Raw genomic sequence first — 115,343 nt, 5'->3', positions numbered from 1 at the left:
CCCCGCCTCATGCAGACCGCCCGTGAGAAGCTGCCCGACGTACGGCTCGTGCTGCGGGAGATGGTCACCGTCGCGCAGGTCGAGGCGCTGGTTCGTGGGGATCTCGACCTCGGCATCGTCCGGCCACCGATCTCCCGGCCCGGTGTGAATTCTCGTCCGCTGCACCATGAACGGCTGGTCGCCGCCTTGCCCGCCGATCACGAGTTCGCCGACGTCGAGCACCTGGCGATCGAGGACTTCGACGGTCAGGCGGTCATCATGTACTCGCCCACGGACGCTCGGTACTTCAACGAGCTGCTCATCAGTACGTTCACCGCGGTCGGGGCATCGCCCCGCTACGTCCAGTACGTCACCCAGGTGCACACCATGCTCGTGCTGGTGCATTCCGGGTTGGGGATGGCGCTGGTGCCGGAGTCAGCGATGACCATGCACCCCGACGGCGTGGTCTTCAAGGAGGTGACCGCGATCCGCGATCGCCCCGTACAGATGAACATCGCCTGGCGTGCCGACAACGCCAACCCGGCCCTGGCGCGGCTGATGAGAGACGTTCTGCCTGAACGGGAATGGATCTGACGGCGACCTGGGTGCTCGGAGAACCGATTCCCGTCGACTGTGCGCCAATTCCCGTCGACCATGCGTCGATTCCCGTCGACTGGACCGGCAGAACGCACTTCGTCGACGCGACCTCGATCGAAGTCGCCTCGACGAAAGGAAGTCTGCTGGTCGATCTCCGCCGGAAGGTGGTGATCAGGCTGCTGAGACCGACGCTCCGGAGAGCCGGTCAGACTGCGGCGCGTACCGGAGGCTTGACCGCGACCACCGGACACTGTGCGTCGAGCAGCACGCGCTGGACCACGCTGCCGGTCAGCAGTTTGCCGACCGGTGAACGCCTGCGCTGGCCGATCACCAGGAGCTCGGCCGCGTCGTCGTAGGACGCGTCGATGAGTTGATCGGCGTGCGACAGACCCGGATCGTTCTCGGCGACACGGTAGTCCACCTCGCCGGCCGCCGCGACGTCGCGGGCCTCCTCGAGATCGATCAGGAACTGCGGGGACGCGGCATCGTCACCGTCGGCCACGACCACGACGTCGGTGCCGCGCATCCGGGCCTCGGCGAAGCCGAACGGAAGTGCGCCGCGACCTTCGGGTGTCGGGAGATAGCTGAGGACGACAGACATCAGATGTCCTTTCGCAGCACGGGATTCGGGGCGACGACCGGGGTCGACAGATCGCCTGTCCGGAGGAACGACTCGAGGTTGGCGAGGGTGAGTTCTTCCATGGCGGCACGGGTCTCGACCGTGCCGCTCGCGAGGTGGGGGAGCAGTACGACGTTGTCCATGGACAGCAGCTCCGCGGGTACCTCCGGCTCGTGTGCGAACACGTCCAGGCCGGCGCCGGCCAGTCGTCCGTGCCGAAGCAGGTCGACGAGCGCGTTCTCGTCGACGACGCTGCCGCGGGCCACGTTGATGAGGTAGCCGTCGGGACCCAACGCCTCGAGGACGTCTCGATCGACGAGATGGCGCGTGTTCGCTCCACCGGCGGCCGCGACGATCAGCACGTCTGCCTGCGCGGCGAGCTCGACCGGTGACGCCGCGTAGCGGTACGGGGAGCCGGCCACCGGGCGCCGGTTGTGGTACGAGATCCGGCAGCCGAAGGCCTCGAGACGGTGGGCGATCGCGGACCCGATGCGCCCCAGCCCGAGGATGCCGATGTCGGTACCGGAGACCTTGCGGGTGAGGGGCACGTTGCCCTCCACAGGCCAGCGTCCGGCGCGGACGAACCGATCGGCCGCGGAGAGTCCCCGCATCGTGTCGAGCAGCAGTCCGACGGCGGTGTCGGCGACACAGTCGGTGAGGACGTCCGGGGTGTTGCTGACCCCGATGCCGAGTTCGGTTGCTCGAGCGACGTCGGTGGTGTCGTATCCGACGCCGAAGTGGACGATGGCGCCGAGGTTCGGCAGTGCGGCCATCAGGCCGGCGTCGACCCCGGTCCGGCCGGAGGTCACGACCGCGGTCACCGCCTCTGCATTGCGTGCGAGGAAGGAAGCCCGCGTCTGGTCGTCGTCCGGCAGTCGCTCGGCGCCATAGGTGTCGGCGAGGCGCTCCTCGAGCGAGGGCTTGAGGGGTCCGACTCGCAGAACAGAGCCGTGCTGAAATGAAAAAGACTCTGGTGCAACGGGTTCTGGTGCTGTCGCGGTACCGGTCGAACTGCTCGTCATGATTGACCTCCAGGAGTGCAGGACACAGACCGGTCCTTCGGTGGATGGGTTCCACGCTAGAAGCGGGCACGGATACCTGTCCAACACGCAAATAACATGGATCGATACTCAAACAGTATGGATGCGGCGTCGTCGATTCGGAAGGCGGAACGCCGGAGAGGAAAACTGTCAGGTCAGCGGCGTTTTCGAGCGATCCGGGCGTCGGCCCGGATGCTCTGCGGGAGGGGCCAAAAGCCGCCGAAACGGCCTTCTACTGGGCTTTTGCTCTGTTGACGCCGTCATTCCCCCGCTCATAGCGTGTGTCTACCGTCACAAACGCGGTCGAGCCCACCGCGAGATCACCCCCAGCTTCTCTGTCAACGGAGGTCCCCATGCAGATCGCAGCCCTGCGATCCCGGAAGCGCCCCGCGGCGTGTCTGATGACCCTGTCCGCGGTGGCCGTGCTCGCTGCCAGCGGTTGCAGCGTCGCGAACACGACCGCCGGCGAGAGCGCCTCCCCGGACACCCTGCGCATCGTCCTGCCCCAGGAACCGCCCACCCTGGAACCCTGCGATGCCTCCCTCACCGCGACCGGCGTCGTCGTCCGATCCAACATCACCGAGCCCCTCATCGAACGAAACCCGGACAGCGGCGCCCTGGAGCCGAGTCTCGCGACCGCGTGGAGGCAGGTGGAGCCGAACGTCTGGCGATTCACCACGGCCTCGGGGGTTGAGTTCAGCAACGGGCAGCCGTTCGACGCCGAGGATGCCGCGTTCTCGATCCGCCGCACATTCAACGGCGCTATCGGTTGCGACGTCAACGGCTATGTCTTCGACGACAGCACGCGCGAGGTGAGTGTCGTCGACCCGAACACGATCGAGGTCCGGACGGAAACGCCCGATCCGATCCTCCCGCTGCGCCTGTCCTTCATCGAGATCGTCCCGCGCACCACCGTCGCCGATGACAAAGTGCGCGTCCCGATCGGGACCGGGCCCTACATGGTCGACTTCTGGGATTCCGGCCAGCGGGTCGCGCTCAAGGCGAATCCGAACTATCACGGCGACGCGCCGCAGTTCAGCCGCGCGGTGTACCAGTGGCGCGGCGAGGGCAGCGTGCGCGCCGCGATGGTGACCAACGACGAGGCGGACATCGCCACGTCGCTGGGGCCCGAGGACGGAGCCGGCGATCTCGGCACCGCCTACACCAACAACGAGACGACGGCGCTGCGCATGCAGGCCACCGATGCCCCGCTGAACGATCAACGGGTGCGGGAGGCCATCGATCACGCCATCAATCGCGACGGTATCGTCAGCGCGCTGTTCCAGGGGCTCGGCACCCCCGCGGCCCAGCTGGTCGGCAAGGGCATCGTCGGGTACAACGATCGGCTCGAGCCGACCTCCTACGACCTGGACCGTGCGAAGGAACTGGTCGACGAAGCCCGGGCCGACGGTGTGCCGGTCGACCGCACGATCCGGCTGATCGGGCGTACGGGCCAGTTCCCGAAGATCAACGAGACCATCGAGAACATCCAGTTCACCCTCGATCGGATCGGCCTGGACGTCGACATCGAGATGATGGACACGTCCGGTCAGATGCAGTACCAGACACGGCCGTTCGTTCCCGGATCGGGACCCGTGCTGTTGATGATCATGCACGGCAACCAGGCCGGTGACACCCAGTTCACCCTGGACCAGTACATGCTGTCCGACGGCTACCAGAGCACCTACGGCACCGCGGCGTACGACGAGCAGATCCGCGCCGCCGAGGCGCTGACCGGAGCGGCACGTCAGGATGCACTCGCCGCGGTACTGGCGGCCGAACCCCGCGAGATCCGCCAATATGCCTACATCGCGCACATGCAAGCGGTCCTCGGTAAATCGAGTCGTATTGCCTACCAGCCCAATTCGGCCACCGGCGATGAGATGCGTCTCGCCGAGATGACCCACGCGCCAGCCCAGAACGACTGAAACAGAGGCGATGACCGATGCTCACCTTCCTCCGGCGCCGGATGTTCACCAGCCTGATCCCGCTGATCATCGTCTTGTTCGGCGTGTTCTTCATGGCTCGGCTGACCGGCGACCCCACCAATCTCTACCTACCCGTCTCCGCCACCCCGGACCAGCGTGCCGAGTTCGCCGCGGCCAACGGGCTCGACAAGCCGATCTGGCAGCAGATGACCGACTATCTGACCGGGGTGCTGCACCTCGACTTCGGTGAGTCGCTCAAGACGGGGCAGGAGGCGGCAGGCATGGCGCTCCGCGCCTTCCCGGCCACCCTGCAGCTCGCGTTCGTCACCTTGATCCTGTCGATCCTCGGGTCGATCGTGATCGGCTGCTGGGCGGCCTACCGGCCGAACTCCCTCGCCGACCGCTTCTCGAGCCTGCTGTCGATGACCGCGGCCAGCGTCCCCGACTTCTGGTTCGCGATCACCGGGATCTGGATCTTCGCGGTCGTGTTCGGCTGGTTGCCGACGTCGGGGACCGGCGGGATGCTGGCCTGGGTCCTGCCCATCGCGACCCTGATGATCCGGCCGCTCGGCGTACTCACCCAGGTCGTGCGCGGTGCCATGGTCTCCGCGCTCTCGGCGCCCTACGTGAAGGTGGCACGCAGCAAGGGAGCGGGGGATCTGCGGATCGTCACCCACCACGCCCTGCGCAACGCGGCCGCCCCGGCCCTCACCGTCGCAGGCGATCTCGCGGTCGGCCTGATCAACGGTGCGGTCATCGTCGAGGCCATCTTCGGATGGCCCGGCATCGGCAAGCTGATGATCGATTCGATCCTGCAACGTGACTTCGCGGTCCTGCAGGCAGCGGTGCTCCTCACCGCCATCAGCATCTTCATCCTGAACATCGTCATCGACGCGGGTCTCGCACTTCTGGACCCCCGCGTTCGTGACAAGGCCACGGTCTAGTCGCCGGCGACCATCGAGGAGTTCTGACACCATGTCCATCGTCACCGATCCCGTCGACACGACGAGTCCCGTCGCCTCGACCGACATCACCGGCGACTCCGTCGCCACCAAGAAGGTGCCAGCCGGGCAGCTGCCGTTGTGGCGGTTGTTGTTCCGCGACAAGTTCGCGACGGTCGCGGCGGGCATCCTGACCATCGTCCTGCTCACCGCGATCTTCGGTCCGTGGCTCGTCGGCGACGCCGCCACCGACCAGAACCTCGACGAGTCGAATCTCCCGCCGTTCAACCTGGACACGGGTTGGATGAACGTCCTGGGCACCGACCCGCTCGGACGCAGCATGCTCGCCCGGCTCATCGTCGCGTGTCAGACCACGCTGATGGTCTCCCTGCCCGCGGTGATCATCTCGTGCGTCGTCGGTTCGGCGATCGGCATGTGGGCGGGATACCACCGCGGGTGGCGGGAGACCACGGCGATGCGCATCGCCGACGTCATCATGAGCTTCCCGTCCCTGCTGCTCGCCGTCGTGATCCTGTACGTGTTCTCACCGAGTGCCGCCAACATCATCGCGGTGCTGGCGATCACCCGCATCCCGATCTACCTGCGGACCGCACGAGCCGAATCCGCCGAGCTCCAGAGCCGTGTGTTCGTCGACGCGGCAAGGACATTCGGCGCGAGCAGCGGTGCCATTCTTCGTGGTCACGTGATGCCGATCCTGCTTCCGACGCTGCTCACGGTCGCCACCCTCGACTTCTGTTACGTGATGCTCGCCGAGTCGTCGCTGTCGTTCCTCGGCATCGGAATCCAGCCGCCCGACATCAGCTGGGGACTGATGGTGTCGCAGGGCCGGACCTACCTGCAGACCGCCTGGTGGCTGTCGTTCTTCCCCGGCCTGGCCATCGTCATCACGACCGTGTCGGCCACGATGCTGGCCGCATGGGCGCGGATCGCGACCGATCCCGGCCAGCGGTGGCGACTGACCACCCCGAACGCCCGCAAGCGGTTCTTCTCCTCACGAAAGGCGCTGCGATGAGTGCTCCTGCCCTCGACCGGCCCGATGCCGGCACCGACGACCGCGTCGCGCTCGACGTCGTCGACCTGACCGTCGATCTGCGGACCCCCACCGGGACCGTCCGCGCCGTCGATCATGTCTCCTTCCGTGCCCGGCGCGGCGAAACGCTGGCGCTGCTCGGCGAATCCGGGTGCGGCAAGTCGATGACCGCGCAGGCGCTGGTCGGTCTGCTCGACCCGATCGCCTCGGTCTCCGACGGGTCGATCACGCTCGACTCCGTCGACCTGGTCTCCGCGTCGCCGTCGAAGCGGCGCAACATCGCCGGCACCGAACTCGCGATCGTGTTCCAGGACGCACTGACCGCGCTCAACCCGGTCTACCCGGTCGGCACCCAGCTCGCCGAGCCGTTCCGCATCCATCGCCGGATGTCGAGGAAGAAGGCCCGCCTCGAGGCGATCGAACTGATGCGTCACGTGGGCATCCCGGAACCGGAGTCCCGGGTCGACTCCTATCCCCACCAGTTCTCGGGCGGGATGCGGCAGCGTCTGCTGATCGCGATGGCGGTGGCGCTGAGCCCCAAGGTGCTGCTCGCCGACGAACCCACCACCGCGCTCGACGTCACGGTGCAGGCCCAGATCATGGCCCTGCTGAGCCGCCTCCGCACCGAGCACGACATGGCGGTCGTCCTGATCACCCACGACCTCGCGCTCGTCGCCGAACAGGCCGACCGCGTCGCGATCATGTACGCCGGCAACGTCGTCGAGACCGGACCGGTCGCCGAGGTCTTCGGCAGTCCGAAACACCCGTACACCAAGGGACTTCTCGATTCGGTACCCGTCAGTGCCGAACGGGGCGCCGACCTGAAGTCGATCGGCGGGACCCCGCCCGACCTGCACTCCATCCCGGCGGGCTGCGTGTATCAGGCGCGGTGTCCGCTGGCTCGGGCGCGGTGCGTCCAGCAACGCCCGACCCTCACGGCCACCGGCGCCGACCGCGCCGCCGCCTGCCACTTCTCGGAGGAGATCGACAATGCCTGAGACGACGACGAGGTTCGACAAGGCCCCGGCTCCGGCGGGCGGGGTCACCCCCGACACGAGCCGGGTCCTCGAGGTGCGCGACGTCGGAAAGACGTTCGCGGTGTCCGGCAAGGGCGGACGCAAGCAACTGCGGGCACTCGACGGGATCGACCTCGAGCTCCGCCGGGGCGAGACACTCGGACTCGTGGGCGAATCAGGTTGCGGCAAATCGACTCTCGCACGGACGCTGATGATGCTCGAGCGTCCCGACTCCGGCACCGTCCGTTGGGACGGCACCGATCCCTATCGGCTCAAGGGCAAGGACCTGCTCGCCCTGCGCCGCAAGGTGCAGATGGTGTTCCAGGATCCGTACGCCTCACTGAACAACCGCATGACGGCGGCCGAGATCATCGGCGAGCCGTGGCGCACCCACAAGGATCTGTACCCCCGCAAACGGGACCGGGCAGCTCGGGTACGCGAACTGCTGCACCTCGTCGGGCTGCGTCCGAGCGACGAGCACCGCAGTCCCCAGGAGTTCTCCGGCGGCCAGCGTCAGCGGCTGGGGATCGCTCGCGCGCTGGCGCTCGATCCCGAGGTGATCATCTGCGACGAGCCGGTGTCCGCCCTGGATCTGTCGGTACAGGCACAGGTGCTGAACCTGCTCAACGAACTCCAGCAGGAACTCGACATCTCCTACATCTTCATCTCCCATGACCTGTCCGTGGTCCGGCACGTGGCCGACCGGGTCGCGGTGATGTACCTCGGCAGGATCGTCGAGACGGGCAGCACCGAAGCCGTGTTCGACCATCCCGCGCACCCCTACACCGAGGCGCTGATGTCCGCGGCGCCGACCCTCGACGCCGAGAACCGCCGTGAGCGAATCCTTCTCAGCGGCGAGGTGCCCTCGCCGCTCAACCCGCCGTCGGGATGCCGCTTCCGGACGCGCTGCGCCCATGCCACCGACGTCTGCGCGACCGCCCTCCCGCCGGCCGTTGCCGACGGGCACCAGGCCGGTCACGTCGCCGAGTGCTACCACCCCCGCGGACGGGTCGCGCTGGGCATGCCCGCGCCGGCGGCATGAGTGCGCCCAGCATGAATGCCTCGGCCGCGTGAGCGTCGTCGCATGCGTGGTCATCGCCGTCGCCGTCTTCCTGGCGTCGTGCATGCAGGCCTCGATCGGCTTCGGGATGGGCATGCTCGCGGCACCGGTGGTTGCTCTGGTGGCGCCGACGCTGCTTCCCGGCATGTTGATCGCCTCCGCGACGACCGTGACGTTGCTGGTCGTCATCCGCGAGCGGGGGAGCCTGGACCTGCGCGGTACCGGGTGGGCGCTGATCGGCCGGGTCCCCGGGACCATCGCGGGCGCCCTGTTGCTGGTGTGGTTGCCGACCCGTGGGCTGTCGCTGTTGCTGGCCGCGGTCGTCCTCGGCGGGGTCGCGGTCGCGTCGGTCGGGTGGCGGCCGGCACCTGTGCGCCGCAACCTGGCGACCGCTGGCGCGGCGTCGGGATTGCTCGGCACGGCGACGTCCATCGGTGGACCACCCATGGCACTGGTGTACTCCGGCAAGGAGAACGCACACGTTCGCAGCAACATGAGTGCCTTCTTCCTCGTCGGAAGTCTGATGTCGCTGGGCGCCCTCGCCGCGACCGGGAGCCTCCGAGCGGAGATCCTCTGGGCATTCCTCGCACTGACACCGATCGTCGTCCTGGGCTTCGTCGCCTCCCGCGTCGTCAACCGGGTGCTCGACCGGAACCGGCTGCGCACCGTGTCGATCACGGTGTCGGCCATCGGCGCCGCCCTGCTCATCGGGCAACAGATCTTCTTCTGACACACGTGAAAGGACCAATCATGACGACAGCGACTTCGGCGCCGCGCGCCACGACGACCCCGGTCGTCACCGAGATGCGGGTGATCCCGGTTGCCGGACGGGACAGCATGCTGCTCAACCTCTCCGGTGCGCACGCCCCGTTCTTCACGCGCAACCTCGTGGTCCTCACCGACTCCGAGGGCAACCAGGGGGTCGGCGAGGTCCCCGGCGGTGAACCGATCCGGACCACGCTCGACGATGCGCGTCCGATCGTCGAGGGGCGCGGTATCGGCGAGTACAACGCGGTCCTGCAGGACATCCGGCGGACCTTCGCCGACCGCGACCGGGGTGGGCGCGGAGACCAGACCTTCGACCAGCGCATCACGATCCACGCGGTGACAGCCGTCGAATCGGCGCTGCTGGATCTCGTGGGCCAGCACCTCCGGGTACCGGTGGCCGCTCTGCTGGGAGAGGGACAGCAACGCGACCGGGTCGCCGCGCTGGGCTACCTGTTCTTCGTCGGGGACCGCACCAAGACGAACCTGGACTATGCAGACGGTGCCGGCGAGGCCGACGACTGGTTGCGCCTGCGCCATCAGGAGGCTCTCGACGCGGAGGGTGTCGTCGCGCTCGCCGAGGCGGCCCAGAAGCGCTACGGTTTCGCCGATTTCAAGCTGAAGGGCGGAGTACTGTCGCCCGATGAGGAGGCCGATGTCGTCACCGCGCTCGCCGAGCGCTTTCCGACGGCGCGGGTGACCCTGGACCCCAACGGCGGGTGGTTGCTCGAGGAAGCCATCCGGATCGGTGGACGCCTGCGCGATGTGGTCGCGTACGCCGAGGATCCGGTGGGGCCGGAGGGCAGGTTCTCCGGCCGTGAGGTCATGGCCGAGTTCAAACGCGCGACCGGACTCCCGACCGCGACGAACATGATCGCGACCGACTGGCGCGAGCTGGGACACACGATCCGGACGAACGCCGTCGACATCCCGTTGGCGGATCCGCATTTCTGGACCATGGCCGGCTCCGTGCGCGTCGCGCAACTCTGTGATGCCTGGGGCCTCACCTGGGGCTCGCACTCCAACAACCACTTCGACGTCTCGCTGGCGATGTTCACGCACGTCGCGGCCGCCGCGCCGGGCGAGATCACCGCGATCGACACGCACTGGATCTGGCAGGATGGACAGCGCCTGACCACCGAGCCGTACGAGATCGTCGACGGCCATCTCTCGGTTCCCGACCGGCCAGGACTCGGCGTCGAACTCGACATGGAGCAGGTGGAAGCGGCCCATCAGCTGTACCGCTCCGAAGGGCTCGGAGCGCGGGACGACGCGATCGGAATGCAGTTCCTCATCCCGGACTGGACCTTCGACAGCAAACGTCCCGCACTCGTGCGGAGCTGAGGCGGTGACGGAATCGGGGAGCGACGTCCTGAAAGTCGTGGTGGGCGAACGCAATTTCGCGCCACACCGCGAATTGTTCGAGAGTCTGCTGCCCGCCGGTGTCGACACCTCCTGGCACGCGACCTTCGACGAGGCCGCACTCGTGGCCGATCTGGCCGACGCCGATGTCTATGTCGGCGGCCGGGTGACGCCGGCGATGGCCCGGGCGGGTTCGGGGCTGCGGCTGGTGCTCACCGGCGGTGCCGGGACCGACAAGGTGAGTTTCGATGATCTTCCGGTGCACACCGAGGTGGCCAACACGTTTCACCATGAGGACTCGATCGCCGAGTACATCGCCGCCGCGGTGGTGACGGTGCGCCGCGACCTTCTCGTCCAAGACACGGCCCTCCGGCAGGGGTCGTGGGCGTCGGCGGTCTATCGAGACGGCGTTCCGCAACCACAGACCCTCAGCGGGGCCATGATCGGTTATGTCGGCTTCGGCCACATCGGTCGGCGAACCGCGGATCTGATGGGGGCATTCGGCGCGCGGGCCTGTGCGGTGACGGGTTCCGGCCGGGTCTCCGACGCCTCCGGGCTCGAATGGTACGGCGACACCGCCGATCTCGGTCGTCTTATGACGGAGTCCGACGTCGTGGTCGTCTCCGCGCCGCTGACGTCGAGCACGACAGGGATGATCGACGCCGCGCAGCTGCGACGGCTCGGGGCCTCGGGTGTGCTGGTGAACGTGGGCCGCGGCCCGCTCGTGGTCGAGCGGGATCTGTTCGAGGCGTTGCGGGACGGGGTGATCGGTGGCGCCGCGATCGACGTCTGGTATCGCTATCCGACCGCCGGTGATCAGGCGGATCCGTCGGAACTGCCGTTCGGCGAATTGCCCAATGTTCTGATGACCCCCCACATCTCGGGAGTCACCCGCGACACCTTCATCGGGCGGGTGCACGACATCACCGACAACATCTCCCGGCTTCGTTCGGGGCGGGACATCCTGCGCGTCGTCAGCAGGCCTCAATCGCCCAGCGCAACCATGTGATTGAGCCTGACCCGAGAGAACCGACCCCGCTGCTCCCTGAAAGAAGCGACCACACTGCTCCCTGAGGTGCGAGGAGCGATAGCGACGAGCCTCGAAGGGCCTGGTGACGCAAGTTTCGGAGCCCTTCGTGGCTCGCTTCGCTCGCACCTCAGGGAGCAGTGATCGGACCACATGCTCCGGGGCACCGGACAGAACGATGTCGGACGCGAACATCGATCCGCGCGTGGAACCTCGGAACTGACGTAGCGATCCGTCCCGAGCGGATCCGCTCAGGCGTCGGCTGTCTCGACCCGGTCCGGATCGGCCGCCGAGCGCTTGCCGTTCTGGAACAGCAGGGGGTAGAGGAGGCCGCCGATGAGTCCGCCGATCAGCGGGGCGAGCCAGAAGGCCCACAGCTGACCGGGGGCGCCGTTGCCGTTGAAGAAGGCGACCGCCGTCGACCGTGCCGGGTTGACCGAGGTGTTGCTGATCGGGATCGAGATCAGATGGATCAGGGTGAGGCACAGGCCGATGGCCAGTGGACCGAAGCCGGCGGGAGCGCGACCGTCGGTCGCACCCAGGATCACGATCAGGAAGAAGGCCGTCAACAGGATCTCCGCGATCAGCACTGCGGCCAGAGAGTAGTTGCCGGGGGAGTGTTCGCCGAATCCGTTGGCGGCCATGTTGCCCTCGGCTTCGAAGCCGGGTTGACCCTTCGCGATGAGGAAGAGCATCAGACCGGCGAGCAGACCGCCCACGACCTGCGCGATCCAGTAGGTGGGCAAATCTTTCCAGGACAGGCGACCGCTGACGGCGGCACCGAGCGTGATCGCGGGATTGAAGTGCGCTCCCGACACGTGCCCGACCGCGTAGGCCATGGTGACCACGGTCAGTCCGAATGCCAGTGCGACACCGAGGAATCCGATTCCGACCTGGAAGGTGTCCTGGCCGTCTTCGGATTGGGCGATCTGCTTGGCGGCGTAGATGGCACTACCGCATCCGCCGAACACCAACCAGAAGGTGCCGAAGAACTCAGCCGCAAGTCGTGCTGCGGGCGACGGAGAAGGCATGGACGTCCTTTCGCTCGGTGACCTGACCGTCGAGGCGCGCGAGGTGCCTCACCGTTCGAATGGCTCACACCCTAGCGGTGCTGCCGCAAACAGGCAGCAATATAACAAATCATGTGCAGATCAGTGAACAGGTCGGAGCTGCGGGATGTCCCGGCGACGGTCAGCGGGAAAACGTCGTGTGCATCTCCCAGAACAGGATCTCGGCTTCGGTTGTCGTGGAGACGGTGAGGGCGCCGAGGTCGGTCGTGCGCAGAGCGTCACCCTCGACGAGTCGTGCGCCGTCGTCGAGGTCGACGACGCCCCGGGCCACGTAGAGATGTCCGAACGGTGCCGGGGGCAGGGTGACCGATTGTCCGGGTCCGAGACGCGCGACGTGCAGTGCCGCGTCCGGGTTCTTGAGCGAGATCGCCGTGGTGGTGGCGTGTCCGGCCATTCCGGAAGCAACCGTCACCAGCCCGCCGGTGGCGAGGTCGGCGCTGAAATCGCGCTCGGCGTAACCGGGTTCACCCCCGGCGTGCTCGGGAGCGACCCACATCTGGACGACACGCAGGTCCCGGTCTTCGCTGCGCCGGGAAGCGTTCGCCTCTGTGTGGGTGATACCGCGGCCCGCGCTCATCCGCTGTGCGACGCCGGGGGTGATCACGCCGGCGTTGCCAAACGAATCACGATGAGCCACTGCGCCTTCGAGAACCCACGTGACGATCTCGGCGTCGCGGTGGAAGTGGGCCTCGAAACCTTCGCCGGCGTCGACGCGATCGTCGTTGTGGACGAGCAGGATGCCGTGTGCAATCGCGGTCAGGTCGAAGTTGCCGGTGACCGGGAAGGACTGGCGGGAATCGAGCCACTCGCTCCGGAAGACGTACCGGTCGGCGCCCCGGATGACCTGCCGCGACGTCGTGGTCGTGGCCCGTGTTTCGCTCATCGTCGATTCCGATCTCGTCCGGGGACTACGTCGGCTCAACCGCCACGTCGCCGACGCTATTCCGGTAGCACGGCTAGTCGAGGAGATTGACCGCGTTGGCCACGACCAGGCTGAGGATGACGATCGACAACAGTGACTGCGATGCCATCGCGAGCTTCGAGCGACGCGACAGCGGCATCACGTCGGTGGGACTGAACGCAGTTGCGTTCGTCAGTGCCAGGTAGAGGTAGTCGAAGAAGACGGGCCGCCAGTCCGGTGCTGCCAAGCGGGGCTCGAGTTGCTGGGGAAACGCGAGATCCGGGCGTTCGGCCGGGTGCAGGTGCCGGTTCACCGGACCGCCGCCGTCGAGTTCCCAGTAGAGGAACGCGAACGCGATGACGGTCTGCAGCCAGACGAGTGCTCCGGCGACCAGCAACTCGTTCGCCGCCTCGGTCTGCGGATTGCCGTACAGGAGATCCCACACGAGTCGTCCCGCAGCCCAGGCCGCGCCCGCGGCGATGGCCACGACGAGACCGATCGAGAGTGCTCGGACCCACCGTCCGGGACGGTCGATCCGGCCGGGATCCACCACGATCAGCATCAGCAGCACGGTCCCCTCGATCGCCGGGAGCAGCCAGGAGACGCCGGCGGCGTAGCGCGCGGGGAGCAGGAACGGGATCGCCATCGCGACCAGCACGAACCCCGATGCCGTCCAGCGTTGCTCGGCGCGGGGCAGGTTCTCCCCGGGAACTCGGTCGTCATCGTTCATCCGGAGGCCTTCGGTGTAGGGGCTACGACACGTTCGGCCAAGACCGTTGACTCGACGTGCCCGGCCGGTACTGTGTTGTGCATCACATAGGCAGGAAGGGATGTGCCATGATATCGACCGAGATGAAGGATCTGCATCGCAGTATCGGGGTCTTGCGGCATCACATGACCACGCTGCAGACGCAGTACGGCGATGTCGACGCCGTCCGGCGAATGTCCAACGATCTGGACCGTCTGGAGATCGACCTCCACGATTTCGAACACGCGCCACCGCCGCCGCTGCAGGCGAAGCTCGGGCGGGACCAGGTCATCTATGTTCCCGACAGCAAGTCCGACGAGTCGGCCTGGCTGGGCGCGCAAGACGAAGGGCTGGGCTTTCATTCGCGTGAGCGCACGAAGTGAGCGCCCCCGCGACTGAGCGGGACACAGTCGGGGTCTTCTCTCCGGGTCGCGCGCGGATCCTGGCGCGAACACTTCGCCAGGACAGATGGTGGCTCGCGCCGCTGCTGACTGTCACCGGTCTCGCGGCTTTCGTCATCTACGCCACCGTGCGGTCGTTCGTGCGGAGTGCCTATTACGTAGCGGATTACCACTACCTGTCGCCGTTCTACTCGCCCTGTCTGAGCGAGTCGTGCGTCCCTGGTGCCAGTCATTTCGGCACACCCTTTCCCGAGCTTCCGATGTGGATTCCGCTGGCGTTCTTGTCGCTGCCGTTCCTGCTCGGATTCCGGTTGACCTGTTACTACTATCGCAAGGCCTACTACCGTTCGGTCTGGTTGTCGCCGCCGGCATGCGCGGTCGCCGAACCGCACAGCCGGTACACGGGCGAGACCCGGTTGCCGCTGATCATCCAGAATTCGCATCGCTACTTCTTCTACGTCGCCGTGATCATCTCGGTGATCAACACCTACGACGCCGTCGTCGCGTTCCACGGCGCTGACGGCGGTTTCGGATTCGGGCTGGGCAACGTCATCCTCGTCGTGAACGTGCTGCTGCTGTGGACCTACACGGTGTCGTGCCACTCGTGTCGCCACGTCACCGGCGGCCGGCTCAAGCATTTCTCGAAACATCCGGTGCGGTACCGGATCTGGACCCAGGTATCCAAACTGAACACCCGACACATGCAGTTCGCCTGGATCACACTCGGCACGTTGGTGCTCACCGACCTCTACATCATGCTGGTCGCCAGCAACACCATCTCGGACCTGAGGTTCGTGGGTTGACCTGTTGAGACACAACGCCTGTTGTGCAGCCGTTTTCAACGTTGGGAGTCGCGCCAGATGGCCGAGCCGGAACGCTACGAGTACGACGTCGTTGTCATCGGTGCGGGTGGCGCCGGGCTGCGCGCGGTCATCGAGGCCCGCGAACGGGGTTACTCGGTCGCCGTCGTGTGCAAGTCGCTGTTCGGCAAGGCCCACACCGTCATGGCGGAGGGCGGATGTGCCGCATCGATGGGCAACGCCAACTCGAAGGACAACTGGCAGACCCATTTCCAGGACACGATGCGTGGCGGCAAGTTCCTCAACAACTGGCGCATGGCCGAGCTGCACGCGAAAGAGGCCCCCGACCGGGTCTGGGAACTCGAAACCTACGGCGCGCTGTTCGACCGGACCGCCGACGGACGGATCTCGCAGCGCAACTTCGGCGGTCACACCTATCCGCGACTCGCGCACGTAGGCGATCGCACCGGGCTGGAGCTGATCCGGACGATGCAACAGAAGATCGTCTCGCTCCAGCAGGAGGACTTCGCCGCCACCGGCGACTACGAGTCGCGCATCAAGGTGTTCGCCGAGTGCACGATCACCGACCTGCTCAAGGACGGCGACGCCATCGCCGGAGCATTCGGGTACTGGCGCGAATCGGGCCGCTTCATCCTGTTCGAGGCACCGGCGGTGGTTCTCGCGACCGGGGGTATCGGCAAGTCGTTCAAGGTGACCTCCAATTCGTGGGAGTACACCGGCGACGGCCACGCGCTCGCGCTCCGGGCCGGGGCGAGCCTGATCAACATGGAGTTCATCCAGTTCCACCCGACCGGGATGGTCTGGCCGCCCAGCGTCAAGGGCATCCTGGTGACCGAGGGCGTGCGAGGTGACGGCGGAGTTCTCAAGAACACCGACGGCAAGCGCTTCATGTTCGATTACATCCCACCGGTCTTCAAGGGGCAGTACGCCGAGACCGAGAAAGAGGCCGACGAATGGCTGGCCGACAACGACAGCGCCCGCCGAACCCCGGACCTGTTGCCCCGCGATGAGGTCGCGCGGGCGATCAACGAGGAGGTCAAGGCCGGGCGCGGCACCGAGCACGGCGGCGTGTACCTCGACATCGCGTCCCGGATGCCTGCCGAGGAGATCATGCGCCGGCTGCCGTCGATGCATCACCAGTTCAAAGAACTCGCCGACGTCGACATCACTGCCGAACCGATGGAGGTGGGGCCCACCTGTCACTACGTGATGGGCGGGATCGAGGTCGATCCGGACACGGCCGCCTCGCGGGTGCCGGGACTGTTCGCGGCGGGTGAGTGTTCCGGTGGGATGCACGGCTCGAACCGGTTGGGCGGCAACTCGCTGTCGGACCTGCTGGTCTTCGGCCGGCGGGCCGGACTCGGCGCGGCGGCGTACGTCGAATCGCTGACGACGCGGCCCGCGGTCTCCGCCGGTGACATCGACCGGGCTGCGGCGTCGGCTCTGGCGCCCTTCGATCCGCCGGCAGAGGGCAGACCGGAGAACCCCTACACCCTGCACACCGACCTGCAACAGGCCATGAACGACCTGGTCGGGATCATCCGGAAAGAGGCCGAGATGCAGGAGGCGATCGGTGTCCTCGCCGACCTGCGAACCCGGCTGGGCGGTATGCAGGTCGAAGGGCACCGCCAGTTCAATCCGGGCTGGCATCTCGCGGTCGACCTGCGCAACATGCTGCTGGTCTGCGAGTGCGTCGCGAAAGCCGCGCTCCTGCGTACCGAGAGCCGCGGTGGACACACCCGCGACGATCACCCCGCGATGGACTCGAGCTGGCGCAATGCCTTGCTGGTCTGCACCGCGGATCTCGACGGGGACGGTCCGGTTCCCGAAGTCAGCGTCGTGCGTACGGAACAGACCCCCATGCGGCCGGATCTGATGGAGTTGTTCGAGTTCCAGGAGGTCGAGAAGTACTACACCGCAGACGAGATCGCCGGTCATCCCGGCGCCGGAGGCGAACGAGCCGAGGGACATTCGGAGGACTGACATGGGATACGACGCGAAGTTCCGGATCTGGCGCGGCGACATCGACGCCGGTGGGCTCGAGGACTACACGGTCGCAGTCAACGAGGGCGAGGTGGTGCTCGACATCATCCACCGGCTGCAGGCGACGCAGGCCCCCGATCTGGCAGTGCGATGGAACTGCAAGGCGGGCAAGTGCGGGTCGTGTTCGGCGGAGGTCAACGGCCGCCCGAAGTTGCTGTGCATGACCAGGATGTCCACCTTCACCGAAGACGAGGTCGTCACGGTGACCCCGATGCGGACGTTCCCGGTGATCCGCGACCTGGTCACCGACGTCTCGTTCAACTACGCGAAAGCCCGTGAGATCCAGTCGTTCACGCCGCCCGAGGGTCTTGCGCCGGGCGAATACCGGATGAAGCAGGTCGACGTGCAGCGCTCGCAGGAGTTCCGCAAGTGCATCGAGTGTTTCCTGTGCCAGGACACCTGCCACGTCGTGCGAGATCACGAGGAGAACAAGCAGAACTTCGCCGGGCCGCGCTTCCTCATGCGTGTCGCCGAGCTCGACATGCATCCCCTCGATGTGGCCGAGCGGCGCGACTCGGCCCGCACCGAGCACGGGCTGGGACTGTGCAACATCACCAAGTGCTGCACCGATGTCTGTCCCGAACAGATCAAGATCACCGACAACGCGCTGATCCCGATGAAGGAACGCGTCGCCGACCGGCACTACGACCCGCTCGTGTGGTTGGGCAACAAGCTGTTTCGTCGGTAGAAGAGCCGGCGCGTGCGTGGCCCGGCCGGCGTGACCGCCCCAGGCTGATGTCGCGCAACGTTGCGGCCTGCGCAACGACTCACTACATCCACCGGAGTGCCTCGGACGTGGCACTCCTCGCTGAGACAAAGTGGCTCGGCCATGCCAACGCGACCTTGCCAACAGTCACTGTTACGCTCGCCGTTGACACTGTTATTCGTGGATAGGTAAGCACACCATGGCCGAACGTTCCTCCTGGGAAGACGACGATCTCACCGCATTGCGCGACCTCGCCCGCAGCTTCTGCGAGAAGGAGATCAAGCCGAACGCCGAGAAGTTCATCGAGCAGCACCACGTCGACCGCGACCTGTGGAACAAGGCCGGAGACCTCGGCCTGCTCTGTATGTCGATCCCGGAAGAGTACGGGGGCGGTGGCGGCACCTTCGCTCACGAGGCGGTTCTGATCGAGGAGCAGGCCCGCGTCGCGGACAGTTCGTGGGGCGTCAGCCTGCACAACGGCATCGTTGCGCACTACATCCTGGAGTACGGCTCCGAGGAGCAGAAGAAGACCTGGTTGCCGAAGATGGCGAGCGGCGAGGCGGTCGGTGCCATCGCGATGACCGAACCGGGCACCGGATCAGACCTGCAGAACGTGAAGACGAAGGCGATCAAGCAGGGCGACGAGTACGTCATCGACGGCTCGAAGACCTTCATCACCAACGGCAGCCAGGCCGACCTCATCATCGTCGTCGCCAAGACGGATGTGTCCGAGGGGGCCAAGGGCATCTCCCTGATCCTCGTCGAGGCCGAGCGCGAGGGTTTCCGTCGCGGACGGGTGCTCGACAAGGTCGGCCAGCGCGGTCAGGACACCTCGGAACTGTTCTTCGACGGCGTTCGCGTCCCCGCCTCGAACCTGCTCGGCGCCGAGGAGGGGCAGGGCTTCATCCAGCTGATGCAGCAGCTCCCGCAGGAGCGGCTGATCATCGCGGTCGCGTCGGTGGCAGGCATGGAGAAGGCGGTCTCCGAGACCATCGCCTACACGAAGGACCGCACGGCATTCGGCCGACCGATCTTCAGTTTCCAGAACACCAAGTTCAAACTCGCCGAGGCGGCCACCGAGACGCGGATCGGCCGCGTGTTCGTCGACGACTGCATCAACAAGCACATCAAGGGCGAACTCGACATCCCCACCGTCGCGATGGCCAAGTGGTGGACCAGCGACCGCGCCATGGTGGTGGCCGACGAGTGCCTCCAGCTGTTCGGCGGATACGGCTACATGAACGAGTACCCGATCGCTCGTCTCTGGGCCGACAACCGTGTCCAGAAGATCTACGCCGGGACCAACGAGATCATGAAGGAGATCATCGCGCGGACCCTCTGACGACCGAGCGACTCTCGATGCGGCGGCGGCCCCGGTGATCAGATCACCGGGGCCGTCGCACACCCGTCCGGTTTCCGGGGCGTTCCGAATGTCTGAGGACCGAGAACCGGCCGGCTGTGATCCATTCGATGATTCGTTAGCGGGCGAAACGGATACACCGGGTTGCCGGGGTGCTCAGAAGGGGAGTCAGTACTGACGATGAGAGACGACAACCGCGACGCTCCATGTGCTCCAGAGCTCCTATGAGGTCGAGTGACGACCTTGCGGCAGACGGTCGGACCCGGCACTACGGCGAGTTCTACGGCGTGACCGAGGCCCCGGGAACCGACGATCGGGAGATGCTCGTCGTCTGGGGAAACTGCCAGGCCGAGGCACTGCGGATCGTTCTGTCGAGCTCGCCGGACCTGCCGTTCCGTACTGTGCGCGTCCCGCCGGTCCACGAGCTCGAGTCCTCCGACCTCGCCCGGGTCGAACACCTCGTCCGCCGGGCCGCGGTCATCGTGTCCCAGCCGGTTCGTGCCGGCTACCGAGGTCTGCCGATCGGCGGACCGGACCTGGCCGACATGGCGCCGTCGGCGTCCGTCATCGTGTGGCCGGTCATCCGATACGGCGGTTTGTACCCGTTTCAGGTCATCGCCCGGCATCCCGCGCAACCGTCTGCGGTACCCGCTGCTGTTCCGTACCACGATCTCCGGACGGTGCTCGCGGTGCGGGACGGTCGTGGCCATGACGACGAGTGGGACGTCGACGTCGCGGCCGACCGCATCCGAGAGGCAGCGCAGTGGAGTGTGGAGCAACTCGAGGTACGCGAGCGGCGGCACTGTGACGTCGGGATCTCCGACATCCTGCTCCCTGCCGGGGCCGAGGCCGCCCACACGATCAACCATCCCGGAAACCGGGTGTTGCTGACGCTCGGCGCGCGGATCCTCGACGCACTCGGCGCGTCGGCCCCGGTCCCGCTGTCGCGCGATCTGCTCGGCAACATCCGAGCACCGTTGGAACGACGGGTCATCGATGCGCTCGGTATCGAGGCGTCCCCGCGAGCGTCCTGGGAGGTGGACGGCGCAGTGATGTCCGACGACGGTGTTCGCCGCCGCCAGATGCATTGGTACGCCGAACATCCCGAATTCATCGATGCCGTCCTGAACCGGTACGTCGACCTCATCGGGATCCTGGGACTGTCGTGACGGGGCCGATAGGACATCTCGTCGTCGGACCTCGGTCGCACGGTGTGGTGCGGTATGCGCAATCGGTTTTCGATGCGGTGATCGCCGAGAGTGCCGGTCACCGGCTCGCATACATGCGCACACTCAGAGCGGGTGTTCCCCCGGGACTGGCCGAGTGCGCGCTCGTGCACGTGCACGTCACCGATCGGTTGTTCGGACGGACCCCATCGCGAGCACGTGACAACCTGCTCGCCATGATCGCCGGGCTGCACCGACCGGTCTCGGTGACGCTGCACGATCTGCCCCAGCCCTCGGACGGGGCGGCGATGCAGGCACGCATCGAGTTCTTCCGCTCGGTCGCCCGATCCGCGATGGGGGTGATCGTGTCGAGCCGGCACGAGGCGTCGCTCTTCGCGGAGTACGTCGACGTGTCGATCACGCCGGAGGTGGTTCCGCTGATGTTCGACACCGTCCGTGCCGACAAGCCCTCGGAGACAACCGAATTGACCGTCGGCGTGCTCGGTTACCTGTATCCCGGGAAGGGACACATGGAGACACTCCGGGCGATGTCCGGTCTGGATCCGTCGGTCGGCTTCGTCGCGCTCGGCACCCCGTCACCCGGGCACGAGGACCTGGCCGACGACCTCGCCAAGGTCGCCGCGGACATGGGCAGACGCTGCACCATCACCGGCTATCTGACCGACGACGAACTCCGTCGGGCGTCGGCCGAGGTCACGGTTCCGGTCGCCTACCACCGGCACATGTCGGCGTCCGGTTCGATCAACTCCTGGATTTCCGCCGGTCGCCGGCCGCTGGTCCCTCGTACCACCTATACCGAGGAACTCGATGCTCGTTCACCAGGAGTCGTGACGATGCACGAGAACAACGACCGCGCGCTGAAGTCCGCCATCGAGAGTGCGTTCGTCCATCCGGCGGCCACCTGGATCGACTCGGCAGTGGTGCCGTCGCCCACGGCGGTCGAGGTCGGCCGAACCCACGAGCGATTGTGGCGGCGGTGGAGTGCGTGACGGTCATCGAGCTCGACGACGGTCGGATCATCGTCCCCGACAACCGCTGGGACCTCGTCGGCGACTCCTCGCCGCGGCCGTTGGTGAGTGTCGTGATCCCGTACTACAACCAGCCTCACCAACTCGGGTTGGTCCTCGAGGCACTGACGGCCCAGACCTACCCGGCTGACCGTCTGGAGGTGGTGGTCGCCGACGACGGTTCGACATGCTCGCCCGATGTGAGCGCGTGGACATCCCGGCTGAACCTCACGGTGGTGACACAGGAAGACAAGGGATTTCGGGCGGCGGCCGCCCGCAACCTGGGAGTCGCGGCGTCGAGCGGCTCGGTTCTGTGTTTTCTCGACGCAGACACGGTCCCGACAGCTGACTACGTTCGCCACGCGGTCAGGCTGCCCGCCGCGGTGCCCGACGCACTGGTGGTCGGGCGACGCAAACATGCAGATCTCGGTCAGGTCGTCGCGGACTCGGTGGTCGAATGGCTGCGCGGACGGCGTCATCTCGAGAACTCGCATGACTGCGAACCAGGATGGCTGGTCGACGCATACGACCGCACATCCAGCCTGCTGGCCCCTGGCTGGGACAGCTACAAATACCTGATCAGCGCGGTGATGACCTGCAGCCGTACGTTGTTCGACGACGTGGGTGGATTCGACCCGTCCTTCGTCCGATACGGGGGAGAGGACTGGGAGCTGGCGAACCGGGCCTTCATGATGGGTGCAGTGTTCGCTCACGAGCCCCGCGCGGTGGCGTGGCACGACGGCCCCGACTGGGCCGACCGTTCGGTGCGCGAACGGATCTCGGAGAAGAACTCGGAAGCGCTGGCACTCGCTCCGCTCGTGACCGATCCGGCGGCGCGAACAGCCGGACTGTCATACGCGATCCCGGACATCGTGTTGCTGGTGTCGACGGAGGGCCACACCGCGGCATCGCTGATGCAGACCGTCGGCAGTGCGCTGCGCGGTGTGGACGGCGCGGTCTGGCTCGTCGGCCCGCGCGCCGGCTCACTGTATGACCAGCTCGGGGTGCATGATTCGCGAGTCCGGATCGGCCGCCCGGACGCATCGACGTTGTCGCGGTGCAGGTTCGTCGCCGAGATCGCCGGTCCCGTCGCCTTCTCGGAGAGCTCGCTCGCGCTCCTCACCGCCCACGTTGCGCCGGGGGAGTGCGGCCAGGTGACGGTGGACTTCGACGGGTCGCCGTCGGCGTCGGTCATTGTTGCGGCGTCGCGTGCACGACACCGCGTCCGACGCTGGGCGGCCTACACCGACGTGGACGCCGACGGGCTCCTCCGCGGGCTGTTCGGGGTCCGGACGGTGCACCACAGCGAGGTCGAGATAGACGTCGCGGATGGCGAGCCGTCGTTGTCCTGGTGATGGAATCGGCCTCGTCAGCGTGTCAGGGCAGACCCTGAGGTGCGCTTTGGAAGCGGCGGGCGTAGTCGATGTACCAGTCGAGAGCGTCGACATCGGCCACGGTGGCCTTGTTGATGGCTGTCTCGGGAGGCGTGCCCTGAATGAGCTTCTTCACCGGGATCTCGAGGCGTTTCCCGGTGCGGGTGGCCGGGATGGCGGGTACGTCGAGGATCTCGTCCGGGACGTGGCGGGGTGACACATCGTCGCGGATCGTCGTCCGGATCTTCGCGGTGAGCGCGTCGTCGAGCACCACCCCGGCCGCGAGTACGACGAACAGCGGCATGTGGTAGCCGCCGCCTGGGAGTTCTGCGCCGATGATCAGTGATTCGGTGACTTCGGGCAGCGCCTCGACGGCTTGGTAGACGTCCGCGGAGCCCATGCGCACCCCGCCTCGATTGAGGGTGGAGTCCGAGCGGCCGTGTACCTGGAACGTGCCGCGGCTGGTGCGGGTGATCCAGTCCCCGTGGCGCCACACGCCGGGGTACTCGGCGAAATAGGCGTCCCGGTATCGGGAGTTGTCCGGGTCGTTCCAGAAGTAGATGGGCATGGAGGGCATCGGGGCTGTGACGACGAGCTCGCCGAGCTGGTCGGTGACCGCGTGGCCGGCCTCGTCCCACGCCTGCACCGCCACACCCAGATACGGGCCCTGCAGTTCGCCGGTCACCACCGGCGACAGCGGATTGGCGCCGATGAACGCTGTGGCGACATCGGTGCCACCGCTGTCGGAACCGAGGTGGACATCGGGACTGACGTGACGGTAGATCCACCGCCAGGTGCTGTCGGGCAGGGGCGAACCAGTGCTCATGATCGAGCGCAGGGAGCTGAGATCGAAGTCGCGGCCCGGGCTCGTGTGCTCCTTCTCGCACAGCGTGAGATAGGCGGCGCCGGTACCGAATCGGGTGACCCGCTGTTGCGCGCAGATCTGGAACTGATGGTCTGGCCGCAGGTAGGTGGGGCATCCGTCGTAGGTGACGATGCCGGCTCCGGTTGTCATCGCGTCGATGAGCATGTTCCAGACCACCCAGGCGGTGCTGGCGGCGATGAACACCCGATCATCCGGGCCGAGGTCGTAGTGCAATGCGTTGGCTTTGAGGGACTCGAGCAAGATGCCGCCGTGGGAGTGGACGATTCCCTTCGGCAGTCCCGTGGTGCCCGAGCTGTACAGGATCCACAGGGGATGGTCGAACGGCACCTGCTCGTACACCGACTCCGCGTCACCGGTGACCAGGTCGGCGAAGTCGATCGCTCCGGGAAGGACTTCTGTGGAGTCGTCGAGATTGCGAACCATCACGGTGTGCCGAACAGTCGGAAGCTGGTCGCGGAGTGCGGCGAGGGTTTCCCGCCGATCGATCACCTTGCCGTTGAACCGGTAGCCGTCCACTCCGATGAGCACCGTCGGCTCGATCTGTGCGAACCGGTCGGTGAGCCCTTTGAGTCCGAAGTCCGGTGCGCAGCAGGACCATATGGCCCCGACGCTGGCGGAGGCGAGTACCGCGACCACGGTTGCGGTGATGTTGGGAAGTACTGCTGCCACGCGGTCGCCCGGTGCAACGCCCATCTGTCGGAGAGCGGCGGCGAAGTTGGCGACCTGCTGTTCGAGATCGCGCCACGACGTCGGGACCGCGTCGCCGGTTTCCTTCAGGGCGATGACCGCGGTGGTGTCCGCGTCTGCATGGCGCAGAAGGTTCTCGGCCCAGTTCAACCGGGTGTTCGGGAACCACACGGCACCTGGCATCTCGGCACTCTCGAGTGTGGTGGTGGGCGCGGTGGAGCTGATGACGTCGAAGTACTCCCAGATCGAGGACCAGAACGCCGCCGGGTCGGACACCGACCACTCCCAGAGCTGGTCGAAGCCGTCTGTGCTCACCCCTCGCTGCTCTTGCAGCCAGAGCTGGTAGTGCGCCACACGGGTCTCGGCGATCCGCTCGGGCGAAGGGGTCCAGAGAACGTCGACGTTCTCGTCGGTGGTTGTCATGTAGGCCGGTCCTTGTCGGTGGGGCGCGGTCAGGCTGAGTGGCCCGCGTTCGGGAGCGCGGTGGACGGGTGGGGATGCGCGGAGGAGACGAACCGGTGGCGCATCTCGCCTATCCCTTCGGCGGTGCTCACCAGTTCGTCGTCAGTGGTGATGAGTCGCTTGGGTTCTCGCGTGAATCCCACACCCGACGGTGTCCCGGTGAAGATGAGATCACCCGGCCGCAACTCCAGGAACGACGACAGGTAGGCGACCAGAACGGGTATCGAGAAGATCAGATGGCGGGTGCTCGAGCTCTGCATATCCTCGCCGGACAACGACGATGACACCGCGATGTCGGACGGATCTGCGAACTCGTCGAGCGTGACGACTGCCGGTCCGATCGGCGAGAACCCGGCGAAGGACTTGCTCAGACCGAACTGAGGTGTGGGCCCGCTCATCTGGAGTTCCCGCTCGGAGAGGTCCTGTCCCACTGTCAATCCGGCCACGTACTGCCAGCCGTCGGCCGGCGCCACGTCGCGCGCGCTGGTGCCGATGACGGCAACCAGTTCCACCTCGAAGTCGAGCGACCCGCCGGGATGCTCGATCGTCGCGTAGGGGCCGGCGATCGATGCCGGAAACTTGGTGAAGATCACCGGCGCGTCGGGGTGCGCGATGTCGGCCTCGGCAGCGTGGTCTGCGTAATTCAGTCCGACGGCGAACACCTGCCCGGGGCGGGGCACGGGCGCCCCAAGCTTCGCGTCGACCACTTCCGTCGTCGGAGTCAGTGTGGCCGTGGACGCCCACTCGACGAAGTCGGCCCAGCGTCCGTAGACCGCCTGCGGATCGCTGTGGAATTGCCCGTGGCTCGCCTGCTCGACGTCTACTGCACCCTTGCCGGTGTCGATCATCAGCCGACCGGATTGATTGATGAGCCGCATCGACGTCCTTATCGCTGAGGGATGGATTCGGCGCATTGGCGCCGGTTTGAGGTGAGCTCTGGACACCTTCGAGCCTGGTGACATATGTTATAACAGTAGCGAAGGAGTGGCAACTATCTCAGTGCCACCGCGGTCTGACGCCCCGCCCCTCGGTGGCGCGACCACGCCGTGTGAACGTCGTCGAGTGCGACGCCCGGTCTTCGCCCAGAAGGCGCCGCGATCGACGCGGAACTCCGCCGAACGTGAAGGGATGGCGATGGCAGAATCTGTGATCGACGTCGGTGTGCTCGTGGGTAGCCTGCGTCGTGAATCGGTCAACAGGCAGGTCGCGCAGGCGATAGCCGGCATGGCTCCCGGCCGGTTGTCGTTCCACGAGATTCCGCTCGGCGAGTTGCCGATGTACAACGGCGATCTGGAGGGCAGCAGGCCGGAGGCGGTCACGCGTTTCACCGACGCGGTCCGCCGATGTGACGCGATCTTCGTCGTGATGCCCGAGTACAACCGGTCGCTACCTGCGGTGCTGAAGAACGCAATCGACTGGGGGTCCAAGCCGCTGCCGGAGAACGTGTGGCTGGACAAGCCGATCGGGATGACCGGGATCTCCCCGGGTGTGATCGGAACTGCTGCGGGACAACAGCACTTACGGCAGGTTCTCGGTGTGCTGGGAGCTGCGGTCGTCGGGGGCGAGGCGTACCTGACCAATCGGCCGGGCTTGTTCCTTCCCGACGGCCGACTCGAAGCGTCGACCGAGGACTTCCTGCGCGGGTATGTTCTGCGGTTCGCCGACTTCGCCGAGAAACTGTGTGTCAAGGAGGACCGATGACCGTACAACACACTCGTGCTGGAGCGGAGCCGGAACTCGGTTCCCCGGAAGCGGTGCTGCCGGCGCTGATCGTGTGCGAACAGCTCATCGCCGATTCATTCGCCCGCGCCGACGCCAACCGTCGGGCGACGGTGGCCGATTTGTTCCTCGAGGACGGTTGGCAGCGTCTGGGTCCGGAGTTGATGGAGGGTCGTGAGTCGATCCGGGCGGCGATGGGTGCTCGCGACAGCGCCGATCGTCGCACCATGCACAGCGTGTCGGACCTGCGCGTGACCGCGATGCCGTCCGAGGTCGAACTCCACGTGTCCTACAACCTGACGCTCTATATGCTGACCGGCGCCAATCCCTGTGTCCCGCAGTCGCTGGCCACGGTCGAGGACGTGTTCGTGTCCCGCGAGCGGACTTGGTGGTTGCAGAGCCGTCAGGTGTCGGTACTGGCCACGGCAGACTGACCTCGTGTTCGCCGTGGGGTGCGCACGGTTGCGCATCCCACGGCGAACGGTCGACGATGCGTCGGCGTTGTTCAGTCGGTGGGATCGAACAGGGGACGAACGCCATCAGCGGTCAAGAGCTCGTCGTTGCTGGCGCCCGCGGCGATCATGGGCCACACCAGGGCTTCGTCGGCGACGACGAAGTCGACGACCACCGGCCGATCGGTGATGGACCGGGCTGCTCTGATGGTCTCGTCGAGCTCATCCCGGTCGGTGCATCGGAATGCCGCACATCCGAGAGCTTCCGCGTAACGGACGAAGTCGGGGATGAGGTGGGTCTTGGTCGCGAGATCGACGCTGTGATAGCGACTGTCATAGTGCATCGTCTGTAGTTGGCGGACCATGCCGAGGTTGCCGTTGTTGATGATGGCCACCTTGATGGGGAGGCCCTCCGCGGCCGCGGTGGCGAGTTCGCGTCCGGTCATCTGGAAACAGCCGTCCCCGTCGATGGCCCACACCTCGCGGTCGGGGTGCCCGATCTGGGCTCCGAGGGCTGCTGGCACCGCGAAGCCCATGGTGCCCAATCCCCCGGAGTTCAACCACGTTCGGGGCTCGCTGAAATCGATGAAGTTGGCCGCCCACATCTGGTGTTGTCCGACGCCGGCGCTGAAGATGGTGCCGGCACTGACCGATCGGCCCAGTGTCTGGATGACCCGCTCGGGGGAGAGAGTTCCGTCGACGGGATCGGTGTAGCCGGGTGAGTAGTCCTGTCGCATCTGGTCGAGATAGTCCAGCCACCCCCCGAGATCAGGTAGTCGCCGTTGTGCGACTTCGGGTCGTAAGGCATGTGTGAGGGCTCTGATCGCGGTGCGTGCGTGTCCGACGATCGCGACGTCGACTCGTCGGTTCTTCCCGATCTCGGCGGGGTCGATGTCGATGTGGACAACCCGTGCCCTCGGGGCGAACGAGCGGGCATCGCCGGTCACCCGGTCATCGAAGCGGGCGCCGATCGCGATGATCAAGTCGCTCTTCTGCAATGCGGCGACCGCGGCGACCAGCCCGTGCATCCCGGGCATGCCGTAGTGCTGGGGGTGGTGATCCGGAAGTGCGCCGCGCGCCATCAGAGTGGTGACCACGGGGATCCCGGTGAGTTCGGCCAGCTCTCGAAGGGACTGAGCCGCACCAGCCTTGATGACACCGCCGCCGACGTACAGCACCGGTGCGCGGGCCGACCGGATCTCGGTGACGGCATCGGCGATGTCGTCGTTCGCCACCATCGTGGGGACGCTGTAGCCGCGCAGGTCGAGCTCCGGCGGCCACGTGAACGTCATGCTCGCCGCGGCGACGTCGGCCGGTACGGCCACGACGACCGGGCCCGGGCGTCCTGTCGACGCTATGTGGAACGCCTCTGCGAGGACCCGCGGGATGTCTGCGGGGTCGTTGATCTCGAAGTTGTGCTTGGTGATCGACCGGGTCATGCCGATGATGTCGATCTCGGTGGACGCGTCTGTACCGAGAACGTCTGCTTTCACCTGCCCGACGATGGCCACCATCGGGACGGAGTCCATGTTCGCATCGGCCAGCGCGGTGACCAGATTCGTGGCACCGGCCCCAGGGGCGACGAGGCAGACGCCGGTTCTGCCGGTGGCGAGTGCGTACCCGGCCGCGGCGTGCCCGGCTCCCTGCTCGTGTCGAGCCGGGACGGTTCTGATCGTCGCCGAAGAGGCCAGCGCCGCCCACATCGGGATGACATCAGCCGTCGGCAGCCCGAAGACCGCCTCGACATCGAGGGCCTCGAGACTGCACACCAGCGCCAATGCGCCACTGAGTAGTGTTCCCTCGCTGTCGTCGTGGCAGTTCAGAGTCTCGTCCGGGCTCAACGCGGCACGCGTCCTGGAGCGCCGCCGACGCGAGGGTGTTGTGATGGTGAGTGTCATGAATGATGTTCCTGAAGGCAGAATTCTCGTGAGAAAGACGGTCGGAAGCCGTGCGCGATCATCCGGTCAGCGACGCGATCCGCGACTCCTCTTTCAAACGTGCGATCTTCCTCGTGCAGAAAGTGCGGAGTTCATCGCGTGTGTAGCTGTCGAGAAAGTTGACGCATCCCGCCGCGATCAGCAGAACGATCTTGTGGTAGAAAACCGCCGGCGTGATGCCGAATTCGGGAAAGATGTACTCGTCGCCGCTGCCGAACGGGAGCCACCTGACCGCGTAGAGGATCATGGCGCGGTCGTCGGCGGTGAGTGCCGGCGCAGTGGTGTCAGTGTAAGTCGTTGGCACGGAAGCCTCCTTCGAGTCGTTGCTTCACTGCAGTGAGGAATCGAGCGGCGTCGGCCCCGTCGACAACGCGGTGGTCGTAGGAGATCGACAGGTACGCCATCGAGCGCACTTCGATGTTGAGACTGTCATCGCGGCGGGAGGGAACCACGCGCTCGACGACGGCGCCGATGCCGAGGATGCCGGTCTGCGGTTGGTTGATGATCGGGGTGTCGAACAGCGCCCCTCTGCTGCCGGTGTTGGTCAGAGTGAATGTGCCACCACCCAACTCGCCGGGCGTGATGGTGCCGGCGCGGACGCGATCGGCCTTGTCTGCGATGGCCCGGGCGAGTCCCTCGATGCTCAGGTCCTGGGCATCTCGGATGACCGGAACCATCAGTCCTTTGTCGCTGTCCACCGCGATACCGAGGTGACATGCTCCGTGGTAAGTGATCTCGGTGACGTCGGAATTCACCGACGCGTTGAGCACCCGGTGTTCGGACAGGGCGGCGACCGCGGCTTTGGCGAAGAAGGGGAAGAACGACAGTTTGACCCCGGACCGGGCGAGGAACTCGTCCTTGTGCGCGCGCCGAAGCCGGGCGATCTCGGTGACGTCGACCTCGAGCACCGTGGTGAGCTGGGCAGAGGTCTGCAGCGACTCGACCATGCGTGTCGCGATGGTGCGACGGATGCGTGGCAGTTCTTCGACCACGCCGTCGGTCGCCGGTGAGGCCTCGCGCGGCGCTGCCTTCGGCGACGCAGCGGTGGCCGGATCGGCTTCGGGAGTCGGGGCTACCGGCTGTAGCGTCGGCTGGTCAGGAGCGCGTACGGGTGCTGCCGGTTCAGGTGCAGGCTCCGGCGTCGGGCTCGAGTCCTTCTGTGCGTCAGCAGCTTCGGACCTCGAAGCGGGCTCGGCGGGCGAGTCGTCACCAGCGGCTACGGGTGACGATTCGGACGCGGGTGCGGGTTCGGATGCGTCCCCGGTGTCACCGGCGTCATCGCCGGTCGAGATGGTGGCGAGGTCGGCCCCGACACTGACCACGTCATCCTCGGCGGCGAGGATGTCGACGAGGACGCCGGCGACCGGGGACGGGATCTCGGTGTCGACCTTGTCGGTGGCCACCTCCAGCAGCGGTTCCTCCGCCTCCACCCGGTCACCGGGATCCTTGAGCCACCTGGTGATGGTCCCTTCTTCCACACTCTCGCCGAGTGCGGGCATGCGAATGGTGGTCGTCGACTGGGTGCTTGTCATCGTGTTTCCTTGCGGCAGAGAGCGTCAGATGTCACAGAGCGAGCGTGTGGCGCTGGGTCACGGCAGGACGTCGAGGGCGGCCCGCACGATGCTGTCGGTGTCGATGCCGTGGTGCTTGTACACGTCCTCGAGCGAACCCACCTGGCCGAACTGGCTGACTCCCAACGACACCGACGGCACCCGGTTGACCCCGGCGAGGAACGCCAAGGTGTGCGGGTGGCCGTCGAGCACGGTGACCATCGGTGTCGCCCTTTCGGCGGGCAGTAGCTGATCAAGGATCCATGTCGGCGCCGAGCCCTGGCCTCGACGTGCCTGCAGCGCGTCGAAGAGCAGCCCGGGGCTGGTGACACAGAGAACGTCGGCAACCACGCCGGCCTGCTCCAGGCGTTCAGCGGCGGCGAGAGCCTCGGGCATGAGCGCGCCCATTCCTACGATCGTCAGCGCCGGATTCTCGCGCCGGACGAGCGGATAGCCGCCCGCGACGACCTGTCGGCGGCGGCGCTCACGGGCGGCCGGATCCTCGGGCACATCAGCCATGGACTGATCGACCGGCCGCGTGGACAGCCGGAGATACGCCGACGTGCCGTCCGGCTTTCCGAGCCGCCCGATGCTGGCGAGCAGAGTCCATTCGACATCGATGCCGAACGCCGGCTCGTAGGAGATACAGCCCGGCTGCTCGAGACCGATCGACGGTGTCTTGATCGATTGGTGCGCACCGCCTTCGGCGGCCAGCGTGACACCGGACGGAGTGCCGACCAGGATGGACTGTCCGCCGGCGTAGATCCCATAGGACCAGGGCTCCAGTGCCCGCTCCACGAACGGGTCGTACATGACCCCGATCGGGAACAGCGGTTGCCCCCAGCGGCTCCAGGTGGCTCCGAGTTCCCCCATGAGGCCGACGAGATTCGTCTCGGCGATACCGAGTTCCATATGCTGGCCCGTCGGCTTCTCACGCCAGTGCATGAGGGTTTCGGGGTCGTCGTCAAACCAGTTGCGGCGCTCGGACGACGACCAGACCCCGACCTTGTTCACCCAGCCCGCGAGATTGGTCGTCGAGCTCACGTCCGGACTGACGGTGACCACACGCTTGGCGACCTCGGGTGCGCTTCGGGTGAGATCCAGCAGCACACGGCCCAGGCCGGCCTGAGTGCTCGCGGTGCCCTTGGGGGTACGACCGCTGTCGACCGGCACGGCCGGAACGTCGAGTGCCGGAATGGGTTCCCGACGCAGCCGGGCGGCGGTGGACTCGCACAGCTGCGCAGGCTCGGAGTCGCCGTCGAACCGTCCCCAGGGGGCGTCCGGGTCCTGGCCGAGACGTGCCGCCAGTTGCTGGTACTCCTCGACGCTGAGCAACGACGAGTGGTTCTGCGGGTGTCCCTCGGTGGGCAGCCCGTAACCCTTGATCGTGTAGGCGATGATCACGGTGGGACGGGTGTCGTCGATCTGCCGGTAGGCCTCGACGAGCGCGGCCATGTCGTGCCCGCCGAGGTTGCGGATGGCGGCGAGTAGCGTGTCGTCGTCCAGGTCGGCGAGGAGGGCCATGATGTCGGCACTGCCCGGTCCGTCGCCGGGCAGGCGATCGCGGACCTGATCGGCCGAACAGCGCAGCAGCCGCTGGTATTCGGGGTTGGGCATGTCGAGAATGCGTGCGCGCAGGGCTTCGCCGCCCGGCTTGGCGAACAGCGATTCCAGCAGGGCGCCGAATTTGACGGTCAGGACCTGCCACCCGGCTGCGGCGAACATGTTGGCCAGCCGGCCCGCAGCGATGTTGGGGACCACGCGGTCGAGGGACTGCCGGTTCAGATCGACGATCCACACGACCTCGCCGAGTTCGGCGACCCCGGGATCGAGAATTGCCTCCCACACCGCACCTTCGTCGAGTTCCGCATCGCCGACGAGCGAGTACTGACGGCCGCTACCGGCGGTGCCGGTCGCGGTCTGGACATATCGACGAGCGATGGCGCCCCAGATGGGCGCGGTGGCACCGATGCCGACCGAGCCGGTGGAGTAGTCGACGGTGTCGGGGTCCTTGGACCGGCTCGGATACGACTGCAAGCCCTTGTACTCGCGCAGAGTGGTCAGATATTTCTCGTCGAGCTCGCCCAGAAGGTAGTTCAGGCTGTGCAGCACCGGTGATGCGTGCGGTTTGACCGACACCCGGTCGCCCGGTTGCAGCTGCTCGAACCACAGCGAGGTCATGATCGAGACCATCGACGCGCACGACGCCTGATGTCCACCGACCTTGAGGCCACTCGTGTTGGGCCGCACACGATTCGCATGATGAATGATCGCGGTGGACAGCCATAGGACCCGATCGGCAACCGCGTTGAGCACGGCCGGATCACCGTTGGAGAACAGGTTCGACGGCGCTCGGCGTGTGGCTGGTGTGGGGGTGGACATGAAAGCTCCTCAGGTATTGGGTACGCGAGGGAACCGCCACGTGTCTGGACGACTTCGGATCTCGAATGGCGGACAGTCATCACCGGGTGGGGACGATCTGTCAGCAGCGGACACGAGCGGCGACGCGCGTCGAACGGCTCCGCCGTTGTCGATCGCCTCGCACTGTTATAACAGTGACTTACACAACCGGCATGCGCAAGAGCTGGTCGTGCAGTTGAGCAGATTGCACGTCCAATGGGAGCGTTTCACGAGGAGAATGAGCACGATGACCACCACACACACCACCGACGCCATCGATGCCCGCCTTCTGCTTGCGCTCGGCGCGACGCCGAGGGCGACCGCGCTCGCGCTCGCCGAACGAACGAAGCTGTCGCGCAACACCGTGCAGGCACGATTGGCGAAGCTCGAGAGCTCGGATGCGCTGCATTCTTTCGAGCGGCGGGTGAATCCGGCCGGCCTGGGATATCCGGTCCAGGCGTACATCCTGACCAACGTCAGACAACGCAAACTCGATGCGGTGGGCGAGGCCCTGGCCGAGATCCCCGAGGTGGTAGAGGTGCACGGTCTGAGCGGGGTGGCCGACCTGCTGATCCACGTCGTCGCTCGCAACGTCGAGGACCTGTACCGCATCGCGGGAAACATCCTGGAGATCAAAGGGGTCAAACGCACGACGACCGGTCTGGTGATGCGCGAGTTGGTGGACTACCGGCTGACACCGTTGCTTCAGTCTCTCGCCGAATGACCGCAGTACTCGTCGTCGCCGCACCGCTCGACCGTTATATCGTTGAACGCAGAGTGACCATCGGAGTCAGGAGCATGAATGGCAGCGTCGGACAAATCCGATGGACAGATGCTGGTGCGGTCGCTGACGACCGTCACGATTCCCGAACAGGTCTCCAAGGAGATCCGGCGTGCCATTCTGGCAGGCGATCTCAAGCCTGGCCAGACTTTCTCGTTGCGCAAGGTGTCGGCCCAGCTCGGAGTGAGCTTCATCCCCGTCCGTGAGGCGCTGAGGGAGCTCGAAGCGCAAGGACTGGTGGTCATCAGGCCGGGAAAGTCTGCGATGGTCGCCCCTCTGACCCACGCAGATCTGCACGGCATCTACCGACTACGAAGGCAGATCGAACCCGATATCGCCGGCCGAGCGAGCAAGCTGTTGACCGACCGCGACATCACCCAGATCGAGAAATACCTCGCGATGTTCGCCGACGAATCGCTGGACACCGATGACATCTACGAAGCACATCACGCGTTCCATCACCGGTTGCTCGCCCCGGCGGCGACGGAATGGGACCTGCGCATCCTCGAAGGTCTCTGGCACGCCGCTGAGCGATATGTGCGCCTGGCGTTCGTCGGCCGCGACGCCGATCCGGGGGAACCCCAGCGACGCTGGCGCACCCATCACGAGCTCCTCACCGCGACGCTGACCCGCAATGCCCGGACGGTGGCGGCCGCGACCCGCAAGCATCTCGACGACAACGAGCAGATCGCCTTGCAGGCTCTCGACCCGATCGCGCCGTGAACCGCCCGGAGGCCTTTGGCGTCGACCGGGGGCCACTCCACAATGACAACAGCGGTGCAGTCTGTCGAAGCAGACCGCACCGCTGTTGTCTGTGAGAGGTGGAGACCTCGGAGTCAGTAGACCTCGGGCAGCAGGATGTCCTCTCGCGGGGTCTCCGGACGGTACTTGCCCTCGCGGCATCCGCGATGGATCTCGTCCTTGCCCAGGCCGCCCTCGCGTGCCTCGACGAGCTTGTCCGGGTCGAACCATTCACCGATCGGGTTCTCGGCGAACTCCCGTGACGCCCACATCCATTCCTTCGACTCTCCCCAGCTGTCGAAAGCGTCGACCTGGATCTCGACGCCATTGCCCTCTGGGTCGGCGTAGTACATCGACATCGTCAGACCGTGGTCGAGGCACATGAACGGCTCGATGCCCGCCTCCTTGAGACGGCTGTAGTTGTCGAGCCACTGGTCGAAGGACTCGTACTCGAACGCTGTGTGGTGCAGGCCGGCGCTGGTGGGCTTGTCCACCGGCTTCTTGATCGCCGGGTGCGCGATGAGTGCGATCCGGTGGTTGGCCTCGTCGTTGGTCAGCCACGCGGCGGTCTCCGCGTAGTGGACCGGAGTGAGCCCGCAGACGGTCTCATACCAAGCAACCATCTCGTGGAGTTTCAGGGTCAGGAAGGTGGCGTGGTGAAACCGGGGGGCGATGACCGGGCGCGGCCGGCGGGGGAACTCAGACATGATCACTTTCTCTTCTTGTGGGACGTTGAGTGACGAACAGCGGATGCGACGGCGCTCAGCCGAACAGGGGAGCGGTCAGGGTCAGGCCGAGAGTGTCGCCGGCGGCCACCGTGAATCCGAAGAGGAACAGGGCCGCGCCGACCAGGGAGAGGTCTTTGCTGAACGAGATCTGCTCATTCATACGGGTTTCGATGTCGGTGTGGCGCCAGAACGGATGCATGATCAGCGCGGTGGGGATGAGGAACACCACCAGCATCGCGGCGCCGAGATCGATCCAGGCGCCGAACACGACGAGCAGGATCGCGACCAGCATCCAGATGCCGCTGCCGATGACGAAGAGTCGCCCGGGCCTGAGCCCGTTGCTTTCGGTGTAACCGGCCATGGCCTGGGTGTTGGTGAAGTGGCCGAGCGCGCCGCCGACGAAGATCGCGGCGAAGAGAATCCGGCCGATGAGGATGACGATGTCCATAGGAGTCCTAGCTCGAGACGATCGGTGGGTCAGACTGCGGACAGGGCGGTGGCCGTTTTGCCGCTGATCACGCCGACAAGTCCCTGGATGTCATCGGGTAGCTGGTCGCCCCGCCAGGCCACGTGACCATCGGGTCGCACGAGTACTAGATCGCGCTCGTAGATGGCTCGTACCGCCGGATCTTCTACGTAGAGCACGTCGATCGGCAGGTCGTTGGCCGCCGCCTCGGCCAGCAGCGGCTCCGCGACCTCCTCGCCGACGAAGGTGACCAGTGTGTAGCCCTCGCGGTAGGCCGAGAGGATCGACGTGCCATCGGCGAGTCTGACATGGGGGGCCCGCGCTCCCGGAATGGTGGTGGGTTCGTACACCGCGCCATCGAATTCAGTTGCCCTGCCCGAGCTTTCGGTGGCCACGATCGGAGAATGATCGTAGAGGTAGCCCATTTCCACGCCGTAGCTCTCGTGCTCACCGGTGTGCGCGGCGAAGTATGCCGCGAGCTCCTCGCGGTGCGCGCGACCGTTGTCGTCGTCTGCGTCGATGAGTTCGCGGTTTGCCAATTCCTGCGCCTTGACGTGGACTCCGAGGTGGCGGAATGACCAGTCCCGGGCGGTGACTGCAACGGGACGTCGCTCCGATTCGTAGCTGTCGAGCAGACCTTCGCCGCCGTAGCCGTTGATGACCGCCGCGAGCTTCCAGCCGAGGTTGACGGCGTCGGCGATTCCGGTGTTGAGGCCGTAACCCCCGGTGGGGATGACCTCGTGTGCTGCGTCGCCGGCGACGAACACCCGTCGGTCACGGTAGCGGTCGGCCACCAGTACGTTGGCGTGCCAGACGCTGCTCTGTAGGACCTCGTCGACCTCGAGGTGGCGGCCGCATACCGAGTCGAGGAGTTCCTGCTTGTCGATGTCCTCGGTGCGGACGCCGTCGACGATCGCGCTGGTCTGGAGCGTCCAGGTGTCGCGCTCGTCCTGCGCGATGATCGCGCCGACGCCACCGCCGATGAAGAAGGTGTGCCAGAACTGTCCGTGCGAGTGCAGCGTCGTGAGATCCCGAGACTTGAAGTGGACCTGGCAGAAAGTGATGACGCCGCGTTCGCCCTCCATGGTCAGGTTCATCTCGCGCCGCACCACTGACGCCGCGCCATCGCAGCCGACGAGGTAGTCGGCTTCGAGGCGGCGACTGTCGCTCTCGTCCTCCGATGCGGTGATCTCGACGGTGACGCCGGTGTCGTCCTGATCCACCGCACTGACTCGCCACGGGCGCAACACCTCGACGTTCGCATCTGCCAGACAACGTCGCATCAGCAGTTTCTCGACTTCGATCTGCGTGACTCGCTGCCATGCTTGGGCCGGGGTCGTCCCGTCGTTGCGAGATGCGATCCATGCGGACTGGCCGTCGACGCCCGGATACGACCATCGACCGACCTCCCGGCCGGCCATGGATGTGCAGAACACGACGTCATGCGAGTGCTCGGCGCCGACGCCGGCGGCGCGGATGTCGTCGACGAGCCCCAACCGGTCGAGAAGCTCCATGCTGCGCGAGTTGGTGAGGTCCATCTTCGGGAATTGCGTTGTCGTGGCTGCTCGCTCGATCAAGGTGCTCGGCACGCCGTGAAGGCTCAGCTCCAGGGCGAGGATCATCCCGACCGGCCCGGCGCCGGAGATGATCACCGATCGGCGCGATGCAGTATCGACGGACGCTTCGGCATCGGCCGAAACGGAGACGAATGGCTGACTCATTAAAACCTCTCACAGGATTGGAACACTCAGGCGGTTGAGATCGCTCAACGGCGACGGTGACCCGGTGCAGCGATAGCGCTTGCTGTTGCGACCGTCACAGCGCGTGGTGATATTTGTTATATCAGTCGTGGGTATGACGCACAAGCTGCAGGACCTGACCGGTCATGTCACCTGTCGGGCGAGGAGTCCGGGATCCACTCACGAATCATCAGCGCTACCCGGAGGCGGGTGGTGGGCTCGCCGGCAGGGTGCCCGCACGCGTTCAATGCCTGCTGAACGCGGTAGGTGACCGTGTTGCGCGAGATGTTCTCTTGCGCAGCAACAGCGGAAATGCTGCGATCTGCGTCCAGGTAATGGCTCAACGTTGTCCGCAGCTCGCTCATCCTCGCCTCGTCATCGGCGAGGGGGCCGAGGTGGCGGGCAACAAACCGTTTCGCCGCGGGCGGGTCGGCCAGTACCAACGCGTGGAGGTCGAGATCCGCGTGGGTTGCCGCGTCGGGCGTGCCATCGGGCCGCAATCCGAGCAGAAGTTCAATGCTCCGGGCCTCGCGATGGCTGCGCACGAACCCCTCGGGGCCCGAGTCGAGTTGACCGACAGCCACGTGCAGACCTTCGGGGTGCGGCAGAGGTCGTCGCCGCGCGTGCGGCGTGTTGATCCTTGCCCACGCCCAAACGGTATGGGCGCCGACGGGTATCACGAGCTCATGTGTCGGCGTCCCCCAGCATGCGGCGAGTTCCTCGACCGTCGCGCGGAGATCGCGCTCGGTCAACCCCAGTCGGGGGTCGGTCCACGCGATGAAGGCGAGGTGGTTGCCTGCGAGTGGGTACGCAAGCAACGCCTCGGCCTGCTCCGGCGCGATCGGCTGGCCGTCGAGAATTCGCTGGACCATCTCGAGTCGGGCTGCGGAGACACTTGCCGCCCAGGAGTCCCGCGCTCGAATGAATGATGTTGTTGCCTCGGTGGTGAACTCGTCCATGGCCTCGAACAGGAGGACCGAGACCCTACGAAGCTCCGCACTGGGGTCGGTAGCATGCTCCGCGGCGCCGTCCAGTAGTGCTGCGGCCAGTACGGCGTACCCCACCCGAATGGACCGCAGTAAATCGCTGAGGGCCAATCCCCGACGTGCGAAATCGGCCGAGATCTCCGTTTCCTCGGGGCTGCTCAGCGAACTGCTTGTCGAGAGGCCGGCGACCATCGTCAACGCGCGCAGCGTCGTTGATGTCGTCGCGACGCGCAGCGCATCGAAATGTGGTGTTGTGTCACCGAGTACGGGGATCTCCCTGGTGATCCGGGTGGCGATCCGGGTGCCCACCTGCACCGCCCACCGCGCAACGTCATCCCCGAGTTCGGCCCTCACAACGGCGCCATCGTCACCAAGGTCATCGATGTCGGCGGTGACGTACCCCTCGGGCGACAACTTCCTCGCCCACGGAGCCATGGGAGTCTCCTTCCGTCGCGTTCCGACCGGACCGTCTGGTCTCCAGCCCAGAGCCATTCGAAATGTCTGTGTCCGGGCCAGTGGTAACTGTCGTCACAAAAGTATGTCATATGTGTCAGAAGCCACACGCCATCTGAGTCGGCGTCGGCCAACCATCAGTTGGAGAAAACATGTCTGCCACACCAACATTCGCGCACGTCGTTTTCCAGACGAGCAACCTGCCGCAGATGCGTGACTGGTACTGCACCGTACTCGATGCCCATGTCGTTTTCGAAGGACACGGTCTGTGCTTCCTCACATTCGACGAGGAACACCATCGCATCGCACTGCTGGGCGTCCCCGTCGAACTCACCCGAAAATCGCCGACCGCCGCCGGAATGCACCACAGCGCCTACACTTTTGCCACCTTGGACGATCTGTTGGAGCGGTACGAAGAACTGGAGACTGTCGGCATCGCTCCGTTGGTCCCGATCCAGCACGGAGTCACGACCTCGCTGTACTACCAGGACCCGGACGAAAATCTCGTCGAGTTGCAGATCGACAACTTCGCCACCCCCGAGGACGCCACGGACTACATGCGTGGGGTTGAGTACGCCGAGAACCCGGTCGGCGTCGGCTTCGATCCTCGGCTCATGCGGCAAGCATTGAGGCTGGGGGTTCCGGTCGAGGAGATCATCACGCGTCAGTGGGCGCTCGGATCGTGCCCAGACCAGCCGGACCCGATGGCCGCATTGGCCGGCGCCTGAACTACCAGACCATCTTCCTCACGTTCGCTCGTTGTTCGAACGGGCGCAAGTGAATTCGCGATCAACGGTGTGCGACCGAACGCACACTGACAACTCACGACGATGTAATCGAAAGGCATGACCGATGACCACCATCGAAACCCCTGTCCTCATCATCGGAGGCGGCGGGTGCGGGCTCACCAGTTCGATCTTCCTGTCAAATCTCGGCGTCGACCATGTACTGGTCGAGCGGCATCAGGGTACGTCGATCCTCCCCAAGGCTCACTACCTCAATCAGCGCACGATGGAGGTCTTCCGTCAGCACGGTATCGCCGACGCGGTATACGAGGTCGGAGCGCCTATCGAGAAGTTCGGCCAGATTCGCTGGATGACCTCGCTCGGCGGAGATGGCCCACTGGACCGCAAGGTCATCCACCGGATGGACGCCTTCGGTGGCGGCGAGCTGCGCGAACGGTATGAAGCCGACAGCCCGGTGTTGTCGACAAACTACCCGCAGTTGCGCCTCGAGCCGTTGCTGCGGAAAGAAGCCGAAAAACGAGCGCCCGGACAGATCCGCTACAACCACGAAGTCCTCGGTTGGGAGCAGGCCGCCGACGGCGTCACCGCGCAAGTGGTGAACCGCGACACCGACGAGAAGTTCACCGTCAAGGCGCGCTACGTCATCGCCGCAGACGGTGGCAAGACCGTCGGCCCGCGGGAGAACGTGGCGATGATCGGACCGACCGACATGGTCGACATGGTCAGCACCCACTTCACCGCCGACCTCTCCGAGTACTGGGACGACCAAACGCTGATCACCTGGTTCCTCAACCCTGAAGGGGAGAACTCGTGGGGTGCTGGGGCGATGGTCCAGATGGGTCCGACGTGGGGACGGAACTCCGAAGAATGGGTCGTGCATTTCGCCTTCCGACCGGATGACCCCGAGCGGTTCAACGAGGAAGCGATCGCCCCGCGGCTCCGTGAGCTGCTGCGCCTGCCCGAGGTCGAACTCCAAGTTCACAAGGTCAGCCACTGGATTCTCGATCGGATCGTGGCCGACCGGTGGCGAATCGGCAACATCTTCCTCGCCGGTGATGCCGCGCACCGCCAACCACCGACGACTGGTCTCGGTCTGAACACGGGGATCCAAGACGCTCACAACCTGACCTGGAAGCTCGCTCAGGTTCTGTCCGGCTCGGCCACCGACGCCCTGCTCGACAGCTACGAGTCCGAGCGTATTCCGGTCAGCACCGATGGTGCGGACTGGGCTCTCATGGCGTTCACCAACCACACGGTCATCGATGCCGGCATCGGACTGACGCCCGGCGCCCCCCTCGAGGCGAACATCGCCGCATTCCATGCTCTGTTCTCCGAGGGGCTGATGGGGGAGGCGCTGCGCGCTCGGGCAGCCATCGCCATCGGAACGCAACGCGCTGAGTTTCAAGCCCATGACGTCGAGATCGGATTCCGGTATGAGACCGGCGCAGTTGTTCCGGACGGAACACCGCCTGCGCAGCGGTCGGCCACCGGCACCGTCTACACGCCGACAACCCGTCCCGGCCACCGTCTGCCGCATGCGTGGGTCGACAAGAACGGCGAAAGGGTGTCCACGCACGATCTCACCGGTAATGACGGGTCGTTCGCGCTGATCGCCGGTGCCGAAGGCGAGAGCTGGTCCCAGGCCGCTTCCGTCGCCGCAGAGAAGTTCGGTGTCACGATCACGGTGGCTCGAGTCGGTTCCGACTTCGACGATGTCGACGGTGTCTGGGAGCAGGTCGGTGAAATCGATGCCCACGGTGCAGTGTTGATCCGGCCCGACAACCACGTCGCCTGGCGCGCCCTGAGCGGTGATGACCAGCCGGAGCAGACTCTCACGGCTGCATTGGAGACCATCCTCGGCCGGGCCTGACTGACAGACCTGCGGAGCGGTGCACCAAAGGCCACGGTGCCTTGTGCGCCGCTCCGCAGCACCACCGACAGATCCACGCGTGTCGCCGGTTCCGCAGTAGGGGGTTGAGCGGGACCAGGCGATGGTTCGTCGGCATCGCACTGACCGCCGATCGTCGCCGACAGCTCACGAGGTGACGCGCCTTCGACAGGCAATCCGACCCCGATGACCACGAGAAGAGGAACCCGTGACCACCACTGCCATCACCACCACTCGGCAACTGCTGACTGCCGCCGACACCGACATCGTCGAGTTCTTCAGCTTCTTCACCGATGACTGCGTCTTCCGTCTTGGGAACAACGACCCGGTCACGGGGCGCGATGCGATACAGCAGTGGGTCGGCGAGTACTTGGGCTCGGTATCGGGGATGAAGCACGACATCCTCGAGGAGTGGTCGGAAGGACCCGTCGCGGCGTTGCGTGTCGAGGTCACCTACACCCTCCACAACGGCGACACTTTCACCCTCCCCGCGGTCACCCGCACCACCATTCGCGACTCACGGGTGAGTGAGTACCTCATCTTCATGGACCCCAGCCCGGTGGCGGCGGGCTCCTAGCGCCAAGTAACCGCGGCGCTGCGCCCGCGGTCCGAAGTTCCTGGCTGACCAAGGTGCCACTCCGCCTCGAACTGTCGGCGCGACACGAGCGCGTTCTTCCCACTCCTGCAACTCGAAAGAATTGGTTGATACATCAACCTCAGGGCTCTATGATGGTTGATATGTCAACGTCAGCTGTCGAGACTGGGGAGAACCTGTGACCAACTATGGGCACGCCATCCGGACGGGAGTGGAGATAGTCGGCGCGCCGAACGATCCGGCCACCTCGGCCGAGCTCTCCGCGCTCGCCGAACAGATCGGATACGACGTCGTGGTCCTGCCCGACCAGCAGGAGGGTGGCGGTCACGACGCGGCGACCCTCGCTACGTGGGTCTCTGCGCGCACCAGCACTGTGGGTATTGTTCCGAGGCTTCAGGCGGCGGACCGTCCCGCGTCGATCGTGGCTCGCACCACCAGCAGTTTGCAACTGCTGTCGGGTAACCGAGCGGCGATTGCGATCGAAACCGATTCTGCGACCGGAGATGTGGGATCAGTTGAGGACGCGGTCGCCGTGATCCGTTCTCTTCACGACACGTCCGGCCCCAGTCGGGTCAGTCACCACGGTGCACATCATCGTCTGGCGGGGGCGGAGCCTGGTCCGAGCCTGGAGCGCGGAGTCCCCATATGGCTTGCGGGCTCTGCGGCAGCTACCGCTGCGGTGTCCGGCCGGGTGGCTGACGGCTGGATGGTCGACCTCGGGGAGGTCGGCGTCGACGACATCTCCGAGCTCAATGACGTCCTGGACGCTGAGGCAATAGGTGCCGGTCGAGACCCGCGCGAGGTGCGACGCGCAGTGGTGTCGACCATCGACGCGGCGGTCGACCTCGACGCGCTGGTGTCGCTCGTGGTCGGCAGCGGTGTGAGTCTGTTCGTGCTCCGCGTCGATGCAGCTGCCGGGACCGACGTCGGAGCTGCTTCAATGCGGACGTTCGCCGCCATCACCGCCTCGGTGCGGGCACGCGTCGAGCAGATGCTGCCACAAGATGCTCTGTCCACGCGTCCCGTTCGTCGACAGGACGCACTCGCACGCCGGCGCGCGGCGATAGCCTACGACGAGGTGCCCGAGGACTTGGCCGAGGGTGCGGTCGAGCCCGGCGATCCCGCGTTCGCAAGGCTTCGTTCGACATACCTACGGGGAGGTAGTCCAGGCATCCTGCTGCGGCCGACAACGGTGTCTGAGGTGTCGAGTGCGGTGACCTTCGCCCGCAAGCATCAGCACCTTCCCCTCGGGATCCGTAGTGGCGGTCACGGCATCAGCGGTCGGTCGACCAACGACGGAGGACTCGTCATCGATGTGGGTGGACTCGATGACATCACTGGTCTCGATCCGGCCGAGCGATTGGTGAGGATTGGCCCGGGCGCGCGGTGGCGTGACGTCGCCACCGCATTACAAACGCACGGTTGGGCATTGAGCTCGGGTGACTACGGAGGAGTGGGCGTCGGTGGGCTCGCCACCACCGGCGGTATCGGCTTTCTCAACCGTAAGCACGGCCTGACGATCGACCATCTGCGCGCAGTCGAGATGGTCCTTGCCGACGGCTCTCGAGTCCGGGCCAGCGACACGGAGAACACCGAGTTGTTCTGGGCGGTGCGTGGCGCAGGCGCGAACTTCGGGATCGCGGTCGCCTTCGAGTTCGAGGTCGACGAGGTCGCCGAGATCGGCTGGGCGCAACTGGTATTCGAGGTGCCCGACCCTGCGTCGTTCCTGGAGATGTTCGGTCGAGTGGTGCTGCAGACGCCGCGTGACACGACACCGTTTCTCGTGCTCGGTCAGGGAATGGCGCAGATCATGGCAATGGTCGACTCCTCCGATCCGGCCACCATCGTCGATCAGCTGCAGCCGTTTGCAGACATCGCGCCGCTGGTCGACCAGCAGGTTGCGATCGCGCCGTATGCGTCGGTGATGAACATGTTCCCGGAATCGCCGCACAACGGGCGAGGCGAGCCCGTGTCGCGTTCAGCCTTCACCCGGTACATCACCCCCGAATTTGCCTCTGCCTCGGCTGATCTCATTCGAAGTGGCGCATCCCACTGGTATCAGATCCGCACCGTCGGGGGCGCTGTCTCGGACGTTGCCGCCGCCGACACCGCGTACGCCCACCGCGATGCCAACTTCGCACTCACGGTGATGGGTGCCAATGCCCAGCGGCTCGACCGATGGTTCGACCCCGTACGTCGGGAGTCCGACGGGCTGTACTTGAGCTTCGAAAGCGACCAATCGCCGGAACGGATCGCCGACGCGTTTCCGCCGGCCACTCTGGAGCGGCTACGACGGCTGAAATCTCAGATCGACCCGCACAACTTGTTCCGCGACAACTTCAATATCAGTCCAGACCATCGCAGCATGAGGAGCGCGTAGTGAACACCAGCAACACCGGCGACTATGGCCACGAGTTGCTCTTCGGTACCTTCGTGACACCGGTCAACAATCCGGCCCATCAGGCCGTCGAGCAGGCAGTGGTCGCCGACCGCGCGGACTTGGACCTGGTCACTTTCCAGGACCGTCCCTATGTTCCCTCGTTCCACGACACGTCGACCCTCCTGGCGTATGCGGCCGCGCGGACCGAGCGCATCCACCTGGCCGCCAACGTCACCAACCTTCCTCTACGACCCCCGGCCGTACTCGCTCGTTCCGTCGCCACCCTGGACGTGCTGAGCGGCGGTCGTGTTGAGCTGGGAATCGGTGCCGGAGCCTTCTGGGACGGTGTCGTCGGTATGGGCGGACCACGGCGCAGCCCGGGTGAGTCGATCGTGGCACTTGCGGAAGCGATCGAGATCATCCGGGGGATCTGGGACGCCGGCGACCGGTCGCGCCTGTCGGTGAGTGGGCAACACTACGAGGTGCAGGGTGCCAAACGTGGGCCGGCGCCGGCGCACGACGTCGGCATCTGGATCGGCGCCTACAAACCGCGCATCCTGCGATTGGTCGGTCGCACCGCTGACGGTTGGCTACCGTCCATTCAGTACCTGAAGGATGGCGTGGGGGAGCTGACCGCGATGAACAAACACATCGACGACGCGGCCGAAGAAGCCGGCCGAGACCCCAGACGTATCCGCCGGTTCCTCAACGTCGGCGGCCGATTCTCCCGGCGAAGCACTGGATTCTTGCAGGGTCCCCCCGACCAATGGGTCGAGGAGCTGACCGACGCCGCCCTCACGTATGGAACCAGCGGGTTCATCCTGGCGTCAGACGACACCGCCACGACACAGAAGTATGCAGCCGAGGTGGCACCGGCGGTGCGAGAAGCCGTCGCCGCTGAGCGCGGTCGACGGCCGTCATGACTCAGTGGCTCGACGAAGACGAGCAGCGCACCTGGCGCGCGGTAGTGAAGATGTTCGGTCAGTTGACCGCCGAACTGGCGCAGGCGCTGAACAGGGATTCGGACATGTCGATTTCGGACTACGAGGTACTAGCGATCCTGTCAGAGGCACCTGATGGGGCACTCCAAGCGCGCGCGCTGCGATGCGAACTGCAGTGGGAGAAAAGCCGTTTGGCTCATCAAGTACGCCGAATGGAGCAACGCGGCCTGGTTCGGCGCGAAACGTGCGCCGACGATCGCCGAGCACCCCTGGTGTGCATCACCGAGGCAGGAAACGCGGCTGTCCGCGCCGCGGCCCCGGCTCACGTGGCTCGTGTTCGCGAACTGTTTTTCGACGCGCTCACACCCGCCCAGTCCCACGCCATGCGCGAGGCAGCCGAGGCGATCCTCGAGAACCTCAGCGCATCCGACCCCGGCGCCGAGGTCGACCGCGCATCCAGCTAGTCGGTACCGCAGTCCTGGAGTTCGATGCGCACGAGAGGTCTCGGGCGCAGAACATGCACCTGCCATGCATCGCTGCATGCATGGTCACGCCCGAGAGAAAGAAAACCACCTGCAAGCAGGTGGTCGATGGTGCCCCCGGTCAGACTCGAACTGACACTGGACGGGTTTTGAATCCGTTGCCTCTGCCAATTGGGCTACGGGGGCCAGTGCACGGGGTTGCCCCGCGCCGGGAACCAACTCTAGATGATCGGCCGAGCGGCCTGCCAACCGGTACTCTGCGGGCACACAGACGTGGCGTGAGCGACGTGGAGGAGGGGATGGTGACGGTGACCGACAGTGCGACGACTGCAGCCGGTGAGACCACGACAACCCACCGAGTTCTGGTGGCCGAGGACGATTCGTTGATCCGGATGGATCTGATCGAAATGCTCCGCGAGGAGGGGTACGACGTCGTCGGCGAAGCGCCGAACGGGCAGGTCGCCGTGGAACTGACCGAATCGCTGTCGCCCGACCTCGTGATCATGGACATCAAGATGCCGGTGCGTGACGGTATCGACGCCGCGACCGAGATCGCCGAGAAGCGCCTCGCGCCCGTTGTCATGCTGACGGCGTTCAGCCAGCGGGACTTCATCGACAAGGCGCGCGATGCCGGCGCCATGGCCTACCTGGTCAAACCCTTCACCAAGGCCGATCTGGTTCCGGCCATAGAGGTGGCGGTGAGCCGCTATCAGGAGCTCAAGCAGCTCGAGCGCGAAGTCGCGACCATGAACGAGCGGTTGGAGACCCGCAAACTCGTCGAGCGGGCGAAGGGCCTCCTGATGGAGAAGCAGGCCCTCTCCGAGCCCGAAGCGTTCAAATGGATACAGCGTGCGGCCATGGACCGCAGGACCACCATGAAAGCCGTTGCGCAGGTTGTGGTGGAGACCCTCGGGACCGACTGATCCCGAGCGCCTCCCAGGCGCAATGACCGTGTGCGCAAGTCAGTTTCACTGTCTTTACGCAGCCGCAACAAGATCGCGCTAGCTTTTCTCCAGCGAGGCGCGGTCCGTTGTACTCCGACGTGCCGCCTTCGTGACGAACGCCGAACGCACAGGCCGAACGCCGAACGCGCAGGCCAGACGCAAGGAGAGCATCGATGTCCTTACGCTTTATCAGGAGCGGGGCAGTGGTCATGACCGCCGCGGCAGCACTCGTGGTCGCCGGCTGCAGCAGTTCCGACTCGGGTTCCGAGGGAGGTTCCGAGGCGTCGTCGAGCGCCGCCGTCGAGTCCACCCCGGCCCCTCCGGGCCTCGGCCTCGCCCAGAAACTGGCGTGCAACCCGCCGAAGGCCACCCCCGGCCCGGCCAGTACCGAAGCGCTGAAGATCGGCACCCTGCTCCCGGCGACCGGATCGCTCGCCTTCCTCGGGCCGCCCATGGAGGCGGGTGTGGAGCTCGCAGTGAAGGACATCAACGCAGCGGGCGGTGTGTTGGACAAGCCCGTCGAACTCGTCACCGGTGACTCCGGCGACACCACCACCGACACGGCGAACGCGACCGTCGACCGCGAACTCAGCGCCGGCACACAGGTCATCATCGGTGCGGCCTCGTCGTCGGTGTCGTTGAAGGTCATCGACAAGGTCGCCAACGCGGGCGCGGTCATGTTCTCGCCCGCGAACACCTCCGACGAGTTCACCTGCTACCAGGACAAGGGTCAGTACTTCCGCACCGCGCCGGCGGATGTCCTGCAGGCGCAGGCACTCTCGCAGACGATGGCCGAGGACGGCGTGCAGCGTGTGTCGATCCTCGCCCTCAACGATCCGTACGGAACGGGACTGGCCGACAACACCGTTCGCGATCTCGAGGCGGCGGGCGTCCCGGCGGACCAGATCCAGAAGATCATCTACGATCCGAACGCCCAGTCGTTCAACGCCGAGGTCGACCAGGTGAAGAACTTCAACCCGGACGGCATCGCGATCATCGGTTTCGAGGAGAGCGCCAAGATCATCACGCGTATGCACGAGGTCGGCATCGGTCCCAGCGACGGCAAGCTCGTGTACGGCGTCGACGGCAACATGGGCAACGCGCTCGGCGAGTCGGTCGGCCCGGGTCTCCTCGCCGGCATGAAGGGCACCACGCCGCTCACTCAGACCAGCGGTGACTTCCAGGCGGCTCTGAAGGAGCTCGACAGCGAACTCATCGACTTCAACTACGCCGGTGAGAGCTACGACGCTGCCGTATTGAGCGCACTCGCGGCCACGGCCGCCAAGTCGACCGACGGTCGGACGATCGCGGCCAACATCATCGGCGTGACCAACGGCGATGAGAACTGCGACTCGTACCAGGCCTGCCTGGACCTGCTGAACGGCGGCAAGACGATCGCCTACGTCGGCAAGACCGGCAACCTGGCCTTCAACGCCGCCGGCGAGCCGAGTGTCGGCTCGTACGGTGTGCTCGAGTTCGACGACAAGAACGCACTGCTCACCCCGACGCGCAAGTACGTCTCGGTCGCAGCGCAGTAAACCCACACAGAACGAGACCCCCGGCTCCGGCCGGGGGTCTCGTCATGTGGGTACTCGGGGCGCTCGTGCACGTATTCCGTTGTCGCTCACCGCGTCGCGGGAACGGACGGCTACGGAACGGGTGGTGGGCTCACTTCTTCTCCGAGCTGCCCGCGAGGGTCCCGAGGTAGAGCTCGATGATCTTCGGATCGTTGGCGAGGTTGCGGCCGGTGTCGGTGTAGGCGTTGCGGCCCTGGTCGAGCACGTACCCGCGGTCGCAGATCTGCAGGCACCGGCGGGCGTTCTGCTCGACCATGATGATCGAGACGCCGGTGGCGTTGATCGCCTTGCAGCGGATGAACACCTCGTCCTGGAACATGGGGGACAGGCCCGCGGACGGCTCGTCGAGCAGCAGCACCGCGGGGTCCATCATCAGGGCGCGTCCCATCGCGACCATCTGCCGTTCGCCGCCGGACAGCGCGCCCGCCTTGACCTTCCGGCGTTCGGACAGCAGCGGGAAGAGCTCCGACACGAACTCGAACCTGGTGGCGAAGGTCTTGGGCCGCAGATAGACGCCCATCTCGAGATTCTCTTCGATGGTCAACGCGGGGAAGACGTTCTGCGTCTGCGGAACGTAGCCGACACCCTTGTCGACGAGGACGTGCGCCTTCGCCGAGGTGATGTCGTCGCCGCGGAGTGTGACCGAGCCCTCGCGGACGGGGATCAGCCCGAACAGTGTCTTCAGCAGAGTCGACTTGCCGGCGCCGTTGGGGCCGATGATCCCGACGATCTCGCCGTCCCCGAGATAGAAGTTGCATTCCTCGAGGATGTTGATGCCGGGAAGGTAACCGGCGGTGATGTCGTCGGCGCGCAGCAGTGCGTCGCCGGCGAGTTTGCGGTGTTCCTCGGCGGTGGCCGCGAGTTGCGCCGGCGTCAACTGCCCGGACCCGGGTTCGGTGCTCATCGTCCGTCCTTCTTCGTATCGGGCGCCGACGGTGGCAACTCGGAGACCTCCGAGAGATCCCCGCCTTCTTCGAGTGTGGCCTCGATGGCGGCCTCGACCTTCTCCGCGAGCACCGCGGTCGCACCGACCGGACGCCCCTGATCGTCGAACTCGAGTGCCTGATCGTGGTGGCCGCCGAGGTACGCATCGACGACGGCCTCGTTGTCGCCCAGTCGATCCGGGAGCGACTCGGCGATGACCTGGCCCTGGGCCATCACCACCACCCAGTCGCTGATGTCGCGGATGACGTCCATGTCGTGTTCGACGAAGACGACCGTGACCCCCTCGTCGCGCAGCGATTTGATGTGCTCGAGCAGGCTCTGGGTGAGCGCCGGGTTGACGCCGGCCATCGGCTCGTCGAGCATCACGATCTCGGGGTCGGTCATCAGTGCGCGCGCCATCTCCAGGAGTTTCCGCTGGCCGCCCGACAGTGAACCGGCGAAGTCGTCGGCCTTGGCCTCGAGCTTGAAGCGCCGGAGCAGTTCGTGGGCCCGGTCGGTGACTTCGGCTTCCTGCTTGCGCCAGGCCCAGGGCGCGAGAGCGGCGAGAAAGTGCTCGCCTCGCTGTCCGGTGGCGCCGAGCCGGACGTTGTCGAGGACGGTGAGTTTCGCGAGCGCCTTGGTGAGCTGGAAGGTACGCACCATCCCGCGCCGGGCCACCTGGTGGGGAACCATCCGGCCGAGGGAGTCCCCGTTCAGCGACCATGTGCCCGAGTCGGGCTTGTCGAATCCGGTGATCAGGTTGAAGAAGGTGGTCTTGCCCGCGCCGTTGGGTCCGATGAGGCCGGTGATGGCGCCGCGCTGTACCTCGAGATGATCGACCTGCACCGCCTTGATGCCACCGAAGGTCCGGGAGATGTTGTCCACCACGATGATCGGATCGGGTTTGGACGACCCGGGTTCGGGTGTGACACCGGCGAACAGCCGCGACCGATCCGACGCCGAGAGCGTGGTGAGGTCCCGCCGCGTGGCCCGTACGGATGGGCCCTCGGTCTCGGAGTCGACGGTGACCGCGGTCGACGGTTCGCTGCCGGGGGCGGCATGGCGGCCGGGACGCGGTGTGGTGTCGTCAGGCATCGAGCTGCACCTCCCTCTTGTTCCCGAGCAGTCCCTGTGGTCTGAACACCATCATCAGAATGATCGCCAGACCGAGCAGTACGTAGCGGAATGCACCGACCTGTTGCGCCGACAGATTCAGCAGCGGGTCGTCGCCGGATGTGGCCTGGCGCAGCAGTGCGTCGGGAACGGCGAGCAGGAACCAGAACAGCATGGCGCCGAGCACCGGGCCGAACACCGTCGCCGCTCCGCCGAGGATCAAGGCGCCGTAGGCGAAGAACGTCTGCGCGGTCGAATAGAAGTCGGGGTTGATCGACTGGGTGGCGAAGGCGTTGAAGACACCCGCCAGGCCGCCGATACAACCGCCGAGCACCAGGGCCTGCATCTTGAAGAAGTAGGCGTTCTTACCCAACGATCGTGCGGCGTCCTCGTCTTCGCGGACCGCTTTGAGCACCCGGCCCCACGGACTGCGGACGAGCAGGTACACCATCAGGCACAGCAGGCCGACGACGATCCAGCCGACCACCATCGACCACAGATCGCCGCCGAGGAACTTGACCCCGAAGAACGAATACTGCTTGCCGTTGTCGAACGGGCTGATGGAGAAGAAGCTGCCCGCGTAGGCGTAGATGCCGTTGGTGGAGTGGGTGAAGTCGTCGGTCGAGGTCGACCGGAAGACCAGCCGAAGGATCTCCGACGCCGCGATGGTGACGATCGCCAGATAGTCCGCACGCAGGCGCAGGGTCGGCAGGCCCAGCACGACCGCGAGCATCCCGGCGGCGGCGATGCCGATGATCGCGCCGAGCCACAACGGCTGGTCGTAGTTCACGGCCATGATGCCGACGCCGTATCCGCCGAGCAACGCGAAGGCGATCTGGCCGAAGTTGAGCAGTCCGGCGTAACCGAAGTGCAGGTTCAGGCCGATGGCCAGCAGGGCGTAGAAGATCGCCGACGGGCCGATCAGCTGCGCGATCGCGATCTGGAGCGCTGAGATGATGTCCATGGGTCAGCCGATCCTCGCTCGAGATCCGAGAATGCCCTGGGGCCGGATGGTCAGGATGATGATCAGGATCAGCAGTCCTCCGATGTACTTCAGGTCGGGACTGAGGATGTAGGTCGACAACTGGACCAGCAGGCCGACGATGAGACATCCGAGCAGTGCGCCGTAGGCCGTGCCGAGCCCGCCGAGCGTGATGCCGGCGAACATCAGCAGGAGGAGTTTGAAACCCATCTCCCACTGGACCCGGCCGCCGAGTTCGGAGAGCGCGAACATCACGCCGCCGAGTGTCGCCAGACCCCCGGCCAGTGCCCAGACGAACAGGATGACCCGGTCGACGTCGATTCCCGACGATTCGGCGAGGTCCTTGTTGTCGGCCACCGCGCGCATGGCCTTGCCGATCCTGGTGCGCTGCAACAGCACGGCGACCCCGAGCAGGACCACGATGCTGATGAGGATGCACGCCAGGTTCACCGGTGTGATCGCGAACGGACCGGAGCCGATCTGGGTCTGCGCCTGATAGTCGTTGAACGGTTCGGCCCGATCGGAGAAGAAGATCAGAATCAGGTAGCGCAGTACGAGCGACAGGCCGATCGACACGACGAGCATGGCGATCAGCCCGGTTCGTCGTCTTCGCAGCGGTCTCCACAGGCCGAGTTCGTTGAGGATCCCGATGCCGACGCCGACGATCACCGCCAGGATCGTCGCGGGGATCAGCTGTACACCGAGCTTGACGTTGATGACCCACGCGATCACCGCGCCGAGGGTGACCAGCTCGCCGTGGGCGAAGTTCGTCAGTCCCGTCGTGCCGAAGATGAGGCTGAGTCCCACGCCGGTGATGGCGATGATCAGGCCGAACCGGATCCCGTCGATGGCCAGCCGCGTCAGTTCGGAGATCGCCGACACCTCGGTGCCGGTCCGCACGTCGCCGAAGGAGAAGATGACCGGCCGCGGCGTGCCGCCGCTGACGTCGACGGGTAGCTCCGATTTCTGGACCTCGACGCCGTCGGGGAGTGAGTCGGTGTCGATGACGATCGTGTACTGGCCGGGCGGCACGTTGATCGACCACGCACCGGTGGCCGACGAGGTCGCGGTGCCGACGACGGCCCCCGAGGCGTCCTTGGCCTCGAGGTCGACGCCTTCGACCTTCTCGGTGCCGTTGCGCAGCACACCGAAGACGCGTACCTCGTCGCCGGGGGCGGCCGAGGCGGTGGCCGTACCGAAAAGGCCGCACAGTATCGACGCCGCGACGAGAAGCAGCATGGCGATGGCGGTGAGTCGCCTCGGGGATCGGGGGACAGGCCGTTGGCTCTCGACATCTGAGCGATCATCGAGAGCGCTTCGGGGCGGCGTCTGCGTACAGGTGCCGGCGCGTTGCGATGTCATCCTGCGGGACATTAGCGCCAGCATCGTCACCGCGTGACGACAACGACGTTTCCCGGAGGTAACTTCTGTCGCGGCGGCGGGGCCGTCGCTGGTTCCATCGCAATGCGCTGCCGCAGGCTCGATTCGGACCGTAAGGTGACCGTATGATCCCGGTCACCGTCTCGACCACGACAGACCTCGAACTCGCCAGCAGGTTGCTCGCGCAGGCATTCGCCGACGACCCCGTGACGGTGTGGATGCAACCGGACACGTCGCGGCACCTGGTCATGTTCCGCACGCTGTTGAAGTACAGCCACGGGCCGAACGCGACGCTGGACCTCGCGATGCGCGACGGACAACCGGTCGGTGCCGCCGCGTGGGATCCGCCCGGACACAAGGTGTCGGCGAAGGCGCAGACCCTGTCGATGTGGGGCTTCTTCCGTGCAATGGGTTCCCGGATGAGCCGCGGTGCCAAACTCGAGGCGGAGTTCGGCAAGCGCAGGCCCAAGGAACCCCACTGGTATCTCGGGCAGATCGGCGCCCCGGTCCACGGCGTGGGTGTCGGCACCACCCTCTTGCGCCACCGGCTCGACCAGATCGACGGTCCGTCCTACCTCGAGTGCTCGAACGTCCGCAATGTCCCGCTCTACGAGCGATTCGGCTTCGAGGTGACCGAGGAGTTCGAGTTGCCGATGGACGGTCCGAAGGTGTGGGCGATGTACCGGCCGGTGTGAGCTGTCGGGAGTCATCACTAGACTTTGCGAGGTGAGTCCAGCGCAGAGTTCCCCGGCAACGACCCCCGCCACGGCAACCGGAACGACGGGCAAGGCGGCCGCCGGCGCCAAGGGCAAGACCAGGCAGCCGGTGTTGATGCTGCTCGACGGGCACTCGCTGGCCTATCGGGCGTTCTTCGCGCTGCCGGCGGAGAACTTCAAGACGCATTCCGGCCAGACGACGAACGCCGTCTACGGCTTCACCTCGATGCTGATCAACCTGCTGCGCGACGAGGAGCCGACCCACATCGCCGCCGCCTTCGACGTCTCCCGGAAGACCTTCCGGTCGGAGATGTATCCCGAGTACAAGGCGCAGCGATCCAAGTCGCCCGACGAGTTCAACGGACAGGTGGATCTCACCAAGGAGGTTCTCGATGCGCTGGGGGTCTCGGTGCTGGCCATCGAGGGATACGAGGCCGACGACATCATCGCGACCCTCGCGACCCGGGCTCGTGAGGACGGGTACAAGGTCCTGATCGTCACCGGCGACCGCGACTCGCTGCAACTCGTCGACTCCTCGACCACCGTGCTCTATCCACGCAAGGGAGTCTCCGACCTCACCCGGTTCACGCCCGAGGAGGTCGAGAAGAAATACGGTCTCACCCCCGCCCAGTACCCCGACTACGCCGCGCTGCGCGGCGACCCCAGCGACAACCTGCCGGGCATACCCGGCGTCGGGGAGAAGACCGCCTCCAAGTGGATCCGTGAGTACGGATCGCTCGCCGCGCTCGTCGATCACGTCGACGAGGTGAAGGGCAAGGTGGGCGACGCGTTGCGCGCGCATCTGGCGTCGGTGCAGACCAACCGCCAGCTGACCGAGCTCGTCCGGGACATGCAGCTGCCGGCGTCGCCCGACGACCTGGCCATGGTCGGGTGGGACCGCGATCGCATCCATCAGCTCTTCGACGACCTGGAGTTCCGGGTCTTGCGGGATCGTCTCTTCTCGACGCTGAGTTCCGTTGAGCCCGAAGCCGAAGCAGGGTTCGATCTCGACGGAGCGGTCCTGGGTGCGGGCGAGGTCGCCGGCTGGCTCACCGAGCACGCCCGCACCGGCCGCGTCGGTCTGGCCATCACCGCGCCGCACGTCGTCGTGGGGTCGGACCCGACGGGCGTGGCGATCGCGGCCGCAGACGGGACGTCGGCGTATGTCGACGTGACCGCGCTGAACCCGGAAGACGAGGCGGCACTGGGTGACTGGTTCGCCGACCCGTCCGCGTCGAAGGCGGTCCACGAGGCGAAGTGGGCCGTACATGCGCTCCGCTCGCGCGGCTGGAAGCTCGACGGCGTCACCAGCGACACCTCGCTCGCGGCCTACCTCGTGCGGCCCGGACAGCGAACCTTCAACCTCGACGATCTCGCGCTGCGATACCTGCGTCGTGAACTCCGGGCCGACGGCGGTCCGGGCGACGGCCAGATGTCGCTGCTCGACGACGACTCCGACGGTCGCGTCGCCGAGCAGCACATGCTGGAGGCGCGAGCGGTCCAGGAACTCGCCGACACGCTCGACACCGAACTCGACCGGATCGACTCCAAGCCCCTGCTGACCGAGATGGAATTGCCGCTGTCCTTCGTGCTGGCCGACGCCGAGGCGGCCGGCATCGCGGTCGACGTCGACCACTTCGGTGCTCTCGAGCGGATGTTCGCCGACCGGATCCGCGCCGCGGCCGAGGCGGCGTACGAGGTCATCGGAGAACAGATCAACCTCGGTTCCCCCAAGCAGTTGCAGACCGTCCTCTTCGACAAGCTCGACATGCCGAAGACGAAGAAGACCAAGACCGGTTACACCACCGACGCCGACGCGCTGCAGTCTCTCTACGAGAAGACCGAGCACCCGTTCCTCGCGCACCTTCTGGAGCACCGCGATGCGACGCGGCTGAAGGTCACCGTCGACGGCCTCCTGAAGTCGGTCGCCGACGACGGGCGTATCCACACGACGTTCAACCAGACGATCGCCGCGACCGGACGCCTGTCGTCCACCGAACCGAATCTGCAGAACATCCCGGTGCGCACGGAGGCGGGCCGGGAGATCCGCCGCGGCTTCGTCGTCGGCGCCGACACCGCGACCGGCGTGCCCTACGACTGCCTGATGACCGCCGACTACAGCCAGATCGAGATGCGGATCATGGCGCACCTGTCGGAGGACGCCGGCCTGATCGAGGCGTTCAACACCGGTGAGGACCTCCACAACTTCGTCGGGTCACGCGCCTTCGGTGTGCCGATCGACGAGGTCACCACCGAGATGCGTCACCGAGTGAAGGCCATGTCCTACGGGCTCGCCTACGGCCTCAGCGCCTTCGGGCTCGCCGCCCAGCTCAAGATCAGTCGTGATGAGGCCAAGGAGCAGATGGAGGCGTACTTCGCGCGATTCGGCGGGGTGCGCGACTATCTGCACGACGTGGTCGCCGAGGCCCGCCGCAACGAGTACACCGCGACGCTGTTCGGCAGGCGTCGCTACCTGCCCGACCTGAACAGCGACAACTGGCAGCGTCGGCAGTCCGCGGAGCGAATGGCGCTCAATGCGCCCATCCAGGGCACCGCGGCGGACATCATCAAGGTCGCGATGATCAACGTGCACAAGCGTCTTGCGGCCGAAGGTCTCACGTCGCGGACGCTTCTCCAGGTCCACGACGAACTCGTGATCGAGGTCGCCGCCGGCGAGCGGGAATCCGTCGAAGCGGTGGTGCGCGAGGAGATGGGCAATGCCATCACCCTGTCGGTGCCGCTGGAGGTGTCGGTCGGTTTCGGTCGGTCTTGGGACGACGCAGCGCACTGATGGGCCTGCGCGAGAGGAGGTTCGGCGTCCTCACCGGCGACGGGATCGGACCGGAGATCGTACCCGTGGCAATCGCGATCGCGGATGCTGCCGCCGGACTGGAGTCGATCGAGATCGACTGGCAGGAGCTGCCTTTCGGGTCGTCGGCCATCGCCTCGCACGGCGACCCGGTACCCGCGCAGACTCTGTCGGCCCTCGACGAGCTCGGATTCTGGATCGTGGGACCCCACGATTCGGCCGCGTACCCGCCCGGCCACGGCGATCGGACACCGGGTGCCACGATCCGTACCCGCTACGAGCTGTTCGCGAATCTCCGTCCGGCACGCGGTTTTACGGGCGTACCGGCGCTCCGGCCCGACATCGACGTGCTGATCGTGCGGGAGAACACCGAAGGCTTCTACGCCGATCGCAACATGGCGGCCGGCAGCGGCGAGTTCATGCCGACCCCGGACGTGGCGCTCGCGGTCGGGCTGATCACCCGCGCGGCCTCGGAGAGAATCGCGCGGGTCGCGTGCGCCGCCGCGATCGAGCGCGCTGGTACCGACCGGCAACCGCGGCTGACTATCGTGCACAAGGCCAACGTCCTGCGTATGACCACCGGCCTGTTCCGTGATGCGTGCCGCGACGTCGCCGCCGAGTTCCCCGAGGTGGAGGTGTCCGAGCAACACGTCGACGCGATGGCGGCCCTGCTCGTCCGGCGCCCCGCCGACTTCGACGTCCTCGTCACCGAGAACCTTTTCGGCGACGTCCTGTCCGATCTCGCCGGAGAATTGGCCGGCTCGCTGGGCATCGCGGGTTCGGTCAACAGCTCGGAGTCCCGGGTGATGGCGCAGGCGACACACGGGGCGGCGCCCGACATCGCCGGACGCGGCATCGCGAATCCGGTCGCGATGATCGTCTCGGTGGCAATGGGATTCCGGCGTTACGGCCAGATGACGGACGACGCGGCACTCGTCGCGGCCGGCGCCCGGATCGACGCCGCGGTCGCCGACACACTTGCGCACACCGCAACCCGCGATCTCGGTGGTGGCGCGGGGACTGCGGAGTTCGGGGACGCGGTGGTCCGCCGAATCGCGGAGGCGTGACCCTCTGCTGCGTGAGGTGCGAGCGGAGGCGTGACCCTTTGCTCCCTGAGGTGCGAGCGGAGGCGTGACCCTTTGCTCCCTGAGGTGCGAGCGGAGCCGTGACCCTTTGCTCCCTGAGGTGCGAGCGGAGGCGTGACCCTTTGCTCCCTGAGGAGCGAGGAGCGCAAGCGACGAGCCTCGAAGGGCCGGAACACGCGTGACTCGCGGGTGGCGAGCCGGGGTGCAGGAGGCGAACTACAGTGAGTTGGTGCGCTCGGCCGGATGGAGGGAAGTGGTGTGACGCGGGTTGCTCGCTGGCTCGGCGTCCTGCTCGCCGTCCTGGTCGTCGTGACGGGTTGTGTGGACAACGAAGCCCGTGAACGCGCGAACCAGGTCGCCCCGATCGACGTCGACGTGGCGAAGGTGCCGGCGATCGCCGCCCTCGTCCCACCGGAGATCGCTCGCACCGGACGGCTGATCGTCGGGGTCAACATCCCGTACCAGCCGAACGAGTACAAGGACGCGTCCGGGAAGATCGTGGGCTACGACGTCGACCTGATGAACGCCGTCGGCAAGGTGCTCGGACTCGTACCCGAGTACAAGGAGTCCCAGTTCGACACGATCATCCCGTCGATCCAGGCCGGCACCTACCAGGTCGGCATGTCCTCGTTCACCGACACCCTCGAACGCGAGAAGCAGGTCGACTTCGTGACCTACTACAGCGCCGGCGTGCAGTGGGCGCAGGCGACCGACAACGACGACGTCATCGATCCCGACAACGCGTGCGGTCTCCGGGTGGCGGTCCAGACCACCACCTACGAGGACACCGACGAGATCCCCGCGAAGAGCGAGGCCTGCGTCGCGGCCGGGAAGCCCGCGATCGACAAGGTCAGGTTCGACAGCCAGGACGAGGCGGTCAACGCGCTGATCCTGGGACGCGTGGCCGCGATGTCCGCCGACTCGCCGGTCACCGCCTATGCCATCAAGCGCACGAACGGCCGGCTGAAACCGGCCGGTGGGATCTTCGATTCCGCCCCATACGGTTGGGCCATACGGAAGGGCTCGCCGCTCGCGGTCGCGATGCAGCGCGCAGTGCAATACCTCATCGACAACGGACAGTACGAACAGATCGCGGCCAATTGGGGTCTCGAGGAGGGGATGATCGATGTCTCCGTCATCAACGGGGCGGTGAGCTGAGGTGACGTCACCACAGGCCGGCCCCACCACATCGGCCGAACCGGAACCGATCAAGGCGGTCCCGCTCCGTCGTCCCGGGCAGTGGATAGCCGCCGTGATCATCATCGTGCTGGCTGCGCTGTTCATCTACGGTGCCGCCACCAACGAGGCCTACAGCTGGGGCACGTACGGCAACTATCTCTTCGACTCGCGCATCTTGTCGGGTGTCGGCTACACCCTGGCCCTGACCCTGCTGTCGATGGCGATCGCCATCGTGCTCGGTGTGCTCCTCGCGATCATGCGGCTGAGCCCGAATCCGGTGCTGCGCGGGACGTCGTGGGTGTACCTGTGGATCTTCCGCGGCACGCCCGTGTACGTGCAGCTCGTGTTCTGGGGCCTGTTCCCGGCGATCTACAAACAGATCGACCTCGGCATCCCGTTCGTGCACCAGTTCGTCTCCTTCGACATCCAGACCCTCAATGCGGCGTTCCTGTTCGCGGTGATCGGTCTGGGCCTCAACGAGGCCGCATACATGGCGGAGATCGTCCGGGCCGGTGTGTCTTCGGTCGGTGAGGGACAGACGGAGGCCTCGGTCGCGCTGGGTATGTCGTGGTCGCAGACGATGCGACGCACGGTCCTGCCGCAAGCCATGCGGGTCATCATCCCGCCCACCGGCAACGAACTGATCAGCATGCTCAAGACCACCAGCCTGGTGGCGGCGGTGCCGCTGACCCTCGACCTCTACGGACGTCAGCGTGACATCTCGGGCGTGATCTTCGAGCCGATCCCGTTGCTGCTCGTCGCCTCGACCTGGTACCTCGTCATCACGAGCGTCCTGATGGTGGGGCAGTACTACGTAGAGCGCTACTACGCCAAGGGAGCGACCCGCGCGCTGACCGCGCGACAACTCAAGACGATGGCCGACGGAGCGGCCACGGCCCCCGGCGGCGCCGCCGGCCCGGCAGGGGGAGAGAAAGCATGACCCAGCCAGAGCACACGGCCGCATCGGCAGCACCCGGTGGCTCGCCGCCGCCGATGGTCGTGGCCGACCGTGTCTGTAAGAGCTTCGGTTCGGTGCAGGTCCTCAAGGGGATCTCGCTGGAGGTCGCACGCGGTGAGGTGTTGTGTCTCATCGGGCCGTCGGGGTCGGGGAAGTCCACGTTCCTGCGCTGTGTGAACCATCTGGAAGTCGTCAACGCGGGCCGGCTCTACGTCGACGGTGATCTCATCGGCTACCGCGAACGCAGCGGCAAACTCTACGAGATGAGCGCCAAGGACGCGGCCACCCAGCGACGCGACATCGGCATGGTGTTCCAGCATTTCAATCTATTTCCGCATCGCACGGTGCTCGAGAACGTGATCGAAGCACCGATGCAGGTGAAGAGACAATCGCGATCGGAAGCGGTCGACAAGGCACGCTATCTGCTGGACCGGGTGGGGCTGTCCACGCGGGCCGATGCCTACCCGGCGCAGTTGTCGGGCGGCCAGCAGCAGCGGGTCGCGATCGCCCGTGCGCTCGCGATGGACCCCAAGCTCATGCTCTTCGACGAACCGACTTCGGCCCTCGATCCCGAACTCGTCGGCGACGTCCTGAAGGTGATGCGCGAACTCGCCGCCTCGGGCATGACCATGATGGTCGTCACGCATGAGATGGGTTTCGCCCGGGAGGTCGCCGATCAGCTGGTCTTCATGGACGGCGGTGTCGTCGTCGAGCGGGGCGATCCCCGCGAAGTCCTCGCCGACCCGAAGGAACAGCGCACGCGGGAGTTCTTGTCGAAGCTCCTGTGAGTGCCGCTAGGCGGTCTTGTGACTGCAGAAGATCGCGGTTCCCGGAAAGTAGCTGCCACGCAACGGACTCCATTGGCCCCATGTTCGGTCGAAACCGTCCGGCCACTCGGGTTCGATGATGTCGTCGAGGACGAAGCCTGCGGCACGGAGTTCACGGACACGGTCACCGATCGTGCGGTGGTGCTCGACATAGGTCAAGGTGCCGTCGGCATCGGTCTCGGTGTAGGGCGTGCGGTTGAAGTAGGGGATCCGCACGGTCAGACCCTCCGGGCCCGGGTCGTCGAGGAACATCCACCGCATCGGGTGGTTGACGGCGAAAACCCAACGCCCGCCCGGCTTCAGGACTCGGGCGACCTCGCTCATCACGCCGGCGGAGTCGGCGACGAACGGCACCGCGCCGAACGCCGAGCAGGCGGCGTCGAACGACTCGGCCGCGAAGGGCAGGGTCTCGGCGGTGGCCTGTACGAGCGGTACCCGCACACCTTCGGCAGCCATCGCGTCGAGCCCGATGCCCAGCATCCGCCGCGAGAGGTCCACTCCCACCGCACGTGCGCCGTGCGCGGCCAGCCACCGGGCACAGGGCGCCGAACCGCAACCGATCTCGAGGATGTCGCGCCCGTCGATGTCGCCCAGCAGCCGGACATCGGATTCGCGGAGGCCTTCCGGGCACCAGACGAAGTCGCCGCCCGCGGCATGCGCGCCGAGAAAATCACCATGCTCGTCGTGGTAGTTCTCGGCGTCGTGATCCCACCACGACCGGCTGGCACGGTCGCTGGTCGCGGAGTCGACGTCGCCGAGAATCCTCGGGGGTCGGCTCGATCCGGGGCCGGTCGACGTCGTTTGTTCGGATTCCGCCTGGTTGGGGGACATCCTGCGATGATAAGGCCATGGTCTGTCTCGCTCTGCTGGGTCCGGTGGACACATCGGACGGCGCGGGCGTGCCTCGACCCCAGTTCGGGACCCCTCGTCTCCGGTGCCTGCTTGCCGCACTGGCGTTGCGTGCCAACGCGGTCGCCGACGTGGACTGGCTGACCGAGATCCTCTGGACGGATGCAGCTCCCGCCACCCCCGAGTCCGCACTGCACAACCTCGTCTTCCGGCTGCGGGCAACCCTGCGACAGCGTCAGGTCGATGACCGGTTGAGGGTCGTCACGACCTCACCCGGCTACACCCTCCAGGTGGATCGGGCCGACGTCGACACCCTGTTGTTCGACGACATCGTGACGCGCGCCTGCGCTGTCGTCGACACCGAGCCCCGACTCGCGATCGATCTGCTCGACAGGGCCGAGACTCTGTGGCATGGAAGGCCTTTCGGGGAGTTCGCCGATACCTCGTGGGCGCGGGCGGAGGTCGGGGCACTGATCGAGCGGCGCGTGCTGGGAGTCGAGACCGCGGCCGACGCCCTGATCGCCCTCGGCCGCCCGGAGGATGCCTATGTGCGGTTGCTGCCGTTCATCGACGAGCACCCCTACCGCGAGGGACTCCACCTGAGAGTCATGGATTCGTTGTGGCGGATGGACCGCGCGGCCGACGCGCTCGACGTGTACCAGCGGCTCCGTCGACGTCTCGCGGAGGACATCGGCACCGATCCGGCCGTGTCGGTCCGCGAGCTGCATGCCCGCATTCTCGACGGGGAGTCGTCATCGTGGACGCGCGGTGTCGCGACGGACCCGGACGCGCCGGACCCGGACAAACCGGCCCACGACCGGACGGTCACCGCCTCGGATGCGCGTGACGGTGCACCGCAGTCCGGATCGGCGTCCCTGATCGGACGCGAGGCACAATTGGCCGACTTGGCGGCAACCATCCGCGCTGGCGGGGTGGTCACTGTGGTCGGACCCGGAGGCGTCGGCAAGACGGCTCTCGTCCGTCGGCACGCACGGTCGGTGAGCGATCGTCCCGTCTGGTTCGCCGAGCTGGCGGCGATCGGGAGTCCCGACGGGGTCGCGCATGTCGTGGCGTCCGCGACGGGGTCGACGATGCGGCGCGACCTCCCGACCCTGGACGCACTCGCCGACGCCCTGAGCGGGCAGCAGGGTCTGCTCGTGCTCGACAATTGTGAGCACGTACTGGACGCCGTGGCCGAAGTCGTTGTCGCGCTGCAGGATCGATGCCCGAACGTCATGGTGATCACGACCTCTCGGGCACCGCTCGGACTCGCGACCGAACAGATCATCGTTCTCGATCCGCTGCCCGTGCCCGACGTGGACGCGACCACCGACGACATCGAGTCATCTGATGCGGTGCGGCTGTTCTGCATGCGCGCCCGTGCCCGGGACCCGCGGTTCGAGTTGAACCCGAACAGCGCGCCGGCGGTCGCCGAGATCTGCCGGCGACTCGACGGGCTGCCGCTCGGTGTCGAGCTCGCAGCGACCAAGGCCCGCGCGATCCCGCCGACCGAATTGGTCGACCGGTTGCACTGGCGTTTTCGAATCCTGCGGGCTCCACACGGAGTCGAGCCTCGGCACCGCAGTCTCCATGCGCTCGTCGACTGGTCCTACACGCTGCTGAGTGAACCGGCACGCGGTCTGTTCGACGTGCTCAGCGTCTTCCCCTCTCGGTTCGGCCTCGACGACGCGGAGTTCCTGGCGGAGGCCATCGGTGTGCTGGCCCGCGACAACGTGGCCGATGCCGTGGCCGAACTGGTCGAGGCGTCCATGGTGTCCACCGACGCGGGTGGCTACCTCATGCTGGAGACGTTGCGCGCGTACGGTACGGAGTCGCTGACCGGCCGCGACGCGCTCGACGCCGCGCGATGTGCGCACACCGCGTGGGTGGCGGACTGGCTCGGGCCGTTGGGATGCGACGTCTACGGACGCGGGCACCTCGAGGCCGCGCGACTGGTGCACGACCGGCTCGACGACGTACGGCAGGCGATCGACCACGCGGGCGTTCATGACCTCGACCTCGCCGACACGATGCTGCAAGGGTTGATTCCCTATCTCGAGCTGACCATGAGCCCGGAAGTCACCGGGTGGGCACGGGTCCTCGTCGACCGTCACGAACCCTCGTTGCTCGGTGCCGGCGTGTGGGCCGTGTCGGCCGGCGGCGCTCGATTCGACGGGGATCTGCCGGCCGCTCGGCATTGCACCAACCAGGGCCTCGCCGCCGACCCCGGCCCGGCCGTCCGCGTCTATCTCCACATGATGTTGGTCGACGTCGGACTCTTCCAGGGGGATCTCGACGCCGCGCTACGAGACGCGCGTACGTTTCGCGAACTCGCGCTGGTGGCCGCCATGCCGGGCGCGGCGCACATGTCCGACATCAGCGCCCTGCTCATCCGCTCCTACCAGGGCGAGGACTCCTACCCCGCGGCCCGTGCCCTCGAGATCGCCTGCTCGACCGCGGGGGAGGACGTGGTCGCCGCATGGTGCCGATACGTCTCGGGCGAGTGCTTGCTCGATACGGATCCCGTCCGGGCACGGCAACTTCTCGACGGCGCCATCGGATCGGCGCGCCGTCACGGCGATCGGTATCTCCTCGGGGTGGCGATGGCGTCTCGGGCGTCGATCGTGGCGCGGTCCGGCGATACCGAGCGCGCCGCTCTGCTCTACGTCGACGTACTCGAGCACTGGCGACAGACCGGGAACTGGACCAATCAGTGGGTGACCCTGCGTTCGGTGGTCGATGTCTTGGTGGAGCTCGGACGGAGTGAACCGGCCGCGCTGCTGCTCGGCGCCATTCGGCGCGCGAGCCGGGTGGCCGGGTCCGATCCGTTCGGGAGTGATGTCGAGCGACTCCGCTCGGCCGAGAACCGCATCCGTGACGCGCTGGGTGACACGACGGCGGACGATCTCGTGGCCACCGGTGCGGCGGTGACACCCTCGGATGCTGTCGACGTAGCCCTGACCGCGTTGGCCACCGGTGCGGCGGTGACACCCTCGGATGCTGTCGACGTGGCCCTGACCGCGTTGGCCACCGGGCGCGCCGACCAGCTCAGGTGGACAGCTCGTAGAAGCGGAAGAAGCTGAAGTCCTCGATGGGGAGGACTTCCACGCCGGCGAACCCCGCATCGTCGGCGTACTGCCGCAGGGTCGACGACCGGAACACGGTGCCGGTGGCTGCCGACGGAGGCGAACTCATCGAATCGGGTAGACAGACGAACAGCGAGAACCCGTACATGATCTTGTCGAGATCGTCTGCGGGACCGGTGAATTCGTCGGACACCGCCTCGTCCATGACGATCAGCGGGGCGCCGGGTGCCAGCGAGCGACGGACCGCGGCGAGCACCTCGACCGGCCGGGGCATGTCGTGTAGGCACTCGAAAGCGAAGGCGGCGTCGAACGGACCGTGTGCCGCCGCCCCGTCACCATCGGCGACAAGGAAGGTCACACGCTCGGAGACCCCCGCGGTTGCGGCGTTGGCACGGGCCATCCGGACCGACGCCTCGTCGACGTCGAGTCCGATGAAGGTCGCCTCCGGGTAGGCCCGGGCGAGTGCGATGGTCGAGTGGCCCGCTCCGAACCCGACGTCGGCGACCCGGGCATCGGGGCGCGACAGCCGCTCGTGGAGGTGTTCGACGCCGGCGAGCGCAGGAGCGAGTCGGGCATCGAACCACGGCCGATTGAGGTCGGCCTGGGACTCGCGCGCGTCGGCGCCCAGGGTCTCCCAGCTGACGCCTCCGCCGTGCCGGTAGGCGTCGAGCAGCTCCGGCAGATGACGTGCCGCCGCCGCGAACATGCGCGGGAGTGCTCCGAGATACGACAGGCTCGAGGTGTCGGTGAGCACCTCCGCGACGCCCGGCGAGATCGCGAAGGTGGGTGGCCGGTTCGTCAGGTCGGCGTCGAGGATGCCGAAGGCGCACTGCATCTCGAGCCACTCGCGGGCGTAGCGCGCGTTGGTCTGGGTGCGTTCGGCGAGCCCGTCGGCGGTGAGGGGGCCGGATTCGGACAGGCATCGGTACCACCCGAGCCGGTCCCCGAGATAGACGCTCAAGGTCTCGGCGGTGGCAAGGGCCGAACCGAAGAGTCGTTCGGCGAACTCGTCGGCGCCCGGTGCTGATGAGTCGGTGGCGGGTGTCGTTGTTTCGGTCATGACCCGATGATGGCGGCAGCACCTCTCACATCGCTCTCACGGCGATCGCGAAACCGCGTCGCCGGTGCTCTCGGAAATCAGCTCCGACCGGGAAACATTCCCTGAAGGTATGGAAGAAATGATTTCGCGGCCATCCATATCGGCGGGCGGAAAGGGGTCGATTCGCGTTGCCTTGGCGGTGACTGGTTCGCACCGCGCATCCAAACGGATTGGTGCGCAACGTTAAACGGTTCCGTGATTTAACTCACTGGGCGGAAATGCGTTGTTCACACTGTCGCGATTGCGCGCTTAGGGGTTCTGTGCCAGATTGGATTCAGCGATGCACGGGGGGAAACCATTCCGGGGGGAAAGGTTCCGGCGTCGCCCAGCCCCGAGTTCGGGGGGCTTCATGCGCAACTCACTGGTCCGACAGGCCGCCGCGGTTGCCGGCATGTCGGACCGACCATGTGTGAGCGCTTCGCTTCTGGTCGACCGGAAAAGGTTTTTGTCATGGGGGAGAATCAATTCGCTCCCGGGGGGAGTTCTGCTGTTCCCGGGATCTGGGACCATCTGGCGCCGGGAACCCCGCGCCCGAAGGTCTCGGTGATAGTGCCTGCGATGAACGAGGCGAGGAACCTGCCGCATGTCGCGGCGCGGATGCCACCGGACGTCGACGAGATCGTCGTCGTCGACGGGCATTCGGTCGACGACACGGTGGCGGTGGGTCGTGCCCTGTGGCCCGACGGCATACACGTCACCCAATCCCGCAAGGGCAAGGGCAATGCGCTGGCCTGCGGTTTCGCCGCCTCGTCCGGCGAGATCATCGTGATGATCGACGCCGACGGAAGTACTGACCCGCAGGAGATCTCGCGGTACGTCTCGACGCTCGTGGACGGTGCGGACTACGCGAAGGGCTCACGGTTCGTGGCCGGCGGCGGCAGCGCGGACATCACCAAGGTTCGCCGCGTGGGGAACTGGGGACTCAATCTGATTGTGAACACCCTCTTTTCGTGTCGGTTCACCGATCTGTGCTACGGCTACAACGCGTTCTGGCGGCAGTGTCTGGGCGTCATGCAACTGCCGTCCACGGCTGAGCCCGATCCGCAGTGGGGCGACGGTTTCGAGATCGAGACACTCATCAACGTCCGTATCGCGGTGAGCGGTCTTCGGGTCGCCGAGGTGCACAGCTTCGAGGCGAACAGGATCCACGGAGAGAGCAACCTCAACGCGGTTCGCGACGGACTCCGCGTGCTGCGGACGATCCGTCAGGAATTCACCCATCAGCGCAGGTCGGCCCGGTCGGTGGGCCCGGTCCGGAACCTGCCGCCGGTGCCAGCCGCGCCGGAGCCGCGCGGCGACTCGGGCTGGGCGAGATCCCGCAATGTCAGCTGACGTCGACGCCGGGCATCCATCGACCTCACGGTACGGCGCTCAACGAGTTCAACGCGAAGCGATTGCGGTCGCCATCGGTTCGGCGATCAATGCTGTTCTCGGGGTTGCCTTCTGGGCGTTCTCGGCGCGGTTCGTGGCACTGGACGAGCTCGGTGTGATGACGGCCGTCCTGTCGGTCATCACTGCGGTCGGATCGGTCATCGCCGCGGGTGTCGGCGACGCCTACACCGCGATCCTGCCCGCCGTCGGTCGCGACCGCCCAGCCGTGTTCCGGCGTGGCCTCCGCCTGACGACTGTGCTGTCGACCGTCGCCGGAATCGTCAGCGGCCTGGTGGTCATCACCTCGCTGTCCGAGGTGCGCGGCGACTACGCGGTTGCCGCCGTCGTCGTCGTCGGGATCATCGCCTGGTCGGCATACGGATTGCAGAGCGCCACGCTGATCGCCATCGGGCGGGCGAACTGGACACCGCCGTCGAACATCGCGCACGGCGTCGCCAAGATCGTGGTGCTGCCGGTGCTCTGTGCGACCATCGCGTGGCAGAGCGTGCCCCTCGCGGTGGTGATCGCCTCTGCGGGAATGGTGGTGGTGCTGCGGCCGTCGATCAGGCGGCTGATCGACACCGGTGACGGGCTACCCACGAGCGGAACCATCTCCGCGGGACAGGCGATGGTCGAGTTCCATCGCGTGGTCAGCCGTACGACCGCGTTGTCCGGGCTCAACCTGGGCGTTCTCGCCCTCACTCCATTTCTCGTGACACTCTTCGCCGGTCCCGAAGACGGTGCGCGATTCGCCCTCGTCTTCGCGATCGTGTCCACCCTCGACTTCATCGGTGCGTCGATGGCGGTGTCGCTGGCGGTTCATGCGTCCGCGGAGCCCGCCTCGGCCGGCGCGATGGCCAAGAGGCTCATGGCCCGTGCGGGTGTCGTGACCGTGCTCGGATCGGTCGGCGCCGCAGCAGTCGTTCCCACCGCGCTTCATGTGCTCAACCCGGCCTACGACAGGGGCACGACACTTGCCGTGGTCGTGGTGCTGTGCGCGGGCTCGATCATCCGGTTGCCCTATCTGATGTGGGCGGCGCTGCGGCAGTCGGAGCGGCGTCTTCGGGCGCCGTTGGTACTCAGCGGCGCCACCGCGATCCTGCTGTTCGCGATGATGCCGGCGTGCTGCGCGGCGTTGGGAGCCGTCGGTGCGGCGTGGGTCGTTCTCGCGCATCAGGCAGTACTCACCGCGGGAGCGGGGATCGTGTTCGGGCGCAGGTACTTCGGTGATAGTGCCCGTGGTCGCGAAGCGTTGTACCGCGGCTCGTCTCGGAAGAAGGAGAAGCGATGAGAGACACCGAGACGTCCACTGGACCGGCGACGCTCACACCGGTCAGACAGATCGTGGGCGCGGGTCCGGTGTGGTCGGGAGCCGTCTGGGTGGGGCAGGTCGAGGACGGGGACATCCCGCCCGGGCGGATCGAGGTCGTCGGCGGCTCCGGCTTCTCCGAAGCACGGTTTCTCGTCAGACGGGACGGTCAACCTCTCGGCTTCGTCCAGGTCCCGATCGTCGACGGTACGGTCGACGGGTCGATTCTGCGCACACGCGCCCGTGAACTGCCCGGTCTCGTGTCGCAACCGCGTCGGGAGACCTCACCCGCGGTGTCGGTGGTGATCTGCACCAGGGACCGCCCGGACCATCTCGCGCGGCTGTTGGCGAGCCTCGTCGAACTCGACTACCCGGAGTTCGAGATCCTGGTGGTCGACAACAACCCGGCGAGCGGTGTCACCCGGCCCGTCGTCGAAGCGGCTTCCGGCCTTCCGGTGCGGGTCGTCGACGCGGTCGGGCAGGGATTGTCGATCGCCCGCAATGTCGGTGTCCGCCATGCTGTCCACGACATCGTCGCCTTCACCGATGACGACGTGGTCATCGACGCGCAGTGGCTCGATCGCCTCGTGATCGGCTTCGAACGGGACTATCGCGTGGCCTGCGTCTGCGGGATGGTGCCGTCGGTGGAAGTGCTGACGCCGACGCAGGCCTGGTTCGACCATCGGGTCGGTTGGGCCCGGCGGTGGGAACCGGCGCTCTACGGGCTCGACGACCACGCGGCGGACGACGACCTGTTCCCGCTTCGCGTGTCGGAGTTCGGGACGGGCGCCAACTTCGCTGTGCGCAAGGCGGCGGTCACTGCACTCGGCGGGTTCGACGAGGCGCTCGGCGCCGGGTCGCCCGCCGGGAGCGGTGAGGACATGGACATCTTCGTGCGGATCCTTCTGTCGGGCCGGCTCCTCGCGAGGGAGCCCGGTGCGATCGTCTGGCACAGCCATCGGGAGAACGTCGCCGAACTCGACAAGCAGATGCACGACTACGGAGTCGGGTTGAGCGCCCTGCTCGTCAAGATGCTGGTGCATCCCCGCACCACGGGCATGGTCGCCAAACGACTCGTCGTCGGTGTGCGCCATCTGGGAGCAGTCACCGACGTCGAGCATTCCGCGGCGCTCGCGGCGGAGCCCGAGCTGGCCACGGTACGCCGGCGGGAGCTGACCGGCGTCGTTCGTGGTCCGTGGAGGTTGCTGCGAGGCAGACTCGCCGGGCGTAGCGGCACTCCGCTGCGCAACCGTGCGCGCGGGGTCGCCGGGCTCTTCGACTTTCGTCGCGAGCAGATGTGGGGGGACCGGGGCAACACGATCCTGGCGGGCCGCCTGGCAGGCACCGCCGTCTGGTGCGGGGCGATCGGCATGCTGGCGGCGGCCGGGGTGCTGCCGGGCGCGCTGCAGGCGCTGGCGGTGGCAGTGTTCGTCCTGGCCGGGCCCGGTTCACTCGCGGTGTCGTTCTCGGCATACCTGCCGGGTTCGGCGCGTTGGGTGCTGGTCCCGACGCTCGGTTCGGCCATCTGCACCTTGTCGGTGACAGGTCTGCTGATGGCCGGGTTCTGGGATCCATCGGCGCTGTTGGCGGGCCTCGGCGCGCTCACGAGCGTGGGAGGACTGCTGCGTGGCAGGTACCTCGCGTCCCGGGCGGTGCGGCGATGACGGCCACCCCGACCATCAAGCCCATCACCACCGCACGCGAATCGGCAGCCACGGGTTCGACAGCGGCGGGGTCGGCGGCACGGGTCCGCCCGCCGTGGCGCCGGGTGGCGACACCCTGGGTCGTGCTGGCGCTCTGCCTGGCGTGTTTCGTCCACGGCGTCCGGACGATCCCGACGTCGGCCTTCAACCAGTTCGGACTGCTCGCCGGGGCGTCGCCGACGTATGCAATCTCGATCGTGCTCGCCGCACTGGGTTTCGGTGTTGCGATACGACAGCGCAATTCGCCCGCGGCGGTGACGGCGATCGTCGCGATGGTCGTGTGTCAGCGGCTTCCGCGGGCGATCTCCACCGAGGAGCCGATGTATGCATGGACCTACAAACACCTGGGTGTTGTCGACCATGTCCAGCAGAGTCATTCGCTCGCGCACGGTATCGACGTCTACAACGGCTGGCCCGGGCTCTTCGCACTGACCGCCTGGCTCAGCGATCTCACCGGCGTCGAGCCGATCGACATCGCGCACGGATTCACCCCGGTGTTCTGTCTCGCATTGGCCGCTCTGGTCTACGCCGCGGCGCGTGCCTGGCGATTGACGCGGGACCAGAGTCTGACGGCGACGTTCCTGGTGGTGTCGTTGAACTGGGTGGAACAGGACTATTTCGCTCCCCAGGCCTTCGCCATCCTCCTCACGGTCGGCATCCTCGTTCTCATCGGGCTGTCCCGGACCCGGCCCGCGGGGACCCTCGCCCTGGTGATCCTCTTCGCTGCTCTCGCCATCTCCCATCAGCTGACCCCGTACTGGGTCCTGGGAGCTGCCTGCCTACTCGTGCTGGGGCGACAACTCAAGCCCTGGTGGGTCGTCCTGCTGATGGCCGCGGCCCTCGCCGCGGTTCTCGCCTACAACTTCGACGTCGTATCGCAGTACACGCTGTTCTCCAGCGATGTCACGGGCAATGCGCGGACGAATGGTGCGGGACTCACCGGAATGGCCGGACAGGTCGTCGCGAGCTGGGTGATGCGACTTCTCACGGTGTCGATGTGGGGCGCCACCGCGACCGTCCTGCTGATCAGATGGCGACGTCGCCAGCCGGTCTGGGCGCTGGGAGTGCTGGCGCTGAGTCCCATCCTGATTCTCGGTGGCCAGAGCTACGGGGGCGAAGCGGTGTTCCGCGTGTTCCTCTACTCGCTGGTCGGTTGCGCATTCGTCCTGGCTCCGGCGCTGGTGGGTGGATTACGTTCTCGGCCGGCCATATCCGTGCCGGCGTTCGCGGTGTTCTTGTTGGTCACCGTGATGGCCGCACAGGCGTCCTCGGCCAACTGGTACACGAATCTGATCGGTGCCCCGCAGGTTGCGGCAAGCGAGGAGCTGCTGGAGGGCAACGTCTTTCCCGCCTACGTCACGCCGCTGGTGCCGACGTGGCCGGAGCGCAGCACCGGCGACTACGTGCGCTTCGCCGAGTTCACCGACACCTACGACCACTCGCTGATGTTCGTACCCGGAATGCGCGGCCGGAGTTTCGCGTCCGACACCGACTACCAGCAGTTCATGTCGGTCGTGACCGGACGGGACCGGCCGACGTATCTCGTGCTGTCCGAACCGATGCGGGCCTACGGCGCCTATTTCGGAATGTTCCCGGCCGACTCGGTCGCGAACCTACGCGCCCACGTGTCCACCGACCCGCGGTGGGAGGTCGTCGACGACCGTCCCGGCGCGTGGGTCTACCTGTACCAGGAGGCTTTGAGATGAGTAGAACCGTGACGAGCGATGCGGTGACGAGTGACACCGGGGCCGGCAGCAGCACCGGTCGGACGGACCCCCTCGCGTTGCAGAGGCGCGACCGGCCATGGGCCGGAACGGTGTTGAGCCTGCTGCTCGGCCCCATCGACCTGCCACCCCTCGAGGGTGTCCGGGCGGCGGTGGCCAGGGTGGCCGAGGAGAATCCCCATGCCCGCATCGGATGGGGACTCGACCGCGACGAGCTGCGCTGGATACCCGGAGCGCCGACCGAGGCCATGGTGACCGAGGGCGCGGCGTGGGACGACACCACGGGTATCGGTGAGGTCGTGGATGCGATGGTCGCGGACGCCGACCCGCACCTGCCGCTCCAGTTCGTCGTGTACCCGGGATATCTCGGGATGGTGGTCTGGCATGCGCTCGGCGACGGGCGGAGCAACGGCGCCCTCATCGAGGCCGTGGCCGGCGCGGCGTCCGGCGGCGAGTACAAGCCGGTGGCCTCGCACCCGTCGGGACGGGCACCGGTTCTCGCCGCCGCCTGGGCGACCTTCGGGCGAGACCCGAAACGGCTGCGCGCGGCCTTCACCGACCGGCCGGATCGTCCGGAGACACCGACGTCCGGTCTGACGGTGCCCTGGCGACCCTCACGGAAGACGTTGTACACCAGTATCGACGGTGCGGTCCGCGACGAAGTGTTGTCCGCCGCGCGGGAGGCGTCGGGCAAGGTCAGCAACTTCGCGGTCATGGCCTTCGCGGTCACCCGGGCGCTGCGTGAGGCCGGCATCGTCATCGCGCCGATCTCGAACGTCGTCGTCGACCTGCGAACCTACCTCGACGGGGACTGGATCAACGGCAACTTCCTCGGCTCGCTGCCGATCCGGATCGACGACCGCACCTCGATCTCGGATGTGTCGCAGTCGATCCGCTCGGGTCTGCGGACGGGCCGGCCCCTGGCCGGGGCGGTCCTGTCCTCCGTGCGTACCGGCGGACGACGGCACCGCACCGCGATCCCCGAGTCTGCCGACCGGGGCATGCCCGCGGTCGTCTCCTTCTCCGATGTCGGAATGCGCACCGACATCCCGTTCGCGCCCGGTGGCCGTCCGGTGTACGCGAGCAGTTCCGAACCCGATGGGCCCCACGGGGTGACGGTTGTCGGCCTGCACACCCGCGAGGCGAGTCTGCTGTCGGTCTCGTTCCACGACAACGTCGTCGACGCCGACCGCGTCGGCGCTGCGCTCGCCGCGCTGACACATGACTTCGGCGCGATCGTCGCGGGAGGGAGGGTGCGGTGATCAGGGTCCTGGCGGTCTCTCCGTCGCCCGACGTGACCGGCGCCGAGCAGAGCCTCCTCAACATCGCGGCGCACTTCGAGCAGTCCGCGATCCACATGACCCTCGCCGCTCCCGCAGGCGGGACTTTCGAGAAGCGCTGGCGCGAGACGGGTCTCGGGTTCCACGCGCTGGATGTTCCCGCCCGGCAGGGATTGCGGTCCGGGGATGGCCGCCGGTGGCATGGTCTGCGTGCGCTGTCGACCAGCGTGTGGCGAACGGTCCGGGCGACCGGCCGGCTGGTTCGCTCGGTCCGGGAGACCGAGGCCGACGTGATCCACTCGAATCTGCTGATGACGCACGTGGATTGCGTGATCGCGGGTTTGCTCACCGGGGCGAGGCCGGTGCTCGAACTCCACGAGATCGTCGCGCCGGGTCTCCCGCGCTGGATTCTGGGCGCGCTGATCCGCATGTCCGGTGCGACCATCGCCATCAGCGCCGCGTCACGGGACCAGGTGCCGACGTGGGCCCGAGCCGGAGTGGTCGTGGTCCCGCAGTGCGTCGACCCCCGCCGGTTCGACACCCGCCGAGAAGGGAACGGCGCGGCCGACACCCCGTGGCGGGCACGGCTCGCGGCACGCCCGGACGAACTGATCGTGGCCGCCGTCGGCCGCGTCGACCCCGAGAAGGGTCTGCACATCCTGGTCAGAGCGGTTGCGCGGTCCCGGGAGAAGGGACACCCGTTGCAGTTGGCCCTGGTGGGTTCGCCGGGGACCGACGATGGACGGTACCTGTCGGAGCTGACCGCACTGGGTGCGGAACTGCTCGGTGAGGCGGTGCGGGTCGTCCCGCACACCGACGACATCGCCGGCGTGCTGGGCGCGATCGACGTGCTCGCCTGTCCGTCCTACGCAGAACCGTTCGGCATGATCTTGCTGGAGGCCCAGTTGTGCGAGCTACCGGTGATCGCCTGCCGGTCGGGCGGGCCGGCGGAGTTCATCGAGGACGGGGAGACCGGGTTGCTGGTCGAACCGGGGGACGTCGACGATCTCGCCGCGGCACTCGTCCGGCTCGCCGAGGACGACCTCCTGCGGAAACAGCTGGCGCGTTCCGGTTCCGAGCGTGTGCGCGACGAGTACACCGCTCCGGTGCGTGCGAGTCGGATCGGATCGCTGTACGAGTCAGTGGCGGGTGTGCAGTGATGCGCCGTGTCGGCCTCGTCATGATGCTGGCGGCAGTGCTCGCGTCGACGGGGTGCTCGTCGGTCGACGACGGCGGCCTCACCCGTGACCGCGTGGTCGTGGACGGGGAGAACACTGTGGGCGTCGTCGACGCGGATGTGACCACACGAGGCGTCGTCGTCTACTTCCACGGGCTCGACGAAGACGAGTCGATCCTCGAGAAGGATGACCCGCACCGGTCTCTCGTGCGCGATCTCACGGACGCGGGCTACGCGGTCGTGGCCAGTCGTGCGGGCGGAAATGCATTCGGAAACAATGCGTCCCAGCTGAACTACGCCGAGTTGGCGACCTGGGCGGCCGACCGGTATCGCGTCTCCGACGTGTTCTTCCTCGCGGAGTCGATGGGAGCGATCGCCGCGATGAACCTGCTGGCGAAAGATCCGGACCTGCGGCCCCGAGGGCTCGCCGCGATCGGGCCCGCGCTGAATTTCGACCAGGCGCCTGCCGACTATCGGACGAGTATCGCGGACGCGAACCCCGATCCGGCTGCGGTCGATCCGATGCAACTGCCGGTGGAAGCGTTGAGCGGCAGCAACATCCGCTTCTACGTGAGCCCGTCGGACACCCTGGTCCCGACGTCGGCGAATGCCGATGCGTTCCGCGCGCGGTTCGGTGGCGCGGCGGACATCTCGATCGTCGAATGCACGGGACCGCACCTGGATCCGTCGTGCCTGCAAGGAGAGGACGTGGTGACGTGGTTCAACGGACTCACCCGTTGGTGATCGAGGAGGCGCCCGCACCCTCGGTACCGGACACCGGCATCGAGCGGGTGATGGTCGTGGGCTCCGGGCCGCACTTCGTGAGCGGGATCAGCTACTACACGCACGCTCTCAGCGAAGCGCTCGGTACGCGGTACGACACTTCGGTCGTCCTGATGCGACGCCTGCTGCCGACCCGGATGTACCCGGGCGCGGAACGGGTCGGCGAACCCATCGCCGACCTCGAGTATCCACGGGAGATGCACGTCTACGACGGGGTCGACTGGTTCTGGTTCCCGTCCATGTTCCGGGCCCTCTTGCTGTTGTGGCGGCGTCGCCCGCACGTGGTCACCTTCCAGTGGTGGACCGGGACCGTCGCGCACAGCTATCTGTTGCTCGCCGCGGTGGCACGGTGCCGCGGATCGCGAATCATCATGGAGATGCATGAGATACAGGACACCGGCGAGGCGGACATACCTCTCGTGCGTCGGTACACCCGCATCATGATGACGCTCCTGCTGCGACTCGTCGACGGCTTCGTCATCCACTCCGAGGCGGATCTGGTACCCCTGGCCACGACCTATCCGATCGGCTCGAAACCCGTCGAGGTCGTACGGCACGGGCCCTTCCGGCAGTATTCGTCGAGTTCCCGACCGACGCGGGTGGCGCCGGCGGACTGCACCAACCTGACCTACTTCGGCACCATCCGGCCCTACAAGGGGCTCGAGGATCTCATCTCTGCGTTCGAGACCCTCGAGAACCCGGAACGGTTCTGGCTGACGGTGATCGGGGAGACCTGGGAAGGGTGGGAGCTGCCCGCCCAGCGCATCGGCACGAGTCCGCTCGCCCATCGGATCACCTTCGTCAACCGCTACGTGACCGACGCCGAGGCGGCGAGCTGGCTCGCCGGCGCGGACGCCCTGGTCCTGCCGTACCGGAGATCGTCGGCCAGCGGCCCGTTGCACGTCGGCATGTCCCTCGGCCTGCCCGTGGCGATCACCGCCGTACCGTCCCTGACGGAGGCGGCGCGGGGTTACGACGGCTGCGTGTTCTTCCCGTCGGGGGACATCGGTGCCCTGCGCGATGCCCTCGTCACCGTCGCGACGATGCGCGACACGACCTTCGATGATCCCGCGTCCTGGCAGCATTCGGTGCAGGCGTACGGAGATCTCGTGGGCCGAATCGATGCACGGGCTCGCCGGTGAACCGCCACCGTCAACGGAGTCGCTCCGGAGGGCTGTCCCGTCGATACCTCTGGATCGCGTTGCCGCTCGCGGTCATCGCCGTCCTCGCCCTGGTCGGTGGTCATCAGCTCGGCGTCGGGTCGTCATCGGCGGATCCGGAACGGTGCACCGCCACCGCGGCGCAGCGTGGGGGATGGGGGAGTCCGTCGAAACTGGATTCCTTCGACACCGAGGCCTCGCTGGACAACTGGTGGATCTACGACGGTCCGGGTCACGCCGACAACGGCCGTCGGACGCCCGACGCGGTGGCCGTCTCGGACGGCAACCTGGTCATCACCGCCCGCCCGGACGGCAGCTCGGGCGGGATGGCCGTTCGCGGCGGGGGCAGCAAATTCGGGCGCTGGGAGATCTGCTCGCGGTCCTCGGTGGCCGCGCCGACGTGGCACGCGGTGGCGCTGCTATGGCCCGACACCAACGACTGGCCGGTCGGAGGCGAGATCGATTTCATGGAGATCATCGATCCGCTCCGCCGTTCGGTCGAATACAACCTGCACTACGGAGCGCAGGACGACATCGAACATCACCGGGTGGAGGTCGACGCCACGAGATGGCACGCGTGGGCGGTGGAATGGACCCCGCGCCGCATCGCGGTGTACCTCGACGGAGAGCTGTGGGCGCAGAGCACCGACGTCTCCCGTTTTCCGCCCCGCTCGATGCACCTCTGTCTGCAACTCGACAACTTCGGCGGGCCGACGGTGCCGGGTGGCGAGATGCTCGTCGACTGGGTGACCGAGTATTCCGTGTAGCGACCTGACGTCATAGCCGGTGGATTTCGGTCCCGAGTGGGTAATCTTTGCGCCGTGGGCGACGAGACTTGCCGATGCGGTCACGACCGAGCGGCGCACGAGCACTATCGGGCAGGCACCGAGTGCGCATTGTGCGGCGCCGGCTCCTGTCCGCGATTCCGGCGGAGGTCCCGGCTTCGGCGCCTTCTCGGCGTGTTGCCCGGCGGCGCGGGCTCCGGCCGCGCATCCGCCTGACGCCGTTCGGGTCTCTCGGGCGTGATCGGCGGCGCTGTCGTGGTGTCCGCTCAGCAGGCCCGCCCCGCGAGCACCACGTCGGCTCCCTCGTCGGGGTCCCAGCGGCGGAGCGCGGTGAACTCGCCGACGATCTCGGCGCGCGGGTCGAGGACGGCCAGTGCCCGGACGAGCTGCTCGGCGTCCATCCGTCGTGCGAGGGTGACGTGCGGTGTCCACTGCCCGGGAGCGGTGTGCGCGAACGCGGACCCGCGACTCCCGGGCGTCGCCGAGGCGCCCGCCTGTCCGGACTCGGCGAAGTCGGCGGACAGCCGGCAGACCTGCGCATGGACCGAGAGGAGTTCGCTCGACGGCACCACGAGTCGTGCGAGCGTCGATCGGGTGCCGGCGCCGAAGACGATCGGAGCGCCGAGCCGCATGCCGACCGGCAGGCGCATGGCGACCCCGGCGAGCGCCGCATCGGCCTGGGGATCGATCCGCGACGCGGCCACGAGCGTCACGTGGGGCCGGTTGGTCGCCGAGGCGACGCGCCCCTGATGGGGCAATCCCGCCGTGGCGAGTGCGGCCCATTCGGCACGAACCTGCTGGTCGGACGAGTCGTCGAGGAGGAGTTCGAGCGAGTGGGCCACCAGGCGATCATCTCATCCGCTCGCGGGGCGCTCGTCGGTGCGCACTCATGCGACGAGCCATTTGCCCAGCACATTGCCGCTGGAGTAGGCTTCTACACGCGCGTGTGCGCTATGACGCGCGGTTCGCACCTGACCTGACCGGTGACAGGCTGGTCCAGGTGGTGTCGATCAACAAAGCTTTGACGAAATCGTACCTACTACACACCTGTCCGGAGCAACTCAACATATGTCGTCCCCCACGATCACCTCGCCGCAAGTAGCCGTCAATGACATCGGCACTGCCGAGGACTTTCTCGCCGCCATCGACTCCACGATCAAGTACTTCAACGATGGCGACATCGTGGAAGGCACCATCGTCAAGGTCGACCGGGACGAGGTTCTGCTCGACATCGGTTACAAGACCGAAGGCGTCATCCCTTCTCGCGAACTGTCGATCAAGCACGACGTCGACCCCAATGAGGTCGTCAACGTCGGTGACGAGGTCGAGGCCCTGGTTCTCACCAAAGAGGACAAAGAAGGTCGTCTGATCCTCTCCAAGAAGCGCGCGCAGTATGAGCGTGCGTGGGGCACCATCGAGGAGCTCAAGGAGAAGGACGAGGCCGTCAAGGGCACCGTCATCGAGGTCGTCAAGGGCGGCCTGATCCTGGACATCGGGCTGCGCGGCTTCCTCCCGGCATCGCTGGTGGAGATGCGTCGCGTCCGTGATCTGCAGCCGTACATCGGCAAGGAGATCGAGGCCAAGATCATCGAGCTCGACAAGAACCGCAACAACGTGGTCCTGTCGCGTCGTGCATGGCTCGAGCAGACCCAGTCCGAGGTCCGCAGCGAGTTCCTGCACCAGCTGCAGAAGGGCCAGGTCCGCAAGGGCGTCGTGTCCTCGATCGTCAACTTCGGTGCGTTCGTCGATCTCGGCGGTGTCGACGGTCTGGTTCACGTCTCCGAGCTGTCCTGGAAGCACATCGATCACCCGTCCGAGGTCGTCGCAGTCGGCGACGAGGTCACCGTCGAGGTCCTCGACGTCGATCTGGACCGCGAGCGTGTGTCGCTGTCGCTCAAGGCAACCCAGGAAGATCCGTGGCGTCAGTTCGCCCGCACCCATGCGATCGGTCAGATCGTGCCGGGCAAGGTCACCAAGCTGGTGCCGTTCGGTGCGTTCGTCCGCGTCGACGAGGGCATCGAGGGTCTGGTCCACATCTCCGAGCTGGCCGAGCGCCACGTCGAGGTGCCGGATCAGGTTGTCGCCGTCGGTGACGACGCGATGGTCAAGGTCATCGACATCGACCTGGAGCGTCGCCGGATCTCGCTGAGCCTCAAGCAGGCCAACGAGGACTACACCGAGGAGTTCGACCCCTCGAAGTACGGCATGGCCGACAGCTACGACGAGCAGGGCAACTACATCTTCCCCGAGGGCTTCGACGCCGAGACCAACGAATGGCTCGAAGGCTTCGAGAAGCAGCGTGAGGCATGGGAGGCCCGGTACGCCGAGGCCGAGCGTCGCCACAAGATGCACACGGCCCAGATGGAGAAGTTCGCCGCTGCCGCCGCCGAGGCCGCCAACGCCCCGACCGACTACTCGTCGGCGACGGAGAGCCGTGGAGGCTCCTCGTCGAGCAGCAGCTCGACCGGTGGGTCGTCGGCGGGCGGATCGCTGGCCAGCGACGAGCAGCTCGCCGCGCTCCGCGAGAAGCTGTCGGGCAACGCCTGACACACCCCGCTCACCGAGCAGTAGAGAAGCCCTCCCGGGAAACCGGGAGGGCTTCTCTCGTTCTCACCTCCGGTCAGCGAGGGAGGTCGGCGCGAGGCCCGGACTGCCAGTAGTCCCTGACATCGAAGGCGGTCAGCGCCGACCAGCGCGGGGGTATCCGACTCGATGGTGCGTCGGGATCCGGTGCGGCGTCGACGGACGAGCCGTCGAGCGATCCCTCGAAGTCGCGGAGCCGGAGGGCAAGGGCGGGCTCCCGGTCGACCGCGGCGGCGAGCGCGTACAGCGTCGCGAGGATGTGCAGGCACCGATCGCCGCGCGCGCGACACGAACAGTCGGCGACATCGAGACCGGCGGGCGACCACGCCGCGGCCTCGACCAGCCGGTGGTACATGTCGTCGGTCGGTTCGGTGGACGCGCCGAGCAGCTCGCGCAGGGCTGACGCGGTGGCCGAGGTCATCGGGCCGAATTCGAGATGTGCCATCGACGCCTCGCCACCCCGTTGGACCAGACCGCTGACCGATCGTCCGTCGACCGTCAGCGTGACTCCGCCGTTGCGGGCGACACTGCGGGCGCGTGGCGCGAGCGGGTTGGGAGAGCGCGTCGAGATCGGCTCGGCGAGCCGGACGATCTCGGCACCCCAGCGGCTGAAGCCGAACTCGGCGGGTGGGCCGGCGGTCATCGCACCTCCCGATTGCGGCGCAGGACGTCGATCAGCCGCTCGTCGCTCAGGCCGGTCAGTTCGGCGAGGGCCGAGGAGTCGTCGGCGTGCGCGCTGAGTGCGGACTTGCGGCGGTGCAGGTCGTCGATGTGCTCCTCGAGAGAGGTGGCCGACGTCAGGGTCGTGATCGTGACCGGACGCTGCTGACCGATGCGGTGTACCCGATCGGAGGCCTGGGCCTCGACCGCGGGATTCCACCAGCGATCGAAATGGATGACGTCGCACGCGCGAGTAAGGGTGAGTCCGACGCCGCCGGCCTTGAGACTCATCACCATCACCCCGGGGCCCCGGCCGGCCTGGAAGTCGGCGACGAGTTCATCGCGCCGGCCCGGTGGAAGACCGCCGTGGAAGAACGGGACGTCGACACCGAACTGCTCGGCGAGGTGACGGACCAGGAGTTCGCCCGTGTCGCGGTACTGGGTGAAGACGAGCGTGGGGGAGTCGGTACGCAGGTTGTCGCCGAGAATCTCTGTGCACACATCGAGTTTGCCCGAGCGGCCCATGAGCACTCGGGTGTCGCCGGTGACGAGACCGGGATGGTTGCAGATCTGTTTGAGCCGGGTGAGGGTGGCGAGAATCCTTCCGTGCCTCTCGAATCCATCGCCGAAGCCATCGTCTTCCACGCGTGCGAGATGGGCGTCGTAGAGCTGCGCCTGCTCGTCGGTCAGATCGACGAGAACGGGATTGGAGATCTTCGGTGGCAGTGCCGACGCCACGCGAGATTTGGTGCGCGCCAACACCACCGGCGACACCGCGACCCGGAGTCGGTGCAGTGCTCCGGTGTCGCCGTCGTCCACGGCCCTGGTGAACCGGCGTCGGAACACCGCCCGGTGGGGGAACACTCCGGGCGCGATGACGCGGAGGATCGCCCAGAGGTCGTCGAGACTGTTCTCGACGGGCGTGCCCGTCAACGCGATGCGAGCGCGGGCGTCGATGGAGCGGGCCGCGCGCGAGACCTGGGTCCGCGGGTTCTTCAAGGCCTGCGCCTCGTCGAACACGACTGTCGCCCAGGGATACCGGCGTATCGCCTCGATGCTCAACCGCAGTCTCGCGTAGGAGATCACGGCGACCGAACCGGGCGCCTCCGGGGTGTGATCGAGAGGTCCGGTGTGCATGTCGAGTGTGGGCGCGAAGCGGGTCATCTCATGTGCCCAGTTGGTCACGAGGCTCGTCGGGCAGACGACCAGTTGGGGTCCCTCGTGTGCCCGAAGCGTCAGCAGCCCGATGGCCTGGACGGTCTTGCCGAGTCCCATCTCATCGGCCAGCACGGCGCCACCGGTGACCTCCGCGGTACGGGCGAGCCATGCGACGCCGCGGATCTGATACGGCCGCAGGCTCGCTCGAAGCGAGTCGCGTAGTGCGTCCTCTGCGGCTAGACAGTCGTGCATCGCCGAGCGCGCGAACTCGGCCGTGGTCATCGCGGTGCCGGTGGGGTCGACCTCGGCGTGCGCGGCGAGAGGCAGTGACGTCGCGGAATCACCGGCGAGCGTGCGCTGCCAGGCGTGTACCGACTCGGCGACCGGACCGGACGCGCTGGAATCGCCCGGTTCGCCGGCAGAGAGGAGCGTCGGCACGTCGACGAGTTCGCAACGGACGTCGCGGACGACGAGGCCGCGGCCCTCGGGAACCGCCAGGCGGCACGAGTCCGGACGGTGTGCGGCATCGGGATCGTGTGACGACCACAGGGCGAATTGATGGAGATCCGGCAGATATGTGGCCTGGATTGTCAGCAGGGGCTCCTCTTGGTACGGTGTACGGAGTTTCTACTCGGTACACCGTACGGGAAAGGCTTCGCCGTGTCGACCGCTGATGACGCACGCGTGCTGGTTCGGCTGTTGTGGCGGGCCGAGGCCGGAGTCGAGGGTCCGCGGCGCGGTCCGCGACAGCGGGTCTCGATCGACGACATCGTGACGACGGCGATCCGCCTCGCCGATGCGGGGGGACTCGACGCGGTGTCGATGCGCGCACTGGCCGCCGAGATGGGCGTCGGGCCGATGAGTCTCTACACCTACGTACCGACACGTGACGTCTTGGTGGCGCTGATGGTCGACCAGGTGGCGGCGGACGCGCCGATGCCTCCGAGCTCGCCGACCGTGGTGGAGTCGCTGGCGGGTGTCGCGCGTGCACTGCGCGCCGAGTGTCTCGCTCACCCGTGGCTGCTGGAGGCCACGCCCTGGCGCCAGGTGCTGGGGCCCCACCGGCTTGCCCGCTATGAGCGACAGCTCGAGCTGCTCGAGTCTGCCGACATCTCGGATGTGCAGCGCGACAACATCATCGCACTGATCGGCGCGTTCGTGACCGGCAACGCCCGCGAAGCGGTCGGGGAGCGGTCGGCAGCCGTGGAGACCGGGATGAGCGATGCGCGATGGTGGGAGATCGTCGGCCCCGAACTCGCGGCGGTCGTTCCTGACGGCGCGTTCCCCCTTGCGGACCGGGTCGGGAGTGCGGTCGGTGAACTCCATCAGGCGCCCGGCGCCCCCGACGACGCCTTCGAGTTCGGGCTCATGCACGTACTCGACGGATTGCGACCATTGCTGACCTGACGCCCGGACGCGAGTGCTCGGAAGGGTGGTCGTGGACGCGAGCGACCACCTGCATTCATGCGTTGTTGACAATCATTTTCATGTAGCTGTTCACTGTTCGGGTGTTTGCACAACGGACAAATCTGACCCGATCTCTGGCGATCCTCACCGCCGCATCGTTCGCGCTCGTCGCCTGTGGCAGCGAGGATTCCGGCGACTCGACGCCCGCTGCCCCCAGTTCGGCCAAAGCCGTCGAACAGCAGAGCGCCACACCGCGTCTCGCGCTCAGCTACAACGGCGGCATCCTGGTTCTCGACGCGGAGTCGCTCGAGCAGGTGGCCGACCTTCCGGTCGACGGCTTCATCCGACTCAACAGCGCCGACAACGGCCGGAATGTGTTCGTCTCCGAGTCGGACGGATTCCGGGTTCTCGACATGGGAACCTGGACGCGCCAGCACGGCGACCACGGTCACCACTACACGACCACTCCGGCCCTCACCGACATGACCTTCGGCGGCGAGGAGCCCGGACACGTTGTGCCCCATGACTCCCGGATCACACTCTTCACCGACGGGACCGGCGAGGTCGAGATCGTCGAACCCGCCGAACTCCTCCGTGGCAACCCGGCATCGACCTCGTTCACACTCCCCGAGCCCCACCACGGGGTCGCGGTGTTCCGGGAGGACGGCACCGTCGTCGTCACCGTCGGCAACGAGGACTCGCGCAGCGGGGTCGCGATCCTCGACGGTGAGCGCAAGGAGATCGTGCGCAACGACCAGTGCCCGGGAGTGCACGGTGAGGCCGCCGGCGCCGACGGTGTCCTCGCCTTCGGTTGTGAGGACGGCCTTCTCATCGTGCGAGGGAACGACATCCGTAAGGTGGACAGCCCCGACCCCTACGGCCGGATCGGCAACCAGGCAGGCAGCGACGAGTCCCCGATCATCCTCGGCGATTACAAGTCCGACCCCGACGCCGAACTCGAACGCCCGACGCGCTTTTCGCTCACCGACACCCGCACCGGTCAGCTCCGCCTCGTCGATCTCGGCACCTCGTACAGCTTCCGGTCCATCGAGCGTGGTCCCGGAGGTTCCGCGGTGATCCTGGGAACCGACGGCGCCCTGCACGTCTTCGACGTCAACACGGCCACGAAGACCGCCATCATCCCGGCGATCGGTGCGTGGACCGAACCGGACGAGTGGCAGTCCCCGATGCCGAACGTCGTCGTCCAGGAGGGCATCGCGTACGTCAGCGATCCGGCGGCGAAGAAGATCGTCGCCATCGATCTGAACAAGAACGAGAAGGTCGGTGAGGCGGGACTGCCGCACGAGACCATCGAGCTCGCCGCCGTCACGGGCTGACCGGCAGTCCGCGGAGACCTCGTCCCGCCTGCGTGTTCCCGATCCGGGACCGCGCGGGTGGTACGAGGTCTCTGCCTGTTTCGTAACATCCGTTCCGGTGGTGCGGCCACAACACCGCGCAGTCCTCAGCCGAGGAACAGGGGTCCGGCGTCGTCAGCTCGCGGTACCCGGCCGACGGCCCGGAATAGGGACCAGACCGTCACCTGCGTGGCGGTCAACACCGGAACCCCGGCGGCCTGCACGAGGGCAGAGGTCAAGTGGTCGGTGTGCAGAGCAGTTTCCGGAAGTAGGACGACCCGCGCATCGGGATGAGCGGCCTTATCGACCAGGTCGATGATCCTGGCATAGCCCCACTCCGCCAGGTCACGATCGGTGCGAGCGTTCGCATCGACCCGGTGGATGACCGAAGTGCCGGACTTGGCGATGTGCTCGATGAATCGGTCGGTGAAATGCGGCGGGTACACCGAGGCGACGCTGACGGCAGTCGCCCCGAGATGGGCCAGTGCCTCCTGAAATCCACGCATCGTTGAGGTCGCGGCACACCGGGCTGTCGATTCGATGGTTGTCAGTTGTCGCCGGTGGGCACTCGGGCTGAGCATGAAACTCGCCGAGGTGACCGCCAATGCAACGGCATCGAACCGGTCCGCAGAACCACTCAGCGCATCGGATATCGCGGAAGGATGACCGAGCCGGGCGACAGTGGCCGCCAGATCTCGGTCCGACATGCTGCCCAGTTCGAAATGCGTCTCTGCCGGCCACGGCAGCTCGACCACCTGCAGCGTCGACCGCGGTGAAGTTCGCCCCGCGAGGCTGGCGAAGTCGTGGACATCGGCGTTCGCAGTAGGGAAGAGCAGACCGAAGTCCGGGTCGGCGTTCGACATCTCGTCACCGTCGCACGACGCAGTCGGTTCCGTCGAGCGGGGCGTGGAACCCGTCGGTCCGATTCGGCCTAGGCTGCGCGTATGAAAACGCCGTCGTGGGTGGAGCTCGCCGGTCGCAATGCGGCCGCCGAATCAGTGTATGTGGCCGGTACATTGACGGTCCGCGAGTCGCCGGACGAGGAGATTGCCTTCGACTTTCAGCACGCCCCGGGCGGGAGATGGCGCGTCGAGAGGGCCGGCAGACCGATATACCTCGCGAATGGCCGGTCCTCGGTCGTTCGCGTCGACGATCACATGCAGCAGCTCGACGGCGACATCCGTATGGCACTTCTGGGTGCTCGGTTCAGCCCACTCGATCTGTTGGGCCCGGACTCCTTGTTGCACAAGATGAGTGCCGGGTTGGCGGCCGACGCGACGAGCCCTGAGGACATCGGCGGCCGGCCCGGGTGGTCGGTCCGACTCGTCGGGGCGGGCGCGGGCGCGGTCGTCCTGGTTTTCGACGACTCGACCGGCTTGCTGGTGCGGGTGGCGAACGACCGCGGCGACGTCCTGCTGCAGGTCGACAACCTCGCCGAACCGGAGACGCTGCCCGACGCACTCTTCGTGTGGGACGGGCCGATTCGCCCGGCCCCGTCGCCTCGCGATCGGCGTCGGAACACGGCAGACGACACCGAGCGCCTCGAGTACATGCGGGCCGTCGTCGCCGCGCAGGCAAGACCTCACGAGGTTCTGGCTGCTGTCACCGCTGCCGACGGCGAGGCCTCTGCCCGGGCGGCCGTGATTCGGCTTCTCGGCGTCACCGAGTTCGGCGCCGACGCGATCATGGCGACACCCATCGGTCGGTTCCGGGGTGATCACACCGCCGCCGACCGCCGGACCTTCGAGGTCCTGGAGGAGCGGCGCCGGTACTGATCACTGGTCCGGGCCAGCGTCCCGGCTAGCTCGTGGCCGACGGCCACCGGTGGGCCAATGTCTCGCATATGGTGCGCTGTTCGCCTTCGTCCCGCGTGTGCATCAATAGTCCCTCGACGGTGAACACGGCGATCGTCACCTCGGCGTCGACGGTCTCCGCAGGGACGCCTGCTGTTTCCAGCTCGGCACGGAACAAGGTGGCCGTGAGGAGGTGAAAATTGTTGTGCCACTCCGCTACTGCAGAGGAGTGTGGTACGCGAGAGTGCACTGTGGTCACCAGACCGCTCATCTCGGTCAATCGCCGCACGATCCACAACACCCGAGCGGCGATCGGCTCGTCTGCAATTGCCTGATACTGGGGCCAGACATCGGCCATGACGGCAGACACGACTGCAACGAGCACGTCATCCTTGTCATCGAAATACCAGTAGATGGTGTTGGGCGCCACCCCGGCTTCCTTCGCCAACCTGCTCATCGACGTCGCCTCATATCCGCCTTCGATGAACAGCCTCCGGGCGGCCGCGACGATCTCCTGGCGCTTCTCGTCGGCAGTCTGCGGCCTCTTGTTCCGCGCCACGGACACCACCTCCACACCACTTGGTCTTGAACGGCATTCAAGAAGCTGCTAGCTTGTTGAACGCCATTCAAGATACCTGATGGAGGTCCATCGATGACGCGTCAGTTCACCTACGTTCGATCCGATGTCACGTTCGAGTCCGGCGATGTCCAGTGCGCAGCCTGGCTCTACCGCCCGGATGGGGTCGTGAACCCGCCCATCGTCGTCCTCGCTCACGGTTTCGCCGCATTCCGCGAACTAAGGCTCGACGCCTACGCCGCACGGTTCGCGCAGGCCGGGTATGCCGCGCTCGTCTTCGACTACCGCCATTGGGGTGCCAGTGGCGGGTCGCCGCGTCGCATTCTCGACATCGGAAAACAGCTCAGTGACTGGGATGCCGCAATCGCCTACGTTCGGGGCCTGGAGGGCGTCGACACGCGGCGCGTGGTGGCGTGGGGGTCGTCTTTCGGCGGCGGCCACGTCCTGAAACTGGCTGCCCACGACCACGATGTGGTCGCCGCGATCGTCCAGGTTCCGCACGTGAGCGGCCCCGCGTCAGCGTTCTCCCAGTCTCCAACACTGGTGGCGCGACTGATCATCGCCGGGGCGCGTGATCAATTCCGGGCGTGGACGGGACGGACGCCCTACCGGATGGCCGCGATAGGGCGACCCGGCGACGTCGCGATGATGACCTCGCCAGGCGCTTACGAGCAAGTCGAACGCATGGGGGACATGCGTGAGGAACTGCTCGCCGAAAACGACGTCGCCGCCCGGATCGCACTGCGCGTGCCCTTCTACTCTCCCGGACGTCACGCAGCGGCGATCAACGTCCCAGTGCTGGTCCAATTGGCAGCGAAGGACGACGTCACGCCGATCGACAAAGCCCAGGCTGTAGCGCGCCGCATACCGAAAGGCGAGGTGCACACCTACGATTGTGGCCATTTCGAGCCCTACCTCGACCCGTACTTCGAGACCATCGTCGCCGACCAGGTCGACTTCCTGGACCGCCACGTTGGCGACCCGCGATGACCGCACACCCTCCCCGCCGCACAGCTCTCGTCACGGGAGCCTCCGCCGGAATCGGAACCGCGTTCGCCCGACATCTCGCCGCCGAAGGCCACGACCTGATCCTGGTGGCGCGACGGGCAGGCCGGCTCGACGAGCTCGCAACCGAACTTCGTCAGCAACACGGCGTTCTCGCCGAGGTCATTGCGGCCGACTTGAGTGACCCGGCCGCTCCCGCCGCCGCGATCATCGATCGGGCGGACGAGCTGGGGATGCCGATCGACGTGCTGGTCAACAACGCAGGCCTGTCCTCGAGCACCAAGTTCTCCGAGACCCCATGGGAATCGGTTGCCGCCGAACTCCAGCTCATGGTCACGGCGGTGACCGAGCTGACCCATCGCGTGATACCCGACATGAAAGCACGGCGCTGGGGACGGATCGTGAACCTGTCGTCTCTCGCTGCGGTATCGCCCCCGGGGGAGGGCCTGCTCTACACCGGGATCAAATCGTATGTGCTGAACATGTCCCAATCGCTGGATATGGAGCTCAAACCGCACGGCATTCATGTGACAGCACTGTGCCCGGGCTTCACGCACAGCGAGTTCCACGACGTCATGGGCACCCGCGACGCCGCGGACCGGTTGCCGGGATTCATGTGGCAGGAACCCGAAGATGTCGTCCGCGAAGGTTGGGCCGCGGTCATGGCCGGAAAACCCGTCTGCATCCCCGGCGTCATCAACAAGGTGTCCGCGGCCGCGATGCGCCCCATCCCCGGACGTATCGGCTACCACCTTGGGCGCACACTGAACCCGTTCAAGTAGCAGCAGACGAGTTCGTACGTTCGGTTGGGAGGCCGCTTCGTTGACCGCGGCGGGATGGTGCGCAGGGCGACTGCCCCGGACGTACTCCAACGTGAAGGCGTTTGTCAGACTGGGGTCGTGATCAGGCTTGGACTGACCGGTGGCATCGGCGCCGGCAAATCGACCGTGGCAAAGACGTTCGTCGAGCGGGGCGCGTACATCATCGACGCGGACAAGATCGCCCGGGAGGTGGTCGAGCCGGGGTCGGAGGGTCTGGCGGCGCTGGTCGAGGCGTTCGGGCCGGACATCCTGGCCACCGACGGGCGCCTCGACCGTCCGGCTCTCGCGGCGAAGGCCTTCGTCGACGACGAGTCGCGGCAGATCCTCAACGGCATCACCCACCCGCTCATCGGGGCGCGGACGCAAGCCTTGCTCGACGATGCGCCGGCGGACGCGATTGTGGTGCAGGACATTCCGTTGCTGGTGGAGAATCACACGGCTCCGTTCTTTCATCTGGTCGTCATCGTGTTCGCCGAAGCCGACGTGCGGTTGCACCGGCTGACGACGATGCGCGGTGTCGCCGAGGCCGACGCCCGCGCCCGCATCGCCGCGCAGGCGACCGACGAACAGCGTCGTGCCGTCGCCGACGTGTGGCTGGACAACTCCGGCGCCCCCGAGGATCTGGCGGCATCCGCGGCGCGGGTCTGGGATGAGCGTCTCGTGCCGCTCGAGATGAATGTCCGCCGCCGCCGGGTCGCCGATCCCGTCCCTGAACTCGTCGCGTCCGAACCCGATCCGCACGGTCCGTCCGCGCGTCTGGTCAATCGGCTGTGGGCGGTGGCCGGTGAACTGGCCACCGCCGTCGACGTCACCGACGCGGCAGCGGTCGAGTTGCAGGTGACGGCACGTGATGCCGCTGCCGCCGAAGGCCTGGTCGACCGGTTGGCCGACGGTGGATTCGCGCCGGCCGGGCCGGATCTGTACGGCTCGTGCGACCCCGGCAGACCGGCCACGGTGCGAGTCGTCACCGGGTGAGAGGCACGCGGCACAAAAACTGACTACAAACGTTGCCAAAATGCTTACGCGCGGTGCGGAGCGCTGCTAGCTTGTGAGTCGCACGCCTCCGCGGTGGTGGTGTGCTCGAGGACGAGCCCAGGAGTGGAGCACAGCATGGTCGGTCGGGGACGTAGGGGTCGCGCGCGGATTGTCGGCGGCGCAATAGCTTTCGGTGCGGTGGCGTGCGCCGGTGTCGCACTGGCCGCGCCTGCCGAGGCGGCCCTGCAGGGCATCGCGGTGGACACCCTCCCGGGTTACGGGTCGTCGGCCAACGGCTCGTTCAACTACGGCGTGTACGGCGCGGGGTGTGCCTACGAGCTGTCCGTGCTCGTCGGTGACCCCGGCTCGGCGAAGTCGAATCTGAAGGTGACATCCGTCGGTGCCGGTCGCACGGTGACCATCTACGACCGGAAGCCCACGAGTGTCGAGGTCAGGCCGACGTGGCGCCCGTCGACACCGGGTCGATACGTGCTCAAGGCGACCCTCGACGGGGTGGAGAAGACGCGAGCGGTCACCGTCGGTACCGGCGTCCAGCTCCCGGACTTCATCCGCAACGGAGCCTGTTTCGTCCTTCCCACCTACTGAGACCTCTGAGGTCTGTCGAGATCTACCGGGCGCCGCCGCGGCGATGGTCGTGGTCGCTGAAGGCCACCACGCCGCCCGCCGCGGCGTCCAGCCAGGCCTGGACGTCGTTCCCGTGCTCGGCCGTACCGACGAGCGCGCGCGTGGCGATCTCGACGGCCTCGACGCACTGTGCGGTGTCGAGGAGCCCGTCCCGGTGCGCCTCGAGCAGTTCATCGGTGTCGAGCAGCACCGGCGGGGTGCCGGGTACGTCGACGAGATCGAGATACCAGTCCTCGGCGTACCACCTCCCGGCGTCGTCGGGGCCGGCGAAGCGGCCGACATCCAGATACAGGCGCTGACCCTCCCGGTAGCCGCCCTGATAGTGGAAGATGTTGGCGCGCAGTCCCAATGCGGGCAGGAGCCAGGATTCCAGGTGATCGAATCGCGGATGTCCGGGTGCGTGGCGCGACATGTACAGCCCGTAGTCGGTGACGCGGTATTCCTCGACCGGCCGGACGAACCCCTTGTTGTCCGTGTTCGTCATCCCGGGTACGTCGAAGACCTCCCGCTTGGGCGGGTGCAGCGGGTGTGATGCGGGCACCGGCTCGGCCGCGCGTCCGCGATGGTTGGTCATGCACCGAATCTAGACAGAACGACCGACGATCTCAGGGTGAAAGCCCGAGTTCTCACCGATGTGCGAGGCGGGGCGGTCGGCGCAAGGTCGACAGATGACTTCCGTCGAAGCGACCCGTGGTCCCGCGCGCCGATTCACCGCACCGAAATCGTCCGCCAGGCGCGCGAGGCAGATGCTCCTGTGGATCCATGTGCTGTCCTCGGTCAGCTGGATGAGTCAGGCGCTCGCCCTGCTGGTGCTGATGCTGAATCCCGGGGAAGGCGGCGTCGTCGCGGCGCACGTCCTGGACACGACGGTGCTCGTCGTCTCTGCCAACCTGTCGGCGATGTCCGGGTTCCTCCTGTCGTCGACGACGCCCTGGGGCTTCTTCGTGCACTGGTGGGTACTCGTGAAATTCGTGATCACGGTCGGGCAGCTCGTCGTCGGGATCGCGGTACTCTCGCCCACGCTCGACGAGGCGACGCGATCCGGCGACGACGCAACGCCGGGTCTGCTGGCGGCGACTGTCGTGATGGCGACGCTGATCGGATTCCAGGCCTGGCTGTCGATCGCCAAGCCGTGGCCGCGGGTGCCGCGCCGGACTCAGGGAAAGGCGCCGGTCCCGGGCACTGTCGTCCGGATCGCGGCGCCGGCGGCGCTCCTCGGCGACGTCGTCGTGTTCGTCTCCGTCGGCCAGCCGATCCCGCTCTGCTCGGTGGTCGTTCTCGTCGCCGCACTCATCGGGCGTCGGCGGGCGCATCGAGCGGGAACATCGTTGTCATAGGTCGCGTTTACCCTGGCACTATGGCTTTTGCAGCAGAACGCCCCGTCATCGCGCACTCGGAGTTCCGGCCGGTCGGCGAGATCGAACGGACCGAAGCCCGGCTGGAGGTCGTCAGCGAATACGAACCCGCCGGCGACCAGCCCGCCGCCATCAAAGATCTGACCCGCCGGATCAACGCGGGTGAGAAGGACATCGTGCTCCTCGGTGCCACCGGTACCGGAAAGTCGGCGACCACCGCCTGGCTGATCGAGCAGGTGCAGCGTCCCACCCTGGTCATGGCTCCGAACAAGACGCTCGCGGCGCAGTTGGCGAACGAACTGCGCGAGATGTTGCCCAACAACGCCGTCGAGTACTTCGTGTCGTACTACGACTACTACCAACCCGAGGCCTACATCGCGCAGACCGACACCTATATCGAGAAGGATTCGTCGATCAACGACGACGTCGAGCGTCTGCGTCACTCGGCGACGTCGAGCCTGCTGTCCCGGCGCGACGTCGTGGTGGTCGCCTCGGTGTCCTGTATCTACGGCCTCGGCACACCGCAGTCGTACCTCGACCGATCCGTCGAGGTGGAAGTGGGTCAGGAGATCGATCGCGATGCACTGCTGCGGCTTCTCGTCGACGTCCAGTACACGCGTAACGACATGTCGTTCACCCGCGGGAGTTTCCGTGTCCGTGGCGACACCGTCGAGATCATCCCGTCGTACGAGGAACTCGCGGTCCGCATCGAGTTCTTCGGCGACGAGGTCGAGTCGCTGTACTACCTGCACCCGCTGACCGGAGACGTCGTGCGCCAGGTCGACTCACTGCGCATCTTCCCGGCCACCCACTATGTCGCCGGGCCCGAACGCATGGAGAAGGCCATGGCGAGCATCGAGCGCGAACTCGAGGAACGGCTCGCCGATCTGGAGGGCAAGGGCAAACTGCTCGAAGCCCAGCGTCTACGGATGCGGACCACGTACGACCTCGAGATGATGCGTCAGGTCGGATTCTGCTCGGGCATCGAGAACTACTCGCGGCACATCGACGGACGCGCCGCCGGGAGCGCCCCGGCAACGCTGATCGATTACTTCCCCGACGATTTCCTTCTCGTCATCGACGAGTCGCACGTGACCGTGCCTCAGATCGGCGGCATGTACGAGGGCGACATGTCGCGCAAGCGCAACCTCGTGGAGTACGGATTCCGCCTACCGTCGGCCGTCGACAACCGGCCGCTGACATGGGACGAGTTCGTGGATCGCATCGGACAGACCGTGTACTTGTCCGCCACCCCGGGGCCGTATGAGCTGGGGCAGTCCAACGGCGAGTTCGTCGAGCAGGTGATCCGCCCGACGGGTCTCGTCGATCCCCAGGTCGTTGTCAAACCCACCAAGGGCCAGATCGACGACCTGGTCCACGAGATCCGTGAGCGAACCGACCGTGACGAGCGCGTGCTGGTGACGACCCTGACCAAGAAGATGGCCGAGGACCTCACCGACTACCTGCTCGAACTCGGCATCCGGGTCCGCTATCTCCACTCGGAGGTCGACACCCTGCGCCGCGTCGAACTCCTGCGTCAGCTGCGCTCGGGTGACTACGACGTCCTCGTCGGCATCAACCTGCTGCGCGAGGGCCTCGACCTCCCGGAGGTGTCCCTCGTCGCGATCCTCGACGCCGACAAGGAGGGTTTTCTCCGGAGCACCACCTCGCTCATCCAGACGATCGGTCGTGCGGCCCGCAACGTGTCCGGCGAAGTCCACATGTATGCGGACAAGATCACCGACTCGATGCGCAACGCGATCGACGAGACGGAGCGACGTCGCGAGAAGCAGATCGCGTACAACAAGGCGAACGGGATCGACCCCAAGCCGTTGCGCAAGAAGATCGCCGACATCCTCGACCAGGTCTACCGGGAGGCGGAGGACGAGACCGTTGCGGTCGGCGGTTCCGGACGGAACTCCAGCCGCGGACGCCGCGCCCAGGGCGAGGTCTCGAAGGCCGGCAGCTCGGGGGTCATCGAGAAGCGCGACGTCTCGCTGATGCCCCGGGCCGAACTCGCCGACCTCGTGTCTCAACTCACCGACCAGATGATGAGCGCTGCTCGGGACCTGCAGTTCGAACTCGCCGGGCGACTCCGCGACGAGATCGCCGATCTGAAGAAAGAGATGCGCGGGATGGACGCGGCCGGAATCAAGTGACGCCTCACCGGTTCGCCCGCGCCGTGTGAACGGACAGCTGAGAGTGGTAGTGGCCCGAGGTGAGCGGACCGCCGTGATGCGCAGCTGATGTGCCGATCACCACGAACGGGGGACAGACACGTCCGTGGCAAACTAGTGTCCCGATGCAAGACCCCTGCAATTCGGGGATACGCGGTGACGCCTCGCTGATGGGCAGCGAGGCGATTTCATGTCGGGAGGTTGGGATGAGCTCTTACGAAACCGTCGTCGTCGGTACCGATGGCTCCGAGTCGTCGATGAAGGCTGTGGAACGTGCGGGTGCACTCGCGGGCGACGCTCAGTTGGTGATCGCGTGCGCGTACTTCCCGAACGAGCGCGGTGCCGGGGATGCGGCCGACGTCCTCAAGGACGAGGCATATCAGGTCACCGGGTCGACCCCGACCGAGGAGATCCTGCGGACCGCGAAGGAGCGCGCCGCCAAGGCCGGTGCGACGAACGTGGTGCAGCGCCCGGTCAAGGGCGCTCCGGTCGACGCGCTCCTGCAACTGGTGAGCGACGTCAAGGCCGACCTCCTGGTCGTGGGCAACCGCGGCCTGAACTCGATCGCCGGCCGGCTTCTCGGATCGGTCCCCGCCGATGTCGCTCGCAAGTCGGCGTGCGACGTCCTGATCGTGCACACCACCGGGTAGTCGCCGGGAGTCGCCGCGCGGTCGTGCTGCGGCCCACGGATCTCGAGGGCCGATCGATCTGCGTGGCTCATCGACAGGTGTCCCCGCCTCAGCGGGCGGCCGGAAATTGTCCGGCACGTCCGAGGAGTGCGGGGACATCCTTGTCGAGGGCTGTGCCCAGCCATTGTGCGGCGTCGACCAACTGTCGCATGTCGACGCCGGTGCTGACATCTGATCGATCCAGTGCGTAGACGAGATCCTCGGACGCGATGTTGCCGGTGGCCGCAGGCGCGAACGGGCACCCGCCGAAGCCGCCGATGCTCGCGTCGAGCGCGCGCGCACCCGAATCGAGTGCGGTAAGCGCGTTCGCATAGCCGGTGTTCCGCGTGTTGTGGAAGTGCCAGCGTTGCGGGATGCCGGGAGCTCGTTCGGCGGTCCGTCTGGCGAGGTCGCGAACCTGTGCCGGCACCCCGACGCCGATCGTGTCGGCGAGCGCGATCTCGTCCGGTGTGGCCTGATCGGTCAGCCGGGCCACGATGTCGGAGACCCAGCCCGGACTGACCTCGCCGGTGAACGGGCAGCCGAACGCCACCGCTATGGTCACCGTCGACGCGATCCCGGCCGCGCGCGCGTCCCGGACGACGTCGACGGCTGCCGCGACGGTGTCCTCGACGCTGCAGCCCTGGTTCCGTCGACTGAACTCCTCGGTGGCCACGACCACCGCGTTCACCTCGTCGACCGCGGATGCGAGGGCGCGGTCGAGACCACGACGGTTGAGGACGAGCCCGATATAGGAGACGCCGTCCACGCGGGGCACCCGGTCCATGACCTCCTCGGCACCGGCCATCTGCGGGACCCGCCTGGGGTTGACGAAGCTGACCGCCTCGATGCGGCGCACGCCGGCGTCCACGGCCCGGCTGATGAACTCGACCTTCTGGTCGATCGAGAGCAGCGTCTGTTCGTTCTGCAACCCGTCCCGCGGCCCGACCTCGATCACCTGCACGTCTGACATGAGTTCGATCTTGCCCGTTCCGCCCCCGCGACTCCACGGGGGTCTCGTTCGGCCCGCTCGCTTCGCTCCCGGCGCCGGCGACGCCATGTCCGGTACGTCGTTCCATCCCTCTGTCGGTCGAACGACCGAATCTCGGGGGTCTCGAACCGCCTCAGACGGTACGGGAGTGGCCAGTGTGGCCCTGCTGGACTCGGGTGATCCCATCTGTCACATGTGCTTTCGACTTCTTTGGTTCTCACGAACCACCCGAAGATGCGGGATGTATCACTTTCGGAAGCCGATGCGATGTACCGCGTATGATTCGTTGCTGTTCGACGATCGCTGCGGGGGGACGCGGGGGCGTCTTCGTCGAGCGACCCAATCGCCGAAACCGACGTCGGACGAGGCATGGATGACACTGCGTCCCACCGAGATGGGACTGGGGGGCACAGGCGCCCGGGGACACCCCGAGCGCCTCGAGGGGCGGACCTGCTGGGTCTGACCGCGGCGCAACGTGCGATGTGGTTTGCCGAGAACCTCGTCGACGACCACTCGGTCACGGTCGCGCACTACCTCGACATCGTCGACGACGGGCGCCCGTTCGATCGGGAGTTGTTCCGTCGTGGCGTTCTCGAGGCGGCGCGTGACCTCCAGACGGCGTACACCCGCGTGATCGAGGTCGACGGCACGCCCCAGCAGTACATCGACTTCTCCGTTCCGTTCGACGTCGTCGATGTCGACCTGCGGTCCGATCCGGATCCCGAAGCGGCGGCCGAGGACTGGATGCGCGCTGATCATCAGCGGACTGTGGACCTGCTCGCCGACCCGGTCGCCGTCGCCGCCTTCATCCGAATCGCCGACGATCGCACGTACTGGTACATGCGCGGGCACCACATCGCGTTCGACGGGTACGGCGCGCTGATGTGCCTCCACGAGGCGGTGGCGCGGTACAACCGGCATCGTGAGCCCGGCGGCGTCGATCCGGGCAACGTGGCATCGTCGGGGACCGGCCGCCGTCCGGTGCGGCGTGCCAGCGTCGCCGAGGTCGTCGCCGACGACGCCGCGTACCGCGAGAGCACGAGGTTCGACAAGGACCGCGAGTTCTGGCGCGAACGCGCCGCCGGACTCCCCGAGCGGGTCACCCTGGCGGCCCATCCCGCGACCACGGGCGTCTGCAACGAGACGATCGTCTCCGCGGGAATGCTCGGCCCCGAGCTGGACGAGGCACTGCGTCGGTGTGCCCGGGACCTCGACGCCTCGGTTGCCGCGATCCTCACCGCCGCATTCGCCGCATTCCTCGCCCGTATGTCCGGAAGCGACGACATCGTCCTCAGCCTGCCGGTGACCGCGCGTACGACGGCGCGGATCCGGCACTCGGCCGGGATGGTCTCGAACATGCTGCCCCTGCGGGTGGACGGAATCGCCTCGGCGACGTGTGCCGACGTCGTCTCGGCCGTGACCGCGGAGATCACCGCGGGTCTCCGCCATCAGCGCTACCGGTCCGAGGACATCAGGGCGGCAGCCGGTTTCGGCGACACCCTCGGCACGACATTCGGGCCACTGGTCAACCTGCTGCTGTTCGACAAGCCGATCGTCATCGACGGCGCCCGGGTGCGCTATCACATGTTGTCCGCCGGGATGGTCGAGGACCTCGTGATGAACGTCTTCGCGGCCGGTCCGGACGCGCCGCTGGAAGTGGGCCTGCACGCGAACCCCGCCCTGTACGAGTCGGCCGAACTGAACCTGCACCGGGAACGTCTGCTGAACCTGCTCACGCAGTTCGTGGCCGGGCCGAACCGGCCCGTCGCAGACCTCGACCTCCTGATGGTCGGGGAGTCGGCGACGCTGGACGACCTGGGGTCCGGCGGACCGGCCGTCGGCGTGGACGGTGAACACGTTCTGGACGCCTTCGATCGTCAGGTCGCTTCGACGCCGGACGCACCCGCGGTGACCTTCGGCGACACCACCCTCACATATCGCGAGTTCGCGTGGGCCTCCGCGAGATTCGCGGATCGGTTCGCGAGTCTGGGCGTGCGCCGTGGTGATCGGGTCGTCGTGGCGCTGGACCGGTCGATCGAGCAGGTGTGCGCCGTCTACGCCGCGATCGGGCTGGGTGCGGCCTATGTGCCTGTCGATCCCGCCGAACCGGAGGAGCGTCGACGGGCGATCACCGGCGCGGTGGATCCGGGTCTGGTCGTCGACGCGCGGTTCGTCGCCGACCTCCACGCCGACCTCGTCTCACCGGACCCTGTCCCGGCCGCACCGCCGCACCGAGATCGGCAGGCGCCGGCGGGTTTGGCGGCCTATGTCATCTTCACCTCGGGGTCGACCGGGACTCCCAAGGGCGTCGAGGTCGGTCACCGGGCGATAGAGCAGCGCCTCGCGTGGATGCAGCATGATCACCCGATCACCGCCGGGGATGCCGTGCTGTACAAGACACCGGCGACCTTCGATGTGTCGGTCTGGGAGTTGCTGTGGCCGTTGCGCGTCGGGGCGCGGATGGTGATCGCGGCGCCGGGCGGGCACCGCGACCCCGACTATCTCCGCGACCTCATCGAGCGTTCCCGCGTCACCGTCCTGCACTTCGTGCCGTCCATGCTCGACGCATACCTCGACGTGGTGCTCGGACGAGACCCTGCCGGTCCGGAGGCCGACGGGCGCCGGGTGATCGGCGATTCCGGCCCGCGCGACGCAGCGCACGAACGGATCTCGTTGCCCGATCATGTGCGCTGGCTGTTCACCTCCGGGGAGGCGTTGCCTGCCCGGCTCGCCCAGCGCGTGCGGTCGACCAGCCGCGCCGGACTCGTGAATCTGTACGGACCGACCGAGGCCGCGATCGACGTGACCGCCCAGCGGATCACGACCGATGGGGTCGTCGTTCCGATCGGTCGGCCGGTGCCGGGCACGGTGGTGCGGGTCCTCGACGGCCGTCTGCGTCCGGTCCCGGTCGGAGTCGCCGGCGAGTTGCACCTGGTGGGGGATCAACTGGCGAACTGTTATGTCGGCGCACCGGGTCAGACGTCGACCAGGTTCGTGGCCGATCCGCAGGGCCTCGGGGGTGCTCGGATGTACCGCACCGGCGACCTGGTCCGGTGGACCGGCGACGGAGAGCTGGAGTATCTGGGGCGGACCGATCAACAGATCAAGATCCGGGGTCAGCGTGTGGAACCCGGCGAGGTCGAGGCGGTGATCGCCGCGATACCGGGCGTCGACGCGGTGGCGGTGGTCGCGCGCCGTGACCTCGGACCCGCGCCGGTCCTGGTCGCCTATATCCGCGCTCGCGGGGATCAGTTGGCGGGCAACCACTCCCACGCTGCCAACGGCCTCGGGGATATCGGCGGCGTGGTGGATGCCGAGGTCGTGCGCGCACACTGCCGCCGCCGGCTTCCTGGCCACATGGTGCCCCACGGGGTAGTCGTGCTCGATTCGTTTCCCACCACCAGATCGGGAAAACTGGACCAGCGCGCCCTTCCGGTGCCGGAACTCGGTTCCGTCGCAACGAGTTTCCGGCCACCGCACACGCCTGCCGAGCGGGCGATCGTGGCGCTCGTGGAGGAGGGGCTCGAGCGCGACGGCGTCAGTGTCTCGGACAACTTGTTCGCCTTGGGTTCCGACTCGCTGCTCGCCGCCCGGATGGTGTCCCGCGCACGCGTCGATCACGGGCTCGGGATCGCGCTGACCGATGTCTTCGAGGCGGTCGATCTCGCCGATCTCGCCTCGCGGGCGGTGGCGATCCCGGAGTCCGGCCAGGCCACCTCACGCCCGTCACGTTCGCTGCGTCCGGCACGAATTCCGTTGTCGCAGGCGCAGACCCGACTGTGGTTCATCAACCGGATGTCGCCGGCCGACTCGACCTACAACATGTCCGGGGCGCTGCGCCTGACGCATCCGGTCGACGCCGACGTGCTGCATCGGGCCGTCCTGGATGTCGTGAACCGACACGAGATCCTGCGCACGGTGTTCCCCGTCGTGGACGGGGAACCGGAGCAGCTGATCCTGGACCCGCAGGTGGCCGCCGATCTCCTCGGGAGCGGAGCGAGCGGGACGGGTGCCGACGGGAGGGACCTCGTAGCCGCGATCTCCGCGATCACGGACGTGGGATTCGACCTCGCCGAGCAGATCCCGTTCCGCTACCGGTTGGTGACGGGTCATCCCGACGGCGACGTCATCGTGCTGGTCCTGCATCACATCGCGGCCGATGGGCAGTCGCTCCGGCCGCTGCTTCGCGATCTGATGACCGCCTACGACTGGCGGCGCGCGGGCGAGGAGCCGGATTTCCCGCCGTTGCCGATGCAGTACGCGGATGTCGCCGTCGAGCGTGCCGAGACCCTCGGTACACCGGAGTCGCCGTCGCCGTTCCTGGTCGAGGGGCTGGAGTTCTGGCGTGCGGAATTGCGTGGGGCGCCGGATCTGTTGCAGTTGCCCACCGACCGGCCGCGGCCGCGGGTGATGTCGAGTGGTGGGGCCCACGTGGACACCGTGCTCGGCCCCGACCTGACCGCCGGGATCCGGCGGCTTGCGATGTCGTTGTCGGCCACCCCGTTCGCGGTGTTCCAGTCGGCACTGGCGATCACGCTGGGCCGGCTGGCCGCCACCGACGACGTGAGTATCGGCACCGCTGTCGCCGGTCGCGACGACCCGGAGGTCGCCGACCTGGTCGGCATGTTCGTCAACACCGTCGTCCTGCGCACGACGCTGCATCCGGGGGACACCGTCGCCGAGTTCGTCACCGCCGCGCATCGCCGCTGCGCCCGCGCGATGAGTTGTGCCGACGTCCCGTTCGAGCGCGTGGTGGACGCGGTCGCGCCGCATCGGTCTCCGGCGCACTCGCCGCTGTTCCAGGTCGCGCTGACGGTGCAGCCCGACCAGCTGGCCGAGCTCGCGCGCTGGACCGGGTCCGCGGAGGTTCTCGATGCGCGGGTGCCTTCGGCGAAGTATGACGTGACCGTCTCGGTGACCGATCACGCCGACCGCTACGACGTCGAATTCGCCTATGCCACCGATCTCTTCGACGCCACCACGGTGCGGGAGATGGCGGGACGGCTGGAGTTCGTCCTGCAGCAGATGGTGCGCGGATCGTCGCGGACGATCGGTTCGATCGACCTGTTGCGGCCGGACGAGACGCGCCTCCTGGCGTCGCCGGCCCGGGGCGCGCGTGCGGAACAGACACTCGCCGGTCTGCTGGCGCGCGGCCTCGCCCGCGCCGACCCCGGCGCACCGGCCCTCGTCGGCGACAGTGCGTTGCGCTGGTCGGAAGTCGCGACCACCACCCATCAGATCGCCCGCGTCCTGATCGAGCGTGGCATCGGTCCGGGTGACGTCGTCGCCGTGAGCATTCCGCGATCACATCGGTCCGTCCTGGCCGTGCTGGGGGTGGCCGCGAGCGGAGCCGCCTTCGTGATGATCGACCCCCGTCTGCCCGTCGCGCGCCGAGCCGCGATGCTCGCCGACAGCGGGGCGGTGCTGCTGATCACGACGGATTCGGCCGCCACGGATGAGGGCATTACACCCGGTAGCGGGTCATCGGAGACCCGTTCCACGGTCGCACAGCTCGTCCTCGACGACCTCGAGGTCGATCTGGGCATCGCGGGTCGGCCGACGCACCCGGTGGCCGATGTCGAGAGAGTCCGGCCGATCTCGCTCGACGACGTCGCATATCTACAGTTCACCTCTGGTTCCACCGGTCGGCCGAAGGCCGCCACATTGACACACGCCGGGTTCGCCGAGCTGGTCGCCGAACAACAGCACCGGCTGGGTGCGGCCCCGGACTCGCGCATACTGCACGTCGCCGCACCGGGATTCGATGTGGCGGTCTGGGAGATCGTGTTCGCGGTGTGTTCGGGGGCCCAGCTGGTGATCAGCCCACCCGATGTGTTCGCCGGACCCGAACTCGAGAACGTCATCGCCCGGCATCGGGTCACGCACACGATCATGACGCCCACCGCGCTCGCCACCCTCGATCCCGCAGCGGTGCCCGAGCTCTCGGTCGTGATGGTGGCGGGTGAGGCCTGCCCGCCGGAGCTGGTCGCGAAGTGGGACTCGGCGGGTCGCCCGCTGCTGAATCTGTACGGCCCCAGCGAGACCACCATCTGGGCCACCGCCTCCGCGCCCCTGCGGCCGGCGGAGCCGGTCACGATCGGCGGACCGATCTCCGGCGTCGGCGTCAAGATCCTCGACGGAGGTCTGCGCCCGGTTCCGGACGGTGTCCTGGGTGAGCTGTATCTGTCCGGACGGGCGCTCGGGCGCGGCTATCACGGTCGTCCCGGATTGACGGCGGCCCGGTTCGTCGCCGATCCGTTCGACGTCGGGGGCCGGATGTATCGCACCGGCGACCTCGTCACGAGGACGCCGTCCGGTGACATCGTCTATCACGGCCGCAACGACTTCCAGATCAAGATCCGCGGGATGCGAGTCGAACCCGGTGAGGTCGACGGGGTTCTCGCGAGCCATCCCGACGTGGAGAGCGCGGTCACCGTCGGCACATCGACGCCGGCGGGGGAGACGGTCCTGGTGTCGTACGTGACCGCTCCGGCCGATCAAGTGCCGGCACCCGAGCACATCCTCGACCACGCTGCCGCCCGTCTGCCCGCACACCTCGTGCCGCACACCGTGGTGGTGCTCGACGAGCTGCCGATGACCCGCACAGGCAAGGTCGACCGCCGCGCTCTGCCCGCGGTGGAGATCTCGCCCGCACGTGAGTATGTCGCACCCCGCAGCCGGCTCGAAGGCGTCGTGGCCCAGATCTTCGCCGATGTGCTCGGGGTGCGACAGGTCAGCGTTCACGACGGGTTCTTCGAACTCGGCGGCAGCTCGCTGTCGGCGACCAAGGTCGCCTATCGCGTCGAACAGCACATCGGACGCCGCGTACCGATGTCGCTGCTCTTCGAGAATCCCACCGTGGCGGATTTCGTGGCCGCGGTGGCGACGGCCGACCAGGCGGTGGCCGGGCGCATGCTGACACCGCGCGAGCGCACCCACGTCGTCGACCTCACCGGGGTCCAACGCGGGCTGTGGTCCATCAACCAGACCGATCCGACGTCACCCGCGTACAACGTCGGCCTGACCCTGGAACTCGACGGCCGATTGGACGTCCCCGCCCTCACCGGCGCGGTGGGCGATCTCGTCGCCCGCCACGAGTCGCTGCGGACCCGCTATCCGCTGCACGACGGTGCGCCGGTACAACTGATCATCCCCGCCGCGGATGCCGTGCACGCGTTGCGGATTCCGCTGGTCGATCTCGCCGGGGACCGGCTCGAGACCACCTCCGGGGACCGGGTGGCCGCCGAGGTGGCCGGGGTCGTCGACGCCGGTTTCGATCTGACCGGACCGCCGGCCGTCCGTGCGACGATCCTGCGACTGAGCGCCGACCGACACGTGCTGGTGTTCGTCGTGCACCACATCAACGCCGACGGTGGATCGCTCGGCCCGCTCGCTCGGGACCTCGCCGAGTTCTACGCCGCCCGGATCGCGGGCAAGCCAGGACCGCGCAGTGCCGCCGGGCAGCGAGTGCAGTTCGCGGACTACGCGATCTGGCATGCTGAGCGCCTCCAGACCACCCGACCCGACGGAGTCACCGAACGACAGCGTCAACTCGAGTACTGGGGACGGCGTCTCGACCGGGTGGGGGAGCCGGCGACGATCCCGACGGACCGTCCGCGGCCCGTCGAGCCGCGTCACCTCGGTGGCGTCGTCGATCTCCACATCCCGTCGTCGACCGCGACGATGATCCGACAGATGGCGCGGGTGGGTAACACGACCCAGTTCGCCGTCCTGCATGCGGCGCTCGCCGTCCTGATCGGACGACTGGCGGGCAGCGACGACGTCGTCATCGGCACGCCGTTCGCCGGCCGGGACGATCCCGCCCTGACCGACATGGTCGGAATGCTCGCCACCACGGTGCCACTGCGTACGCAGCTGCGCCTCGACGAGCCGTTCGCGGACCTGTTGCGACGCGTACACACCGACGATTTCGCCGACCTGGGGCACACCGACGTGTCCTTCGACGAGATCGTCGATCACCTCGCCCGCGCCGACCGCGGGTCGGTCCGTCGCGGACGCCGCAATCCGCTGTTCTCGGTGATGATCGCCTACCAGAACCTCGAATTCCCGGACGTCGAACTCGACGGCCTGCACGTCCGCCCGCGGCTGCCCTCGTCGTTCCCCGCCAAGGTCGATCTCGAGGTCATGCTCTACCCGGGTGACCCCGACGGCGTCGACCGGAACGGGGCCCTGGGCGGGCAGATCGCCTTCGACACCGATCTGTTCGACCCCGACACCGTGGCCTTGTTCGCCGATCGGTACCGAAACCTGCTGGCCGACATCGTGACACGGCCGGACACCGCGGTCGGGGATCTCGCGCTCTGGGAGGAGGGGACCGCCGCGGACCACCGGGGAACCGAGGACGCGCGGCCGCTGCACGACATCGTGTCGGCGGTCGCGGCGGTCGCGCCCGACACCGTCATCGGCGTCGCGGGGGCGCCGACGGTGACCTTCGCCGACCTCGAGGCGACGGCTGTCGCGATGTCGATCTCGGTTCCCGACGACGATCCGGCGGAGGCGCTGACCATCGCCGTGGCAACTCTTCTCGCCGATGCCGACCGGTCCATCGACGACGTCTTCGAGAGTGTACGAACCGCCGCCGAGGCCGTGTTGCATCTCGACACCGATTCCGGAACGGGTGCGGTCCCGCGAAATCGTGTGGGACCCGCGTGACGTCGGACGCCTCGATTCCCCGCGCCTCGACGGTGCCCGCCCCATCGTCGCCGCACCGCCCCTCGGCGCTACGGTCACTCGCGCTCGCCGCCACCCACGCGGGCGACGACCAGGCCATGACCGGTGCGGCGGGGCCGGTGTCCTTCCGCGCCCTCCATCGACGGGTGTCGGCGTCGGCCATCACCCTGGCCGAGCGCGGCGTCGCGTCCGACGCCGCGCTGCGTGCGACGGTGACGGCGTTGATGCCGCGCGCAGGGCTGAGTGGGTCGCAGCTCGCTGCGGCTGCCACCGAGATCGTCGACGAACTCGATCGGCGCTTCGCCGAGGTCCTCGGCGCCGGCGACCGCGAGTCGCTGCCGGGACTCTTCCGGATCGCCGCACGCCGCCGTGCCGACGCCGTCGCCCTCACCGACCTCGACGGCGCGACGCTCACCTACCGTGACCTCGACGGGCGATCGGAACAGATGGCCCACGCCCTCGTTGCCCGCGGCGCGGGACCGGAGACCCTCGTCGGCGTCGCGCTGCCGCGGTCGGTCGACCTCGTCGTGGTGTTGCTGGCGGTCCTCAAGACCGGCGCCGCCTATCTGCCCCTCGATCGCACCCATCCGGTCGCGCGCCTGACCGGCATCGTCGAGGACGCGTCACCTGTCGTCGTCCTGGCCGAGGCCGAGACCGTCGAGGCCTGGGCCGAGATGGATGTGCCGCTGTGCACTCCGCAGGACTTGACGGCGCAGTACGAGATCGCCGCCGACGGCACGCCGCCCCCGCCGCTGCCGGAACACGTGGGCGCGCATACGAGCGCCTACGTGATGTACACCTCCGGGTCCACCGGGCGACCCAAGGGTGTCGTCGTCACCCACGACAACGTGGTGGCGCTGCTGACGGCACTCGACGCTGTCGTGGAGAGCACGCCCGACGACGTGTGGTCGCTGTTCCACTCCTACGCATTCGACGTGTCGGTGGGTGAGATCTGGGCTGCCCTGCGCGCGGGCGGGCGCCTGCTCGTGCTCGATCACGCGACCACACGCGCCCCCGACGACGTGGTCGAGGCCTTCGACCGGCACGGGGTGACGATCGTCAACTTCACCCCGTCGTCGTTCTACCAGTTCGCCGCGGCCGTCCGGCCGCCCCACGGCCGCCGGTTGCCCGACTCCGTTCGGCGAGTGCATTTCTCGGGAGAGCTGCTCGACTACGAGCAGGTCCGGAAGTGGCAGTCGGACCGGGAGACAGACGGGTCGGCGACCCGTTCGGGCGCCGACGTCGCGGGTCCGCAACTCAACAACATGTACGGTCCGACCGAGACGACCGTCTACATGACCCGCCGCGAACTGACGCGCGCCTTCGTCGACGAGGCGACCGCCTCCGACATCGGAACCCCACTGCTCGGTTCGCGTGTACACGTGCTCGACGGCCGGCTGGCACGCGTGCCCGACGGGGTGCCCGGTGAACTGTACGTCTCGGGTGCGCAGGTCACCCGCGGGTTCCTGAACCGGCACGGTCAGACGTCCACCCGGTACGTGGCCGACCCGTTCGGTCCGCCGGGCAGCCGGATGTATCGCACCGGCGACGTCGGGGTGTCCCGTAACGGGTCCATCGAATTCGTGGGACGACGCGATGGCCAGGTGAAGCTCCGCGGCTTCCGCATCGAGCTCGGCGAGGTGGAGTCGGCGATGTCGGGGCTCGCCGGTGTCGACGCCGCGGGAGCGGACATCCGCACCCTCGGCGACACCGAGCATCTCGTCGGTTACCTCGTCGCCACCGACGGGGTCGGTGATCCGGTTGCCACCGACGGGGTCGGCCTGGCGGCGAACGAGATTCGCGCACTCCTGGCAACCGCGGTGCCCGACTACATGGTGCCGACGCGATACGTCTGGCTCCCGCGGCTTCCGCTCACCGTGAACGGCAAGCTCGATCGCGGCGCCCTGCCCGACCCGGTGGTGTCCGGGAACTCGCCGGCGGTCGCCGAACCGCCCGCCACCGCCACCGAGACGGCGCTGGCCGCGATCGTCGCCGAGATCCTGGGTGTCGGCGACGTCGGGGTCACCACGTCGCTGTTCGATCTCGGCGGCAACTCGCTGACCGTGACGCGGGTGGCTGCCCGGGCAGCCGAGCGATTCGACACCACCGTCTCCGCGCGTGCCGTGTTCGCCGACCCCACCGTTCGAGGTCTGGCATCGATCATCGACGGGCGGGACGGCGGGCACCCTGATCGGACGGGCGTCCCCGCGCGGCATGTGCCCCTGCGCCGGGTCGACCGCGACGGCGTGCTGCCGTTGTCGCCCGCGCAGCGTCGCATCTGGTTCCTGGAGACGCTCGACCCGGGCGGCGCCGGCTATCTGATCCCGGCGGTCCTCCGCCTGAGCGCCGCGCCGACGCCGAGTCGCGACGGCGGTCACCGGGCCCCGGACCCGGCGGTCGTCGCTGCCGCACTCGCGGATCTGCTTGCGCGCCACGAGGTCCTGCGCACGCGATTCGTGTCGGTGGACGGTATTCCCGAACAGGTGATCGCCTCGGCCGGCGACCCCCGGCACGACGTCCGGGTGGCGCCCCCGATCGACATGCGCGGCGCGGACGAGGCCGATGTCTCGGCCACCATCGCCGAGATCACCACTCGTGGTTTCGATCTCGAGGCCGCCGCGCCGGTCCGGGCGCGTCTGCTCCGCGTCGCCGACGACGACGCGATCCTGGTCCTGGTGGTGCACCACATCATCAGCGACGGCGGTTCGGTCGCGCCGATGGTCACCGACTTCATGGCCGCCTACGAAGCGCGTCAGGCCGGCCGGGAACCCGGCTGGGCACCGCTGCCGGTCCACTACGTCGACTACGCGGTGTGGCAGCACGACAAGCTCGGGGACGCCGCCGATCCCACGTCCCTCGCCGCACGCCAGCTCGACTATTGGCGGACCCGCCTCGCGGGTGCACCGGAACTCGTCGAACTCCCGGTGGACCGACCGCGTGCCCCGGTCCGCGACGACACCGGGGCCGAACTGTCCTCGGTGTTCGACGCGGCCACCTGGAACGCGTTGAGAGAGCTAGCCGGACGGCACGGGGCGACGATGTTCATGGTCGTCCACGCACTGCTCGCGGTCACTCTCGTCAGGTCCGGCGCGGACGAGGACGTCGTCATCGGGACTCCGGTGGCCGGGCGAGGCGAGCGCGATCTGGACGCACTGATCGGGATGTTCGTCAACACGCTGGCGTTGCGAAGCCGGGTGCGTCGCGACGCCGCTTTCGCCGATCTCCTGGACGACATCCGCGACATCGACGTGGCCGCACTCGATCACGCCGATCTCCCGTTCGAGACCGTGGTGGACGAGGTCGTCGCAGGACGCAACACCGCACATCCACCCCTTGTCCAGGTTGCCCTCGCGTTCCAGAACGCCTCCCGGCCCGAGGTCGAGTTGCCAGGTCTCGTCGTCGCCGAGATCGAGGCCCCGGTCACCACGGCCAAGGTCGACCTGCAGGTCACCGTCCTCGATGAGCCGGGCCGCCCCGCCGACGCCGACACCCGCGTGATCGTGACCTACGCCACCGCGTTGTTCGACGCCGACACCGTGGACGCGTTCCTTCGTCGGATGGTCGCCATCGCGCGAGCGGTCGCGGTCGACCCACACACGCCGGTCGGCGACCTGCCCACCGGCGACGACGACTCGGGCTCGGTGGTCGCGTCCCCGGGAATCGCGTCGTCGAGGGCGACCTTGGCCGACCTGCTGGACGCGGCGATCTCCGCCAACCCCGACGGCATCGCGGTCACCGAGAACGGGCGGCATCTGACCTACGCCGAGCTCGACGTCCGGACCCGGCGGCTGGCCGGTGTGCTCGGTGCCCGTGGTGCCGGGCCGGGGTCCGTCATCGCCTTGGCCATCCCGAGATCGCTCGAGGGCACGGTGGGGTTCTGGGCCGTCGCACGCACGGGCGCTGCCGTGGCGCCCGTCGACCCCGCCCTGCCGGGCGAGCGTCTGCGACACATGCTGGACACCGTCGACTCACGTCTCGGGGTCGCCTCGGCCGCTGCGGTCGCCGGACTGGAGCCGTCGTCGCCGGCGGTGGAGTGGGTCGTCGCCGACAACCACACTTGTGACGACGTGACCGGGAGCGGCGAGACCGGCGTCGAGACGGCCGCCCGACACCCGCGAACCGATGAGATCGCCTACGTCATCTTCACCTCCGGGTCGACGGGACGGCCGAAAGGGGTCGCGGTCACGCACCGTGGGCTGGCCGACCTGGTCGCCGACGCCCGCGTCAGATTCGACCTCACGCCCGCGGCCCGCGTACTCCGCTTCGCCGCACCGGGTTTCGACGCCGCTGTCTTCGAGACACTGGTCGCGGTGGCAGCCGCGTCGACGATGGTGGTGGTACCGGACGGGGTGACCGGCGGCGTCGAGCTCGCGGCGACCCTGCGCCGGGAACGCGTCACGCACGCGACGATCACCCCGACCGCACTGGCCACCGTGTCCGATGCGCTCTCCGAGCCGGTGTCCGATGGGCTCTCCGAGCCGGGATCCGACGATCCGGGACCGGGCACGCGCGCGGCGGGATTCCCGGATCTCGAGGTCATCTCCGTCGCCGGTGACGTCTGTTCGCCGGAACTGGTCCGGACCTGGTCACCCGGACGCTCGATGCGAAACCTCTATGGCCCCACCGAGGCCACCATCTGGGCCACCTCGTCGGGGCCGATGCGTCCGGATTCGGCGGTCACCATCGGCGGTCCGATCGCCGGGATCACCGCCGCGGTGCTCGACCCGCGACTTCATCCCGTCCCGGCCGGCGTGGCCGGCGAGCTGTATCTGGCCGGTCCCGCGCTCGCGGCCGGCTACGTCGGCCAAGCGGCGCTGACCGCCGAACGGTTCGTCGCCGCCCCGTTCCCGACCACCGCGTCCGGCGCGCCGGGGGAGCGCATGTACCGCACCGGGGACATCGTCCGGTGGCGCCGACGGAACGGTCGGTGGTCACTGGACTTCTTGGGCCGCACCGACTTCCAGGTCAAGATCCGTGGGTTCCGGATCGAGCTCGGCGAGATCGACGCCGTCCTCGGGGAGCATCACGCGGTGGACTTCTCGACGACCGCCGGCATCGAGCACCCGACATCGGGCGAGACGGTCCTGGTGTCCTGGGTGCACGGCGTCGCCGGTGTGGCACCCGACACCGACGACGTGGCCGCCCACGCGGCCCGTCGACTACCCGCCCACATGATGCCCGCCGTCATCGTGCCGATCGGCGAGATCCCGCTGACGGCCACCGGAAAGCTCGACACCGGGGCGCTGCCCACGCCGCGTTTCGGCGGCGACGTCCACGTCCCGCCGGAGACGGAGACCGAGCAGACGGTCGCGGCCGTCTACGCCCAGGTGCTGGGACTCGACCCCGCGGAAGAGGTGTCGGCCGAGGCGTCCTTCTTCGCACTCGGAGGCACGTCGCTGTCGGCGACCCGGGTCGTGGCACGCCTGGGTGTCGCTCTCGGCGTGGAGATCCCGGTGCGCGCGCTGTTCGAGACCCCGACCGTGCGCGCGCTGGCCGCTGCCGTCGACGCCGGCACACACGGCCGCGGCGGCGACCTGCCGGCACTCGAGGCGGTCCGCAGGCCCGACCCGGTGCCCCTGTCGTACGCGCAGCGCCGGATGTGGTTCCTCAACCAGTTCGATCCGGACTCGACCGCCTACGTGATCCCGATCGTGGTCCGCGTGCGCGGCGACCTCGACGTGCCCGCGATGCGCTCGGCGATCATCGACGTCGTCGACCGGCACGAGGTGCTGCGCACGATCTACCCGACGGTGTCATCCGACGATGCGGTCGGCGCCGGAGCCATCTCGGGCGGTCTCGAACCCGTGACGCACGTACCCACCGACTGGGCGGAGCGGATCACGGTCGGCCACACCGAGATCACGCGCCGGGCCGTCGCATCCTCCGACGAGGTCGTCCACCAGGAGATCCACGAACTGGTGGCCGCCACGTTCGATGTGACGACCGACCTGCCGGTGCGCGCTCGCATCGTCTCCGTGTCGGCGACCGAACACGTACTGGTCATCGTGCTGCACCACATCGCCGCCGACGGCGAGTCGGCGCCGGTGCTCGCGACGGAGATCGCCCGGGCCTATCGGTCCCGGCGATCGGGCCGGGCGCCGGACTGGCCCGCCCTGCCGTTCCAGTACGCGGATTACGCCGTGTGGCAACGACGTCGGCTCGGCGACGCCGCGGACCCCGAATCCCTGATGGCACGACAGCTGCGGTTCTGGGGTGAGCGGCTGACCGGCCTACCCGACGTCCTCCCGCTGCCGACCGACCGTCCCCGCCCCGCCGAATCCGACGGACGGGCGGCCACGGTGCGGTGGACGTTGCCGTCGGCGGCCGTCGCGCGACTGCGCCGGCGCGCCGCGGCGCGCCGCGCCACCCTGTTCATGGTCGCGCACACGGCCACCGCCGCAGTGCTCGCGCGTCTGACGTCGACCGCCCGGATCGCGGTGGCCACACCCGTCGCCGGCCGCGGCCGCCAGGAGATCGACCAGCTCATCGGCATGTTCGTCAACACCGTCGTCCTGTCGGTCGACGTCGAGCCGCATCTCACCGTCGGCGCACTGCTCGAGCGTGTCAAGAACGCCGACCTCGCGGCGTTCGACAACGCCGACGTCCCGTTCGAGCGCGTGATCGACGCGGCGAACCCGCGACGCATCGAGAACGTGGAGCCGCTCGCGCAGGTCCTGCTCGTGCACGCCACGACCGGCGAACCGTCGCTCGGCGCACTCGACGGTCTCGACGCCGAATTCGTCGAACTCGAGGACACCGCGGCCAAGTTCGACCTCTCCATCGGCTTCCGCGAGACCGCCGACGGCGGGCTGGCCGGCTCGATCACCTATGCCACCGCGCTGTTCGACCAGGCGACCGCGGAGATGATCTCCTCGGCGTTGTCCTCAGCACTCACCGCACTCGCCGCCGACACCGATCTCCCGGTCGCCGACATCCCGATTCTCACGACGGCCGAAGCGGCTGCCCAACAACAACTCTCGGTCGGCCGAGTGGTGCGGTCGGCAGACCTCACGGTGCCGGGCGCGATCGCGGCCGCCGACCACGTCCGAACTCCGGAGGCGGTCGCGGTGCGCTGTGGAGAGCGCACGCTCACCCACCGCGAGTTCGGCGCGCGGGTGGCCACTCTCGCGCGGGATCTCATCGATCTGGGGATCGGCCCCGAGGACTGCGTCGCGGTGTGCATGCCACGGTCGGTCGAACTGGTCGTCGCGATCCACGCGATCCTCGCCGCCGGCGGACAGTACCTGCCGGTGGCACCCGACGCCCCGACCGACCGCACCCGGTACATGGTCGACACCTCGCACGCGACGATCGCGCTGGTCTGCGACGACCGGGCGCCGGCCGCACACGTGGTCGACCGCACCGTCGTGGTGGACGCCGGAAGCCCCGTCGACCTCGACACGGCCCCGGTCGCCGACGCCGAACGCCGGTCGACGCTACGACCCGAGCACGCGGCCTACACCATCTTCACCTCGGGCTCGACCGGCCGGCCGAAGGGCGTCACGGTGAGCCACCGCGCAGTTGTGAACCGGTTGCGTTGGGGCGTGGACGAATTCGGGATCGGGCCGGACGACTCGATCCTGCTGAAGACACCCGTCACCTTCGACGTGTCGGTTCCCGAACTGCTGACCCCGCAGCTGACCGGCGCCCGACTGGTCGTCGCGCCCGACGACGCACATCTCGATCCGCGCTCGATGGCCCGTCTCATCGACGCCGAGGAGATCACCACGGTCCACTTCGTCCCGTCACTGCTCGCGGTCTTCGTGGATGAGATTCGGGACGCCGCGCACCCACTCCTGCCGACCCTCCGCCACCTCTACTGTTCCGGTGAGGCGTTGCCGCCGGCGACCCTGCGGGCGGCGCGCGCGGTGCTCCCACATGTTCGCGTCACGAACCTGTTCGGTCCCACCGAAGCCGCCGTCGAGGTCACCGCGGCGACCCCGGACGCCGACGCCGACATGGTGCCGATCGGGCGACCGGTGTGGAACACCCAGACGTTCGTCCTCGACCGACGGCTGCGTCCAGTGCCCGCCGGCGTGACCGGCGAGTTGTATCTGGGAGGTGTCCAGCTCGCGCGCGGGTATGCCGACCGCCCCGATCTCACCGCTGAACGCTTCGTCGCCGATCCCGCGGGCGGCGGTGCCCGGTTCTACCGCACCGGCGACCTCGTCCGACGCAACCGCGCCGGAGACCTGGAGTACCTCGGGCGCAGCGACTTCCAGGTCAAACTACGCGGTCAGCGGATCGAGCTCGGCGAGATCGAGGCGGTCCTCGCCGAGGTCGACGGTGTCCGGCAGGCCGTGGTCACCGTCGCGAGCGCCCCGGGTGGGTCGGATCACCTGGTGGGCTACCTCATCGGACCGGACACCAGCGGAACGGGTGGGGCCGACTCCGTCGCGCGCGCACGGGAGGCGGTGACCGCGTCGCTGCCGGCATACATGCGGCCGACTCTGTGGGTCCCGCTGACCGAGGCACCGCTGGGCAGTACCGGCAAGTTGGACCGCAAGGCGCTGCCCGCGCCGCGATTCGACCCGTTGTCGGCAGCCGAGGACTCCGATGCCGTTCCCGTCGGTGAGTCGGAGCAGACGGTTGCCGCGATCGTCGCCTCGGTGCTGGGGCTCGAGGACATACCGATGACCCGTTCGTTCTTCGAACTCGGCGGGGACTCGATCGCATCCATCCGGTTCACGTCGGTACTGCGCGCCGCGGGACTGCACCTCACACCACGCGATGTGTTCGCGGCGTCGACGATCCGAGATCTCGCGCGCGTCGCACGGACGGAGTCGATCGCCGGGCTCGACGAACTGCCCGGCGGTGCAGTCGGTCCGGTCGGAATGACCCCGGGTCTGGGGTGGATGCTCGAACTCGCCGACGAACCGGACGAACTCGCGGACTTCTCGCAGAGCACTGTGCTCACACTCCCCGCCGAGGCCGACGATGCGGCGGTGCGGGCGGTGGTGACCGCCGTCGCCGCGGCGCACCCGATGCTCACCGCGTCGTTGCGGATCGATGCCGGTGGTGCGCCGAGCGTCCTGGCAGGCGACGGAGACCCGAGGGACGTCGCGGTGGAGATCATCGACCGTTCCGACATCCCCGGGACGGCGACCTCGGCACCCGCGGTGGACGACGCCGTCCGGGCGGCCCACGCGCGAGCTCTCGGAACGTTGTCGCCCGCCGACGGGCGCCTGCTCGCCGCAGTCGGTGTCCGCTTCGCCGACGGCACCGGCCGACTGGTCGTCGCGGCCCACCATCTCGGCGTCGACGCCGTGTCGTGGCCGACCATCGTGACGGGTCTGGGCCGCGCGTGGTGGCAGTACCGCAACGGGGAGTCGCCGGCCCTCACCGCATCGGGTACCTCGTTCCGGCGCTGGTCGGGCGTGCTGGCCGAACTCGCCGACCGGACCGCGGAGATCGACTGGTGGTCAGCACAGTTGCCCCTCGCGTCGCATCCGGAGTGGACTGTCGACCGCGTCCGGGACCGCCTGGCCACCACGGTCTCGGTGACCCGTACCGTCGAGCCCGTTCTCGCCGAGCGGGTGCTGGGCACGGTCACCGAGTCGTTCCGCGCGCGCCCGGACACGGTGCTGGCGGCCGCCGTCGCGATCGCGGTCCGGGGTCCGGAGTCGGCGTCGGGTCCGGTGCCGATGATGATCGAGAACCACGGCCGCGAAGAGGGCATCGCACCCGGTGCCGACCTGACGGAGACGGTCGGGTGGTTCACCTCCTTCGTCCCGGTGAGTGTCGATGTCCCGGGGACAGCGTGGACCGGAGGTGTGCCCGGCCCGGTCGGGAACACCGAGGACGTCACTCCGGGGCGCCGTCTGGCAACGATGGTGAAGGCGCTCAAGGACACACAGGCCCGCATGCCGGACAACGGCATCGCGTTCGGACCGCTGCGCTGGTCACGTCCCGACTCGCCGCTTCGGGCGCGGCCCCTCCCACCGATCACGGTGAACTACCTGGGCCTTCTGGGTCATGGCGCCGGGCGCGAAGCGAGCGGGCCGAATAATCGTCCGAACCTCGATGAAACCGAGACGACCGCAACGGAATTCGTTCCGGTCCCCGATGCGCCGTCTCTTCCGCCGTCGGTGCGGGGCGAGATGTCGGCCCTGGCCGCGCTCACCGTGACGGTCGCAGCGGCGGCGACCGCACACGGTCGCGAGTTGCGGGTGGACCTCACCGCGCCCGAAGGTCTGCTCGACGAGTCGGCACTGGCCGGCATCGCGGATCGATGGGCGACGGCCCTGTCGTCGCTCGCGGCGTATGTGGACGCCGTGGGCGATCCGGGGCCCAGTGAGACCGACGTGATCGGCGGACTCGATCAGGCGGAGATCGACCACGTGCTCGCCGCGCGGTCGGCGACACCACGTACGCGCGCCCCGTACGCGATCTGGCCCCCGACCCCGCTGCAGCACGGGCTGTTCTACGAGGCGGAGCGGCTCGTGGGCGCCGACCCCTATGTGACGCAGTCGATCATCGAGTTCGACGGCAATCATCCCGTCGACACGATTCTGCCGGCGATCCGCGAACTGCTGGCCCGGCAACGCGTCCTGCGTTCGGGGTTCACCCGGACGCCGTCCGGCCGGCTGGTGGTGGTCGTGCCGCCGACCGACCATCCCGCGGTCACCGAACCGGACTTCCGCGGCGCCGATCTGACCGATGTGAGCGTGGCCGACGCTGCGGCGCGGATCGCGGAGATCGCCGCCGAGGACCTGCGCCGCCCGTTCGCACTGGACACCCCGCCGCTGCTCCGGTTCTCGGCGGTGTCCCACGACACGGTGACCGGCCCGGCTCTCACGCTGGTGATCACGGCCCACCACATCATCCTGGACGGCTGGTCGGGTCCCATCCTCGTCGCCGACCTGCTCGCGGCACATCTCGGCCGGCCCGCGATCACCCCCGCCCGCGACTTCGAGTCCTACCTCGCATGGCTCGAGAGTCGCGACCGGACGACCGCGCTGGACGCGTGGCGCGAGCATCTCGCCGACGTCGGCCCGACGCTGGTCTGTCCACAGGTGCACCCCCGCGGTGATCGCGAACCCCGCCGCCACGAGGTGACCGTCCGGGTCACGGCGGACCGGCGGACGGCACTGGAACGGACGGTGCGCCGGCTGGGCACGACGACGAGCACGGTGCTGCACGCGGCGTGGTCGATCGTGCTGTCCCGCTTCACCGGCGAGGAGCGAGTCGTCTTCGGTGAGACGGTGTCGGGGCGGCCCGCCGACCTCGACGGTGCCGACAGCATGATCGGCCTGTTCATCAACACGGTGCCGGTGGTCGCCGACGTCGACCCGCGTCAGACGCTGGCCGGGCTCATCGGTGAACTGCACCGCGCCCGGGCGCGGATGCTGGACCACCAGTTCGTCGGGCTCGGGGACATCACCGCGGTCACCGGACACTCGAGGCTCTTCGACACCCTCGTGGTCTTCGAGTCGTATCCCGTGGACGTGGACACGGTGGTGGAGGGGTCGCGGACCTCGGGTCTGGAGATCCGCGACGTGAGCACGACTGATGCCACGCATTATCCGTTGGCACTCATCGCCGCGCCGGAGGGGGACGACCTCTGTCTCACGGTCAAGGCCGATCTGGCCGTCGTCGGTGACGGGATCGCCGAGGTGATCGCGGCCACGCTGACGGATGT

General features: G+C 67.3%; 87 protein-coding genes and 1 tRNA gene (2 of these 88 only partly in view). 58 read left to right on the top strand and 30 right to left on the bottom strand.

What is annotated here, in order from left to right; genetic code table 11:
• Positions 1 to 573, top strand: the 3' portion of a protein-coding gene (locus tag AC3B6C_RS21820; protein WP_010842369.1) for a LysR family transcriptional regulator. 321 nt of this gene lie to the left of the window's left edge; only the last 573 of its 894 coding nucleotides appear in the window; its start codon lies off the left edge, out of view; its stop codon occupies positions 571 to 573.
• A gap of 208 nt (positions 574 to 781) precedes the next feature.
• On the opposite strand, the gene AC3B6C_RS21815 is transcribed toward AC3B6C_RS21820, so the two are convergent.
• On the bottom strand, positions 782 to 1,177 hold the full coding sequence (locus AC3B6C_RS21815; protein ID WP_014927217.1) for a universal stress protein: 396 nt from the start codon (positions 1,175 to 1,177) through the stop codon (positions 782 to 784).
• A complete protein-coding gene (locus tag AC3B6C_RS21810) occupies positions 1,177 to 2,217 on the bottom strand; it encodes a 2-hydroxyacid dehydrogenase (protein ID WP_488374114.1) in 1,041 nt (346 codons plus the stop codon). The genes AC3B6C_RS21815 and AC3B6C_RS21810 overlap by 1 nt, the downstream gene beginning before the upstream one ends.
• A gap of 371 nt (positions 2,218 to 2,588) precedes the next feature.
• Between AC3B6C_RS21810 and AC3B6C_RS21805 the strand changes: the two genes are divergently transcribed.
• Genes AC3B6C_RS21805 through AC3B6C_RS21770 form a run of 8 tightly spaced genes read left to right on the top strand, consistent with a single transcriptional unit; the run spans position 2,589 to position 11,367 of the window.
• Entirely contained in the window at positions 2,589 to 4,163 is a 1,575-nt protein-coding gene (locus AC3B6C_RS21805; RefSeq protein WP_488374113.1) for an ABC transporter substrate-binding protein, read from the top strand.
• Between the two features lie 17 nt (positions 4,164 to 4,180).
• A complete protein-coding gene (locus AC3B6C_RS21800; RefSeq protein ID WP_014927214.1) occupies positions 4,181 to 5,107 on the top strand; it encodes an ABC transporter permease in 927 nt (308 codons plus the stop codon).
• A 31-nt stretch (positions 5,108 to 5,138) separates the two neighbouring features.
• The gene (locus AC3B6C_RS21795) at positions 5,139 to 6,137 is read left to right on the top strand and encodes an ABC transporter permease (protein WP_010842374.1); all 999 of its coding nucleotides are present in this window, start codon (positions 5,139 to 5,141) and stop codon (positions 6,135 to 6,137) included.
• Complete coding sequence (locus AC3B6C_RS21790) at positions 6,134 to 7,153, top strand: ABC transporter ATP-binding protein (RefSeq protein ID WP_488374112.1); 1,020 nt, start codon at positions 6,134 to 6,136, stop codon at positions 7,151 to 7,153. Before AC3B6C_RS21795 ends, AC3B6C_RS21790 begins: the two co-directional genes overlap by 4 nt.
• On the top strand, positions 7,146 to 8,213 hold the full coding sequence (locus tag AC3B6C_RS21785) for an ABC transporter ATP-binding protein (protein WP_014927211.1): 1,068 nt from the start codon (positions 7,146 to 7,148) through the stop codon (positions 8,211 to 8,213). The genes AC3B6C_RS21790 and AC3B6C_RS21785 overlap by 8 nt, the downstream gene beginning before the upstream one ends.
• A gap of 28 nt (positions 8,214 to 8,241) precedes the next feature.
• The gene (locus AC3B6C_RS21780) at positions 8,242 to 8,961 is read left to right on the top strand and encodes a sulfite exporter TauE/SafE family protein (protein ID WP_010842377.1); all 720 of its coding nucleotides are present in this window, start codon (positions 8,242 to 8,244) and stop codon (positions 8,959 to 8,961) included.
• 20 nt (positions 8,962 to 8,981) lie between these two features.
• Positions 8,982 to 10,340: an enolase C-terminal domain-like protein gene (locus tag AC3B6C_RS21775; protein WP_488357914.1), complete on the top strand. Its 1,359-nt coding sequence runs from the start codon at positions 8,982 to 8,984 to the stop codon at positions 10,338 to 10,340.
• Positions 10,341 to 10,344: 4 nt separating this feature from the next.
• Positions 10,345 to 11,367 carry a 2-hydroxyacid dehydrogenase gene (locus tag AC3B6C_RS21770; protein WP_488374111.1) on the top strand — a complete coding sequence of 341 codons (1,023 nt, stop codon included), beginning with the start codon at positions 10,345 to 10,347 and terminating at the stop codon, positions 11,365 to 11,367.
• A gap of 269 nt (positions 11,368 to 11,636) precedes the next feature.
• Here AC3B6C_RS21770 and aqpZ read toward each other — a convergent pair whose 3' ends face one another.
• From aqpZ to AC3B6C_RS21755, 3 genes are all read right to left on the bottom strand, one after another.
• Entirely contained in the window at positions 11,637 to 12,416 is a 780-nt protein-coding gene (gene aqpZ / locus AC3B6C_RS21765; protein WP_488374110.1) for an aquaporin Z, read from the bottom strand.
• A gap of 160 nt (positions 12,417 to 12,576) precedes the next feature.
• On the bottom strand, positions 12,577 to 13,338 hold the full coding sequence (locus tag AC3B6C_RS21760; protein ID WP_488374109.1) for a pirin family protein: 762 nt from the start codon (positions 13,336 to 13,338) through the stop codon (positions 12,577 to 12,579).
• Positions 13,339 to 13,411: 73 nt separating this feature from the next.
• The gene (locus AC3B6C_RS21755; RefSeq protein ID WP_010842382.1) at positions 13,412 to 14,086 is read right to left on the bottom strand and encodes a DUF1345 domain-containing protein; all 675 of its coding nucleotides are present in this window, start codon (positions 14,084 to 14,086) and stop codon (positions 13,412 to 13,414) included.
• Positions 14,087 to 14,193: 107 nt separating this feature from the next.
• Here AC3B6C_RS21755 and AC3B6C_RS21750 point away from each other — a divergent pair, with 107 nt between their 5' ends.
• The 8 genes from AC3B6C_RS21750 to AC3B6C_RS21715 all read left to right on the top strand — a co-directional run bounded on the left by AC3B6C_RS21750 (position 14,194) and on the right by AC3B6C_RS21715 (position 22,984).
• Positions 14,194 to 14,487: a hypothetical protein gene (locus tag AC3B6C_RS21750; protein ID WP_014927206.1), complete on the top strand. Its 294-nt coding sequence runs from the start codon at positions 14,194 to 14,196 to the stop codon at positions 14,485 to 14,487.
• On the top strand, positions 14,484 to 15,308 hold the full coding sequence (locus AC3B6C_RS21745; protein WP_488374108.1) for a hypothetical protein: 825 nt from the start codon (positions 14,484 to 14,486) through the stop codon (positions 15,306 to 15,308). The genes AC3B6C_RS21750 and AC3B6C_RS21745 overlap by 4 nt, the downstream gene beginning before the upstream one ends.
• 57 nt (positions 15,309 to 15,365) lie before the next feature.
• Positions 15,366 to 17,309: a fumarate reductase/succinate dehydrogenase flavoprotein subunit gene (locus AC3B6C_RS21740; protein ID WP_488374106.1), complete on the top strand. Its 1,944-nt coding sequence runs from the start codon at positions 15,366 to 15,368 to the stop codon at positions 17,307 to 17,309.
• A gap of 1 nt (position 17,310) precedes the next feature.
• Positions 17,311 to 18,057, top strand: coding sequence for a succinate dehydrogenase/fumarate reductase iron-sulfur subunit (locus AC3B6C_RS21735; RefSeq protein ID WP_488374105.1), 747 nt, complete (start codon positions 17,311 to 17,313; stop codon positions 18,055 to 18,057).
• A gap of 217 nt (positions 18,058 to 18,274) precedes the next feature.
• Positions 18,275 to 19,417: an acyl-CoA dehydrogenase family protein gene (locus AC3B6C_RS21730; protein WP_488374104.1), complete on the top strand. Its 1,143-nt coding sequence runs from the start codon at positions 18,275 to 18,277 to the stop codon at positions 19,415 to 19,417.
• A gap of 242 nt (positions 19,418 to 19,659) precedes the next feature.
• A complete protein-coding gene (locus AC3B6C_RS21725; protein WP_488374101.1) occupies positions 19,660 to 20,604 on the top strand; it encodes a WcbI family polysaccharide biosynthesis putative acetyltransferase in 945 nt (314 codons plus the stop codon).
• The gene (locus AC3B6C_RS21720) at positions 20,601 to 21,611 is read left to right on the top strand and encodes a glycosyltransferase family protein (protein WP_488374099.1); all 1,011 of its coding nucleotides are present in this window, start codon (positions 20,601 to 20,603) and stop codon (positions 21,609 to 21,611) included. The genes AC3B6C_RS21725 and AC3B6C_RS21720 overlap by 4 nt, the downstream gene beginning before the upstream one ends.
• Complete coding sequence (locus AC3B6C_RS21715; protein WP_488374098.1) at positions 21,608 to 22,984, top strand: glycosyltransferase family 2 protein; 1,377 nt, start codon at positions 21,608 to 21,610, stop codon at positions 22,982 to 22,984. The genes AC3B6C_RS21720 and AC3B6C_RS21715 overlap by 4 nt, the downstream gene beginning before the upstream one ends.
• Before the next feature lie 22 nt (positions 22,985 to 23,006).
• Here the strand turns inward: AC3B6C_RS21715 and AC3B6C_RS21710 are convergent, their stop codons facing one another.
• Together AC3B6C_RS21710 and AC3B6C_RS21705 are read right to left on the bottom strand one after the other, a co-directional pair.
• Positions 23,007 to 24,998: an acetoacetate--CoA ligase gene (locus AC3B6C_RS21710; RefSeq protein WP_488374097.1), complete on the bottom strand. Its 1,992-nt coding sequence runs from the start codon at positions 24,996 to 24,998 to the stop codon at positions 23,007 to 23,009.
• Positions 24,999 to 25,027: 29 nt separating this feature from the next.
• Complete coding sequence (locus tag AC3B6C_RS21705) at positions 25,028 to 25,915, bottom strand: fumarylacetoacetate hydrolase family protein (protein ID WP_488374096.1); 888 nt, start codon at positions 25,913 to 25,915, stop codon at positions 25,028 to 25,030.
• Between the two features lie 256 nt (positions 25,916 to 26,171).
• Here AC3B6C_RS21705 and AC3B6C_RS21700 point away from each other — a divergent pair, with 256 nt between their 5' ends.
• Together AC3B6C_RS21700 and AC3B6C_RS21695 are read left to right on the top strand one after the other, a co-directional pair.
• On the top strand, positions 26,172 to 26,738 hold the full coding sequence (locus AC3B6C_RS21700; RefSeq protein ID WP_488374095.1) for an NADPH-dependent FMN reductase: 567 nt from the start codon (positions 26,172 to 26,174) through the stop codon (positions 26,736 to 26,738).
• The gene (locus tag AC3B6C_RS21695; RefSeq protein ID WP_010842394.1) at positions 26,735 to 27,190 is read left to right on the top strand and encodes a nuclear transport factor 2 family protein; all 456 of its coding nucleotides are present in this window, start codon (positions 26,735 to 26,737) and stop codon (positions 27,188 to 27,190) included. Before AC3B6C_RS21700 ends, AC3B6C_RS21695 begins: the two co-directional genes overlap by 4 nt.
• Positions 27,191 to 27,261: 71 nt before the next feature.
• Here the strand turns inward: AC3B6C_RS21695 and AC3B6C_RS21690 are convergent, their stop codons facing one another.
• Genes AC3B6C_RS21690 through AC3B6C_RS21675 form a run of 4 tightly spaced genes read right to left on the bottom strand, consistent with a single transcriptional unit; the run spans position 27,262 to position 33,077 of the window.
• Positions 27,262 to 29,106: an acetolactate synthase large subunit gene (locus AC3B6C_RS21690; protein WP_488374093.1), complete on the bottom strand. Its 1,845-nt coding sequence runs from the start codon at positions 29,104 to 29,106 to the stop codon at positions 27,262 to 27,264.
• A 58-nt stretch (positions 29,107 to 29,164) separates the two neighbouring features.
• Entirely contained in the window at positions 29,165 to 29,449 is a 285-nt protein-coding gene (locus tag AC3B6C_RS21685) for a hypothetical protein (protein ID WP_238556678.1), read from the bottom strand.
• On the bottom strand, positions 29,430 to 30,677 hold the full coding sequence (locus tag AC3B6C_RS21680) for a 2-oxo acid dehydrogenase subunit E2 (RefSeq protein WP_488374092.1): 1,248 nt from the start codon (positions 30,675 to 30,677) through the stop codon (positions 29,430 to 29,432). The genes AC3B6C_RS21685 and AC3B6C_RS21680 overlap by 20 nt, the downstream gene beginning before the upstream one ends.
• 57 nt (positions 30,678 to 30,734) lie before the next feature.
• Positions 30,735 to 33,077, bottom strand: a complete 2,343-nt coding sequence (locus AC3B6C_RS21675) for a transketolase-like TK C-terminal-containing protein (RefSeq protein WP_488374090.1) — start codon at positions 33,075 to 33,077, stop codon at positions 30,735 to 30,737.
• 265 nt (positions 33,078 to 33,342) lie between these two features.
• Between AC3B6C_RS21675 and AC3B6C_RS21670 the strand changes: the two genes are divergently transcribed.
• A complete protein-coding gene (locus AC3B6C_RS21670) occupies positions 33,343 to 33,819 on the top strand; it encodes an Lrp/AsnC family transcriptional regulator (protein WP_488374089.1) in 477 nt (158 codons plus the stop codon).
• Between the two features lie 78 nt (positions 33,820 to 33,897).
• Complete coding sequence (locus AC3B6C_RS21665; protein ID WP_051129788.1) at positions 33,898 to 34,599, top strand: GntR family transcriptional regulator; 702 nt, start codon at positions 33,898 to 33,900, stop codon at positions 34,597 to 34,599.
• Positions 34,600 to 34,712: 113 nt separating this feature from the next.
• On the opposite strand, the gene AC3B6C_RS21660 is transcribed toward AC3B6C_RS21665, so the two are convergent.
• The 4 genes from AC3B6C_RS21660 to AC3B6C_RS21645 form a co-directional block, all read right to left on the bottom strand.
• Entirely contained in the window at positions 34,713 to 35,324 is a 612-nt protein-coding gene (locus AC3B6C_RS21660) for a VOC family protein (protein ID WP_488374088.1), read from the bottom strand.
• A 55-nt stretch (positions 35,325 to 35,379) separates the two neighbouring features.
• Positions 35,380 to 35,793 (bottom strand): DoxX family protein, encoded by a 414-nt coding sequence (locus AC3B6C_RS21655; protein WP_488374087.1) that lies wholly within the window; start codon positions 35,791 to 35,793, stop codon positions 35,380 to 35,382.
• Positions 35,794 to 35,822: 29 nt separating this feature from the next.
• Positions 35,823 to 37,532 carry an FAD-dependent monooxygenase gene (locus AC3B6C_RS21650; protein ID WP_488374086.1) on the bottom strand — a complete coding sequence of 570 codons (1,710 nt, stop codon included), beginning with the start codon at positions 37,530 to 37,532 and terminating at the stop codon, positions 35,823 to 35,825.
• Positions 37,533 to 37,699: 167 nt separating this feature from the next.
• On the bottom strand, positions 37,700 to 38,971 hold the full coding sequence (locus tag AC3B6C_RS21645) for a PucR family transcriptional regulator (RefSeq protein WP_488374085.1): 1,272 nt from the start codon (positions 38,969 to 38,971) through the stop codon (positions 37,700 to 37,702).
• 170 nt (positions 38,972 to 39,141) lie between these two features.
• Between AC3B6C_RS21645 and AC3B6C_RS21640 the strand changes: the two genes are divergently transcribed.
• From AC3B6C_RS21640 to AC3B6C_RS21630, 3 genes are all read left to right on the top strand, one after another.
• Positions 39,142 to 39,717 (top strand): VOC family protein, encoded by a 576-nt coding sequence (locus tag AC3B6C_RS21640; RefSeq protein WP_488374084.1) that lies wholly within the window; start codon positions 39,142 to 39,144, stop codon positions 39,715 to 39,717.
• Between the two features lie 124 nt (positions 39,718 to 39,841).
• Positions 39,842 to 41,605 (top strand): FAD-dependent monooxygenase, encoded by a 1,764-nt coding sequence (locus AC3B6C_RS21635; protein ID WP_488374083.1) that lies wholly within the window; start codon positions 39,842 to 39,844, stop codon positions 41,603 to 41,605.
• Positions 41,606 to 41,831: 226 nt separating this feature from the next.
• Positions 41,832 to 42,200, top strand: coding sequence for a nuclear transport factor 2 family protein (locus AC3B6C_RS21630; protein ID WP_488374082.1), 369 nt, complete (start codon positions 41,832 to 41,834; stop codon positions 42,198 to 42,200).
• Between the two features lie 139 nt (positions 42,201 to 42,339).
• Here the strand turns inward: AC3B6C_RS21630 and AC3B6C_RS21625 are convergent, their stop codons facing one another.
• Positions 42,340 to 42,546, bottom strand: coding sequence for a hypothetical protein (locus tag AC3B6C_RS21625; protein ID WP_425307027.1), 207 nt, complete (start codon positions 42,544 to 42,546; stop codon positions 42,340 to 42,342).
• On the opposite strand from AC3B6C_RS21625, the gene AC3B6C_RS21620 reads away from it, so the two are divergent.
• Genes AC3B6C_RS21620 through AC3B6C_RS21610 form a run of 3 tightly spaced genes read left to right on the top strand, consistent with a single transcriptional unit; the run spans position 42,496 to position 46,003 of the window.
• The gene (locus tag AC3B6C_RS21620) at positions 42,496 to 44,598 is read left to right on the top strand and encodes an LLM class flavin-dependent oxidoreductase (RefSeq protein ID WP_488376344.1); all 2,103 of its coding nucleotides are present in this window, start codon (positions 42,496 to 42,498) and stop codon (positions 44,596 to 44,598) included. The genes AC3B6C_RS21625 and AC3B6C_RS21620 overlap by 51 nt on opposite strands.
• Complete coding sequence (locus AC3B6C_RS21615; RefSeq protein ID WP_488374081.1) at positions 44,598 to 45,521, top strand: LLM class flavin-dependent oxidoreductase; 924 nt, start codon at positions 44,598 to 44,600, stop codon at positions 45,519 to 45,521. Before AC3B6C_RS21620 ends, AC3B6C_RS21615 begins: the two co-directional genes overlap by 1 nt.
• Positions 45,518 to 46,003 (top strand): MarR family winged helix-turn-helix transcriptional regulator, encoded by a 486-nt coding sequence (locus AC3B6C_RS21610; protein ID WP_010842411.1) that lies wholly within the window; start codon positions 45,518 to 45,520, stop codon positions 46,001 to 46,003. The genes AC3B6C_RS21615 and AC3B6C_RS21610 overlap by 4 nt, the downstream gene beginning before the upstream one ends.
• Positions 46,004 to 46,130: 127 nt before the next feature.
• On the opposite strand, the gene AC3B6C_RS21605 is transcribed toward AC3B6C_RS21610, so the two are convergent.
• A tRNA-Leu gene (locus tag AC3B6C_RS21605) sits at positions 46,131 to 46,207 on the bottom strand.
• Positions 46,208 to 46,320: 113 nt separating this feature from the next.
• Here AC3B6C_RS21605 and AC3B6C_RS21600 point away from each other — a divergent pair.
• The gene (locus AC3B6C_RS21600) at positions 46,321 to 46,944 is read left to right on the top strand and encodes an ANTAR domain-containing response regulator (RefSeq protein ID WP_010842412.1); all 624 of its coding nucleotides are present in this window, start codon (positions 46,321 to 46,323) and stop codon (positions 46,942 to 46,944) included.
• A gap of 194 nt (positions 46,945 to 47,138) precedes the next feature.
• The gene (locus AC3B6C_RS21595) at positions 47,139 to 48,503 is read left to right on the top strand and encodes an ABC transporter substrate-binding protein (RefSeq protein WP_488374080.1); all 1,365 of its coding nucleotides are present in this window, start codon (positions 47,139 to 47,141) and stop codon (positions 48,501 to 48,503) included.
• A gap of 130 nt (positions 48,504 to 48,633) precedes the next feature.
• Here the strand turns inward: AC3B6C_RS21595 and AC3B6C_RS21590 are convergent, their stop codons facing one another.
• From AC3B6C_RS21590 to AC3B6C_RS21575, 4 genes are read right to left on the bottom strand one after another with little or no spacing between them, the layout of a single operon-like run.
• On the bottom strand, positions 48,634 to 49,446 hold the full coding sequence (locus tag AC3B6C_RS21590; RefSeq protein ID WP_010842414.1) for an ABC transporter ATP-binding protein: 813 nt from the start codon (positions 49,444 to 49,446) through the stop codon (positions 48,634 to 48,636).
• A complete protein-coding gene (locus AC3B6C_RS21585; RefSeq protein ID WP_055475871.1) occupies positions 49,443 to 50,561 on the bottom strand; it encodes an ABC transporter ATP-binding protein in 1,119 nt (372 codons plus the stop codon). The genes AC3B6C_RS21590 and AC3B6C_RS21585 overlap by 4 nt, the downstream gene beginning before the upstream one ends.
• Positions 50,554 to 51,543 (bottom strand): branched-chain amino acid ABC transporter permease, encoded by a 990-nt coding sequence (locus AC3B6C_RS21580; protein WP_010842416.1) that lies wholly within the window; start codon positions 51,541 to 51,543, stop codon positions 50,554 to 50,556. Before AC3B6C_RS21580 ends, AC3B6C_RS21585 begins: the two co-directional genes overlap by 8 nt.
• Before the next feature lie 3 nt (positions 51,544 to 51,546).
• Positions 51,547 to 52,800 (bottom strand): branched-chain amino acid ABC transporter permease, encoded by a 1,254-nt coding sequence (locus AC3B6C_RS21575; RefSeq protein WP_010842417.1) that lies wholly within the window; start codon positions 52,798 to 52,800, stop codon positions 51,547 to 51,549.
• A 266-nt stretch (positions 52,801 to 53,066) separates the two neighbouring features.
• On the opposite strand from AC3B6C_RS21575, the gene AC3B6C_RS21570 reads away from it, so the two are divergent.
• The 6 genes from AC3B6C_RS21570 (at position 53,067) to AC3B6C_RS21545 (ending at position 60,476) form a co-directional block, all read left to right on the top strand.
• Positions 53,067 to 53,636, top strand: a complete 570-nt coding sequence (locus tag AC3B6C_RS21570; RefSeq protein ID WP_010842418.1) for a GNAT family protein — start codon at positions 53,067 to 53,069, stop codon at positions 53,634 to 53,636.
• Between the two features lie 31 nt (positions 53,637 to 53,667).
• Positions 53,668 to 56,448: a DNA polymerase I gene (polA, locus tag AC3B6C_RS21565; protein ID WP_035717238.1), complete on the top strand. Its 2,781-nt coding sequence runs from the start codon at positions 53,668 to 53,670 to the stop codon at positions 56,446 to 56,448.
• Entirely contained in the window at positions 56,448 to 57,533 is a 1,086-nt protein-coding gene (locus AC3B6C_RS21560) for an isocitrate/isopropylmalate dehydrogenase family protein (RefSeq protein ID WP_488376343.1), read from the top strand. Before polA ends, AC3B6C_RS21560 begins: the two co-directional genes overlap by 1 nt.
• A gap of 261 nt (positions 57,534 to 57,794) precedes the next feature.
• Positions 57,795 to 58,709: an ABC transporter substrate-binding protein gene (locus tag AC3B6C_RS21555; RefSeq protein WP_044506813.1), complete on the top strand. Its 915-nt coding sequence runs from the start codon at positions 57,795 to 57,797 to the stop codon at positions 58,707 to 58,709.
• A 1-nt stretch (position 58,710) separates the two neighbouring features.
• Positions 58,711 to 59,670 (top strand): amino acid ABC transporter permease, encoded by a 960-nt coding sequence (locus AC3B6C_RS21550; RefSeq protein WP_055475867.1) that lies wholly within the window; start codon positions 58,711 to 58,713, stop codon positions 59,668 to 59,670.
• Complete coding sequence (locus AC3B6C_RS21545; protein ID WP_442902700.1) at positions 59,667 to 60,476, top strand: amino acid ABC transporter ATP-binding protein; 810 nt, start codon at positions 59,667 to 59,669, stop codon at positions 60,474 to 60,476. The genes AC3B6C_RS21550 and AC3B6C_RS21545 overlap by 4 nt, the downstream gene beginning before the upstream one ends.
• 6 nt (positions 60,477 to 60,482) lie before the next feature.
• Here AC3B6C_RS21545 and AC3B6C_RS21540 read toward each other — a convergent pair whose 3' ends face one another.
• Complete coding sequence (locus AC3B6C_RS21540) at positions 60,483 to 61,346, bottom strand: class I SAM-dependent methyltransferase (RefSeq protein ID WP_488374079.1); 864 nt, start codon at positions 61,344 to 61,346, stop codon at positions 60,483 to 60,485.
• Positions 61,347 to 61,390: 44 nt separating this feature from the next.
• Here AC3B6C_RS21540 and AC3B6C_RS21535 point away from each other — a divergent pair, with 44 nt between their 5' ends.
• Positions 61,391 to 64,447, top strand: coding sequence for an ATP-binding protein (locus AC3B6C_RS21535; protein WP_488374078.1), 3,057 nt, complete (start codon positions 61,391 to 61,393; stop codon positions 64,445 to 64,447).
• On the opposite strand, the gene AC3B6C_RS21530 is transcribed toward AC3B6C_RS21535, so the two are convergent.
• Positions 64,413 to 65,510, bottom strand: a complete 1,098-nt coding sequence (locus tag AC3B6C_RS21530) for a class I SAM-dependent methyltransferase (protein ID WP_488374077.1) — start codon at positions 65,508 to 65,510, stop codon at positions 64,413 to 64,415. The two genes, AC3B6C_RS21535 and AC3B6C_RS21530, sit on opposite strands and share 35 nt — an antisense overlap.
• 489 nt (positions 65,511 to 65,999) lie before the next feature.
• On the opposite strand from AC3B6C_RS21530, the gene AC3B6C_RS21525 reads away from it, so the two are divergent.
• The 9 genes from AC3B6C_RS21525 to AC3B6C_RS21485 are packed head-to-tail and all read left to right on the top strand — an operon-like array spanning position 66,000 to position 76,823.
• Positions 66,000 to 66,881, top strand: a complete 882-nt coding sequence (locus AC3B6C_RS21525) for a glycosyltransferase family 2 protein (protein ID WP_425307025.1) — start codon at positions 66,000 to 66,002, stop codon at positions 66,879 to 66,881.
• Positions 66,871 to 68,211: a lipopolysaccharide biosynthesis protein gene (locus AC3B6C_RS21520; protein ID WP_488374076.1), complete on the top strand. Its 1,341-nt coding sequence runs from the start codon at positions 66,871 to 66,873 to the stop codon at positions 68,209 to 68,211. The genes AC3B6C_RS21525 and AC3B6C_RS21520 overlap by 11 nt, the downstream gene beginning before the upstream one ends.
• Positions 68,208 to 69,893: a glycosyltransferase family 2 protein gene (locus AC3B6C_RS21515; protein ID WP_488374075.1), complete on the top strand. Its 1,686-nt coding sequence runs from the start codon at positions 68,208 to 68,210 to the stop codon at positions 69,891 to 69,893. The genes AC3B6C_RS21520 and AC3B6C_RS21515 overlap by 4 nt, the downstream gene beginning before the upstream one ends.
• Positions 69,890 to 71,638, top strand: a complete 1,749-nt coding sequence (locus AC3B6C_RS21510) for a hypothetical protein (protein WP_488374074.1) — start codon at positions 69,890 to 69,892, stop codon at positions 71,636 to 71,638. The genes AC3B6C_RS21515 and AC3B6C_RS21510 overlap by 4 nt, the downstream gene beginning before the upstream one ends.
• Positions 71,635 to 72,918: a hypothetical protein gene (locus AC3B6C_RS21505; RefSeq protein ID WP_488374073.1), complete on the top strand. Its 1,284-nt coding sequence runs from the start codon at positions 71,635 to 71,637 to the stop codon at positions 72,916 to 72,918. The genes AC3B6C_RS21510 and AC3B6C_RS21505 overlap by 4 nt, the downstream gene beginning before the upstream one ends.
• Positions 72,915 to 74,096: a glycosyltransferase family 4 protein gene (locus tag AC3B6C_RS21500; protein ID WP_488374072.1), complete on the top strand. Its 1,182-nt coding sequence runs from the start codon at positions 72,915 to 72,917 to the stop codon at positions 74,094 to 74,096. Before AC3B6C_RS21505 ends, AC3B6C_RS21500 begins: the two co-directional genes overlap by 4 nt.
• A complete protein-coding gene (locus AC3B6C_RS21495) occupies positions 74,096 to 74,857 on the top strand; it encodes an alpha/beta hydrolase (RefSeq protein ID WP_488374071.1) in 762 nt (253 codons plus the stop codon). Before AC3B6C_RS21500 ends, AC3B6C_RS21495 begins: the two co-directional genes overlap by 1 nt.
• Entirely contained in the window at positions 74,830 to 76,038 is a 1,209-nt protein-coding gene (locus AC3B6C_RS21490; RefSeq protein ID WP_238556679.1) for a glycosyltransferase, read from the top strand. The genes AC3B6C_RS21495 and AC3B6C_RS21490 overlap by 28 nt, the downstream gene beginning before the upstream one ends.
• Positions 76,035 to 76,823 (top strand): glycoside hydrolase family 16 protein, encoded by a 789-nt coding sequence (locus AC3B6C_RS21485; RefSeq protein WP_488374070.1) that lies wholly within the window; start codon positions 76,035 to 76,037, stop codon positions 76,821 to 76,823. Before AC3B6C_RS21490 ends, AC3B6C_RS21485 begins: the two co-directional genes overlap by 4 nt.
• A gap of 284 nt (positions 76,824 to 77,107) precedes the next feature.
• Here the strand turns inward: AC3B6C_RS21485 and AC3B6C_RS21480 are convergent, their stop codons facing one another.
• A complete protein-coding gene (locus AC3B6C_RS21480; RefSeq protein ID WP_488374069.1) occupies positions 77,108 to 77,683 on the bottom strand; it encodes a 2'-5' RNA ligase family protein in 576 nt (191 codons plus the stop codon).
• 226 nt (positions 77,684 to 77,909) lie between these two features.
• On the opposite strand from AC3B6C_RS21480, the gene rpsA reads away from it, so the two are divergent.
• Positions 77,910 to 79,388: a 30S ribosomal protein S1 gene (gene rpsA / locus AC3B6C_RS21475; RefSeq protein WP_010842437.1), complete on the top strand. Its 1,479-nt coding sequence runs from the start codon at positions 77,910 to 77,912 to the stop codon at positions 79,386 to 79,388.
• A gap of 73 nt (positions 79,389 to 79,461) precedes the next feature.
• Here rpsA and AC3B6C_RS21470 read toward each other — a convergent pair whose 3' ends face one another.
• Together AC3B6C_RS21470 and AC3B6C_RS21465 are read right to left on the bottom strand one after the other, a co-directional pair.
• Positions 79,462 to 80,067 (bottom strand): SWIM zinc finger family protein, encoded by a 606-nt coding sequence (locus AC3B6C_RS21470; RefSeq protein WP_488374068.1) that lies wholly within the window; start codon positions 80,065 to 80,067, stop codon positions 79,462 to 79,464.
• Positions 80,064 to 81,680: a DEAD/DEAH box helicase gene (locus AC3B6C_RS21465; protein ID WP_488374067.1), complete on the bottom strand. Its 1,617-nt coding sequence runs from the start codon at positions 81,678 to 81,680 to the stop codon at positions 80,064 to 80,066. Before AC3B6C_RS21465 ends, AC3B6C_RS21470 begins: the two co-directional genes overlap by 4 nt.
• A gap of 222 nt (positions 81,681 to 81,902) precedes the next feature.
• Between AC3B6C_RS21465 and AC3B6C_RS21460 the strand changes: the two genes are divergently transcribed.
• Both AC3B6C_RS21460 and aztD read left to right on the top strand, forming a co-directional pair.
• Positions 81,903 to 82,649: a TetR/AcrR family transcriptional regulator gene (locus AC3B6C_RS21460; protein WP_488374066.1), complete on the top strand. Its 747-nt coding sequence runs from the start codon at positions 81,903 to 81,905 to the stop codon at positions 82,647 to 82,649.
• Between the two features lie 101 nt (positions 82,650 to 82,750).
• Entirely contained in the window at positions 82,751 to 83,986 is a 1,236-nt protein-coding gene (gene aztD, locus AC3B6C_RS21455; RefSeq protein WP_488374065.1) for a zinc metallochaperone AztD, read from the top strand.
• Positions 83,987 to 84,111: 125 nt separating this feature from the next.
• On the opposite strand, the gene AC3B6C_RS21450 is transcribed toward aztD, so the two are convergent.
• On the bottom strand, positions 84,112 to 84,867 hold the full coding sequence (locus tag AC3B6C_RS21450; RefSeq protein ID WP_488374064.1) for an aspartate racemase/maleate isomerase family protein: 756 nt from the start codon (positions 84,865 to 84,867) through the stop codon (positions 84,112 to 84,114).
• 81 nt (positions 84,868 to 84,948) lie between these two features.
• Here AC3B6C_RS21450 and AC3B6C_RS21445 point away from each other — a divergent pair, with 81 nt between their 5' ends.
• The gene (locus tag AC3B6C_RS21445) at positions 84,949 to 85,779 is read left to right on the top strand and encodes a hypothetical protein (RefSeq protein ID WP_488374063.1); all 831 of its coding nucleotides are present in this window, start codon (positions 84,949 to 84,951) and stop codon (positions 85,777 to 85,779) included.
• Positions 85,780 to 85,804: 25 nt separating this feature from the next.
• Here AC3B6C_RS21445 and AC3B6C_RS21440 read toward each other — a convergent pair whose 3' ends face one another.
• Positions 85,805 to 86,356, bottom strand: a complete 552-nt coding sequence (locus AC3B6C_RS21440; RefSeq protein WP_488374061.1) for a TetR/AcrR family transcriptional regulator — start codon at positions 86,354 to 86,356, stop codon at positions 85,805 to 85,807.
• Between the two features lie 93 nt (positions 86,357 to 86,449).
• Here AC3B6C_RS21440 and AC3B6C_RS21435 point away from each other — a divergent pair, with 93 nt between their 5' ends.
• From AC3B6C_RS21435 to AC3B6C_RS21420, 4 genes are all read left to right on the top strand, one after another.
• Entirely contained in the window at positions 86,450 to 87,364 is a 915-nt protein-coding gene (locus AC3B6C_RS21435; protein ID WP_488374058.1) for an alpha/beta hydrolase, read from the top strand.
• Positions 87,361 to 88,161, top strand: a complete 801-nt coding sequence (locus tag AC3B6C_RS21430; protein ID WP_488374056.1) for an SDR family NAD(P)-dependent oxidoreductase — start codon at positions 87,361 to 87,363, stop codon at positions 88,159 to 88,161. Before AC3B6C_RS21435 ends, AC3B6C_RS21430 begins: the two co-directional genes overlap by 4 nt.
• Positions 88,162 to 88,278: 117 nt before the next feature.
• Positions 88,279 to 89,175 (top strand): dephospho-CoA kinase, encoded by an 897-nt coding sequence (coaE, locus tag AC3B6C_RS21425; RefSeq protein ID WP_488374055.1) that lies wholly within the window; start codon positions 88,279 to 88,281, stop codon positions 89,173 to 89,175.
• A 135-nt stretch (positions 89,176 to 89,310) separates the two neighbouring features.
• Entirely contained in the window at positions 89,311 to 89,781 is a 471-nt protein-coding gene (locus tag AC3B6C_RS21420; RefSeq protein ID WP_488374054.1) for a hypothetical protein, read from the top strand.
• Positions 89,782 to 89,803: 22 nt separating this feature from the next.
• On the opposite strand, the gene AC3B6C_RS21415 is transcribed toward AC3B6C_RS21420, so the two are convergent.
• Positions 89,804 to 90,394: a ribonuclease FAU-1 family protein gene (locus AC3B6C_RS21415; protein WP_488374053.1), complete on the bottom strand. Its 591-nt coding sequence runs from the start codon at positions 90,392 to 90,394 to the stop codon at positions 89,804 to 89,806.
• Positions 90,395 to 90,488: 94 nt separating this feature from the next.
• Between AC3B6C_RS21415 and AC3B6C_RS21410 the strand changes: the two genes are divergently transcribed.
• The 3 genes from AC3B6C_RS21410 to AC3B6C_RS21400 all read left to right on the top strand — a co-directional run bounded on the left by AC3B6C_RS21410 (position 90,489) and on the right by AC3B6C_RS21400 (position 94,002).
• Positions 90,489 to 91,157 carry a hypothetical protein gene (locus tag AC3B6C_RS21410; protein WP_488374052.1) on the top strand — a complete coding sequence of 223 codons (669 nt, stop codon included), beginning with the start codon at positions 90,489 to 90,491 and terminating at the stop codon, positions 91,155 to 91,157.
• Between the two features lie 20 nt (positions 91,158 to 91,177).
• Positions 91,178 to 93,334 carry an excinuclease ABC subunit UvrB gene (gene uvrB, locus AC3B6C_RS21405; RefSeq protein ID WP_014927058.1) on the top strand — a complete coding sequence of 719 codons (2,157 nt, stop codon included), beginning with the start codon at positions 91,178 to 91,180 and terminating at the stop codon, positions 93,332 to 93,334.
• A gap of 224 nt (positions 93,335 to 93,558) precedes the next feature.
• The gene (locus AC3B6C_RS21400) at positions 93,559 to 94,002 is read left to right on the top strand and encodes a universal stress protein (RefSeq protein WP_004018865.1); all 444 of its coding nucleotides are present in this window, start codon (positions 93,559 to 93,561) and stop codon (positions 94,000 to 94,002) included.
• Positions 94,003 to 94,090: 88 nt separating this feature from the next.
• Here the strand turns inward: AC3B6C_RS21400 and AC3B6C_RS21395 are convergent, their stop codons facing one another.
• Positions 94,091 to 94,993: a hydroxymethylglutaryl-CoA lyase gene (locus tag AC3B6C_RS21395; protein WP_488374051.1), complete on the bottom strand. Its 903-nt coding sequence runs from the start codon at positions 94,991 to 94,993 to the stop codon at positions 94,091 to 94,093.
• 387 nt (positions 94,994 to 95,380) lie between these two features.
• On the opposite strand from AC3B6C_RS21395, the gene AC3B6C_RS21390 reads away from it, so the two are divergent.
• Positions 95,381 to 103,684: an amino acid adenylation domain-containing protein gene (locus tag AC3B6C_RS21390; RefSeq protein ID WP_488374050.1), complete on the top strand. Its 8,304-nt coding sequence runs from the start codon at positions 95,381 to 95,383 to the stop codon at positions 103,682 to 103,684.
• Positions 103,681 to 115,343: the start of a non-ribosomal peptide synthase/polyketide synthase gene (locus AC3B6C_RS21385; RefSeq protein ID WP_488374049.1), read on the top strand. 14,908 nt of this gene lie beyond the right edge of the window; the window shows 11,663 of its 26,571 coding nt (coding positions 1-11,663); its start codon is at positions 103,681 to 103,683; the stop codon falls past the right edge of the window. The genes AC3B6C_RS21390 and AC3B6C_RS21385 overlap by 4 nt, the downstream gene beginning before the upstream one ends.

It is taken from the genome of Gordonia sp. 11cp, from assembly GCF_057767225.1.
This window is presented reverse-complemented; position numbering and strand designations above follow the sequence as displayed.

What these genes read in the sequence shown, in the direction of transcription:
- AC3B6C_RS21700 (WP_488374095.1), top strand. Translation starts at nt 26,172, where the DNA reads ATGGCAGAATCTGTGATCGACGTCGGTGTGCTCGTGGGTAGCCTGCGT.
- AC3B6C_RS21655 (WP_488374087.1), bottom strand. Translation starts at nt 35,793, where the DNA reads ATGGACATCGTCATCCTCATCGGCCGGATTCTCTTCGCCGCGATCTTC.
- AC3B6C_RS21515 (WP_488374075.1), top strand. Translation starts at nt 68,208, where the DNA reads ATGAGAGACACCGAGACGTCCACTGGACCGGCGACGCTCACACCGGTC.
- AC3B6C_RS21545 (WP_442902700.1), top strand. Translation starts at nt 59,667, where the DNA reads ATGACCCAGCCAGAGCACACGGCCGCATCGGCAGCACCCGGTGGCTCG.
- AC3B6C_RS21530 (WP_488374077.1), bottom strand. Translation starts at nt 65,510, where the DNA reads ATGACCGAAACAACGACACCCGCCACCGACTCATCAGCACCGGGCGCC.
- AC3B6C_RS21590 (WP_010842414.1), bottom strand. Translation starts at nt 49,446, where the DNA reads ATGAGCACCGAACCCGGGTCCGGGCAGTTGACGCCGGCGCAACTCGCG.
- AC3B6C_RS21600 (WP_010842412.1), top strand. Translation starts at nt 46,321, where the DNA reads ATGGTGACGGTGACCGACAGTGCGACGACTGCAGCCGGTGAGACCACG.
- rpsA (WP_010842437.1), top strand. Translation starts at nt 77,910, where the DNA reads ATGTCGTCCCCCACGATCACCTCGCCGCAAGTAGCCGTCAATGACATC.
- AC3B6C_RS21400 (WP_004018865.1), top strand. Translation starts at nt 93,559, where the DNA reads ATGAGCTCTTACGAAACCGTCGTCGTCGGTACCGATGGCTCCGAGTCG.
- AC3B6C_RS21410 (WP_488374052.1), top strand. Translation starts at nt 90,489, where the DNA reads ATGACTTCCGTCGAAGCGACCCGTGGTCCCGCGCGCCGATTCACCGCA.
- AC3B6C_RS21450 (WP_488374064.1), bottom strand. Translation starts at nt 84,867, where the DNA reads ATGTCGAACGCCGACCCGGACTTCGGTCTGCTCTTCCCTACTGCGAAC.
- aqpZ (WP_488374110.1), bottom strand. Translation starts at nt 12,416, where the DNA reads ATGCCTTCTCCGTCGCCCGCAGCACGACTTGCGGCTGAGTTCTTCGGC.
- AC3B6C_RS21675 (WP_488374090.1), bottom strand. Translation starts at nt 33,077, where the DNA reads ATGTCCACCCCCACACCAGCCACACGCCGAGCGCCGTCGAACCTGTTC.
- AC3B6C_RS21570 (WP_010842418.1), top strand. Translation starts at nt 53,067, where the DNA reads ATGATCCCGGTCACCGTCTCGACCACGACAGACCTCGAACTCGCCAGC.
- AC3B6C_RS21760 (WP_488374109.1), bottom strand. Translation starts at nt 13,338, where the DNA reads ATGAGCGAAACACGGGCCACGACCACGACGTCGCGGCAGGTCATCCGG.
- AC3B6C_RS21595 (WP_488374080.1), top strand. Translation starts at nt 47,139, where the DNA reads ATGTCCTTACGCTTTATCAGGAGCGGGGCAGTGGTCATGACCGCCGCG.
- AC3B6C_RS21680 (WP_488374092.1), bottom strand. Translation starts at nt 30,677, where the DNA reads ATGACAAGCACCCAGTCGACGACCACCATTCGCATGCCCGCACTCGGC.
- AC3B6C_RS21800 (WP_014927214.1), top strand. Translation starts at nt 4,181, where the DNA reads ATGCTCACCTTCCTCCGGCGCCGGATGTTCACCAGCCTGATCCCGCTG.
- AC3B6C_RS21430 (WP_488374056.1), top strand. Translation starts at nt 87,361, where the DNA reads ATGACCGCACACCCTCCCCGCCGCACAGCTCTCGTCACGGGAGCCTCC.
- AC3B6C_RS21735 (WP_488374105.1), top strand. Translation starts at nt 17,311, where the DNA reads ATGGGATACGACGCGAAGTTCCGGATCTGGCGCGGCGACATCGACGCC.
- AC3B6C_RS21805 (WP_488374113.1), top strand. Translation starts at nt 2,589, where the DNA reads ATGCAGATCGCAGCCCTGCGATCCCGGAAGCGCCCCGCGGCGTGTCTG.
- AC3B6C_RS21725 (WP_488374101.1), top strand. Translation starts at nt 19,660, where the DNA reads ATGAGGTCGAGTGACGACCTTGCGGCAGACGGTCGGACCCGGCACTAC.
- AC3B6C_RS21785 (WP_014927211.1), top strand. Translation starts at nt 7,146, where the DNA reads ATGCCTGAGACGACGACGAGGTTCGACAAGGCCCCGGCTCCGGCGGGC.
- AC3B6C_RS21585 (WP_055475871.1), bottom strand. Translation starts at nt 50,561, where the DNA reads ATGCCTGACGACACCACACCGCGTCCCGGCCGCCATGCCGCCCCCGGC.
- AC3B6C_RS21555 (WP_044506813.1), top strand. Translation starts at nt 57,795, where the DNA reads ATGGAGGGAAGTGGTGTGACGCGGGTTGCTCGCTGGCTCGGCGTCCTG.
- AC3B6C_RS21660 (WP_488374088.1), bottom strand. Translation starts at nt 35,324, where the DNA reads ATGTCTGAGTTCCCCCGCCGGCCGCGCCCGGTCATCGCCCCCCGGTTT.
- AC3B6C_RS21580 (WP_010842416.1), bottom strand. Translation starts at nt 51,543, where the DNA reads ATGGACATCATCTCAGCGCTCCAGATCGCGATCGCGCAGCTGATCGGC.
- AC3B6C_RS21645 (WP_488374085.1), bottom strand. Translation starts at nt 38,971, where the DNA reads ATGGCTCCGTGGGCGAGGAAGTTGTCGCCCGAGGGGTACGTCACCGCC.
- AC3B6C_RS21575 (WP_010842417.1), bottom strand. Translation starts at nt 52,800, where the DNA reads ATGCTGCTTCTCGTCGCGGCGTCGATACTGTGCGGCCTTTTCGGTACG.
- AC3B6C_RS21705 (WP_488374096.1), bottom strand. Translation starts at nt 25,915, where the DNA reads ATGCGGCTCATCAATCAATCCGGTCGGCTGATGATCGACACCGGCAAG.
- AC3B6C_RS21750 (WP_014927206.1), top strand. Translation starts at nt 14,194, where the DNA reads ATGATATCGACCGAGATGAAGGATCTGCATCGCAGTATCGGGGTCTTG.
- AC3B6C_RS21690 (WP_488374093.1), bottom strand. Translation starts at nt 29,106, where the DNA reads ATGACACTCACCATCACAACACCCTCGCGTCGGCGGCGCTCCAGGACG.
- AC3B6C_RS21635 (WP_488374083.1), top strand. Translation starts at nt 39,842, where the DNA reads ATGACCACCATCGAAACCCCTGTCCTCATCATCGGAGGCGGCGGGTGC.
- AC3B6C_RS21395 (WP_488374051.1), bottom strand. Translation starts at nt 94,993, where the DNA reads ATGTCAGACGTGCAGGTGATCGAGGTCGGGCCGCGGGACGGGTTGCAG.
- AC3B6C_RS21560 (WP_488376343.1), top strand. Translation starts at nt 56,448, where the DNA reads ATGGGCCTGCGCGAGAGGAGGTTCGGCGTCCTCACCGGCGACGGGATC.
- AC3B6C_RS21470 (WP_488374068.1), bottom strand. Translation starts at nt 80,067, where the DNA reads ATGACCGCCGGCCCACCCGCCGAGTTCGGCTTCAGCCGCTGGGGTGCC.
- AC3B6C_RS21740 (WP_488374106.1), top strand. Translation starts at nt 15,366, where the DNA reads ATGGCCGAGCCGGAACGCTACGAGTACGACGTCGTTGTCATCGGTGCG.
- AC3B6C_RS21505 (WP_488374073.1), top strand. Translation starts at nt 71,635, where the DNA reads ATGAGTAGAACCGTGACGAGCGATGCGGTGACGAGTGACACCGGGGCC.
- AC3B6C_RS21650 (WP_488374086.1), bottom strand. Translation starts at nt 37,532, where the DNA reads ATGAGTCAGCCATTCGTCTCCGTTTCGGCCGATGCCGAAGCGTCCGTC.
- AC3B6C_RS21710 (WP_488374097.1), bottom strand. Translation starts at nt 24,998, where the DNA reads ATGACAACCACCGACGAGAACGTCGACGTTCTCTGGACCCCTTCGCCC.
- AC3B6C_RS21525 (WP_425307025.1), top strand. Translation starts at nt 66,000, where the DNA reads ATGGGGGAGAATCAATTCGCTCCCGGGGGGAGTTCTGCTGTTCCCGGG.
- AC3B6C_RS21510 (WP_488374074.1), top strand. Translation starts at nt 69,890, where the DNA reads ATGACGGCCACCCCGACCATCAAGCCCATCACCACCGCACGCGAATCG.
- AC3B6C_RS21540 (WP_488374079.1), bottom strand. Translation starts at nt 61,346, where the DNA reads ATGTCCCCCAACCAGGCGGAATCCGAACAAACGACGTCGACCGGCCCC.
- AC3B6C_RS21795 (WP_010842374.1), top strand. Translation starts at nt 5,139, where the DNA reads ATGTCCATCGTCACCGATCCCGTCGACACGACGAGTCCCGTCGCCTCG.
- AC3B6C_RS21665 (WP_051129788.1), top strand. Translation starts at nt 33,898, where the DNA reads ATGGCAGCGTCGGACAAATCCGATGGACAGATGCTGGTGCGGTCGCTG.
- uvrB (WP_014927058.1), top strand. Translation starts at nt 91,178, where the DNA reads ATGGCTTTTGCAGCAGAACGCCCCGTCATCGCGCACTCGGAGTTCCGG.
- AC3B6C_RS21775 (WP_488357914.1), top strand. Translation starts at nt 8,982, where the DNA reads ATGACGACAGCGACTTCGGCGCCGCGCGCCACGACGACCCCGGTCGTC.
- AC3B6C_RS21445 (WP_488374063.1), top strand. Translation starts at nt 84,949, where the DNA reads ATGAAAACGCCGTCGTGGGTGGAGCTCGCCGGTCGCAATGCGGCCGCC.
- AC3B6C_RS21815 (WP_014927217.1), bottom strand. Translation starts at nt 1,177, where the DNA reads ATGTCTGTCGTCCTCAGCTATCTCCCGACACCCGAAGGTCGCGGCGCA.
- AC3B6C_RS21415 (WP_488374053.1), bottom strand. Translation starts at nt 90,394, where the DNA reads ATGACCAACCATCGCGGACGCGCGGCCGAGCCGGTGCCCGCATCACAC.
- AC3B6C_RS21790 (WP_488374112.1), top strand. Translation starts at nt 6,134, where the DNA reads ATGAGTGCTCCTGCCCTCGACCGGCCCGATGCCGGCACCGACGACCGC.
- AC3B6C_RS21730 (WP_488374104.1), top strand. Translation starts at nt 18,275, where the DNA reads ATGGCCGAACGTTCCTCCTGGGAAGACGACGATCTCACCGCATTGCGC.
- AC3B6C_RS21695 (WP_010842394.1), top strand. Translation starts at nt 26,735, where the DNA reads ATGACCGTACAACACACTCGTGCTGGAGCGGAGCCGGAACTCGGTTCC.
- AC3B6C_RS21390 (WP_488374050.1), top strand. Translation starts at nt 95,381, where the DNA reads ATGGATGACACTGCGTCCCACCGAGATGGGACTGGGGGGCACAGGCGC.
- AC3B6C_RS21610 (WP_010842411.1), top strand. Translation starts at nt 45,518, where the DNA reads ATGACTCAGTGGCTCGACGAAGACGAGCAGCGCACCTGGCGCGCGGTA.
- AC3B6C_RS21435 (WP_488374058.1), top strand. Translation starts at nt 86,450, where the DNA reads ATGACGCGTCAGTTCACCTACGTTCGATCCGATGTCACGTTCGAGTCC.
- AC3B6C_RS21640 (WP_488374084.1), top strand. Translation starts at nt 39,142, where the DNA reads ATGTCTGCCACACCAACATTCGCGCACGTCGTTTTCCAGACGAGCAAC.
- AC3B6C_RS21755 (WP_010842382.1), bottom strand. Translation starts at nt 14,086, where the DNA reads ATGAACGATGACGACCGAGTTCCCGGGGAGAACCTGCCCCGCGCCGAG.
- AC3B6C_RS21520 (WP_488374076.1), top strand. Translation starts at nt 66,871, where the DNA reads ATGTCAGCTGACGTCGACGCCGGGCATCCATCGACCTCACGGTACGGC.
- AC3B6C_RS21420 (WP_488374054.1), top strand. Translation starts at nt 89,311, where the DNA reads ATGGTCGGTCGGGGACGTAGGGGTCGCGCGCGGATTGTCGGCGGCGCA.
- AC3B6C_RS21495 (WP_488374071.1), top strand. Translation starts at nt 74,096, where the DNA reads ATGCGCCGTGTCGGCCTCGTCATGATGCTGGCGGCAGTGCTCGCGTCG.
- AC3B6C_RS21810 (WP_488374114.1), bottom strand. Translation starts at nt 2,217, where the DNA reads ATGACGAGCAGTTCGACCGGTACCGCGACAGCACCAGAACCCGTTGCA.
- AC3B6C_RS21670 (WP_488374089.1), top strand. Translation starts at nt 33,343, where the DNA reads ATGACCACCACACACACCACCGACGCCATCGATGCCCGCCTTCTGCTT.